The 93,323-nt window shown below is 32.9% G+C and carries 79 protein-coding genes, 1 tRNA gene, 4 pseudogenes and 1 riboswitch; of the genes and pseudogenes, 30 read left to right on the plus strand and 54 right to left on the minus strand.

The window, feature by feature from the left end; genetic code table 11:
- The 3 genes from MODO_RS11560 to MODO_RS11570 form a co-directional block, all read left to right on the plus strand.
- On the plus strand, positions 1-403 hold a 403-nt coding region (locus tag MODO_RS11560; RefSeq protein ID WP_369688287.1), incomplete at its 5' end, for an alpha/beta fold hydrolase.
- Positions 404-459: 56 nt separating this feature from the next.
- Complete coding sequence (locus MODO_RS11565; protein WP_059050995.1) at positions 460-1,026, plus strand: Crp/Fnr family transcriptional regulator; 567 nt, start codon at positions 460-462, stop codon at positions 1,024-1,026.
- Positions 1,027-1,117: 91 nt separating this feature from the next.
- Entirely contained in the window at positions 1,118-1,507 is a 390-nt protein-coding gene (locus MODO_RS11570; protein ID WP_059050997.1) for a RidA family protein, read from the plus strand.
- A gap of 41 nt (positions 1,508-1,548) precedes the next feature.
- Here MODO_RS11570 and MODO_RS11575 read toward each other — a convergent pair whose 3' ends face one another.
- Positions 1,549-2,421: a LysR family transcriptional regulator gene (locus MODO_RS11575; protein ID WP_059050999.1), complete on the minus strand. Its 873-nt coding sequence runs from the start codon at positions 2,419-2,421 to the stop codon at positions 1,549-1,551.
- 199 nt (positions 2,422-2,620) lie between these two features.
- Here MODO_RS11575 and MODO_RS11580 point away from each other — a divergent pair, with 199 nt between their 5' ends.
- Positions 2,621-3,490, plus strand: a complete 870-nt coding sequence (locus MODO_RS11580) for an alpha/beta fold hydrolase (RefSeq protein WP_059051040.1) — start codon at positions 2,621-2,623, stop codon at positions 3,488-3,490.
- 25 nt (positions 3,491-3,515) lie between these two features.
- On the plus strand, positions 3,516-4,493 hold the full coding sequence (locus MODO_RS11585; RefSeq protein WP_059051002.1) for a zinc-dependent alcohol dehydrogenase family protein: 978 nt from the start codon (positions 3,516-3,518) through the stop codon (positions 4,491-4,493).
- Positions 4,494-4,530: 37 nt separating this feature from the next.
- Here the strand turns inward: MODO_RS11585 and MODO_RS11590 are convergent, their stop codons facing one another.
- Entirely contained in the window at positions 4,531-5,490 is a 960-nt protein-coding gene (locus tag MODO_RS11590) for a helix-turn-helix transcriptional regulator (protein ID WP_059051005.1), read from the minus strand.
- Positions 5,491-5,591: 101 nt separating this feature from the next.
- On the opposite strand from MODO_RS11590, the gene MODO_RS11595 reads away from it, so the two are divergent.
- The 3 genes from MODO_RS11595 to MODO_RS11605 all read left to right on the plus strand — a co-directional run bounded on the left by MODO_RS11595 (position 5,592) and on the right by MODO_RS11605 (position 8,783).
- On the plus strand, positions 5,592-7,205 hold the full coding sequence (locus MODO_RS11595) for an FAD-dependent monooxygenase (protein WP_059051007.1): 1,614 nt from the start codon (positions 5,592-5,594) through the stop codon (positions 7,203-7,205).
- Positions 7,206-7,344: 139 nt separating this feature from the next.
- Positions 7,345-7,899 (plus strand): Crp/Fnr family transcriptional regulator, encoded by a 555-nt coding sequence (locus MODO_RS11600; protein WP_059051009.1) that lies wholly within the window; start codon positions 7,345-7,347, stop codon positions 7,897-7,899.
- A gap of 83 nt (positions 7,900-7,982) precedes the next feature.
- On the plus strand, positions 7,983-8,783 hold the full coding sequence (locus MODO_RS11605; protein WP_059051012.1) for an SDR family oxidoreductase: 801 nt from the start codon (positions 7,983-7,985) through the stop codon (positions 8,781-8,783).
- A gap of 60 nt (positions 8,784-8,843) precedes the next feature.
- Here MODO_RS11605 and MODO_RS11610 read toward each other — a convergent pair whose 3' ends face one another.
- Positions 8,844-9,752: an NAD(P)/FAD-dependent oxidoreductase gene (locus MODO_RS11610; protein WP_059051014.1), complete on the minus strand. Its 909-nt coding sequence runs from the start codon at positions 9,750-9,752 to the stop codon at positions 8,844-8,846.
- A gap of 88 nt (positions 9,753-9,840) precedes the next feature.
- On the opposite strand from MODO_RS11610, the gene MODO_RS11615 reads away from it, so the two are divergent.
- Positions 9,841-10,221: a Fur family transcriptional regulator gene (locus MODO_RS11615; RefSeq protein WP_059051042.1), complete on the plus strand. Its 381-nt coding sequence runs from the start codon at positions 9,841-9,843 to the stop codon at positions 10,219-10,221.
- 15 nt (positions 10,222-10,236) lie between these two features.
- Here the strand turns inward: MODO_RS11615 and MODO_RS11620 are convergent, their stop codons facing one another.
- From MODO_RS11620 to MODO_RS11650, 7 genes are all read right to left on the minus strand, one after another.
- Positions 10,237-10,677, minus strand: a complete 441-nt coding sequence (locus tag MODO_RS11620) for an AAA family ATPase (RefSeq protein WP_059051016.1) — start codon at positions 10,675-10,677, stop codon at positions 10,237-10,239.
- A gap of 90 nt (positions 10,678-10,767) precedes the next feature.
- Positions 10,768-12,270, minus strand: a complete 1,503-nt coding sequence (locus MODO_RS11625) for a D-tyrosyl-tRNA deacylase (RefSeq protein ID WP_069190339.1) — start codon at positions 12,268-12,270, stop codon at positions 10,768-10,770.
- A 260-nt stretch (positions 12,271-12,530) separates the two neighbouring features.
- Entirely contained in the window at positions 12,531-13,646 is a 1,116-nt protein-coding gene (locus MODO_RS11630; RefSeq protein ID WP_059051018.1) for a DUF4236 domain-containing protein, read from the minus strand.
- 221 nt (positions 13,647-13,867) lie between these two features.
- The gene (locus tag MODO_RS11635; protein WP_059051020.1) at positions 13,868-14,227 is read right to left on the minus strand and encodes a 4-fold beta flower protein; all 360 of its coding nucleotides are present in this window, start codon (positions 14,225-14,227) and stop codon (positions 13,868-13,870) included.
- Positions 14,228-14,615: 388 nt separating this feature from the next.
- Positions 14,616-16,643 carry a PKD domain-containing protein gene (locus MODO_RS11640; RefSeq protein WP_115283945.1) on the minus strand — a complete coding sequence of 676 codons (2,028 nt, stop codon included), beginning with the start codon at positions 16,641-16,643 and terminating at the stop codon, positions 14,616-14,618.
- 228 nt (positions 16,644-16,871) lie between these two features.
- A complete protein-coding gene (locus MODO_RS11645) occupies positions 16,872-17,657 on the minus strand; it encodes an SDR family NAD(P)-dependent oxidoreductase (RefSeq protein ID WP_059051025.1) in 786 nt (261 codons plus the stop codon).
- A 136-nt stretch (positions 17,658-17,793) separates the two neighbouring features.
- Positions 17,794-18,192: a nuclear transport factor 2 family protein gene (locus tag MODO_RS11650; protein WP_038987985.1), complete on the minus strand. Its 399-nt coding sequence runs from the start codon at positions 18,190-18,192 to the stop codon at positions 17,794-17,796.
- Positions 18,193-18,467: 275 nt separating this feature from the next.
- On the opposite strand from MODO_RS11650, the gene MODO_RS11655 reads away from it, so the two are divergent.
- Together MODO_RS11655 and MODO_RS11660 are read left to right on the plus strand one after the other, a co-directional pair.
- Positions 18,468-18,818: a hypothetical protein gene (locus tag MODO_RS11655; RefSeq protein WP_059051028.1), complete on the plus strand. Its 351-nt coding sequence runs from the start codon at positions 18,468-18,470 to the stop codon at positions 18,816-18,818.
- 118 nt (positions 18,819-18,936) lie between these two features.
- Positions 18,937-19,806, plus strand: a complete 870-nt coding sequence (locus MODO_RS11660) for a helix-turn-helix domain-containing protein (RefSeq protein WP_059051029.1) — start codon at positions 18,937-18,939, stop codon at positions 19,804-19,806.
- Positions 19,807-19,887: 81 nt separating this feature from the next.
- Here MODO_RS11660 and traN read toward each other — a convergent pair.
- The 11 genes and pseudogenes from traN to MODO_RS11710 form a co-directional block, all read right to left on the minus strand.
- A pseudogene (traN, locus tag MODO_RS11665) lies at positions 19,888-20,763 on the minus strand (conjugative transposon protein TraN).
- A 29-nt stretch (positions 20,764-20,792) separates the two neighbouring features.
- Positions 20,793-21,980 (minus strand): annotated as a pseudogene (gene traM, locus MODO_RS11670) (conjugative transposon protein TraM); the annotation flags it as partial.
- A 258-nt stretch (positions 21,981-22,238) separates the two neighbouring features.
- On the minus strand, positions 22,239-22,385 hold the full coding sequence (locus tag MODO_RS19695) for a helix-turn-helix domain-containing protein (protein WP_256597104.1): 147 nt from the start codon (positions 22,383-22,385) through the stop codon (positions 22,239-22,241).
- Between the two features lie 15 nt (positions 22,386-22,400).
- Complete coding sequence (locus MODO_RS11675) at positions 22,401-22,883, minus strand: response regulator (protein WP_235811661.1); 483 nt, start codon at positions 22,881-22,883, stop codon at positions 22,401-22,403.
- A gap of 108 nt (positions 22,884-22,991) precedes the next feature.
- Complete coding sequence (locus tag MODO_RS11680; RefSeq protein WP_038987545.1) at positions 22,992-26,171, minus strand: efflux RND transporter permease subunit; 3,180 nt, start codon at positions 26,169-26,171, stop codon at positions 22,992-22,994.
- 25 nt (positions 26,172-26,196) lie between these two features.
- Positions 26,197-27,255: an efflux RND transporter periplasmic adaptor subunit gene (locus tag MODO_RS11685; protein WP_038987544.1), complete on the minus strand. Its 1,059-nt coding sequence runs from the start codon at positions 27,253-27,255 to the stop codon at positions 26,197-26,199.
- Positions 27,256-27,285: 30 nt separating this feature from the next.
- Positions 27,286-28,611 (minus strand): TolC family protein, encoded by a 1,326-nt coding sequence (locus MODO_RS11690; protein WP_038987543.1) that lies wholly within the window; start codon positions 28,609-28,611, stop codon positions 27,286-27,288.
- A 16-nt stretch (positions 28,612-28,627) separates the two neighbouring features.
- Positions 28,628-29,236 (minus strand): TetR/AcrR family transcriptional regulator, encoded by a 609-nt coding sequence (locus MODO_RS11695; protein ID WP_058699612.1) that lies wholly within the window; start codon positions 29,234-29,236, stop codon positions 28,628-28,630.
- Between the two features lie 326 nt (positions 29,237-29,562).
- Positions 29,563-30,261: a LytR/AlgR family response regulator transcription factor gene (locus MODO_RS11700; protein ID WP_059051031.1), complete on the minus strand. Its 699-nt coding sequence runs from the start codon at positions 30,259-30,261 to the stop codon at positions 29,563-29,565.
- A complete protein-coding gene (locus tag MODO_RS18910; protein WP_069190340.1) occupies positions 30,258-31,328 on the minus strand; it encodes a sensor histidine kinase in 1,071 nt (356 codons plus the stop codon). Before MODO_RS18910 ends, MODO_RS11700 begins: the two co-directional genes overlap by 4 nt.
- 65 nt (positions 31,329-31,393) lie before the next feature.
- Complete coding sequence (locus tag MODO_RS11710) at positions 31,394-32,404, minus strand: hypothetical protein (protein WP_059051033.1); 1,011 nt, start codon at positions 32,402-32,404, stop codon at positions 31,394-31,396.
- A 366-nt stretch (positions 32,405-32,770) separates the two neighbouring features.
- On the opposite strand from MODO_RS11710, the pseudogene MODO_RS19735 reads away from it, so the two are divergent.
- Positions 32,771-33,612, plus strand: a pseudogene (locus MODO_RS19735) (RteC domain-containing protein).
- A 436-nt stretch (positions 33,613-34,048) separates the two neighbouring features.
- On the opposite strand, the gene MODO_RS19710 reads toward MODO_RS19735, so the two are convergent.
- From MODO_RS19710 to MODO_RS11725, 3 genes and pseudogenes are all read right to left on the minus strand, one after another.
- The gene (locus MODO_RS19710; protein ID WP_081048732.1) at positions 34,049-34,177 is read right to left on the minus strand and encodes a CobW C-terminal domain-containing protein; all 129 of its coding nucleotides are present in this window, start codon (positions 34,175-34,177) and stop codon (positions 34,049-34,051) included.
- Positions 34,178-34,186: 9 nt separating this feature from the next.
- A pseudogene (gene tnpA / locus MODO_RS11720) lies at positions 34,187-34,638 on the minus strand (IS200/IS605 family transposase).
- A gap of 92 nt (positions 34,639-34,730) precedes the next feature.
- The gene (locus MODO_RS11725) at positions 34,731-35,039 is read right to left on the minus strand and encodes a hypothetical protein (protein WP_144964311.1); all 309 of its coding nucleotides are present in this window, start codon (positions 35,037-35,039) and stop codon (positions 34,731-34,733) included.
- A 726-nt stretch (positions 35,040-35,765) separates the two neighbouring features.
- Here MODO_RS11725 and MODO_RS11730 point away from each other — a divergent pair.
- The 3 genes from MODO_RS11730 to MODO_RS11740 all read left to right on the plus strand — a co-directional run bounded on the left by MODO_RS11730 (position 35,766) and on the right by MODO_RS11740 (position 37,858).
- Positions 35,766-36,821, plus strand: coding sequence for a succinylglutamate desuccinylase/aspartoacylase family protein (locus MODO_RS11730; RefSeq protein WP_058699616.1), 1,056 nt, complete (start codon positions 35,766-35,768; stop codon positions 36,819-36,821).
- Between the two features lie 469 nt (positions 36,822-37,290).
- The gene (locus tag MODO_RS11735; protein WP_058699617.1) at positions 37,291-37,545 is read left to right on the plus strand and encodes a helix-turn-helix domain-containing protein; all 255 of its coding nucleotides are present in this window, start codon (positions 37,291-37,293) and stop codon (positions 37,543-37,545) included.
- A gap of 4 nt (positions 37,546-37,549) precedes the next feature.
- Positions 37,550-37,858: a hypothetical protein gene (locus MODO_RS11740; protein ID WP_059051034.1), complete on the plus strand. Its 309-nt coding sequence runs from the start codon at positions 37,550-37,552 to the stop codon at positions 37,856-37,858.
- A gap of 6 nt (positions 37,859-37,864) precedes the next feature.
- Here the strand turns inward: MODO_RS11740 and MODO_RS11745 are convergent, their stop codons facing one another.
- From MODO_RS11745 to nhaC, 11 genes are all read right to left on the minus strand, one after another.
- Positions 37,865-39,187, minus strand: a complete 1,323-nt coding sequence (locus MODO_RS11745) for a site-specific integrase (protein WP_059051036.1) — start codon at positions 39,185-39,187, stop codon at positions 37,865-37,867.
- Positions 39,188-39,460: 273 nt separating this feature from the next.
- A tRNA-Ser gene (locus tag MODO_RS11750) sits at positions 39,461-39,545 on the minus strand.
- Between the two features lie 209 nt (positions 39,546-39,754).
- Positions 39,755-40,888: a 3,4-dihydroxy-2-butanone-4-phosphate synthase gene (gene ribB / locus MODO_RS11755; RefSeq protein ID WP_006258621.1), complete on the minus strand. Its 1,134-nt coding sequence runs from the start codon at positions 40,886-40,888 to the stop codon at positions 39,755-39,757.
- 25 nt (positions 40,889-40,913) lie between these two features.
- Positions 40,914-42,374 (minus strand): LptF/LptG family permease, encoded by a 1,461-nt coding sequence (locus MODO_RS11760; protein WP_006258622.1) that lies wholly within the window; start codon positions 42,372-42,374, stop codon positions 40,914-40,916.
- A gap of 8 nt (positions 42,375-42,382) precedes the next feature.
- On the minus strand, positions 42,383-43,021 hold the full coding sequence (gene lolA1, locus MODO_RS11765) for an outer membrane lipoprotein periplasmic chaperone LolA1 (RefSeq protein WP_006258623.1): 639 nt from the start codon (positions 43,019-43,021) through the stop codon (positions 42,383-42,385).
- Between the two features lie 9 nt (positions 43,022-43,030).
- Positions 43,031-45,541 (minus strand): DNA translocase FtsK, encoded by a 2,511-nt coding sequence (locus MODO_RS11770; protein ID WP_006258624.1) that lies wholly within the window; start codon positions 45,539-45,541, stop codon positions 43,031-43,033.
- 110 nt (positions 45,542-45,651) lie between these two features.
- Positions 45,652-46,152 (minus strand): thiol peroxidase, encoded by a 501-nt coding sequence (tpx, locus tag MODO_RS11775; protein ID WP_006258625.1) that lies wholly within the window; start codon positions 46,150-46,152, stop codon positions 45,652-45,654.
- A gap of 221 nt (positions 46,153-46,373) precedes the next feature.
- On the minus strand, positions 46,374-46,631 hold the full coding sequence (locus MODO_RS11780; protein ID WP_006258626.1) for a DUF6952 family protein: 258 nt from the start codon (positions 46,629-46,631) through the stop codon (positions 46,374-46,376).
- 20 nt (positions 46,632-46,651) lie between these two features.
- The gene (locus MODO_RS11785; RefSeq protein WP_006258627.1) at positions 46,652-46,960 is read right to left on the minus strand and encodes a thioredoxin family protein; all 309 of its coding nucleotides are present in this window, start codon (positions 46,958-46,960) and stop codon (positions 46,652-46,654) included.
- A gap of 37 nt (positions 46,961-46,997) precedes the next feature.
- Positions 46,998-47,636, minus strand: a complete 639-nt coding sequence (locus MODO_RS11790) for a peroxiredoxin (RefSeq protein WP_006258628.1) — start codon at positions 47,634-47,636, stop codon at positions 46,998-47,000.
- A 575-nt stretch (positions 47,637-48,211) separates the two neighbouring features.
- Positions 48,212-49,666, minus strand: coding sequence for a Na+/H+ antiporter NhaC (nhaC, locus tag MODO_RS11795; RefSeq protein WP_006258629.1), 1,455 nt, complete (start codon positions 49,664-49,666; stop codon positions 48,212-48,214).
- Between the two features lie 520 nt (positions 49,667-50,186).
- On the opposite strand from nhaC, the gene MODO_RS11800 reads away from it, so the two are divergent.
- A complete protein-coding gene (locus MODO_RS11800; RefSeq protein WP_006258631.1) occupies positions 50,187-51,113 on the plus strand; it encodes a bestrophin family protein in 927 nt (308 codons plus the stop codon).
- A gap of 67 nt (positions 51,114-51,180) precedes the next feature.
- Here the strand turns inward: MODO_RS11800 and MODO_RS11805 are convergent, their stop codons facing one another.
- The 5 genes from MODO_RS11805 to MODO_RS11825 all read right to left on the minus strand — a co-directional run bounded on the left by MODO_RS11805 (position 51,181) and on the right by MODO_RS11825 (position 56,541).
- A complete protein-coding gene (locus MODO_RS11805) occupies positions 51,181-51,381 on the minus strand; it encodes a hypothetical protein (RefSeq protein WP_006258632.1) in 201 nt (66 codons plus the stop codon).
- A gap of 218 nt (positions 51,382-51,599) precedes the next feature.
- Positions 51,600-51,800, minus strand: a complete 201-nt coding sequence (locus tag MODO_RS11810) for a hypothetical protein (protein ID WP_029988608.1) — start codon at positions 51,798-51,800, stop codon at positions 51,600-51,602.
- A gap of 352 nt (positions 51,801-52,152) precedes the next feature.
- Positions 52,153-52,575, minus strand: coding sequence for a CBS domain-containing protein (locus MODO_RS11815; protein ID WP_006258635.1), 423 nt, complete (start codon positions 52,573-52,575; stop codon positions 52,153-52,155).
- Positions 52,576-52,824: 249 nt separating this feature from the next.
- Complete coding sequence (locus MODO_RS11820; RefSeq protein ID WP_059051038.1) at positions 52,825-55,380, minus strand: WG repeat-containing protein; 2,556 nt, start codon at positions 55,378-55,380, stop codon at positions 52,825-52,827.
- Between the two features lie 210 nt (positions 55,381-55,590).
- On the minus strand, positions 55,591-56,541 hold the full coding sequence (locus tag MODO_RS11825) for an NADP-dependent oxidoreductase (RefSeq protein WP_006258637.1): 951 nt from the start codon (positions 56,539-56,541) through the stop codon (positions 55,591-55,593).
- Between the two features lie 79 nt (positions 56,542-56,620).
- Between MODO_RS11825 and MODO_RS11830 the strand changes: the two genes are divergently transcribed.
- Both MODO_RS11830 and MODO_RS11835 read left to right on the plus strand, forming a co-directional pair.
- Positions 56,621-57,454, plus strand: a complete 834-nt coding sequence (locus MODO_RS11830; RefSeq protein WP_006258638.1) for a helix-turn-helix domain-containing protein — start codon at positions 56,621-56,623, stop codon at positions 57,452-57,454.
- 122 nt (positions 57,455-57,576) lie between these two features.
- Positions 57,577-58,188 (plus strand): hypothetical protein, encoded by a 612-nt coding sequence (locus tag MODO_RS11835; protein WP_016648903.1) that lies wholly within the window; start codon positions 57,577-57,579, stop codon positions 58,186-58,188.
- Positions 58,189-58,237: 49 nt separating this feature from the next.
- Here MODO_RS11835 and metE read toward each other — a convergent pair whose 3' ends face one another.
- Complete coding sequence (gene metE / locus MODO_RS11840; protein ID WP_006258640.1) at positions 58,238-60,547, minus strand: 5-methyltetrahydropteroyltriglutamate--homocysteine S-methyltransferase; 2,310 nt, start codon at positions 60,545-60,547, stop codon at positions 58,238-58,240.
- Positions 60,548-60,725: 178 nt separating this feature from the next.
- Positions 60,726-60,913: riboswitch (cobalamin riboswitch) on the minus strand.
- 161 nt (positions 60,914-61,074) lie between these two features.
- On the opposite strand from metE, the gene MODO_RS11845 reads away from it, so the two are divergent.
- Positions 61,075-61,536, plus strand: a complete 462-nt coding sequence (locus MODO_RS11845) for an Lrp/AsnC family transcriptional regulator (protein WP_006258641.1) — start codon at positions 61,075-61,077, stop codon at positions 61,534-61,536.
- Positions 61,537-61,812: 276 nt separating this feature from the next.
- Here MODO_RS11845 and MODO_RS11850 read toward each other — a convergent pair whose 3' ends face one another.
- From MODO_RS11850 to MODO_RS11865, 4 genes are all read right to left on the minus strand, one after another.
- Complete coding sequence (locus MODO_RS11850; protein WP_006258642.1) at positions 61,813-63,204, minus strand: TolC family protein; 1,392 nt, start codon at positions 63,202-63,204, stop codon at positions 61,813-61,815.
- 94 nt (positions 63,205-63,298) lie between these two features.
- The gene (locus tag MODO_RS11855) at positions 63,299-66,433 is read right to left on the minus strand and encodes an efflux RND transporter permease subunit (protein WP_006258643.1); all 3,135 of its coding nucleotides are present in this window, start codon (positions 66,431-66,433) and stop codon (positions 63,299-63,301) included.
- Positions 66,434-66,447: 14 nt separating this feature from the next.
- Positions 66,448-67,569, minus strand: coding sequence for an efflux RND transporter periplasmic adaptor subunit (locus MODO_RS11860; protein ID WP_006258644.1), 1,122 nt, complete (start codon positions 67,567-67,569; stop codon positions 66,448-66,450).
- 997 nt (positions 67,570-68,566) lie between these two features.
- Positions 68,567-69,430 carry a helix-turn-helix domain-containing protein gene (locus MODO_RS11865; protein ID WP_006258645.1) on the minus strand — a complete coding sequence of 288 codons (864 nt, stop codon included), beginning with the start codon at positions 69,428-69,430 and terminating at the stop codon, positions 68,567-68,569.
- A gap of 197 nt (positions 69,431-69,627) precedes the next feature.
- On the opposite strand from MODO_RS11865, the gene MODO_RS11870 reads away from it, so the two are divergent.
- From MODO_RS11870 to MODO_RS11900, 7 genes are all read left to right on the plus strand, one after another.
- Positions 69,628-70,467, plus strand: a complete 840-nt coding sequence (locus MODO_RS11870; protein WP_006258646.1) for an NAD(P)-dependent oxidoreductase — start codon at positions 69,628-69,630, stop codon at positions 70,465-70,467.
- Between the two features lie 31 nt (positions 70,468-70,498).
- Positions 70,499-71,314: a 2,3,4,5-tetrahydropyridine-2,6-dicarboxylate N-succinyltransferase gene (locus MODO_RS11875; RefSeq protein ID WP_006258647.1), complete on the plus strand. Its 816-nt coding sequence runs from the start codon at positions 70,499-70,501 to the stop codon at positions 71,312-71,314.
- 78 nt (positions 71,315-71,392) lie between these two features.
- Positions 71,393-73,261: an LTA synthase family protein gene (locus MODO_RS11880; RefSeq protein WP_006258648.1), complete on the plus strand. Its 1,869-nt coding sequence runs from the start codon at positions 71,393-71,395 to the stop codon at positions 73,259-73,261.
- Positions 73,262-73,311: 50 nt separating this feature from the next.
- Positions 73,312-74,055 (plus strand): glycosyltransferase family 2 protein, encoded by a 744-nt coding sequence (locus MODO_RS11885; RefSeq protein WP_006258649.1) that lies wholly within the window; start codon positions 73,312-73,314, stop codon positions 74,053-74,055.
- Positions 74,056-74,110: 55 nt separating this feature from the next.
- Positions 74,111-74,875, plus strand: a complete 765-nt coding sequence (locus MODO_RS11890; RefSeq protein ID WP_006258650.1) for a glycosyltransferase family 2 protein — start codon at positions 74,111-74,113, stop codon at positions 74,873-74,875.
- Between the two features lie 149 nt (positions 74,876-75,024).
- Positions 75,025-78,696 (plus strand): phosphoribosylformylglycinamidine synthase, encoded by a 3,672-nt coding sequence (gene purL, locus MODO_RS11895; protein WP_006258651.1) that lies wholly within the window; start codon positions 75,025-75,027, stop codon positions 78,694-78,696.
- A 187-nt stretch (positions 78,697-78,883) separates the two neighbouring features.
- Positions 78,884-79,375 carry a hypothetical protein gene (locus MODO_RS11900; protein WP_006258652.1) on the plus strand — a complete coding sequence of 164 codons (492 nt, stop codon included), beginning with the start codon at positions 78,884-78,886 and terminating at the stop codon, positions 79,373-79,375.
- A 30-nt stretch (positions 79,376-79,405) separates the two neighbouring features.
- On the opposite strand, the gene MODO_RS11905 is transcribed toward MODO_RS11900, so the two are convergent.
- From MODO_RS11905 to MODO_RS11915, 3 genes are all read right to left on the minus strand, one after another.
- Complete coding sequence (locus MODO_RS11905; RefSeq protein WP_006258653.1) at positions 79,406-79,843, minus strand: hypothetical protein; 438 nt, start codon at positions 79,841-79,843, stop codon at positions 79,406-79,408.
- A gap of 2 nt (positions 79,844-79,845) precedes the next feature.
- Positions 79,846-80,934, minus strand: a complete 1,089-nt coding sequence (locus MODO_RS11910; RefSeq protein WP_006258654.1) for a TFIIB-type zinc ribbon-containing protein — start codon at positions 80,932-80,934, stop codon at positions 79,846-79,848.
- A gap of 105 nt (positions 80,935-81,039) precedes the next feature.
- Positions 81,040-82,161: an SPFH domain-containing protein gene (locus tag MODO_RS11915; RefSeq protein WP_006258655.1), complete on the minus strand. Its 1,122-nt coding sequence runs from the start codon at positions 82,159-82,161 to the stop codon at positions 81,040-81,042.
- A 252-nt stretch (positions 82,162-82,413) separates the two neighbouring features.
- On the opposite strand from MODO_RS11915, the gene MODO_RS11920 reads away from it, so the two are divergent.
- Both MODO_RS11920 and MODO_RS11925 read left to right on the plus strand, forming a co-directional pair.
- Positions 82,414-83,385, plus strand: coding sequence for an SMP-30/gluconolactonase/LRE family protein (locus tag MODO_RS11920; RefSeq protein WP_006258656.1), 972 nt, complete (start codon positions 82,414-82,416; stop codon positions 83,383-83,385).
- 119 nt (positions 83,386-83,504) lie between these two features.
- Positions 83,505-83,978 (plus strand): DUF4265 domain-containing protein, encoded by a 474-nt coding sequence (locus tag MODO_RS11925; protein WP_006258657.1) that lies wholly within the window; start codon positions 83,505-83,507, stop codon positions 83,976-83,978.
- Between the two features lie 71 nt (positions 83,979-84,049).
- On the opposite strand, the gene MODO_RS11930 is transcribed toward MODO_RS11925, so the two are convergent.
- The 4 genes from MODO_RS11930 to argS form a co-directional block, all read right to left on the minus strand.
- Positions 84,050-85,711, minus strand: coding sequence for an MBOAT family O-acyltransferase (locus MODO_RS11930; protein ID WP_006258658.1), 1,662 nt, complete (start codon positions 85,709-85,711; stop codon positions 84,050-84,052).
- Between the two features lie 4 nt (positions 85,712-85,715).
- Entirely contained in the window at positions 85,716-87,146 is a 1,431-nt protein-coding gene (locus MODO_RS11935; protein ID WP_006258659.1) for a LysM peptidoglycan-binding domain-containing protein, read from the minus strand.
- Complete coding sequence (locus tag MODO_RS11940; RefSeq protein ID WP_006258660.1) at positions 87,133-88,593, minus strand: SGNH/GDSL hydrolase family protein; 1,461 nt, start codon at positions 88,591-88,593, stop codon at positions 87,133-87,135. Before MODO_RS11940 ends, MODO_RS11935 begins: the two co-directional genes overlap by 14 nt.
- 62 nt (positions 88,594-88,655) lie before the next feature.
- Entirely contained in the window at positions 88,656-90,434 is a 1,779-nt protein-coding gene (gene argS, locus MODO_RS11945) for an arginine--tRNA ligase (RefSeq protein WP_006258661.1), read from the minus strand.
- A gap of 409 nt (positions 90,435-90,843) precedes the next feature.
- Between argS and MODO_RS11950 the strand changes: the two genes are divergently transcribed.
- Positions 90,844-91,680, plus strand: a complete 837-nt coding sequence (locus MODO_RS11950) for a helix-turn-helix domain-containing protein (RefSeq protein WP_006258662.1) — start codon at positions 90,844-90,846, stop codon at positions 91,678-91,680.
- Between the two features lie 88 nt (positions 91,681-91,768).
- Positions 91,769-92,317 (plus strand): YbhB/YbcL family Raf kinase inhibitor-like protein, encoded by a 549-nt coding sequence (locus tag MODO_RS11955; protein WP_006258663.1) that lies wholly within the window; start codon positions 91,769-91,771, stop codon positions 92,315-92,317.
- A gap of 113 nt (positions 92,318-92,430) precedes the next feature.
- Here MODO_RS11955 and MODO_RS11960 read toward each other — a convergent pair whose 3' ends face one another.
- Entirely contained in the window at positions 92,431-92,649 is a 219-nt protein-coding gene (locus tag MODO_RS11960) for a hypothetical protein (protein WP_230456745.1), read from the minus strand.
- A 212-nt stretch (positions 92,650-92,861) separates the two neighbouring features.
- On the minus strand, positions 92,862-93,251 hold the full coding sequence (locus MODO_RS11965; RefSeq protein WP_006258665.1) for a hypothetical protein: 390 nt from the start codon (positions 93,249-93,251) through the stop codon (positions 92,862-92,864).
- Between the last annotated feature and the right edge of the window lie 72 nt (positions 93,252-93,323).

Below are 93,323 nucleotides of genomic sequence, written 5' to 3' on the forward strand. Positions count from 1 at the left end.
TGAAATGCAAAAAAGTAAAACTTTACTTGAACAAGGACACATTGAACAGGGAACCTTTAATTTTATTGAAAAAGTTGCCTTTGGAAAAGGTAGTTGGTATTCTGTTTTTGATCAAAGAGCCAGAAATACAATGACAGCTAGTTACACTACTTGGCTTGATCAAGCTAATGATCCTGAAAGATTAAATATAAAACCAGAGAACCTTAATCAATTTAGTGGTAAAATAACACTTATTACAGGGTCAGATTCTATCTTAGTATATACAGCTGTTGCAAAAACAATAAAACAGAAAGTTAATTCAATAGAATTACAGACTATTCAAGGTGCAGGTCATGGAGGACTTATTTCTCATCCTATACAAACTGCTGATTTGATTAGTAAACATTTAGAACAACTAAAATAATAAACTTATGTAACTTTACTTTACAAGAACTTATATCCTAAACAAAAGTAAATCACATGAATAATACTCTTAAGGCACAAATAGAGCAAGTAATCTCCCTAACAGACAAGGATTTTGATTTTATCTTGTCTTGTTTTGTGTTTAAAAAATATAAGAAACATCAATTTTTAATTCAAGAAGGAGAACCTGTCCCCTATTTGTTCTTTATTGATACAGGTCTATTAAAGCTTGTTTTTACTGACAATAATGCTAAAGAGCATATTCTAGACTTTGCAATGGAAGGCTGGTGGGAAACGGATCTAAAAGCATTCTACAACCAATCTCTAGCAAGCATGAGTTTAGAATGTATTGAAGATACGCAGGTCTATGCTTTAGATTTAGAAGGATATAATAGACTAAGAAAAGAACTTCCTGTAATAAATGAATTCTTTTTAGATAAAACGCATAAGGGATTTATTGCAGGACAACAACGTATTTTATCCATGATGAAAAACAATACTGCAGAGCGGTTCTTTGAACTTCAAGAGCGTTTTCCTGGTATTATGCAACGTGTGCCAAAATCTCTATTAGCTGCATATCTTGGTGTCTCAAGAGAAACACTAAGCCGATTAGATTTAAAGTGATCTACCTCACTTTTTATTTGTGATATAGCTCAACTACTGATTTAAGTGTTTAGTTGCAAATTTGCGCTATAACTTAAAATAAAAATGCAAGATGATAAAAACAGCTATTAATCCTTGGCAATGGCAATCTCAGCGCAACTACGCTCAAGCAATAGAAGTTAAAAATGCTCAAAGTACATTATACTGCTCTGGTCAAGTAGCCATTGACACTAATGGAGTTTCAAGTAATGCTGATATGGAAACTCAGCTTCTACTCTCTATTAAAAACTTAGAAGAGGTAATTAAAACAGCAAATTACTCCCTTGAAGGCATTGTTAGATTAAATATCTATACTACTTCTACCACTGAGCTTATGCAACACTTTCCTATTTTACAAGAGTGGCTTGTTAAACACAAAATCGAGCAAGCAACAACAGTACTTGAGGTAAAAGGATTATTTGAAAATCTAACAGTAGAACTTGAGGCTACAGTTGTAAAATAATACTTATAAGCTGATGCTATGGAATTATAGCATCAGCTTTTTTATAGTGTTAAGTCTTGTTTATACATATAAATAAAACTTTGAAGCGCTTTTGAAGGAGCTTTGTCTTTTCTATAGACAAGTAAAGTAGTCATCGTTCCTAATTGTTTACTAAGAGGATAGGTACATATATTTCTATTTTGATAGTACTGAGATATAATCTCCTCAGGAAGCAAACTAATACCTAGTCCTGCCTCTACAAAGTTTATAATCCCTTCTATAGAATTAAGCTCAATACTCTTATAATTATGAACACCTTTATGAGTAAACCACGACTCTAAGCGCTCTCTGAAAATACAACCGTTATCAAATACAATACTCTTTAAGGGTTCTTGTGTAACTAATTTATTTAAGCTTGGTTGCTTTGAAGATGCTAGAATAACAAGCTGTTCGTCTTTGATCTTAATTTTCTCAAGTCCACTAGTATTCAGTGGTGCTGAGACAAAAGCAGCATCAAGTTTATAGTTTAAAACATCAGCGATTAGTACATCCCTGTCTGCTGATTTAAACTCTAAATCAATGTTTGGATATTTCTGTGCAAAAGAAAGTAGTATCTCAGGTGCTTTTAAAGCCATAGTGGTCTCCATACATCCAATGGTTAAATGTCCAGTTATTACATCACTACTTTTAATCTCATTTTTAGCCTCTTCAACCAAGTGCTGAATTTGCTTGGCGTAATGCATTAATATCTTTCCTTCTTCTGTTAAGTCAACTCTTCGCGAGGTTCTTGAAAACAGTCTGGTATCAAATTCCTCTTCCAAGCTTTTAATTCTTGCTGTAACATTAGATTGAACAGTAAACATTAGATCAGCAGCTTTGGTAAAGCTACCACTCTCCGCTACAGCTTCAAATATTTTTAAATCGTTTGTATTCATTTTAATATCACTTTTTATGATTTATAAAATCACAATTAATCGTTTTTAGTAATCAAATATCCGACATATTTTTGACAAACAAAACAACAAGATGAAAAACAAAATAACAAAACTACTCGTTGCTACACTATTAACCTTTGGTGTTTCTAGTATAACAAGCACTTATGCACAATCAAATTTAATTTCAAAAAATAAAATCATGGAAAACCATTCAATTCACTATCGCTTTATTAAAGTTCAGGGATTAAATATCTTCTATAGAGAAGCAGGAAACCCTGATAAACCTACTCTTCTACTTTTACATGGATACCCTACATCTTCGCATATGTTTAGAAACTTAATCCCAATTCTAAGTAAACAGTATCATATCATAGCGCCTGACTTACCCGGTTTTGGTTTTTCTGACGCTCCAGATCACAAAGCATTTGATTATACGTTTGATCATCTTGCTAAGATCATGCAATCTTTTATTGAGCAAGTACAACTAAAACAATTTGCGTTATATGTGTTTGACTATGGAGCTCCTGTTGGGTTTCGATTAGCTATGAATAACCCAGAAAAAATAACTGCACTTATCTCTCAAAATGGAAATGCCTATAAGGAAGGACTAAGTACGGAGTGGGATCCAATACAACGTTATTGGCGAGATTCTTCGGATGCAAACCGAAAAGCACTACATGGTTTTGTTGCCAAAGAAGCGATCTGGTTTCAATATCACCAAGGAGTTCAAGATTCTTCTTTAATTGCTCCTGAAGCCTACACTCTTGATCAAAAGTTTTTAGATAGACCAGGAAATATTGAAATTCAATTAGACCTAGTTAAAGATTATCAAACAAATGTAGCGCTATACCCTAAATTTCAAGAGTACTTTAGAACTTATCAGCCAAAAACCTTACTTGTTTGGGGAGATAAGGATCCTTATTTCTTACCTGAAGGAGCTAAAGCTTACAAAAAGGATTTACCAAATGCTACTTTAAAATTCTATGATACAGGTCACTTCGCTTTAGAAACTCATGTAAATGAGATTGGAAATGAGATCCTTGAATTTTTAAATAACCTATCAAATTAATTTATAAACACAAAAACAACATATAATGAAAGCAGCCATATTAGAAGAATTTGGGCCAGTTACTAACTTTATAGTAAAAGAAGTACCAATAACAAAACCAAAATTTAAAGAAGTACTAGTTAAAGTACTTGCCACATCAATTAATCCTTTAGATTATCAAGTACGTCGAGGGGATTACAAAAATGAATTATCTCTACCTGTTATCACAGGTCATGATGTCTCAGGAGTAATTGTAGAACTTGGTCAAGGAGTTGAAAATTTTAAAGTTGGAGATCAGGTATACTACTCTCCTGAAATTTTTAATGGCCCAGGAAGTTACGCCCAGTATCACTGCGCTCATGAATCTATTATTGCTTTAAAACCAAAAAACATTAGCCATTTACAGGCTGCTACCCTTCCTTTAGCTGCTGGTACAGCATGGGAAATGCTAGTAACTAGAGCTCAGCTTAAAATCAATCAAACCATTTTAATTCACGGAGGAGCTGGCGGGGTTGGAATACCAACGATTCAAATCGCCAAGGCTATGGGAGCAACAGTGTTTACAACAGCAAGAGAAGTACATCACGACTTTTTACGTGAACTAGGAGCAGACTATGTAATTGATTACACTAAGGAGAACTATATTGATCATATCAATGAACTAACCCATAATAAAGGAGTCGATGTAATTATTGATACCATTGGTGGAACAACACTTACTGATAGTGGAAAAGTCTTAAGTCAACTTGGTCAAGTAGTTACCCTAGTTGATATTTCTCAGCCACAAAATCTTATTGAAGCTTGGGGCAAAAATGCAACCTATCACTTTGTCTTTACAAGACAAAACAGAAATAAACTAGATGAACTTACCAAACTTGTTGAACAAGGAAAACTAAAACCGATTGTAACTAAAGTATTTTCTTTAGAAGACATTGGTAAAGCACATGATTTACTTGAAACAAGGTCTAGTGATAAAGACTTCTATGGTAAGATTGCCATAGATATTGAACATCAAATTCTTTAATTATAAAGGTTATTCTTTTAATAGCAGATAATTTAATTTATTTGCTATTTTTTTTAAATACACTTGGTACTGTATCAAAAGTCTTTTTAAATACTCGATGAAAATGTTGTGAATGTGAAAACCCCAACTCATAAGCAATTTCAGAGATCGTCTTATCAGTATCTTGTAATAATATCTTAGCCTTACTCATTCTTACATTTTGTAAGTAATTAGTCATAGACATTCCATAAAGCTGCTTAAAACCTTTCTTTAGTTTATATTCATTTAGTCCACTTGTTTTAGACAAAGTAGTAATACAGATTGGATTATACAGATTTTGCTCAATAAGTGAAGCTACTCTATGTAGTTTTTCAACATCCTGTCTTTGAAATAAATTCTCTTTTGTTTGTTTTGTTTTTGTAAACAAAAGCTCTATTTGCTCACAAAAAACTTGATTAACTGTAGATTCAAAATAAAGTCTATGTAGTTTATCAGAAATAGGGCTATCCCATAAATTCCTTAAAAGGTAAAGTAAGCGTTTTGATAGTCTTGCATCATGTCCGTGTTTAACCCAAGGTGCTTTTAGGTTTATTTGATTAAAGTATAAAGGAGTTAAGCTTAATAATCTAGTAAAATACTCTAATTTCAAATAAATACTAATAAACTGGTACTCTCCTTGACCGATTAATTGATTGGTTTCCTTCTTTAAAGGATTGTACAGCCAATTATGAGATCCCTGAGGGTAAACCAATTGATCAAACAAGCCTTCTTGAGATTGAATAAAACTGCCCTTTACAACAAAATTAAACTCAACTAGTCCTTCTCTATTTATATGTGACCATAACAAAGTGTCTTCCTTAGTACTAAACTGAGTATCTGTAATAATGAAATTAGTTCCTTGGTAGATTTTCATTGTACCTTGCTTATCCCCTATGTCAAACAAAAGATCAAAAAACTTTCCACGCTGATGAAACTTAATTAAGTCCTGATAATTAATATTTTGCTTTTTTTCTTTCAATGCTTTACTTGTTATATCATTTAAAAAACTGGTACAATTTAATCCTTTTTGTGCACAAATTCTCTTTGTAAAACAAGGAGATTTGTAACAAAATAAAAAAGATGGAAAACATAAATAAACCTAATAAAACTTCTGTTCTAATCATAGGTGGAGGAATTACTGGTCTAACAGCAGCACTACTTTTAGAGCGTTGTAATATAGATTTTATTCTGGTTGAAAAACACAAAACAACTTCTATTTTACCAAGGGCAAGAACAATTGATATTCGAACAATGGAAATATACAGAGAGCTTGGGCTATCAGAAAATCTACGTGAAGCTGGAAAAGAACTTGCTCCTTCTTGGGGTATATTAAGAGGAAATAACTTAAAAGATGCTTTGGCTGAGACTGATTCCAAAATCATAGGTAAAATAACCTATCCTAGTGAGCTTGAAAATTTAAAACATTTAGGAGAAAAATCACCTGAAATAGGTTGTCGTTGTACCCAAGATTTAAGCGAAAAGGTATTATTTGATAAACTTATAGATAACAAACAAGACCTTCGTTTCTATCATCAAATGCTAAGTTTTAAACAACATGGTAATACAACTACATCTATTATTCAAAATAGAAAAACAGGTGATCAGTATACAATTGAGGCTCAATACATCATTGCAGCTGATGGAGCAAATAGCCCCACTAGAAAGCAACTTAATATTGCAACCTATGGTAATGGTTCTTGGACTAATCTATTAAACATTTACTTTAAAGCAGATTTATCCGCAATCGTAAAAGGAAAAGAATTTAGTCAGCTCCTTATAGATACAGAAGAAATTACAGGTTTTTTATTGTCTATAAACAATAAAAACAAATGGGCTTTTCACTTAAAATATAACCTTGAAAAGCAAAATAGTGATAGTTTCACACCTGAAAATATACTTTCTATTTTATATAAAGTACTTGGTTATTCTGACATTGAAATAAGTGTTTTAAATCTCTCACCTTGGCAACTAACAGTTAGAATTGCCAAAGAAATAGCTAAGGGAAATGTTTTTATAGTGGGAGATGCAGCCCATACAATGACTCCTTATGCAGGTAAAGGTGCTAGTGCTGGAATTCAGGATGTACACAATCTTATTTGGAAGCTAAAACAAGTTCTAGAAGGTAAAGCAAATAAAAAATTACTTAACACCTATGATATTGAAAGGCAAAACGTAGGAGCTTTTTACGCAAATCTATCTGGTGAGCTAGCCGATGATAATGGCCTTGTAAGAGATAAACTATTACTTGAAAAAGGAAATCTATTAATAGGTCTTCCTGATTATAGTTACAATTCAACAGCTATTAATAACAAACAAGAACTACCTACTGAATTTATATCAGGGATCTCGTACACAGGAGTCATAGGTACACGTCTACCCCATATGTGGTTAGATAAACAGCAAACTGTATCTACTCTAGACTGGATTAACTATAAATTTACCCTTATAGTTAATCAATATTCAGATTACTGGATTCAAGCTTGGGCAGAAACAAAACAAGAACTAAACATAGATATTGAGTTACATCATTTTTTAAATTCTACTGTCTTAGATAAGTGGACTAAGCTAACCAATTCAACATTATCTGACGCTATACTAGTGCGTCCTGATGGTTTTGTAGCAGCGAGATTATCCACTAATGATCCAGAACATAATCTATTAAATTGTCTCAAAGAAATACTTAGTATAAAGTAGCCTTTGAATACACTAATCTAAGTCCCCATTAAACAAACAACAAATCCTTTCACTCCAATAAACATTATTTATAGTTTATTGGAGTGATTTTTTTATATACAATATACTTCATCTAACAAGAAGTAGTAACTTTACTTTAATGGAACAACTCATCAACTTTTTAAGCCAATTCACAGATTTTAGCGAATCTCAATTAAACCTTATTTCAAGTAAGTCCTTACTAGTTCAACTAAATAAAGATGATCATTTTATTGAATCAGGTAAAGTTTTAAAACAGTTTGGTTTTATAGTAGAAGGTATCTTTAGAATCTACTATTACAATGATAAAGGACAAGAAATCACTAAAATATTTTTAGAGGAAAATCACTTAATTTCTAACCTAAAAGAAAATGTTTCTACAGAATATATACAAGCAGCTACCTCTTGTGAGTTACTTGTGTTTTCAAATAAAGGCTGGAACGAAATTCTTTTAGAAATTCCACAGTTAGAGCATATCATTCAAGAAATAAACAGACAGGCTCTTGTTGAAAAACTAAAGCGAGTAAGCCCTTTAATTTCTCAAGATGCAACCACTAGATACTTAGAGTTTTTAGAAAAATATCCAACACTTGTCAATCGTATACCTCTTTCTTACATTGCTTCATATCTTGGTATTACGCAGCAATCTTTAAGTAGAATTCGAAAAAACATATAGTTTCGTTTCTTTTTACCATATGGTAAATCCGTTGTTTTTTTATCTCTTAATCTTTGTAGGGTAATTAAAAAACAACTTAAGAAATGACACAAACAATTTTAATAACAGGAGCCTCTTCTGGTTTAGGAAAAGAAACAGCTAAACTATTTGCAAGTAAAGGATGGAGAGTGATTGCTACTATGCGTCAACCTGAAAAAGAGACAGAACTAAGTCAACTACCAAATGTTCATCTTTTAAAATTAGATCTTACAAATCCTGCTCAAATCATTGAAGCAGCAAAAAAAGCAGAAGAAATAGCACCTATTGACGTGTTACTTAATAATGCAGCTTATGGACTTATTGGTCCTTTTGAAGGAATAACAGATGATCAATTATCTCAACAAATAAATACTAACTTTTTAGGTACTTTACTCGTTACAAAGGCATTCTTGCCTTATTTCAGAACTCGTAAACAAGGAACTATTTTAACTGTTACTTCTTCAACAGCAAACATCTCCTACCCTTTTGTTTCAGTTTACGCTGCTACAAAATCAGCTTTACAGAACTGGACAGAAGGAATGAGTTACGAGTTAAGTCAATTTGGTATTAAGATTAAAACTATTGTTCCTGCCTATATGCAGACAAGCTTTGGAAGCAATGCTCAAATTGCTTCGCATCCGGATTATGAAACGCTATTTAATCAGTACTTAATAGCAATGAAACAAGATTCAAGTGCTACACGTGATATACCAGAAGATATTGCAGCTGTAATCTATCAAACAGTCATAGAAGATAAAGATCAACTTCACTATACAGCTGGTGATCTAGCTACTAAAGAGTATGATTGGCTTAAAAAAGAAGGTATTGAAACAGTAATGCATACCATGCAAAAACGATACTTTTAAATCTCTTACTAACTAATCAGAATATAAAAACCGTAACCTAGTTGTTACGGTTTTTATTTATTAAAATAACTCATCAGTAAGTTCTTTGACAACCATAGCCCCCGCCAGAGAGCCACTTGCTACTGCAGCCGATACTGATCGAAACATGTTGGTATTATCACCACAAGCATATATACCTTCTATACTTGTTTTTTGAAAAGCATCAACCTTAATATAACCTGTATCTGTTAGCTCACACCCCAACTCTTTTGGAATCATACAATGTTGCTCAAAAGCTACAGCTGCGTACATGGCTTGAAAATCTAATCTGGAGTTATCATTAAAAACAACTGATTCAATATAGCCTTTCTCATGTTTAACTTCTGTAATTGGGCTTTCAATAATTGAAATATTATTACGTTCTAATTTAGCTTGTTGCTCTAAAGTAAACTCTTTTGCTCCATTAGTTAATATGGTAATATCGTTGGTTAAATTACTAACTAAAGAAGCTACATGAACTGCCTTGTCTGAATTAGCCAAAATAGCCGTTTTCTTATCTTTAAATTCATATCCATGACAAAAGGGACAATGAATAACCGATATGCCCCAACAAACCCCTATTCCCTTAATATCAGGCATAATATCTTTAACTCCTGTAGCAAAGATTAATTTTTGACTGTTAAAGCTATCACTTTTATCGGTTGTTATTTCAAAACGATCTTGTACTTTCTTACCAGATAAAGCTATCCCCTTGTAGAACTCAACTGTTTTATAAACTAAAACTTGATCTTTTGCCTTATTTGATATTTCAGAAGGTGTCTGTCCATCTTGGGTAATAAAGTTATGCGAGTGTGGTGTTTGTCTATTACAAGGCAAACCGCTATCAATGATTAAAACAGATTTTAATAAACGGCCTAATGCCATTGCCGCAGAAAGTCCAGCGTAACTTCCTCCAACAATAATTACATCATATTGATCTTTATATGTCATGGTTTAATTTTATTTAATGCAACAATGTTGCAATAATAATGATTAAATTTGTAAATGCAACAATGTTGCAATATTATTTTACACCATGATGAAACAAACTAGAAATACACAAGCCAAAACTGAAATAGTAAAACTAATTGAAAATTCTGAAGTTGCTTTATCTCACGCAGAGATACTATCTACATTAAATGGAATCTGTGATAGAGTAACTATCTACAGAGTACTTGATCGCCTAACTGAAGAAGGAATTATTCATAAAATAGCGACTGTAGAGGGCACAATCAAATATGCTATTTGCCAACATTGTACAATAGAAAAACACAATCATAACCACATTCACTTTACTTGTGAACGATGCCTAAATACTACTTGTATGACAGAAGTAGAACCTTCATTTATATTACCTAAAAACTATAAAATAAAGTCTGTTAATTTTACTATATCTGGTATTTGTCCAGAGTGTAATTAATAATATTACTTACTCCTATTTATCTTTAATTTTAGTTCTATGCTTCTGGCCAAACTCTATTAAAGATTCTAAAACGGGATAACTCTCTAAAGCGTGCTCAGTAAGACTATAAGATACTGTAATACTCCCGTCTTCATTGTGTAGCCAACTTAAATTCTCTTTTACAAAATCAGTGTTGTAAACACGGATCTTGTAAAAGAGAATTTCATCTTCAAGATTATTTTCAGTCGTTATGTGATTGTTTTCAAAGAAAATCTGAAATTTCCCTTCACTATAGTTTGGATGCAGTTGTTTATTCTCAACACATTTTAAAATTCTTGAAAGAGTTGTTTTTCCTGAATAGTTCCGTCCATAAATTATATTGACACGTCTAAAGGTTTCGTTTTTTCCAATTACTGTGTCCCATTTATAGTTTTTGTAAAGTCCAAAAGTGTCAATATCAATTTTTTTAATCATTCATTGAAGCTTTTTAGTTAAACCATAAAGTCGCTCTATACTTACCACAAATATTTTGGGTATTTCCGAAAGCAGGTTATTAGTGCTAGATTAATTAGATTTTTTGCTTTTAATTTTTTTCCAAAAACTTGATAAAATACTATTTCTCTCACTTTTAGCAATACCTTGTTGTGAATTATTACTTCTTTGCAAATTTGTTTTTGAAATAGAAGCTTTTGAGAATATACCAAGCAATCTTGTTAATTCACTTTCAAAAACTCTTGTAGCATCTGTAGCACCGCTTATAGCGTGTGCTATTTCATGTAATACAATTCCTAAGAATTCTTCTTCATTTTTTAATTTTGGACGCCAAATAATTATTCTTTGATTTTCAGAGTCCCATATCCCATCTGATTGCATAAATGTATTATTATCCTTTTGCATTGTTTCCGAAATTAGCACAGATTGAATATTATGTGGTTTACCTCCAATAATATCAAATAGTAATTCTATTTTTGAAAAAGTTTCTTTTTCTGAATAGGTTAGATCATTGTTGTTTATAATCTTAAATTCAAAATTATCACTTCTTTCTTGAATAAATTCTGTGAATATTCTAACCCTATTTGCTTCATCTTTGTCCTCATTTTGCATAGCAATTTTATCTCTAAGATTTGATGGTATAATAACAACTTCAGCTCCGCCTTGTCTTGCTTCATTTACCAAATCTGTCCCCCTCTCAATTTCTTCTGATGTAACAAATATTACTCTTTTGTATTTATTTAAAATTTTTGCAGCGTGTTCTTGTACATCAATCCACTTTAGTTCGTCATGATTATTACCATAGCTATATTGACTTAAATCTGCGCTTAGTTTGTTTCCAATAATTTCTGATTGACACTCTAATAATATTGACTTAACAGTGTTTGCATAAGCAGTTCTACCAACATTTGTTCTTTCTCTATTAATAGCTTTTTTAATACTAGCATTAAGTAATGTAATATTATAACTAAAAAGGAAATTTTCTTCAATAGCAACTGCAACACCATTTATATAGATTTTTCCTCGATTTTCTTTTTTTTGAAGAACACTACCATATTTAGTATTTTCTAGAATTGCTTCATTATTGAACTTCAGAAACATATTTTTTGCTGCTACAATGTCATCCTCTGAAATGTTAGATAAATGGAATTCTGTTCCAATTAGCTCTTTATTTGTAGGCTCAGAGATGTATGCATGTAAAGTAATTAAATCATCAAAACCGTTTTTTTGTGATTTACCTAATGTAATGTCTCCATATTTAGATAAAATTTTGACGCCAACACATTTTCTTTCAAAAGTAGCTAATGCATCCTTTAATCCAATACCAAATTTTCCAATAATACCATTATTGTTTAATTTTTCATCATTCTCTTTTTGGGTGAAATGTTCATATTTTAAGCCTCGTCCATAATCTTTTATAACCCACGAATTTAAACTACTACTCCAGAAGATTTCGATCTCTTTTGAATTCGTAAGAGTTTTTTCATCTAAAGCATTAGCAATAATTTCTCTAACACCATGCTTCACATCCCAGTTTTCTAGAATTTTTTCAATATTTAAATCAAATTTCTTCATTACTTAGATTTTGTTAATAAGGACTATTAGCGTAATAGTAGTATGACGCACAACATTTTTTTCAAAACAAAACATAGTGCATTTTCGTAAAATGATACCAATGTATTATTAATTTTCTAAACATATAAAATAATTATTAATATAATTTATGAAATTCCACAAACTACTCAACATTGGCTCTTCTAGAGGATAGAAAATGGAATGATCAAAGTTCACCTTAATCCATCATTACGCCAAACCCCTTATTGTAGACAGTTTTTTTATAATAGCTTTATAGTCTTAATTAATTGTTGGTATTCAGAAAACGCACGACCAAATTCTTCTGTGTATTCATAATTACTAAATTCGTACTCCTCGTTTAATCCTGTTTTAGTTTTTAATTTAATTTCTCCATATTTCACTACAGGAATTTGATAATTATTTTTAAAACGCTTATCAGGACTTCCATTTTTGTTTACTTTAGCCCAAGTTTTATCTATAACTTTAGAATCTTTAGGAATTGTTCCTGTTTCTGTAAATCTTACATAGCTTTGATTAAATGAAATTTCCTCAAATCCTATTATAGCAAAATCACCTTTTGAAGAATACATTACAATAAAGCTAGGATAGAAATATAAATCAGCTCCATTCGCATTTTGAAAATATAAAGCTTCGTAATTTGACTTAATTTCTGGCAAAGATTTTAATAAAAATTTCACTTCACGCTTTTTGACTAACGTACTTGCTGAAGAACGTGTAGCGACTCTATCTTGAAAATAAGCACTTGTTACGTCCCATATTTTTTGACTATTAATTAGCTTCTTAAAAGTTTCCACTAGTTTGAGATATTTTTCTTTTATTTCTATGTCAAAATCTATATCTAACCTAACATAACAATTTTCTATTTGTTCTTTGGTTTGTACGATAGCGTTCTTTTGAGCTTTAATATCTTCTTTTATATTTTGAGATATAGTTTTTTTTATTAAACCGTATAGAAGAATATAACTAAGATTTAATTTTAATTTTGAAGAAACGTAAGAAGTATTGATTTTTAATAAGTCATTTTTTAATTCTTTTCTTTGTTGCTGAGCTAGAATAATTGCTTCTTTAATTCCTTGCTTATTTTGACTTGTAATTTCTTGAATGTCTGCGCTAAATATATTATCTGAATATTCGATAATATTTGATTCCTCTTGAAAGGAATTGGATGATGATTTTAATAATTTTTGTCTATTGTAAATACCTAAAGGTGGAATACTAGTATTTAAATAAGTACCTGAATTTCCAAAAGTCATACTTGCTCCTCTAACACCAACAGAAGTAGAAATACCGCTTTTACTAAAATTTAGGTGTACACCTGGTATTACTTTAATTCTTTTACGAAAACTCCAAGCCATAATTTTTTTAGATTAATATGTGATATGTAATTTTTGATAGTATTACCTAAGAAGAGCCACGACTTGATCAAGTGTAGGAATTGAAATTAAATGTTTTAATTAATTCAGCACACCTTTGAGCAAAAGCCTATTATTTGGCTTTTATGACATAAAAAACCGAAACTTTAAATAATAACTTAATCAGCCATTACACCAAACCCTTATTTTGTATTTAGTGATTATTATTGTTTAAAATAATCTTCATTTGATATGTTAGACCAACTTAAGCTTCTTACAGGTCTTACGGGCTTAACTTCTCTTACTCCCTTTACAGGACGTACTCCGCGAACACCTCTGATTGGTTTTACTGATTTAACAGGTTTTACAGGGCCTCCTGTTGCATTTTCAGTAAAAAAGACTCTATTCCCTTTTCTATCAAAAACCCATCCTTTTTCAATCCAACCTAAATATCTACCATTATAAGCAAAAATGTTATTTTCACTCAGCCAAGCTACAGGTATTCCATTATAAAGATATATTGATTGGTTATCATCACTAATATATGCAATTGCATTCCCTTTGCTATTATAAAATGTCAACATAATTAAACAGTATTAATTTGTCAAACATATTAAAACTTTCTTTAATCTTATTACGGAAATCCGTAAACCACTCAATATTTTGAGTTTATGTACTATTTAAACAAAAAACAACGACTTTGGAGTAGTTTTCTAGCCCTCTGCAAGAGCAAGTCGTTTTGAAAGCGAGAATCTCAATTTCGAGTGCCTCAAAACATAACTTGCTGTTACCTTTGTGGTAACTTCTTCAACATATTTACAATGTGTTTTGCTATTCATACATCTATTAGTAAATGTCTTATATCCCCATTAAATACCAATTTCAGATAATTAGTCAATATATCTAAACAATAGAATTCTTTATTCAAATTGCGCTAAAACATATAGATTCCCTATTTATGTACCCCTAGTATTAGTCAACAATAACTCTTACACGATCAAGATTTTGTATCAAAGTATAATGCGTATTTTCCATCCCCTCTCTTTGGGATACAACTCGTACTGTAGGGAAATAAGTCCCTTTTGTTTTAAAAGTATGTTTATGTTTTACTAAAATATGTGTGTTACTAGTACCTGATCTAAATTTTCCTTTAGTAAATGTTCCAGTATTCTCAAAATCCCATTCTACTCGTACTATATAACCCGTATGCGGCGGTAATTCTATATTAACTTCAAATTTTACAGGCTTTCCAACCTTTGTTGTGTAATTTTTTTTATCCTTCACTCTTAAATTAGCTATTGGCTGTATTCCTTTTCTTTCATCAGCTTTTTCAGATACTATTATCTGTCCATTCTCAACTTTATATTGTGTACTTTGGGGTGGTTCAATACCTTTTTCAACCCATTGACTCAAATCAAGCAATGCTTGTTGTAAAACACCTAAATAACTAATTGTTCTGTTTGGATCTTCTTGAAGTGTTGCATCCCCATGTAAAGCACGATCTGTGTACCATAAACGAAAATTCTCATCTATTTTTTCATCTAAATGCTCTATGACTCTTGATCTGTACCAATCTGCTTGCCAAGGAAATGCTTCTCTATCCCATAGGGAAGAAAGGACAATAACTTTCCCTTTAATTTTACCAGATGGTAAAACACCCGAAGCTGATTTTGTAAAAATAGGAGCAATCAGAAGTTTCCTTTGGGGATACAATGGTTTTCCTTCTAGATCTAAATATTGGTTCCAAACAGGATACTCTTTTACAGAAGGTATCTGGTGACGATGATAGGTCTGCGCTGCTAAAAAATTGGAATTATCAATTAAAATACGATCTCCTACTTTAACTTCTGAAATAAAAGGATACTCTCCAACTCCAATAACAACATAATTTTTATCAATTTTAGAAATTTGAATAATCCGATCAGCATGATCACCATCTAATAATTTCAAATCTCCACCTAAAAAATCAATATCAATTAAAGTATCTTCCAATACAAATGCAATAGGAAGTTCTTCGTCTTCATTTTTCCCTTGTCCTTTCCAAGCTAAATCAGCAGTTCCTCTCTCCTTCTTAGTAGGTTTTGGTATCAACCCTAAACTGATTGCTTCATTCTCATAGACAATTGCCTTAATGCGCGAGAATTGCGTAATACGGTCTTTAATAAAGGAATTTGGCTGATCATACCCCAAGTAACCTGGTTTATTCCAAAAATCAACAAAATACTCTGGGTCCATACTTACCATTCCTTGATAAATAGCTGAAAATCCATGAACCCCCATTGTTTTATAACCAAACCAAGATTTTGGTTCAAACCCCATCTCAGTAACCTCTTTGAGAGCAGCAGATTCTATTTCATTTAGCCCTTCATACATATCGCCGCTACCTCCAGGTTCTAAAGCATCAACAACCTGTAAGAGTTTGTCTTTTAATATTCTCATAGCATGCATACGTACAGAGAAAACATTAGGAATAGCCATTGGTGATCCCATTATATATGGAACTGCTCCATCCCATACTCCATCTGTATTTTCTATACTTCCTATTGTTCGATAAGCTCCTCCACTTCCTCCAAAACAATAACCATATGGACGATGATCTCCATAAATCTCCGCGGCGATTATTCTCGAATATGAGGCACAAGCTGCATTTGCAAGATAAGCAGTAATTAACTGACTCTCATTTGGTTTAAGCTTTCCTCCTCCATTAGTTTCGATAAAATATGCTCCATGAGTCAAAGAAAATCCAATCTTATCTTCTTCAAAACTAGCATTCTGAGACAGATTTTCATTATCAGGGAAAGGAGTGATATATTGATAAAAACGACCTTCATACAAATCCTTTACTGGAAAATAGAACGAAAATCTAGTATCTGTTCCCTTAAACCCACCGTGTACATATAAATGTCGGATTGGTACATCTCGCCATTCTTTCATATCAATATATGGAGAATCAAATTGAGTATTTGCTGAAGTCTGAACTTGTCCAAAACTATTTTGCATTATCACTAGAAAAAAAACAAAAACGAACAAAGTTCGTAAACTACTTCTTGCTATAACCATAACTACTATAATCTAAATCAACAATTTAGATCTATTTATAAAATTATTTATTATTATCAGTATTATATTAATATTTCACTCTTTTAAAGAATACAACTAAACTATTTTCCTCTCGAGCTTGTTTAGAATTTTATTACTGATAACCTAAAGTTTTTAAAGAGATTCTTATTACCCTTTAATATGATCTGCTCCATCCAAAATAACAGTATCACCTGTATGGAATGACGATGCATCACTACAAAAATAAACGGCAATTGCTTCAAAGTCTTCTGGATAACCTGCTCTTCCCATTGGGATATTAGCAATCATAGATGCATCAATAGCAGACATCTCTTGTTGACCATTTGTCATACCTGTTTTAATATAGCCTGGTGCAATTGTATTAGCGCGAATTCCAAACTGTGCTAATTCCACTGCCAAACCTCGTATAACAGCTGCAATGGCACCCTTTGCTGCAGCATAATTTTCTATTCCTGGAATGCCCTTAAATAAAGCTAAACTTCCTGTAAAAACTAAAGATCCTCCTGGTTCACCTGCCTTAGCTCGTTCCACCATCAAACGTGCTCCTTCTTTCAATGTATAAAATGCTCCATGCATATTAACATTAATCAAATCTAGATAATTTTGTGAAGTCATATCGAAAATAGAACGTGAATTAGGAGGTACGCCTGCATTAGCAAAAACACAGTCTAAACGTCCATGATCCTTTAGTACTTGTTCATAAGCAGCAATAATCTGTTCTTCAGATTTAACATCGACTACTTGGGTTGTTACATTAATTCCATATTCTTTAAGTTCATTTTTCGCACTTTCAATTTTCGATTCAGAAACATCCCATATAGACAAGTTTCCTCCATGTTTAGCAATACCTCTAGCATATGCTAGACCAAGTCCACTTGCACCTCCAGTAATAACAACCACCTTACCTGTTAAATCAAATAAATTCATTTTCATAAATAATATCTCAATTATAAATATAATAACACACTTCTTTTCTTTATTTAAAAACAAACCTTTATAATATAGGTTGATATTATTTAAACAGCACTACCTTATAAACAATACCAACCTATTACATATTAAAATTTTGTTATACAATGGGAGTGTCTGAAAGAGCCCATCCTTCAATAACTCTTGCTCCAATTGGGTCTGGATTCTCTTTAAAATGAACAAATTCCATTGTTTCTTGTTTAATAGTTACTCCAGTCTTTTTATCTGTAATAAAAACAGTATATCTGATTGCACACCAATCATCAATAATCAACATGTTGTGAAACTCCCCTAATAAAACATCATATCCTTCAAAAACTGATTTCATATTATCTTTATACTCTTGTAAAGTCCAATGAAAAGTCCCTGTATTATAGTGAGCATCTGGTTCATATAAGGTATCACACCACTTTAACCATGATTCATAACCTTTGTTCCAATTTGCAAATCCATTTAATAAACGATCTTTGATTTTTTCTTGAAAATTTTTTGTACTCATTATTTAACTATTAAAAATTATAAGATAAATTTAAAAGAGTGCTAATAATCATACAAGGTCAAAAATGGCACAAAACTGGACGATAAGTCGTAATTTTATTTAAAAATAACTACGATAAAACCTCAGCAAATCGATTACACAAAACGTAGAATCAAGAACTAAACTTCCTTTTAAAATATTTGTTTCACCACAAATATTTTAACTGTTGAATATGCATTTCTTAATATTGCCAGCTTCATTTTTTTCGTTACTTTTGGTTTATTAAGTTTTTTATCATGCGTAAAATAAGAGTACCACATTTCATTTTAGTTTTCATTTTCATAGGATCTTTGATTTTCATTCAATGCAAAAGTCCCAAAACATCAGTTAAAGAAGAAACCAATAGCTTCAACAAAAATGTAGTTAATAATGTAATTATCTATTACAGTGAAGAAATTTCACTTGAACAGCTAAAAAAAGAAGTTGATAGTTTTGGAGGAAAAATAATTTATGATTATAACAATTTCAATGCTATTGCTATTCAAATTCCTTCAAATAAATCATTAGAACAAACCACTGAATATTTTCAAAAAATAAAAGGAGTATTAAGTGTTAATAAAGATGAAATTCATAATATAAATCAATAAGTTATTTTTGATATAACAGTACTATTGACTTAATTGCACTTTACTAAAACATAGATAAAGCATCATTTTTTTTTTACAATTCACTTATTTTGAGAAATTATAAAATATTTTTTAAATAATGAAAAAAACTCTTTTATCTTTCTCTTTAAATGAGCAGTTTTTGCCTTCAAAAACTTATACAATTAAAGATCAAATTACTTTAATTGACAAACCTCTTATAAAATCACATGTATCTGAATCATTTAAATCTGATGAGACTATTGCAATAATTTGTCTTAAAGGTAAAATTAAAGGAAACATTAATTTCAAATCATACGAAAGTCAAAACTCTAGTATGATAATAATTTTATCAAATCAAATCGTAGATGTAGAATATGTTAGCAAAGATTTTAAAGCTATTTTTATTATTATGTCTAATCAATTTAGTCAAGACCTTGCTATAGATGAACGTTTCAGAGTTTTCATGTCTATTCAAAAAAATCCATGTGTTACCCTTAATGAACTAGAACGTCAATCATTAATTGAATACTGTGAAATAGTAAAAAAAACAATACTTAATCACAATAATCCTTATTCATTAAAATCTATCAAGCATATTACCAAAGCTTTTTTCTACGGATTTGGCTATCATATTCATATTACAGGAAATTTACAACATCAAAAACAACAACAAGAGATCCTTGTTGAGAAATTTTTGAATCTACTGCAAAAATATTATTGTGACCAAAGAGAGATAGGTTTTTATTCTAATAAATTAAATGTCACTCCCAAATACCTTTCAAAGATAGTAAAAGAATGTAGTGGTATATCAGCCGTACGTTGGGTTGAAAATCATGTAGTTATTGAAGCTAAATCTCTATTAAAGTTTACCGATTTAACTATTCAACAGGTAAGTAATAAATTGAACTTTCCATCTCAATCTTTTTTTGGTAAGTACTTTAAAAGACTCGAAGGCATTTCCCCTAGTAATTATAGAAATAGCCAATAACAATGTAATTAAACTTTCAATTGATCTATATATTTTAAAAGCCCAAATTTTAACTTGGGCTTTTTTGGGCTTATTTTTATTCTATATCAATTTCAAAGAAATTAATTTTTTAACTTTTAAAAAATCAGAACTCTTTACTTCCAAAACCTGACTCCTCACTCCATTCTTCTCATTAATCTCAATTAAAAGCACTTGTCTGTCTGATAAAGTAAACTGGTCTAACATAAAAACACTCTCTTGTTTACTTTGACTATTGATTGTCTGAGCATCACTATAACTTCTAATTGGCTTTAAAGTCACCTCTTGAATTGTCGTTCGTTTTGCAGTTCTTCTATCTTTAATTTTAAAACTAATATAGTCTAGCTTATATGGTAAATTGCTTTTGTTATTAATGGAGACATGAAAATATAGTTTACCATCTTGAGTGTAGATGCTTTTTAGCCTTGCTTCTACTGAGTAGTTTTTACTATTAATATTTAACTCTTTCTTATTCTTCTTGATAATAGCTTTCATAAAAAGATCAGCTAAACTTGGGCTAGTGTTTCCTAAGTCTTTAAAAAGAACTTCACTTTGCTGTTTACTTACTTGTTTTTCAAACTTGGTTAAGTCATAACTCAGTTGTGTTGGCTGTTCTTTACAACTAGCATTGAAATTGTAGTATTTACCATCGTTTGTAATTACTGTAAAGTTTGTAGGAGTTATATCCTCTTTTATAGCTTTTAAACGAAGAACATTAGATGTTGCTTCTACTTTACTAGCTATAATTTCACTACTGCCTAAATCCACATATTCAATGCTACTTGGAAACAGGATATGCGTTGTTTTGTTTTGAGTGAGCTATACTTCATAAGGCATTACCTCAGCATTTGACAAGTTAATAGCCTTCATATCGTTTTGGGCGGTTACTGTGTTTACTGCTAGTAAGCACAGGAGCATATAGTTAATGATTGTTTTCATAATAATTTGATTTACTTGTTGATTGATTGTTATTCTTTAGGTACAAGAAATAGTTCTTGTCCTTGTTTTAGGGTTACTCTTTGGGCTTTTACTTTCTTAGAAAAGTAACCTGATACACCTTGGATAAAACCTTTGGTTAAATCCCCTGCAATTTGATCTGAAGCGGATCTACTCATCGAAATACTCGTACCAGCGGTTTGTCCCATATTGGCGATGATTTCTTTTGAGGCGTTTATTTCTTGAAGGTCTAATACCTCTAGTCCTTTTTGTCCATAATTATCATAACCGATTAGCTCTGTTTGTATAATACTGTTATCTATTTTGATAGAGTTTACACTTAGTTCTAATCTTGTGTTACTTACTTTTACTTTGGCAATGAGCGTACTTGCTTCTGGTAATAAAGCTCCATCAATTACAAGGCTCTCTAAGAGTCTTAGTTTGATATACCCTTCGTTTATAACGACCTGATCTTCTTTGATAATTACTTTTATACTGTTTTTGTGGTTGGATTCTTTAGGTTGCCCTTCTGCTGTATAAAAAGTTGGGTTACTTTGAAAACTTAGCGGTAAAAAATCAAGCAGTGTTGGTGGTTGAACAAGGGATGAAACAACATCTTTTTGTGTATCTTCTATTGCGGTTATGGCTTGTTTTTTATTGGAAATAACCTTGGTGCTTCTCGTTTGATTTACAGGCAATACCTCACCTTGGTTTTGACCTGTTGGTAAATACTTCGCTGCCATCTGAAAAGACTTTTCCATGAGTTCTAATTGACTATCCATCGTAATAGGCTTTGACGTATCTTTCTCTTCCAATTTTTGTTCTAATTCTTCTATTTGTTTTTTGAGCTTGTCGGTTTCTTGGTTTTCTGTATTGTCATAAAAACTACTGAGCACCTCTTGACTTTGTCTGTAGTTTTGATAGGACCTCTCATAAGGTGTAGAAACAGGCTGCTGATTATAATCTTGATGGATATAACTGCTGTTAGACTCCTCTTGGGTATCGTTCCAGTAATCCGCTAAAGAGTGCATCTGATTTTCATTCTCTTGCTTTTTCTGCTCCCACAGTTCTTTTTCATAAGCTTTGACCTTATCTGTTGGTATGCCCTCAGTTATTGCTTCCGGAACTATTGCATTGTCAATAAGTAGCTCTTTGTTTTCGGGTTTAAAAAGAAGATACATCGCTAACAGAAATACAAGCCCCATTAAAGCAAATACGATACTTGGTGTGAAAATAAAATAACAAACCTCGTGTCTGTTATCGTTTCTGGTCGTTTTTTAAGTTAGTTGGTTTTACTTTTATTTAGTCGATCTGTATGGTTAATTTAAATCGAACAGTAGCGTTACTTTACATCTCTAGAAAACATAAGGTATTTGTTTTCAGTATCAATTCCTTTTAAATTGATTCGAACCAAAGTAAAATTACAAAGGACAATTATTCAAAACAATACGTGTTTTCACGGTATTTTATACGTGTTTTCACGACTGCAAATCACTATCATTTATATAATGCCAACGCATAACAAAAAGAATCACTCCTATAAAATTATTTGAGCCAGTTTTTTGCATTAAAGTTTCTTTATATTTTTCAATTGTACGAGTACTCAAATTAAGTTTATCAGCAATTTCATTTACTGTGTATTACCTTGCGTATAGTTTAATTATTTCAACTTCTTTATCCGAAATAATTATTTCTGTAATAGATTTATTTTCTGCAGATTGATTAATTATTCGACTTATTTGATTATCATAATAAATACCATTATTATAAACATATTTAATAGCTATTTTAAGTCTTGAAAATGCAATATTCTTGGTTAAGAAACCCGACACATTATACTTAAACATTCTTGCTATACTATAAGAGTCATTATAATTACTCAGCACTAATACCTTGATATTAGGATAGTTTTTATTAAGTAAAGAAGCTATTTGAAAACCGTCCATTATAGGCATTTTTATTTCTAAAAAAATAATATCTACATCAACTACCTTTAACTTTTTAAATAATTCAATGCCGTTAGAACATTGAAAAACGACTTCAATTTCTTCTAATTGAGATAATAAAAGTGAAAAACCTTTCCTGAACAGTTTTAATTCATCTACTATACCTATCCTAATCATATTCCATTTATTTTATCTTAAACAAATCGTATTACTCTAGTTTACACCCCTCCTAATTACAAAACAAGACCTTTTCTAATAAATAGAAAGGTCTTGTTATTTTAAAGATTATAAATCCTTCTTATTTTTTAAATCATCGTCTAAAACTTCATTTTCAATATAGTCTTCTACTATAAGCTCGTTATAATTAACCCCTTCATTTTTACTGAATTTTTTCACTAAACTATCAAAAATTGAATATACAACAGGAACAATTATTAAGGTCAAAAACAAAGAAGATAAAAGACCTCCTATAATCACTGTAGCCAGTCCCCTGTTAATATCTGCTCCATCTCCCTGAGCAAGTGCAATTGGAATCATTCCGATTACCATTGCCAGAGTAGTCATTAAAATTGGTCTGAAACGGGCATGATTTGCAGCTATCAAAGCATCATAAGTACTAGCGCCTTCATCTTTTCTATGATTTGCAAAATCAACAAGCATAATTGCATTTTTTGCAACTAATCCAATTAGCATAATTATTCCTAAAATAGTAAAAACATTTAAGGTCTCATTTGATAAAGCTAATAGCAATAAAGCTCCAATAAATGACAAGGGAATTGAGAAAAGAACTACAAATGGAGTGACAAAATTATCATATAACACCACCATAACGAAATAAACTAAAACAATAGAAGCTAACAAAGCAAATCCTAATGTTCCAAACCCCTCTTGTTGATTTTCCATATTACCTCCCCAAATAAAAGAAACACCAGGTTTAATATCAAGTTTTTTTAACTCATTATCCCACTCTGTTGCAATAGTTCCATCCGATTTACCAACCACCTGTGCGTGGACAGATACAGCAGGAGACTTATCTCTTCGTTCTAACAGTGAAGGTCCTGAACTATATTCTACTTTTGCAAATTGTTCTAATTTAATTACTTGTCCTAAAGTATTAGTAAACTTCAAGTTTTTTACATTTTCTAAATTTCCTCGACTTAATTCGTCATAACGAATATTGATTGTATATTCCGTTTCTTCCCCTTTATATTTTATATCCGTATTACCTGCAAATGCTATCTGCATTGTTTGACCAATTGTTGATATATCCAAACCTAGAAGATTCATCTTATCTCGATCTACTTCAACATTAATTTCAGGATTACCATCTTCCATTGTCAGCCTTACCTCAGTCGCCCCAGAAATTGTACGCAATACATCGGCAGCTTTTGTTGCAGCTTCTAAAGCATCTTCGGTAGAAGCACCTATTACGGTTAAATTAAGTGGAGCTTGCTCTGCTCCCATTAAACCAATAGTCACAATTTTTACTTTGGCACCTAGTAAAATTGGCTCCATCTCACGTTTTAGTTTTGCAGCATAAACCTTTGTCGAAGTGTTTTTTAAATTTTCTTTGTCTAAATAAATTTGAATTTCTGATTTATACTTTGAACCATTGGTTGTTGCTATTCCATCCGAAGCTTGTCCAACTGTTGTTATCATCCTAACAATTTCAGATTTTTCAGCAAGATAAGATTCTGCCTTTTGCGTCATAAAATTAGTTTGCTCAATAGAGGCATCCTTATTCATTTCTATTTGAAGGTAGAATTCTCCTTTGTCGTTACTAGGAAAAAAATCAGTTCCAATAAATCCCATACTCACTAAAGAAAGTGAACTGAAAAACAAAACAACTGTAATTAATAACGTTATAATTTTATTCATTCTATTTTTCAAAGCCCATTCCAGAATCATACTTATCCAATTGACAATTTTAGTAAGTCCAGATTCAAAACCATGAAGGATTCGACCAAAAAAACTACCTTTATTTATATGAGATAATTTCCCCATTCTAGAATATAACCAAGGAACAACGGTAAATGAAACTAGTAAGGATATCAAAGTTGATATAACTACAGTCATACAAAATTGTCTCAAAATATCAGATACTAATCCAGATGAGGCCGCAATTGGTAAGAAAACAACTACAATTACTAAAGTAATAGCCGTAACCGTAAAACCAATTTCCTTAGCTCCATCATATGCCGCACGAACTTTATTTTTCCCCATTAGCATATGACGATGAATGTTTTCTATAACAACAATAGCGTCGTCTACTAAAATTCCAACAACTAATGATAATCCCAACAAAGACATTAAGTTTAACGTATACCCCATTAAAAATAGTCCAACAAAAGTAGCTATTAGAGAAAGTGGTATTGCTACCACCGCAATGAATGCATCTCTTAAACTGTGTAAAAAGAATAACATAATAAAAGCCACTAAAGCAATAGCAATCATTAAATCATGTACCACATTGTTTGCTGAATTAATAGTGTAGTCGGTTGTATCATTAGCTATAACAATGTTTATATTTTGATCAGAAAAATTTTGCTCTACTGTTGTAATTGTTTGCTTAACTAACTCAGATACTGCAACTGCATTTGCATCTGATTGTTTATATACCTGAAGCAAAATAGTATTCTGTTGATCGATTCGTGCTATTTTTTCAATATCCTTTATGCCATCTTGTATATCTGCAACGTCCTTTAAACGGATCATAATCTGATTTGAAGTGGTCAAAGGAAGATTTCTTAATTCTTCAATTGAATTCAATTTTCCAGATAGGCGAATTGTAGTTTGATTTTCACGTGTCTTAATATTTCCAGTAGGAAAGTCTAAATTTGAAGCATTGATGAGACTCTGAACTTGCACTATTGTAAGACCATAACCTTCTAATTTTGCAGGATCAATATTTACTTGTATCTCACGTTCCTCTCCTCCTATTAAATCTATCTTAGCTATACCATTAACCCTTGCAAAAATGGGTTGTATTTTTTGATCTAGTAAATCATACAAATCACGCTCAGTTAAATTTGATGTAACTGATAGATTCATAATAGGTACATCATCAATAGAGAACTTCGTTAAAGATGGAGTTTTAACATCTTTCGGCAAATCATTAATTATAGCATTTACTTTTCGCTGAGCATCAGTGAGTAAATAATTTACATCTGCGCCAGTATTTAACGTTATTGTAATTACTGATACACCTTCAAAAGATTTAGACTCAATCTTTTTTATATTTTCTAAAGATGAAACAGCATCTTCAATTTTCTTAGTAACAGAGCTTTCCACTTCTGAAGGAGCTGCTCCTGGATATGTTGTTTGTACCGTAATTACATTTACATCAAACTTTGGAATTAATTCATAACCTAGTTGCTTGTAGGAAAAAATACCTCCTAATGTTAGAAGAATAAATAATACAATAATTACACTAGGACGTTTAATCGAGATTTCAGATATTTTCATGTGAATTAAATGACTGATTTATAAATTATTGAACCGTTTTAACTGGTGTACTATCAACTAGGTTAATTTGTCCTGAAGTAATTACATCCATTCCTTGTTCAATACCAGAAATTATCTCAACATAGTCTCCATAAACTCTTCCTGCTATTGCCTTCTTTAAAACTGCTTTACCATCTTGAACTATAAAAACTTGATTACTGCTTACACTTCCTACAAAAGCAGCACGTGGAACAGTCAATATAGTAGATTCTTGATCATCTCCAATGTAAGCTGTAGCATACATTCCTGCTTTCAATTCATGTTGATTTGTATTTTCGATTTCAATTTCAATTGGAAAATTTAAATCACTATCTGCTTTAGGTGCTATAAATCGTATTTTACCAACAAAATCTTTATCTGCAAAAACAGGTAGTTTTACATTTACGGATTGTCCCACCTTTAGCATATTTACATTTTTTTCATCTACGTTTACTCTTAACTTTAAAGCAGAGACATTCACTACCTCAAATAAAGTTTCTCCTGGCGATACGTAGGTGCCAACTTCTATAGAACGCTTATTAATTATACCTGAAAAAGAGGCCTTGACATTACTATCTGAAACTAAGATTCGTGCATTTGCTAAATCATTCTTAGCATTTTCTACTTGTAAACTTATTTGATCAACTTGCTGTTGTGTAACTCCCCCTGTTACCAATGCAGTTTTATACCGATTAAAATCTGATAATGCATTGTCATAAACAGCTTGCGCCTTATTAAGACTCGTATTTTGCTTATCTCCTTCAATTACAGCTAGTATCTGTCCTTTTTGAACAAATGCTCCTTCCTCTACCAACAACTTAGCAATTCGACCATTAATTTCTGCTGAAATCATTACCTCTTGCTTAGGAATAAGAATTCCATTTGTTACATATTGTGTATTTAATTTTTGCATAGAAACACGTTCAGTACGAACAGATACTTCTGCATTTTGCTGGGCGACTACCTCAGTTTCTAATTGATTACTTTTTTGATTATTTTTCAACGTATAAATAATTCCAGCCAAAGCTATAACTACAACTAAACCAGTAATAACTATTTTTTTCATATATGTATTTTAATAGATCTTAATTTATTTTTAATAGGTAAATTGATTCAAGCCTCCAATTGATTTAATTAATTGAATCTCTGCAAGTTTATAGTCCAACAAAGCACTTGTATAACTATTTTGAGCCTCTGCATAAGCGTTTTCTGCGTCCAACAAGTCCGTTAGAGGAGCTAACCCTATTTTATAATTATTCTCAATATCCTCTAAGACTTCTTTTGCCAAATGGACATTCTCTTTTTGAGTAATAAGTGTAATTCTTGAATTGTCTATTTGCGCTTGTGCATTTTCAATAGCTAATTCCATTGCTAACAGAGTGTCTTGTTTATCAATTTGTAATTTATCAATTTCTATTTGAGCTTGTTTTGTCTTAGCTTTTATTACTGATCCATTAAAAATTGGTACCACAAGCTTCAATCCTATACTTGAAAAACCACTCCAATAAGTACCGTTCTCAGGCTTACTGAACCATGTAAACTCATCCCCCAAACCAGAGTAACCAAAATTTGCTTGGAAACTTAAACTAGGATAACCTTGAGCTCTAATTGATTTTTTATTTAATGTCAAAAGCTCATTTTGTTTATCCAACAATTTAATTTCAGTACGATCTTCTACATCAAATTGCTCAGTGAAAGAAATAGCATCTGAAATTTTAAATGTATCGTCAGGAAACACAACAAGAGTTTGTATTTCCATACCAATAAGATATTTTAAGGCATTCTCTTGTAGAACCTTTGCATTTACCAATTGTTGTCGATTACTCGTTATGTTGTTTAAAGAAACATCTATTCTACTTACATCAATTTTCTTGGCTAAACCTGTTTGATATAAGTTGACAATGACATCTCTAATTCGAGTGGTGTTATCAATAGTTTTATCCAAGGTTTCTATTTGTGATTTTAATCGATATACTTCATAATAGCTTGTTGCTACTTTTTCAATAATCTGCTCATTAGTAAGTTGAATATTGATTTTATAGAATTCTCGAGTTGATTTAGCCGCTTTCAAACCTATAAACACAGCCTGATTAAACAATTCTTGTGACAAAGAAGCAGAAACTGTGGATTGCCATTCTTTCCCAAAAGAAACCATACCTCCACCAAATGCACTAGGCATAGCCATTTTTTGAAGTAATGGATTATTTGTAACATCTGCTACAGCATTTATTTGTGGTAAAGCTTGAGCTCTTGCTTCTTGAATTTGATAATCACTATTTTTTAAATCTAAACGAGATTTAACTGCTTCTGCCTTATTTTCTAAAGCATATGCTATTGCATCCTTTAATTTTAGCTCTACTTCCTGAGCATAACTCATGTACCCTATTAGCCAAATAGCAAGGGTTAATTTTATTTTGTTCATTGAATAAAAATGGTATTTAAACTTGGGTATATGTTTTACGGACTTTGATAAACTCTTCTAAACCTACATCTGTTGAAATAGCTTCGATATAGTATTGTATTCTTGATTGATATAAATAGGAAGTTTCGAATTGATCTAACGGAAATAAATCCACATCATCTAATAAATAACAAGAGGCTACAAAAAATCGAGCTAAAAATTCTATATCTATATCATCTTTATAATCCCCTTCCTTGACTCCCTTAGCTAAGTTTTTTTCTATAAAATGCAATGTTTTTTTTATTATAACTTTCTTTTGCTTCTGATAAAGTCTTGGGTAGTATCTTGACAATTCAGCTTGAAATGATATCGAATTGATGTTAAGTACATCGCTTATACTATTATGTATACTAAGCAATTCAATAATTGCATTATTATTCTTATCAAAAACTAAGTGAATTTCACTTATAATTAAATCATTTATATAAGCTAAAACCTCTTCTATTAGTCGATTTTTAGATTCATAATGTTGATATATTGTTTTCTTTGAAATACCCATCTCAAAGGCAATATCATCCATGGTCGTTGTTTTCATGCCATTTTTTAAAAATAGCTCTAATGATTTATGGAAAATCTGGTCTTTCATTTTTATCTTATTATCATAATGGTATAGAACTTAATAAAACAAATAAAACCATTTCATCAATTCCATTATTTATCTTTATACCAATAGATAAGCTAATTATACAAAACAACCGAAATATTATACTTTACTAAAAACACAACTAATCCTATAAGATCAAAACAACACTTTCCCTTACTATTTTCTACAAAATTCATTTTTCAGATTGTGAACAATACATTTATTAAACGAAAAAAACACCCATAAAGAGTGTTTTTTTTGTCTAAACAAGCCTTTTAGTTATTTAGGATAACTAAAAACTGTTACTAGTAAATTACAAACTATACTAATCAATATAAATCTAAAAAATCTTTACGGTAAGTTTCTCCCAACGGTATTTCAAATTCCCCAATATACACATTGTGAGTATTAAATGAATCAATATGATTGACATTTATAATATAAGACTTGCTAACTCTTAAAAAAAAACTAGGTATTAATTTTTGATGTATTGTTTTTAGATTCATAGCCGTTATTAATTTCTGTGTGACTGTATGAATTACAACATAATCCTTTAACCCCTCAATAAACAATATCTCTTTATAATTTAATTTGTGATTTCTTCTTTCCGATTTTATCCAGAAAAATTCATTACTAGGTTCCTCTATAATACTAGCAAATTTATTATTATCCAACAGTGTTTTATACAAAACAGCTTTATTTATTGCTTTCTTCAAACGCAGTTTATCAATTGGCTTAACTAAGTAATCAATAGCATCTAGTTCATAACTTTTATGCGCATATTGTGGGTATGCTGTTGTGAAAATAACAAGTGTTTTCATAGGCAGTAATTCTGCTAAATCCAAACCTGAAAAAAAAGGCATCTCAATATCTAAAAAAATAAGATCAACCTCATTTTCTTTCAAAAACTCTAAAGCTTTTGATCCATTGGAAAACTTTCCAAATATTGTAATATTTGAAGATTCTTCAATTAAAGATTCCATTTCTTTTCTAGCTAGAGGCTCATCATCTACAATAATACAATTCATATTGGAATAATTAAATTAACATGGAACAAATTCTCTTCTGAAGTTATTTTCAACTTATGACGATCTGGATATATAAGGTCTAGGCGTCTTTTTATATTAGCCAAACCTAAACCTCCACTTTTGTTTTTATATGTCGAAAAGTCAACACTTTTTGAGTTTGTACAACTAAAGAATAACTTTTCATCATCTACATTTATAGTAAGTTTAATATAACTTTCAGCTTCATTAATATCATAACTATATTTTATTGCATTTTCAACGAAAACAGTAAACAAACCTGAAGGTATAAATATAGCATTCATTGAATTTTTATCTAACTTACAATTAAAGTGAATAGTCAAATTTTCTTTCCTTATTTTTTCCAGATTCAAAAAGTTTAAGATAAACTCAATTTCTGAGGCTAATACTACTCGTTCTTGATTACTCTCATAAAGTTGATAGCGTAAAAACTCAGATAGTTTCATAATAACAGTAGTTGCTTTCTCTGGTTCTATACGAATAAGTGATTTTACATTGTTTAACATATTAAACAAAAAGTGTGGACTTATTTGATTCTTTAATTCATTTAATTCCATAGTATGGGTTAAACTTTTTAATCCAACGATACGCTCTTTATCTTTAATCCAATTCTGCAACAATTTTATTGTTGTAGACAATGAAATAAAAGATGCACAAAGAAGAAGAATTGTATAATAATTATCTGTTCTTCTTATACTATTTAAAGGAATTAATCGATGGGAATTAAAATAGTTACCATAACACCATTCTATTATATTTAAGCCAATTAAAACTAATATTATAAGAAAAATAAAATATAGTATATATCTATTTTTAAATAAAAAAGTTGGTATTAACAAATACATATTTAAATAAAACATAGCTATAAAAATAGAATAAACTAAAAAAACAACATAGTAAGCTATTGTTTTTGGAAATTCTTTAAAAAAATCCCCAAAATACAAGAGTAAGAAAAATCCTATTAGAAAAAAGGCATGTCTTGCAAAACGGAAACGTTTCTCGGTAAGAAAGCTCATAATAAAACCATTACTAAATTCTCTATTTTCCATTATGTTTTTTTTTAATATCAATTAAACTCAACTTATTTAATGAATTTGATCATTCCATTTACTTATTATTTTTTCTTTAGTAAACTAAAAGGATTAAATGAAACTCCTACATTAAAATAGAACGTAGGATCTGGTTTTAATTCAACTACTGAATGATTAAATGATTCCTCTTTTTCAAATATTCTTGCAGAAGGTGTTATTTTAATTCCTGCCTTACCTGTAATCACAAAATCACCGACGGCATATTCATAAATCACTCCTGAGTTTACATCAATTTGTCTATATTCATATCTCTGACTCGTTCCATCCACATTATACAAATAAAATGAGGTTGGATCCATCTCTGATCCGAAAGAAATTCTTCCTGCATCAAAAACATTTTTTCTAATATACACACTTTTAGGAAGCGTCGCTTCAAAAACCATCCCATTGTTGAATCTATATTCAAAAGTAAAAATAGGAAGTATAGGAACTTGAGAAGTAGGATCAATATTACCTAACAAACCTAAACTCATTTTTGTTTTGGCTTCACTTTTCAATACAACTATTCCTGAAACTAATCCTTTCACCCTTTCAAAATGACGATCACTTCCTTCTACAATTAAACTAGAAGAAAAAACTGTTCTTTTTCCAAAAAGTGTTGAAAAATACACGAAATTTAAAGATGTAAAATGATAATGAAAATCCTCTTGAACCATACTTGGATTGACTGATTTAAAATCAAATAAATCCGTTTTCATATGAGTGAATTTATAACCTAAAGTAGTTCCAAGTACCCAATTTTTATTCTTAATAAAATTAATTGAAGCACTTACTTTAACTTGTTTAAAATCCTCTACTTTTCCTTCTTCAAGTGAAGTAATTCCTTTTTGAGGACTAAAATTATAGGGTGAAACATTTGAGAACTCTATATTTAATGGTCTGATAATAGTAAATTTATCAGCCGCATAAACTACCACTTGTTTTGGGCTACTAATACTATCTTTTTTTAATGGTAAATTATTTTTTTCTTCTTGAGAAAAACAGGTAATAGATAATAATAAACTACCTACTAAACATACTGTATCTTTAATCATATAAAGGATATTCTTATTTTAAACTAAAAAGAAGTTAAATACTAAAATATTGTTCATACCTAAGCAAGTAAGTCAGAGATGAAACAGAGACAAATAAATAAAAAATAAAATTTGTCTTATCTTTTTTTATACCAAACAGCATAAATTTTATACCAACCTGTCTTAAATAATTATTTCCAATTTTCTTCGTAAATGATATAGAATTTGGCTTAATTTTTTTTTGATAAACAATACGTGTTTTCCGCAATATTTTATAGTGTTTTCTCGTATTGACTCGTAACAAAACTTTCTTTACTTTAGAAGTAGTGCTACTGATTTTTTCTCAAGTTCATGATGTCAATAATTAACCAACCAAAAAACCTAATTATGACACAAAAAGAAAATTTCAAACACTTAGTGAAATCAATTGAAAGTAAAGAAGTAGAGTTAAACCTCTGGGGATCTCTTACCATTGAGAAAACTTTAGAAATAATCAAGTTTCTTCAGCTTATCTTAATTGGCTTAAAGGAAAATATTTTAAAAAATGGGTTTCAAAATCAATTAGAAGAAATTAATTTTTTTAAAATAGTTAAACCTCACATCTTAAGCAAACTAATCTTTTATAATAAAGTATATCGGATTGAAACATGTTGCCCCTTAGATTATACCTCCCAAAACAAATACTACTTAAAAAAAATAGAAGAGCTTAACTCTGAATACAAAAAATACTATAGCCAAAATGAATTTTATAAGTATTACAAGGCTAATAGAATAGACAAAGACATTGAATATTTTACTCTAGGTAAATAACACCTCTTATAGGACTTAATAGCTTTGTATTTGAAATTGACATACTCTTCTCTACTTATTACGATTACAAAGCTTCTCGTATCATTGCTCATAACATGTTGCAAAACTATCTACAGGAAAAAGTAAACAGTTCAATTACAAAAAATACTAGGCTCTTACAATTTTCAGAAACACTTGTATGGTCCGAGTCTCATAATGCTTTGATAGAGCTTATCTACGCCCTTTATGTGTCGGGTTCTATTAATCACGGCAAACTGGAAATACGAAAAATAGCAGTGCTATTTCAGCAGCTTTTTGGTATTACACTTTCTGATATTCATCATGCTTTTCATCGAATGAAAACAAGGGCTAGGTCTAAAACAAGTTATTTGGATAGATTGAAAGAAGAGTTGGAACAGTATATGGATAAAGAATATTAGTCTGTAAAAACTAGCCTTACTAATTATCTACTAGGGCTAGTTACCTAAATAGTTTTTGCGCTAATATTTCTTATCACCTGATATTCAAAAAAATTGATACACTAAAACTCAATTTGATCAGTATTATAGAAAAATTGTTTAAATTTTTTAACAAGTACAATCTCTAATCATGGAATAGCATAAAATTAAGATCGTATTAGAAATACTCAGGAAATGAATCAATAAATTCATTGTTTTTACCAAATAGAATTTGCTCGTTATCATCTATTAAGCACTCAGAAAGTTCCAAAATCATTCGATGTTGGTCTATACTTTGTCCTATAAAAACTATTTCATTTAAACAATCTCCCCATACTGGGTGCCATTCTGATTCAATTAAAGTTTGGTTATAAACAAAATCAGGATGTAATATTCTTTGACCAAAAGGAATACTACACTACCAAACTCCAGCATTTTCTAATCTACTAGAACCTCCTGCTTGAGAAAAATTAAATATTTCATCAGGTCGACTAGCAATCCAAAAAAGTCCCTTTGCTCTTAATAAAATACCTCGGGGCAAGCCCACGAGGTATTGTTAGAACAGAGTAAGTTGACCAGAATATACTTTCTGATAATCTTTATCTGATTTACCTTGACTTTCTATATACTTTCGTATTACTTCTTTGTTCCCATATAAGCCTACTGTATTTGCATAAAAACCACTTGTCCATAAATTACCTCCCCATAATAATTGCTTTATTTCTGGGTGAATACGGAACATTTCACGAGCTGTTATACTCTTTATCGTACGTACTATTTGACTTAATGACAAACTTGGTCACTCTGTATCAAAAAATGAACATGGTCTGATTCATAGCCTATCTCCAAAAAAGCTATCTCATATCTCTCTGATATTTCCTCACAAACTTTCACTAAACTAAGACCTGACTCATCTGTAAGTAACTTACGCCTATATTTCATAGGAAATACTATATGATACAATAGTAACGTCTTATTATGACTCTTATAAATATGTTCATCATCCATAGAACTAAGTTACACTTTTTCAAAGTGTTTTGAAAAACCATCCGTTTTTCAAACTTTTCCTTCTGACCCCGAGGCAAGCCTCGGGGAATTCTTTAGATTAAAGTATCTACACTTACCTTTCCAACATAAGAAATCATTACACGATGTTTTCCTTTTGACAACTCTAAAGAAAACTCTCCTTTATTGTTTGAAAAAGTTTCAACCCGACTAGGTGACGAATAGACATAAGTATGAGACAAAGCCTCCTTTTGATTTTTACCTTCTTGCAATACTCTTGCTTTAAGCTTATACATTTTGATTTCCTGAGCATAAATTGAACTTGTACAAGAAAAACTTGTCAGTATTAATAAAAGACTAAATCGCTTAAATTTCGTTCTGTTTATATCACTATTTAATTTCATTTGATCCATTAATTTTAAATCAGGACAAAACTATATCCGAATAAAATTTCAACGCTGACGATATGCGAAATAATAAAGACGAAACAAGTAATACTTGCTAATCTCATTGTAATTATTCTATAACTATCCAGTAGCTTTGCTTTATAAGCTTTAAATAAATTCTGCTTTTAAAACTCTATTCCATTAAATAAAGAAATCTTAAATTATTTTCTAATGACTGAACTAATCACTAAAAAAAATTTAGAGATATATTATGTGCAAAAACAATATCTCTTTATATTCTTAAAAGTTTGGCTAATATGTATCCTAAGTTGTTTTTGTCAATTACACTCAATTTACTCCCCATGCTACCTCAGTTGAAGCCCATCGTGTTGAGTTAAAATAGATCTGATAAACACCCTCATAGAATGGCGCATCATGGATGTAGGAGAAGTGCAATGTTAGCATTTACGGTTTCTAGTAATAATTTTGAAGGGTAATTGCTGTTGGAATTTCAGTATTTGGTATTACATCACCCAGTGCATTTGCTACAGCCATTGAACCTCTTATAGAAGTACCAGTTTTAATTGGTCTTGTACATTTAAGTCTTTATTTCAGAAAATGATTTTTTAAAAGAAATGAAGGGGGTAACCTTAAAGATGAAATGATGAAAAAGTAGGAGCCTTATCCTTAGGCTCTCTTTTTTGACTTTATTATATTTACAATCTTATTATTTAAAAACTGAAGATGGAAAAAATATTTTTTTTAGTATTCGTATTATTCTTGTCTCAAACGACAAAAGCTCAAAACCAAACGTTAAAAGAAAATGTGAATTTAGGAAGACCTGTTGTTATAGACAAGATCTTTAAAGTAAGTACTATCGATGATGTTTCAGTAGATATACCTGTTACTTTTATCAATGGAGCCGAAAAGGGGCCTACTTTTACCATTATAGCGGGAATTCACGGAATGGAGTATCCCACGATACTATCTCTTTTGGAAATTAAGAAAGAAATAGACCCAAACAAATTAAAAGGTAATCTGATTATCATACCGATTGTTAATGTAGAACCTTTTTATAAGCGAACACCATTTATAAACCTGTTAGATAATCTTAATCTTAATCGTGTATTTCCAGGAAGCTCTACAGGAACAATTAGTGAAGTGATGGCAGATTGGATGACCAAAGAAGTATTTGGAGTTACTGACGTATTGTTAGATATGCACGGAGGAGATGTAGGTGAAGATCTTATTCCTTTTATGTGTTATTATGACAATAAAGAATTTAAAGAGCAAACAGCACTTGCTTTGCGATTAAGTGAAATTAGTGGATTTGATACAGTGGTTTCTTATCCTTACATTCTGCCTTCTGAAAAACCTGCGATGTATGCTTTTAAGCAAGCGGTTAGGCTTGGTATTACTAGTTTAAGTATAGAAATTGGAAAATTGGGAAATTGGAATAAAGAAGAAATTTCTATGACCAAGGATGCTATTTATCGTATGATGAAGGAATTGGATATGTATGAAAATATGAATGTTAAACCTGTAGAATCGGGAAAAATCTATTACAATAGACAAGCCTATGTATCTGTTCCTATTCAGGGAATTTTCTATAGTGATGTAAAAGCTGGGGAGAAGATAACTAAAAACCAGCAGATTGGTTATATTACTGATATATTTGGAAACGAAATTCAAAAAATAACCGCTCCAGAGAGTGGTACTGTTCTTTATAAGATTGGTACTCCTCCTGTTAATAAAGGAGAAACATTGTTTTGTATTGGTTATCAAGTACAGGATAATTAGTATGTATTATTTTTAAAAAAAACATATTTGAGTAAGTGAACACTTTGTTAATTGTTATCAAAATGGCATAAATCCCTATGCAATTAGTATAAACATAGTTTTTTTAAAAAGGTATTTTTGTACAAATTAATCAGAGTGGACTAAAAAAGATATAAAGAAACATATTTCTATTGAAGATCTTAATTGAGATTCTACTATTTCTCATTCTTCAAAACAAACAAATATTGTTTTTAATATTTGGAATAACAATATTCCACTTGATAATTTAGAAGCATATTTAAAGAATTATCCTGATTAAAAAAAACATACAAAATATAGAAGATTAATATCATTATATGATTATAAATCATACAATTAATGAGAATTATGACTTAGATAATAAAGACAAGTATATCCTTTACATTCCATTATTAAGTATTTCAAATGTTCTATTTTTATCTTAGTTGTTTAACCTAAAAAAACAACTATCATGGAAAATCAAATCACAAAAGAAGATTTAAGATTGTTTGCTCAAACAATTATTGGAGAGCTAAAAGAAATCTTAGTTAAGCAAAACAAAGAAGCTTCTCTTGATTGGGTAAAGGCAAAAGTAGCAAGGCAATTACTTAGTATTTCAGCAGCTTCACTTCAAACACTTCGCATTAGTGGAAAACTACGATACAGAAAAATACTTGGCTCCTATTATTACAATAGAGCGGATATTGATAATCTTTTTAAGGAATAGTATTATGAGTATATCAAATAAACTACTTCGTTATATAGTAGAGCTTAAAAATGATGCTAAACTCAATGTTTGGCATTTTGCTCTACTGCTGGGTATTGTTCAGTTTGCATTTATACAAAAACAATGTAAACTAATTAGAATAAGTAGACGTAAATTGATGAAATACGCTCATATTACTACACTTCCTACTTATCATAAATACTTAAAAGAACTCCAAGAATTGGGTTATATCAAATATACTCCCTCGTATCACCCTGACATGCGTAGTACAGTTGAATTATTGCATAAAAGCTTAGATTGTACGAGGGAGTAATGACTATTAAACTAACTTAGTTACAATATCTATTAACTGAGTTAGTTTTTCTTGATTAAGATCTAGTGACTCAAGCTTTTCAACTAAACTCTTATATTCTGAAGTTCTCTTAGTAGCTTGCCCTTCTAACTTGCCTTTTAAAATCTGCATTTCACTCTTGATAGCTTCCTCTTCAGTTAGAGCGTATTCCTCTGTTTGTTTAACAGAGTGATGACCCAACATTTCTTTTACCACATGAATAGGTACCCCATTGCCAAGAGTTACAGTACTACCAAAAGTTCTTCTTGCTTTATGAGTATTTAGCTCACTAATTTCACATAGTGAAGAAATCTCCTTTAAATAGGCATTCATCTTTTGATTAGAACGAACAGGAAGAACTACATCTTTTCCAATACAATCAGGATGATCTTTATACTTATCCATTATCTCAATAGCTTTAGGAAGTAAAGGGATAATAATATTAGCATCCGTTTTTTGTCTATTGGTTCTTATCCACAAATTACCTTCTATGTCTTTAGTAATATCACTTTTCTGAAGTTTAAATACATCAATGTACGCAAGTCCTGTGTAACACTGAAATACAAATACATCTCTTACAATAGATAGTCTTTCATTATTAATCTCTTTTTTCTCTAAAATAGAAAGCTCCTGTTTACTCAAAGGCTTTTTATTAAGCTTAGTCTTCTTAGGCTTGTATTGTGCAAAAGGATTAGAAGGAATAATTCCTTTTGCAACGGCTCTTAAAACAATCTTTTTAAAGTTCGAGATATACTTTATAGCCGTATTGTTAGAACACGCTCTAACGGTCTTTAAATAGTGTTCATATTCAAGGATAAACTCATGATCAAGTTCTCTGAACTCAATATCATCTTTGTTGTAAACCTTTTTAATAAACTCTCCTACATGAGACCTTGCTGTTACATATCTCTCATAGGTACCAGGAGCATACTCTCTAGGAACTAGTTCCAAAATTTCATCATTGTGCTTTTGAAACTCCACTAAGACTTTACTCTTATCAGATCCTTTACCTTGAACAAAGTCCATTAATACAGATACTGTAATAGGTTGCCCACTACTTACAAGTTCTAATTTGTAATGATTAATCTTAGATACGATTGTATCCAATAGAAAATTAAGGGTTCTAGCATCTTCTTTCGTGCCACTTGCCCGACCTGCCCTCTGGTTCCATCTATTGATATCCCATTTTTGGCTAATGGAAGTCTCTCTAGCGATTCCATCTACAATGATTCTAAGGTAAACCATCCTTAAATCACCTCCATCTCTTCCTTTTTTAAGGAAAAAACTAATTGATAAGCGTTTTTCTAGCATAATTCAACTGTTTAAAATTAGTAATAAATGTCGAATTAAAACACTCAAAAATCAAGATGTAAATCTCTTTAACCCCTTACTATCACTAGGATTTAGCTAATTTTTGTGGCGCAGGACAGAACATTCTCTCTGCGCCATGAATTAAGCGATTCCTTATGAGCATTTTTGAAAAAAATGCGATAGGGCTAAAAAAGAAAAAACCTATAATTCATTGAGAATCATAGGTTTTAAGCTGTTTTGATGACTTTTAAAAAGTTATCATTTATAATTTCGCGGAGAAAGAGGGATTCGAACCCCCGGACCTGTTACAGTCAACGGTTTTCAAGACCGCCGCATTCGACCACTCTGCCATTTCTCCAGTGGTCTGCATTACTTCCGTATTGCGAGTGCAAATATAGACACTTCCTTCAATTCTGCAAAAAAATATATACTAAAAAACACACTTTTTTTTTAGTAATAAAACTAACTCTCTCGGCATGAAATATTTATAAAGAATAAAAAAAGGTCTTAATAAGTAAAAAACTTATCAAGACCTTCTTATTCTAACTCTAAAAACTAATTATACTATTAGTAATTGATATATTCAGTGATTTCTAAACCATATCCTGTCATCCCTACTCTTTTGCCTTGAGCAGAATTAGACAACAACTTAATCTTAGAAATATTTAAGTCATGTAATATCTGCGCTCCGATACCGAAGTCTTTTTCATCTCCAGATAACTTAGGTGTATCAAGATCTAACTTCGCTCCAGAGTTTTTAAGTACAGCTAATCTATTTAAAAGACTTGCATTGTGATCTTCTTGATTAATAAATAAGATCGCTCCTTTATCCCCTTCGTTAATCTTAGCAAACGTATTCTCCATACGAATGCTTAATTTACCACTTAAGGCATCTAAGATATCATTATTACCGATCGTTGAATTAATACGTGTTAAAACAGCCTCATCAGCATTCCAATCTCCTTTAGTCAAAGCGATATGCACTTGTCCATTTGTATTCTGTTGATACGCTCTTAATCTAAAAGTGCCATATTTAGTTTCTAATTCGAAGTCTTCTTTCTTTTCGATTAAGCTATCGTGCTTCATACGATAAGCCACAAGAGCTTCAATAGATATAATTTTTAAGTCCCATTTCTTCGCTACATCCATTAACTGTGGTAGTCTAGCCATAGAACCATCTTCATTTAAAATCTCTACTAAGATACCTGCTGGTTTAAACCCTGCCAGTCTTGAGATATCAACTGCAGCCTCAGTATGCCCTGTTCTTCTCAGTACACCACCCTCTTTAGCAATCAATGGGAAGATATGTCCTGGACGACCAAGATCTTCTCCTGTAGTCTCTTCTTTTACCAATGATTCTATTGTCTTAGCACGGTCATATACAGAGATACCTGTCGTACATCCATGTCCTTTTAAGTCTATAGATACTGTAAATGCTGTCTGGTGAAGTACAGTATTATTAGTTACCATCGGATGCAAGTCTAATTCTTGACATCTCTCTTTAGTAAGGGGAGCACAAATAAGTCCACGTCCATGAGTGGCCATAAAATTGATCATCTCTGGAGTAACCATTTCTGCAGCAGCGATAAAATCGCCTTCGTTTTCACGATCCTCATCATCTACCACTATGATTACTTTTCCTGCTTTGATATCTTCAATAGCTTCCTCGATAGTGTTTAATTGAATGTGATTATGTGACATTATAGTTGTATTTTGTTGTTTTGTATTATTTCTTTTTTTGTTGTCTTTTTGATTTTAAAGCAACAAATAAATCTTTAAATGTATCTAACGATAGACTAAAGCTAACATCTCCATTATCCCTTGTAGCCTTATACGTTAAATATATAGCCAATGGAGTAAGAACTAAAGATCCTATCCACCCTCCAAAGAATGGGATAATTCCATCCTCCTGAGCCATCTTTCTTCCAAAAGTATTTATAAAGTGATAAGTAATAAAGATACCTACTGCAAATACAATTGGCAAACCAATCCCCCCTTTTCGAATAATAGCTCCCAATGGTGCTCCAATATAGAACATCAGGAAACACGAAAAGGCAATCACAAACTTCTCGTATAGAGCTAACCAGTGATCATTTATCTTCTTTACTTGATTTAATATAGAAAGGTCATTACTCTCTGTATTAAAGCTAATGTTATTCGTATAATCTATCGCTGACTGTAAGATTCTACTCTGATTATCATAAGAAAAATCCTTTATTAAGTCAGCATCCGCTATTTCTATTTTTGCAATAGTATCATTACTAGAAGGTTGTCGTTCCATAGACAACAGATTTCCTAATCTCAAAGTTAGGTTATCTGTATTAGATGCTTTCTCTACATTCATAGATCGTTGAAGAGAGTCTATCGTATAGTTTAGCTCCTTTATATTCAGCATACCATACGTATTGGTAATCTTATCCTCATCTTTCCCCTCATCTTGAAAACTACTCAAATCAATATTCATCGTATATTTTTCAAAAGAAGTTTTGATAAACGGCTCTTTCTTCTGTTCTTCATAGTTCTTCGCTACTACATCATCATAGTAGTTACCATCGAATAAGTGAAGCTTTAAGATATTAGACGTTTCTTCTGTTTCTAGTTCTCCATTTACTGATCTAATCACCGTCTTATTTTCATATCCAGAACTAGACTTGACATGCATCGTTACATTATCTAAATACTGACCTTTATCTCCAGTCTTATTATCTACCTTAATGTTGACCTGTCCTAAATCATTAAACTGCCCAGCGGCTATTGCCATAGCTGGTTTTGTTTGAATAATTTCTTTTCGAAGATTTAAAAAACGATATTCCGCCTTTGGAATAACATCATTCGCAAACCAAAATGATACTCCTGCTAATATAAATATGAATATAGACAATGGACGCATCGCTCTCTGAAGAGAGATTCCTGATGCCTTCATCGCTGCGAACTCATAGTTCTCTGCAAAGCTACCAAAGGTCATAATAGATGCTAATAGCACTGACAAGGGCAATACCAAGGGTACCATCTTAGGTGAATAGAACAGTAAGAACTGAACAATCACGATCAAATCAAGATCCTTTCCTGCTAATTCTGAGATGAATAACCACACCCCTTGTAGGATAAAAATAAAGTATAAAATAGCGAACACTGTTAGCAGCGTCGATATAAAGCTTTTTAAAATATAACGGTCAAGTAATTTCACTTAAATCTTTAATCTATATTGTTGATGTAATAATTAGGGTACAACGACTGTGTAAAGGTAAAATGATTTTTCGACATTGACTGATTTGTTTTAAAAGAATTAACCGTCAGTGTTGATTTAGAACCGTCTTTATTTACTTGAATCTTGTTATAGATATCTTTCGTTGCCGTATCTATCCCTAGATATACCTCTTTTATAACAGATTTTTTATCCGTAGGTATTAGTTTTATATACTGTACTTTCTTCCCATCTACATTCTGTAGAATATCCCACTGAAATGTATATCCTTGATTAAAGAAAGTCAGCATCTGAGAAGGCAATATTCCATCTGCATTTTTCTCATTAAACTTAGAGACTGTCACCTCTTCATCTTCATCCGAGATAGTATATATCTTCTTGCCATCATATATCTTCTTTATTCCCATAAATGTCAGGTTATAAAGGTCTTTCTTTAGATCCAGATGTCCTTTGCCATCGAAGTCTTTATTAGCCCCTTTTTGATTAAAAGAAAAGTCGATTGAGATATTCTCATACCCATTTATCTTCTTCGTTACTTCTAACAAATAATTCTTAGCTCGTTGACTACTCTGTGCATTTGCTGAAAAAGCAAATAGTACTATTCCTATAAGTGCAATAATCTTTCTCATTCTATTTCTTTAATTGTTGTTTTCTTCATTATCAAAAAACTGATCTAAAGCCATCAAATCTGGTATATTCACTGTACGTGCCTTACTTCCTTCGAAAGGCCCTACAATACCGGCAGCCTCTAACTGATCAATTAATCTACCTGCACGATTATAACCTAGTTTTAACTTTCTTTGTAACAATGAAGCTGACCCTTGCTGTGCTGTAACGATGATAGCTGCAGCGTCTTTAAACAGAGGATCTCTCTCACTAATATCCACATCTAAATTACTAGCTCCCTCCTCACCTACATATTCTGGTAATATATAAGCCTCTGGATAAGCCTTTTGTGCCCCTATGTACTCTGTTAGTTTTTCTACCTCTGGAGTATCTACAAAAGCACACTGTACACGTACCAAATCATTTCCTTGTGTGTACAACATATCCCCTCTACCGATTAACTGATCTGCACCCTGCTGATCTAAGATCGTACGAGAGTCTATTTTAGAAGTAACTCTAAAAGCTACACGTGCTGGGAAGTTCGCTTTAATAATACCAGTAATAACGTTTACAGATGGTCTCTGTGTAGCGATAATTAAGTGAATACCAATAGCACGAGCCAACTGAGCTAAACGTGCGATAGGCGTCTCTACCTCCTTACCTGCTGTCATAATCAAATCTGCAAACTCATCCACTACTAATACGATATAAGGCAAGAAGCGGTGTCCATTCTCAGGATTTAACTTGCGCTGTTTGAATTTCTCGTTGTATTCCTTGATGTTTCTAACCATTGCATCTTTTAGTAGCGTATAACGGTTATCCATCTCTATACACAGAGAATTCAGCGTATTAATAACTTTCGTATTATCTGTTATAATAGCATCTTCCGAATTAGGCAATTTAGCTAAATAATGTCGTTCTATTTTATTAAATAAAGTTAATTCTACTTTCTTTGGGTCAACTAATACGAACTTCACTTCGGCTGGGTGCTTTTTATACAGAAGCGATGTCAATAGAGCGTTCAGTCCTACAGACTTACCTTGTCCTGTAGCCCCTGCCATCAGAAGGTGAGGCATTTTTGCTAAATCTACTACGAAGGTCTCATTCGAAATCGTCTTACCAAGTGCCACTGGTAACTCCATTTCAGCACTTTGGAATTTAGGAGAAGCTATCACACTTCTCATGGACACAATAGAAGGACTGTTATTAGGTACTTCGATACCTATCGTTCCTCTACCTGGTATGGGTGCAATAATACGGATACCTAATGCAGATAAAGAAAGAGCAATATCATCTTCTAAGTTCTTAATCTTCGAAATACGAATACCTGCCTCTGGCACGATCTCATATAGTGTAACAGTAGGTCCTACAGTAGCCTTAATCTGAGCAATATCGATCTTATAGTTACGCAGGGTGTCTACGATTCTATTCTTATTCTCTTCTAATTCTTCTTGATTAATCGTAATTCCAGAACCACTGTATTCTTTCAATAATTCAATAGAAGGAAACTGATAATTAGACAACTCTAATGTAGGATCAAACTCTCCAAAGTCTTGAACCAATCTAGCCGCTAGATTCTCTTCTAAACTTCCTTCGTCTTTTATTTCTTCAATAACGAAGTCATTAGCACCTGCTTCCTTAGCAGTCACAGATTCTACCTTCTCTACGTTTGGCTTTGGATTTTTATGATCTAATACTAACTCAGAGCTATGTTCTATCGTCGGTTTAATATTCTTTGGTTCTACTATAGCAGACTTAGGAGACTCTGGTTGCTCATAGATACTAAAGTCTTCTTCTTTAACAGGTGTTTCCTGCTTAGCAGACGGTGCTTCTACCTCCTTATTCGCTACTGCTACAGGTTCTGCATTTACCTGATTTGCTTGTCCATTATTATCGAAGTCAGCAGGAGTCTCTATATGTTTCTTTTTAAACTTCTTAAAGAACGCTGGTAACCCTTCTAATCCTTGACGAATAGAAGTAGGTGATAATTTAAATCTAAACAGCGCAAAAGCAATCGCAAAGAATAACAATAACAATACCGTACCAGCTGTACCTAGATAATCTACAAAGTACAGATTTAACTCATATCCTACTGTCCCTCCTAAAAGAGGATTACTGCTCCAGAAAAAACCTAAGAAAACAGATAGCAATAACATTGAGAACAAGTCCCAGAAAATCACTTTCTTGATTCTTCTAGCTGGTATAGTGAAAAAGGCATAAATACCTGAATGAACTAATAACTTTGCAAAAAAGAAAGACGCTACTCCGAAGCCTTGATATACAAATAGGTGAGCTAGATATGCCCCTAGTTTACCTAACCAGTTAGCCACCTCAGCCTGTCTATCTCCTAATAATTCTAAATTACTCTGATCTTCTATCCCTGTGATTAAATAGGATATAAAACTCAACGTTAGTGCGATACCACTGATGATTAACAGTATAGTGATTAAGAATCGGCTATTGATATGTATCGTTGTATCAAATCGTTTGGCCGTACTCGTTGATTTTGTAGTTTTCTTTTTTGTTGTATTTTCTTTTTCCATTTCCTTTTTTATTGACAATATGGCTATATTGTTTTCAACCTAATTCTTTTTATAACAATAGACTGCTAGTAAATCATTCAATATACTAGCAGTCTATGTATATAAAACCCTTATTTTAAAGCAGCGATAGCTTTTTCATAATTTGGTTCATCAGCTGTTTCAGCCACTTGTTCTGTATAGATTACTGTACCTTCTTCGTTTAAGATAACAATAGATCTAGACAACAATCCTTTTAAAGGTCCGTCTGTAAACAGCACCCCATAATCTTTTCCAAATTGTCCGTCTCTAAAATCAGACAACATCTCTACATTCGCAATACCCTCAGCTCCACAGAAACGCCCTTGTGCAAAAGGTAAATCTCTTGAAACACATAATACTACTGTATTCTCTAGTTTAGAAGCATCTTGGTTAAAATGTCTTACAGAAGTAGCACATGTAGGTGTATCCACACTAGGGAAGATGTTTAAGATTACTCTTTTTCCCTTATAGTTTGCTAATGTTTTATCAGCTAAATCTCCTCCTACTAAATTGAATTCAGGAGCTTTTGTATTTAATCCTGGTAATGTTCCGATAGTTTGGATAGCATTACCTTTTAATGTTACAGTCGCCATATTGTTTTATTTTTTAGGTTACACAAAAATAAGTAAAATTCGATAGAATATAATGCTAAATACTGATAGATATATTAGCAAAACCTAAATGTAATAAATATATAATCAATGAAGCTCTCGTATGCAGTCTTCTAGAATTGGACTACAGTCTTATTTAACCCTAAAAACAAAAAAAGGACTGTACTCAGAGTACAGTCCTTAAAAATTTTATAAAGAGAGTTTTATTTATCTATCGATCCTAAAACTCTTTGCATAAAGGTATTCAACGCTTCTTTTTGGGTAGCTCCTTCTTTTACAAGTTTCTGAACCTCTAGAGCCCCATACATATTAGAAATAAGTTCACCGATCACATCTAGTTCCTCATCCTTAAGAGAAGGCACTTCTGTTAGGTTTTCTAACACTTCTAGCGTTTCTATAATATAATCTTGGTCGTTATCTGCAATGAATTGAGATAACTGTCTTATCACTGGTAATTTCATTCTATATCAGATTTATGAAATTATACAATTTCGTTTACTAATTCGTGTAACACCTCAGTTTTATTTGTCTGAGTTTGGTTAACTAACTTACCGTTTACGAATGTAGCAAAAGTTGGTAAATTGCTTACATCAGCCAATTTTCTTGACTCAGGGAAGTTCTCAGCATCTGCAATTACAAATGTCATGTTTTCTTTCTCTGTAGCCAATTTTTTGAATTTAGGCTTCATAATTCTACAATTACCACACCAAGATGCAGCATATTGAACAACCACTTTTTCATTTGAATTTACAATTTCTTGTAAATTATCTTTATCTAGTTCTAAAAGCATTTTTTTTAAATTTTGGGTTAGTAACCTGGTTTATTTCTTAGTGTTTGCTTAAGTATTCAGCTACACCTTTTCTGTCAGCATTCATTGCATCTTTTCCTTCTTCCCAGTTAGCTGGACATACTTCACCATGAGTTTGTACGTGAGCGTAAGCATCGATTAATCTGATGTACTCATTTACGTTTCTTCCTAATGGCATATCGTTTACTGATTCGTGGAAAATTTTTCCAGTCTCATCGATTAAGTAAGTAGCTCTATATGTAACGTTAGATCCTTCGATTTGAACTGAATCTAATTCTTCATTATATACTTCGTTTTCTACATCTAAGATTCCTAATACTGATGATAAGTTTCTTTGAGTATCTGCGATAATTGGGTAAGTAACTCCTTCGATTCCACCATTGTCTTTTGCTGTGTTTAACCAAGCGAAGTGTACTTCGTTAGTATCACATGAAGCCCCAATCACCATAGTGTTTCTTTTTTCAAACTCTGGTAAAGCTGCTTGGAAAGCGTGTAATTCTGTAGGACATACGAATGTAAAGTCTTTTGGGTACCAGAATAATAATACTTTTTTATTGTTCTTTGTTGCTTCTTCGAAAATGTTGATTCTTAAATCATCTCCCATTTCAGACATTGCGTCTACTGTGATGTTTGGAAATTTTTTACCTACTAAAGACATAATAATTTATTTTAAAGTTAATAATCCTTCTTGATTTCTTTTACAAATGTAAGGCTAGTAAATACGATAATCTATTAATCTTGATTATTGTTTTTTATTCTAACATAAATAAAATCTATACTTACATTGCATTGTCTATTGATTAGTTTAGACATGTCTAAAGATAGTCATTTTATATAGAACTAGGAAATCTTAGCATGTTATAATAATATTAATAAACCTAAATATTATTATAATCTATAGTATATCAGCTCCTTTATAGATCTGTATATTTATTCTGCATCACTTTCTTCCCTAGCTTCTCTATAACAAAATAATTTCCACCTCATCATCCAAGTCTTTAATTTTCTCATCTTTTATTCATTTTTACAGAAGTGATCGCATACTTATCGGATACTTATCGCATAGTGGTCGCATAAAAAAGGGCTAAAAGTATGCGACCACTATGCGATAACCTTCCCATCACAAGTCGACCACTCCAAAAATGAATCAAAAAATAAGCAATGAAAAAAGGCGATAAGCTTAGTACTACCTAAGTTTATCGCCCCTTTTCTCTATAATATATAAGGTATGTCTTATGCCTTATTCACTATCTTTCTAATTTTATAATTAAATGCTGCATATAACAAGGTCACAAATGGACTCAAATAATTAAAAAATGCATACGGTAGATAGGTCATCGTAGGTATCCCCAATACTCCTGAATGATATGCTCCACAAGTATTCCAAGGGATCAATACTGATGTCACAGTCCCTGAGTCTTCTAATGTACGGCTCAGATTCTCTGGTGCTAATCCTTTTGCCTTATAAGCGTCAGAAAACATCTTACCTGGTACCACGATAGATAGATACTGATCTGATGTCATCACATTAATCGCTAAACAACTAGCTACTGTACTTGCAAATAACCCGAATACATTATTAGCAATATTCAACAGTGCCATCGAGATCTTCTGTAATGCTCCAATAGCTTCCATCGCTCCACCAAAAAACATAGCACATAAAATCAACCAAACCGTATTCAACATACTTGCCATCCCTCCTGCTTCAAACAAGCCGTTCAGGCTCTCTAATGGCGACAAGATTCTGATATCTGTAGTCAGTGCTAGCATAACACCTTTATACGCATTATAAAAATTAAATGTATCTCCACCTGATACTGCGACTACGATGTCTGGCTGGAAAATCAGTGCAAATACTCCTCCTAATAGTGTTCCTATCAATAATGCTGCTATAGGCTGTACTTTCTTAACGATCAAAAAAACTACAAATACTGGTACTATAAATAAAATAGGTGTGATATTAAATGTATCTGCTATAGCCTGTAAAGTCACTGATGTATCTACATCTCCTCCATGACCATATAATACCCCTAACACAGAGAACAGCACTAACGTAACGATATAAGTAGGTACTGTAGTGTACAGCATATATCTGATATGGGTAAATAAGTCTGTACCTGCCATCACTGGAGCAAGGTTAGTCGTATCAGATAATGGGGATAACTTATCTCCAAAATAAGCTCCTGATATCACAGCTCCTCCTATCATCCCTATAGGCATCCCTATCGCATTACCTATCCCTACTAACGCTATCCCTACTGTAGCAGATGTAGTCCATGAACTACCTGTAGCTATAGATATAATAGAAGTAATGATCAGACAGGCTGGTAGATAAATAGCGGGATGTAAAATCTGTAACCCGTAATAAATCATACTAGGTATAATCCCGCTTAAAAGCCAAGTACCCGATAAGGCTCCTACTAATAATAAAATAAAGATAGCACTAGAGGTATCTCTAACATTATTAATAATCTGCGTGATCACCTTATCGTAACTTACATGATTAAAGATACCCACAACAGTAGCAATAGAACCACCTATTAATAAGATAAACTGATTCGTACCAGACAAGGCGTCATCCCGGAATACAAACACATTAATAGCTAATAATCCTACTAAAATAACAACAGGAATTAGCGATTGAAATAACGTGATTGGCTTCTCTACTTTGTCGTGTTTACTACTCATTTACTTAAATCTTAAATTTATTTTGATGCGAAAGTAACGATTTTACAGTTATATCTTATGCAAAATAAGACATAATACAATATAACTATTAAAAAATCATATTTTACTTTACTGATTCATAGTTTATTATAAAAAAGAATACCAATAAATCCAATTAAAGGTTCAAAAAAATTGTTAAAAACAAAACTTTTTTCTATATTTACTACATACATATAAAGCAATTTATATGCAATCTTTATGTACTATCTCTAAAGAAGAGATACATTTAGATATAAAATATTGTTGTTTTGATGTTTTTAGAGGACATCATATTAAGCTACTTATCTACAATAAGTAGCTTTTTTTATACCTCTAAAGTATAGGTACCTCACCCCTTAATTACAACAATATTATTTTACACAAACCTTATAGTCAGTCCATTATTCTATTTTTTAACGATTGCTTTTATTAATTTCACAAGGATTATTTGTCTAAGACTGAATCCCAAACTAACTTTGCTCTTATATCAAAACTCAACAATATGATAGTAAGACACAAAAAGCATATCATACAAATGCTTTTTATATGGAAGGGGTCTGTCCTTAAAAAAATATTTCCAACGCTACTGGCTATCTTTATATTCTCTTGGATTGTCTATTTTGCTCATTACCTATTCCCTGATGTAATAATCCCACTTAATGTAGGAGCGTTTGCCTTAGTAGGTATTTCGCTAGCGATATTCTTAGGATTTTGTAATAATGCGGCTTATGATCGCTTCTGGGAAGGAAGGAAACAATGGGGAAGCCTAGTGATACACTCTAGATCGCTTGCTTTTCAGATTCAAAACTATATAGACGAAAGCCCTTCGTTCTCTAAAAAGGAAAAACAAGAGGGGATCAAACTTATTATTGCTTTCTGCTATCTCTTAAATAAACAACTGAGAGAAAAGACAGACTATGAAGAGATACGTCAGTACCTGAAAGAAGAGGTATATCAAGAAATGCTGACTAAGAAATTTAAACCTGCGTATATTCTTAATGAATTAACGAAATGGATAGCTACACAGCAGCGTGCAGGTAGACTAGATACTATCACACAAGCTAGGATAGACAAGAATATCGATGAACTATCCATAGTATTAGGTGCATGTGAACGTATCGTACATACTAAAATTCCGTTTGTATACTTTGTTATTCTACACAGGACAGTCTATGTGTACTGCTTTATACTTCCGTTTGGATTAATTGATCTTATTGTCTGGACTATGCCCTTCTTTGTGACCTTCGTAGCGTATACCTTTATCGCACTAGACGCTGTAGTAGCAGAGATAGCAGAGCCATTCGGAGAAGAAGAAAACGACCTTGCTCTAGATCAGATGTGTGCTAATATAGCTTATTCTCTAAGTGAAATATCGGAAATGCCTCTACCAGAGCTGATGACACCTGATAAGAACTATATCGTTACATAATGTATCGAAAGTACATCACTAACGCTCATAAAAAAAGCACTTCGAATGAAGTGCTTTTTAGTTATAATTAAGCGTTAATTAAATTTAAAGATTCTTGAAGTTCTGGTTTTTCTAGAACATAACCATTCACCCATTTCGTTAAGCGATCTACATCATAAGGCAATAATTGATTAATAGCTTTATGAAGTTCTTTGTAAAATAACTTTGGATCAAAACTTACATTCTCAAGTATAGTTTTTGCGAAATCAAACATTAAACGTGTTTTCATATCTGTAATTTTTTATCTTACTACATAGTAAACATAGTCATTTTGAAAAGTATTTCCCGTTTTTCCCTCAGACTTTAATACAATTTTAGCAATTAATATCTGATTCTCATAATTTGAATAAATTGACTGAATTTTATTAAATAAATATTTCAATAATTTCATTTTCTGCAATGAGTTGATCTTATAAAAAAAGCATCTCCTATGGAAGTGCTTTTATCTTATGCGTTCAGTAATTCTAAGGATTGATGTAGTTCTGGTTTTTCCTGAACATAACCGCTAACCCACTGTTTTAACTGATCTAAATCGTATGGTAATAAATTCTGAATTGCTTTTTGCAATTCCTTATAAAATAACTTTGGATCAAAACTTACATTCTCTAATATCGTTTTGGCAAAATCAAACATTGTTCTTCTTTTCATATTTGTAATACTATTGTAACACATGAGCTAAATTAGCACTTACCGTATTAAAACACAAAAATAAATAACATTTTATTATTATTTTAAGCATTTATACATTAAATAAACTTTTATATCTTAATATATAAAATAGTATCAACAAACATCTGTAAGTATTATATAAAAACATCATGTTACCCTATAAATTCACAAAATGTGTATTTCCAAACAAATTGGGGGTATAAAAAAATGAACTCTATTCATAACTAATGATGAATAAAGTTCATTTAGATATTAAGATAAATTCTTTTCGACCGATTTATCCTGCTTTATATTATCCTGATAGAGTCACACCTATCTTATCTTTATGACACTAATACTGTTTTAAGAAGTACTTCAATAAATCCGTAGTAGTCACTATTCCTTTTAAATGTCCTAGCTGATCAACTATCGGTATAGAGTGATAGCTCTGCTTTGACAGTATTTCTGTTACCTCTTTTACTGTTGCTGTAGGTAAGGCACTTACCACTACTTTAGCCATTAGTTGTTCTATAGAATATAAGTCATAGACTACAGAAGGCATGTCTTCTGACTCATCCTCGACCACATCGACATAACTGATTTTAATCAAATCAGAATAACTTAGCACTCCTATTAATTTATCCCCCTTAACGATAGGGATGTGTCTTATTTTATGTTTTTTAAACAATCTCTCTGCATCATATAAACTATCGGATAAAGTAAGAGTGATGAGCTCTTTAGTCATAATCTCTTCAACTGGAACCTTTTGTTTCATAACAATCAGATTTTAGTTAGACAATACACATATAAAAAGGTCACCTTTTTATTACTTTAAATTTACGATACTTATAGGAATATAACAAATTAACTGCCAATGGATTAATTCTATTTTTCAAGTAATTAGACAATATCTTCATTATTTAAAAAGGAATATCTTCATTTTCATTCTTTATAGCTTATATCCTGCCTTCTTTACCATAAAAAAGCACTTCTGTATCTCTACAAAAGTGCTTTTTATACAAACCTATATTTCCTTTCCATTTATATCAATAACTACTGCTACTCCATTCTTTATCGCAGTAGTTTTACCATCTTTAAACTCTCCTATATGACTGTATGTAGTCGGTTCTAATACGATTACCCCTTTATCATTCATAAATCCTACATAGTTATTCAGCCTAATTCGCGCTGTATTATCTTTAGTGAAGCGCTCTACCTTATCATATTTCGCTACTGATACTACCTTTTGTAACTTATCCGCTATGCCCCACTTACCTTTCTCTAAATATGTAGCGTAGCCTTTAAATAAGTTATCTACATCTGTATACTGACCTGGTTTAAATAACTCTATCCCATTCTCATAATTAACAATAGTCAATAGTCCATTCGCTCTCACCTTTGCTAACTTGTCTTTTGTCAAAGCATAATCTGGTATTTCATATTTGGCATGCACAGTCGTAAGCCCTACATGATTCACAAATCCGTATAAACCTCCTTTTACTAAATAGGCATATCCTTCATTATTAAACTCACTGATACGATCGTACATCGGGTTTATAACAATGATGCCCTGTTTATTAATCAGTCCCCATACCCCATTCTGTTTCATCCTAGCTACTAGAGCATTGGTGAAGTCTAGCTCGTTCTCATAAACAGGAGAAGTGATATGTACAAGATTAACAGATGCAAAACCATGTAAATCATTCATCCCTTTTAACAAAATGACTTTGTTTGCATAGTCAAACTTTATCTCTTTATAGTTATCCTCTAAGATCTTTCCGTTCTGATTAAAAACATTATACATTGTCACTGAAGAAGTGTGGATAGTAAGCTTTCTATTACTCTCTTTGTCTGGCGTAGATACCTCATCATATTCTACAGCTAGAACTTCTTTCCACTGTCTATTAATTAACCCGCTCTTATTGCCAAAAGACACTACTGCATGATTATCCTCTGCGAACTCTTCTATATCTGTATATTTAGTCGGTTCTACCAACATATTCATTCTAGAGTCAAATATGCCTAAATAAGGAGCCTTAAGTACTTTAAACACTCCAGCTTCATTAAATGGATATATCTCTGTATAATAAGTATCTAATCGCTCTTCGAAGTTTTTATCTATAAGATTCTTAGATATCTCATTCTTCGGTACTAATGCATATCCAAAAGAGTTATAATTATCTATTCGCTCATAGGTTGGTTCTAAACGTTTATACGTTTTTAGATGGAATAACCCTACAGCTCTTTCTATACCTGGTATATCATTGTAGATTCTCACAGTACCTTGGTCTTCTGTCACATTGATATCCTTATAGTCCACAGGTAATACAACTTCCCAATTCTTATTCGCTAACCCTAGTTTACTGTCTAGTGTTAAGATTGTCATATCATAAGGTAGTAAAGTTCCGATATTATCATACATCACAGGTAGCACTACTTTCCATTGTTTATTAATCACTCCCCATTTACCATTCTGATTGACACGCGCAAAGCCCTCAGCGTTAAACACGGTTATATTATCATATTCTGGAGCTAATAATACCTTAAACTCTCTGTTAATCACTCCCCACTTCTCTCCTACTTTAATACGTGCAAAACCTTGTTCGTCGAATTCTGTGATCTCATCATATATAGGCTCTAAGATTACCTTGTGATTCTTATCAATGAATCCCCACTTCTCCCCTACATGTAATCTGGCATAACCTGATTTATCAAACTCAAATATCTTAAAGTCTGCCTCAAAACGAGGTGCTATAATTTCTTTCCAATCTTTATTTAACAGCCCCCATTTCTCTTTTAAAACTACTTTATAAGTAACTTCTACCTCATCATTAGACTCTTTAATCTCATCGTACTTAGGCTCTAGAATCTTTCCTTCCGTGTTAATCATCCCCATCTTTAACGAGTCGATTAACATCGCTATACCTCTAGTATCAAATTTGGTAATACTGTCATACTTAGCATTCGCTAATACTTTCCAATTCTTATTAATCAATCCTCTCTTTGTATTCTGCTCTACGATGATGTGATCTGCATTCACTCCTTCTGTTCCAAAATCGCGAATCTTAGTATAAGAAGGTTTGATTGCTAATTTCCAATCCTTGTCTATAATACCATACTTCTGCTCTATCATCACCTTTACATACTGCTTATCATAGTAGCCTGTAATCTCATCATACAAAGGTTCTATCTTCTCTTCTCCCTTAGTATTAATCACTCCACTTTTTTCTAATCTCACTACAGTCGCATATCCCTGTATACTAAAATCTTTAATATCGTTATAAGTAGGAGCTATTACAGGTTTGCCCAGCATATCTATTATTCCCCAAAGCTTACTCTTTTTTACTCTAGCTATTTTATGTTGGTCAAAATCTTTTACAGCTTCATACTGAGGTACCACTACCACAACATTAGCCTGTGGGTCTCTGAACCCCCATAAACCACGCTCTTCAAAAGGGATTAGTATTTTAGGTTGATAATCTGGTTTCTCTTCTTTAGGTTTATCATTCTTGTTATTGTCATCATTGCTACAAGAAAATGACAAGAAGCCAATTAATATAAGTAAGGTTATTTTTTTCATAAACGTTTAACGATTATTTGAATAGTTAACAAGGAGAATCAAACAAATTCATCAATCCAAATATATAAAAAATTAACATTATTTAATTATTACACTTAAAAAACAACAATATAACCACACAAAACACTAAATAACAAAACATATAAAAACAAAAAAAGATGATATACTTTATATTTATACCATCTTTTATGTTTGATTATTATATTTATTTTAAGAAATACACACAACTACCTTTCCTACAGTATTCCCACTTTCTATATATAAATGTGCTTTATCCATGTCTTCAAAGTCAAAAACACGACTAATATGAGCTTTTACAATACCTTTTTCTAAGAGATCAGCTATGATTTTCATATCTCTTCCACTCGAATACACACTCATAAAACAACTTCCGTGTAACTGTTTTTCATTAAACAATGCTTCATCTTTCTTTGTATATCCTGATGGCAAAGCTACAAGAGTACCGAACTGCTTAAGTACCTTTACTGATTTCTGAAAATTGTCTCCACCTACTGCCTCTAAGACAAAATCTATATCTGACACTACTTCCTCAAACTTCACACTTCTATAATCAATATACTCATCAGCTCCTAAGTTTAAAACAAAGTCTTTATTCTTCAATGAAGATGTTCCTATCACATAAGCCCCTAAATGCTTAGCAATCTGCACTGCATAATGCCCTACTCCTCCAGATGCGGCATGTATTAGTACCTTATCATTAGGTCTTAGTTTACCATAACTATCAAAAGCCTGCCATGCAGTCAAAGCTGCTAAGGTAGACGCAGCTGCTTCTTCATAAGTAATATTACTAGGTTTTAAAGCGATCTGATTAACGGGCACAGCAATATATTCTGCATAAGCCCTGCCGTGCCCTGGAAAGTTTACCATACCAAAAACAGCATCGTCTACTTTAAACTCTTGTACGTGATCTCCTATTGCTTCTATTACACCTGAAAAGTCCCATCCTAAAATAATAGGAGTAAACTGCTCTACTACTTTAGACATCCCTACTGTACCAGCTCTAGTCAAAGCATCCACTGGATTAATACTAAGTGCTTTCACTTTTACTAATACTTCATCTTTATTTATAAAAGGCATCTCTACCTCTCTGATTTGAAGATTCTCTACTCCTCCAAATTCATTTAACACAATTGCTTTCATATAATTATTACTTTTACACAAAAATAAACTGATTAAACACCATCATACAGGTACATTTTAATCAAATAACAGTATATACATGGCAAGAGAAAATATATATCAACCCTTTGAGGTCTTTTATGAGAAGGTAGATTCTTGTCCTCTACAGAACAGACAATTCAATTTTTTTGAGTTTGTATTTGTGATTTCAGGAGAAGGAACACACACTGTAAATGGCAATAAAAGCAAAATAACTATGGGTGACCTATATCTAATCACTCCAGAAGACAAACACTCTTTTGACCTAACAGCTCAATCAGAGTTTGTCGTTATTCGCGTGAATGATGAATACATCAAGCAATACAATGCTGCTAATATTAATCACTTAGAATGCGTGCTGTACTATGCTACGCATCTACCTACTTCTATTATAACAGATGAGGAAGACAAACATATCATTCACAAAATAGTAGAATGCCTTATACTCAGTATCCAAAATACTAAAACCTGTAATTGCGATTTACAACGTCAGTATATCAATGCTATTATGATTATAGCTACGCGTAATCTAATGAACTATATTCCTGAAAACTTAACCACTAAAGAACAAAAGGTATTAGACATCATAAGTTACATACAACAGAACATCTATGACCTCAAACGATTAACAGCACAGGTTATAGGACAAGAATTTGGTCTAGCACCGTCTTATATAGGTAATTATTTTTTTAATCAATGCGGAGAAACTATGCAGCAGTACATCACTACTTATCGACTAAAACTTATTAAGCAACGTCTATTATTTAGCGATCTTAGAATAGGTGAGATAGCTTCTGAATTTACGTTTACAGATGAGAGTCATGCTAACAAATTCTTTAAGAAACATGAAAGTATGAGTATGTCGGCTTATAGAAAGACACATCAAAAAAGATAATCTTTTTTATATCAGAAATAGTTGTAATTTCATTCTGAATAAGCTTTTCCTTTTTCTATCTCTTAAAAAAGGCTATGCTATTATTCATCAAACCATTACAACGCTTTTTTAAAAAAGACTTTATGAAAAACAAAATCAATTGGCCAAGAGTAGGTATTATCACAAGTACAATTATCTTCTTTATCGTAGCCATAACTTTTGAAATATTTGAGCTAGCTTCTCTTCCTGGTCAGTTCTTTGGTACATTATTAGGAGTTGTAATTACAGCTATTATTACTGTTCTCTTATTACAAGGACAAACTAAAAGTGAAGAGTCTAGAGAACGTCACTTATTAGTATTTGAAAAGAAACAAGAAGTTTTCTTTCAATTCTTGACTCAGCTAAACACGATCTTACAACGAGAATCACTTAGTCCACACTTATCTACAGGTAAGAAAATAGAGAAAGAAGTGAATAACCTACACGATCTGATCTTTGAGTTTGGTTTTCTTCAAATGCATACCTCAGCAGAGACTTTTGATAAAATCTTAGTTCACGTAGGTAATCTAATGACTGAAAGTCATCAGATCAAAATAGCAGAAAACCAATCAATAGAAAAAGTAGAACAATACTACTTAACGCTTACTTCAGATTTCTTTGCTATCGTATCACTACTTAAGCATGAATTATACAATGAATTCTCTCCTCATATAGACAAGGATAAATTAGATAGAATCATTCGTCTATCTTTCTAACTAAAATAATAGAATAAGGCTCTTGTTGATCAACAAGAGCCTTATTCTATTAAATAGCTTCTACTAAACTTTCTTCTCTCAGTTTTTTAGAGACATTCACCATCGCTATAAGCGCTTTTTCAGTCTCTTCCCAATGACGCGTTTTTAATCCACAGTCAGGGTTTACCCATAATTGTTTTGTTGGTATATAGTTTTCTGCCTTTTTAATTAGATACAACATTTCTTCTTCTGTAGGTACACGTGGAGAGTGAATATCATATACTCCTGGTCCAATCTCATTTGGGTATTTAAATGCTGCAAAAGCATCTAATAAATCCATCTGTGAACGAGAACACTCTATCGTAATCACATCTGCATCCATAGCTGCAATATGCTGTATAATATCGTTAAACTCAGAATAACACATATGAGTATGAATCTGTGTCTCATTCTTCACTCCTGAAGCAGAAATTCTAAATGCTCTAACAGCCCAATCCAAATAACTATCCCAGGCTGCTTTACGCAATGGTAAGCCTTCTCTTATTGCAGGTTCATCAATCTGGATGATTTCAATATTAGCACTTTCTAAATCTACTACTTCATCTCTAATTGCTAAAGCTATTTGAGTACAGGTCTCAGACCTAGGAATATCATTTCGTACAAAGGACCACTGTAATATCGTCACTGGACCTGTCAACATTCCTTTTACCTTTTGCTTAGTCAATGATTGTGCATAAGCAGACCAGAATACCGTTAATGGCTTACTGCGATACACATCTCCATAAATAACAGGAGGTTTCACACATCTACTTCCATAACTCTGTACCCAACCATTCTGAGTAAATGTAAATCCTTCTAATTGTTCTCCGAAGTACTCCACCATATCATTGCGTTCAAATTCTCCATGTACTAATACATCTAGACCGATTTCTTCTTGCCATTGTATAGCTCTAGCCGTCTCTTGTTTTAATAAATCTTCATACTGCTGTGCTGTAAGCTCTCCCTTTTTAAACTTAGCTCTCCACTGTCTTACTTCTTTCGTCTGTGGGAACGAACCTATTGTTGTCGTTGGAAATAAAGGCAGGTCTAATGCTTTATGTTGTAAGGGTTGTCTCGTACTAAACGGAGCTTTTCTTTGTGCATCTTGCTCTGTAATTCCTTGTACGCGTCTTTTTACTGCTTCATGATGTATAAGCGTAGATGTACGTTTATCGTGTTGAGCTATTTTATTCTCTTGATAAACCAATATACCCTCTCTATCTACAACACTCGCTAACTTAGCTAAGTCTACTACTTCCTGAACCTTTTGTTTAGCAAAAGCGAGCCATTGCTTGATTTCTGTTGTTAATTTCACTTCTCCTTCTAAATCAATAGGGCTGTGAAGTAATGAACACGATGTCGCTATGATGATTTTCTCTTTCCCTCTTCGTTCAATAGCTTTATCTATCAATGTTAATGATTGTTCATAATCGTTCTTCCAAATATTACGACCATCCACTACACCAAGTGACAATTTTAAACTAGCAGGAACCTTATTAAGTATCTCCTCTAATTGTTCTTCATTGCGAACTAGATCAATATGCAATACTTCTACTGGTAATGCCAATGCCAACGAAGCATTATCTTCTAATCCTCCAAAGTAAGTAGCTACAATTACCTTAAGATCTGGAAAAGAAGATTGTATAATATTGTAAAACGATGTGATTGCTTTTTTCTGTTCTTCTGTCAAGTCAAGCACTAGAAAAGGTTCATCAATTTGAATGTATTGAACTCCTTCATCTGTCAGACGTTTTATTATTTCAAGATATACAGGTAACAAACTATCTACTAAGCTTAATACATTGAAATCTTGTTCTTTTGCCTTACCTAATAGCAAATAAGAAACAAGACTTAAGATAACGGGCTTAGTCTCTATACCAATCTTCTTTGCTTCTTTATATTCCTCTACTACCTTTAGTGAAGTTAATTCAAACTGCTGTCCTTTATAAAACTCCGGTACGATATAGTGATAGTTAGTATCAAACCATTTTGTCATTTCCATAGCAGTAATATCAAATCCACCTTTTTGATACCCTCTAGCCATCGCGAAGTATAAATCTAGTAAAGACAGACCTTCATTTGTACGGAGAGGCTGATACCTTTTAGGAATAGCTCCTAAGGTTAAACTCCAATCCAATACCTGATCATAAAATGAAAAGTCATTAGAAGGAATTAATGTAATACCTGCTGTCTTTTGTAATTGCCAATTTTGATGACGAATAGCTTGCGCAACCTGCTCTAACTCTTCTCTTTCAATTTTCTCAGCCCAATACTGTTCATTTGCTTTTTTCAGCTCTCTTTGGCCACCAATACGCGGATAGCCTAATACTTGTGTTTGCATTTTCACAACTTTTTAAAATGGTTAATTAATCACTTAAAAAGTTCTCTCTTCCTAATGCATTACGCGGTAGTGGGGAAACTCTAATAGATAAGGAATAGCTATACAATACTACTTCTATATAACATAGAAACAGCACATCATAGCATCAAACCTGACTATAGCTCTTTACCGCGAAAGCATTGTCAATTCAAAAATGGCAGGTCTCCTGACTTATAACTACACTAATCGCCCTTCCCGATTTTATATCAGTGAGCATAATATGACTAGTATATTCAATGTTACTTACAGTTGCGCGACAGTTCGTGATTCTCACACGATTCCCTTTTAATCTACAGTTAAGTAAAACCTATTTTCGCCTGATGAAGTATTTTAAGAACAATTCATTAATTCTAAACAAAGATACAATTGAAGAATATAAACACATTACATATTCAACAATTAAGAACAAATAACCATAATAATAATTTAAACAGATTTTAATTCTATTATCACTACATTTGGTACCACTAAAACAAAATATTATTCTAATGCATAACCTAGACGAGACAGATTTAAAACTACTTCGAATACTATGTGACAACTCTAATCTGACTACAAAAGAGATTGCTCAACAAGTAAACCTATCTGCTACTCCAGTTTTTGAAAGAATAAAACGACTAGAAAAAGAAGGCTTTATAAAGAAATATATCGCTTTAATAGATGCTGAAAAGCTAAATAAAGGCTTTATTGTATTCTGTAATATTAAACTTAAACAACATGAGCGCCTTATCAATAACAAGTTTGTTGAAGATATTATGCTTATAGATGAAGTTGTTGAATGTTATAATATATCAGGAGATTTTGACTTTATCCTAAAAGTATATGCTAATGATATGAAGCATTACCAAGACTTTGTATTTAATAAATTAGCCATGGTAGATAGTATAGGAAGTACACATAGTTCTTTTGTGATGAGAGAAATTAAGAACACTCACAACATTTCTTTTTAAATATTAAAAGAAATCAATTAAAACAAAAAAGCCACATCTCACGATGTGGCTCTCTCAATTAAAAAGTAGTAAAAAATCGACAAAGATTATTTGTCTAGAAAGACTCAATCTATTGACATAATCCAGTTTTATAAATAGTTTCCAAATTAGCACGATGATTAACTATCTAAAAGTAAAATGCCGACGAACAGATTGAGTCAAGTAATTAATAATCTACTATAAAGATTGTTCTCCCTATAGTATCACTTTCATTACTCTATATATAAATGGAAAAAATTATTCTCTCCAACCTCCTCCTAATGCTTTATAAAGCTTAATAATGGCTTGCCATTCTAATAGCTGATCATTACTATGTGCTAATTGTGCATAAAGGTGTGCTTGTTCTGAAGTCAATACATCTGTATAATTCGTTGATGAATGATACACTAATAACTTCTTTGTATAATCAACAGCTAAGGCTAACTTATCCACTTGTTGTTGTCTCATAGTCAGTTGCTCTCCTGCCATCTCATAAGCATATAGTGCATCAGAGACCTCTTGCCCTGCTACTAACATAGTTTTTTGAAAGTTGTACGCTTTCTCTTGATAACTCGCTTTCGCTATCTCTAACCTCGTTTTGTTTTGTCTTTTATTAAAGATAGGCTGTAATAAGCCCCCTGCTATATTAGCAAACAATCCTGTAGAAGTAAACCAATCTTTAAACTCATAACTAGAGAATCCCGCTCCTCCTGTGATATTTAATGAAGGGTAGAATGCTCTCTTAGCCGCATTCACATCTTCAAAATACGCTGCCAACTCATACTCAGCTGCCATCACATCAGGCCTATTCTTTAATAGATGTGCAGGTATCCCTATACTTGGTTCTATTGGTAGTTCTTGTACAGTTAAGTTAGCTCTATCTATTGTACCTACAGGTTTCCCTAATAGAACATTCAATGCATTTTCTACTTCTCTGATTTGGCGTTTCACACCAGGTAGTGTAGCCTCAGCGTCATAGTAGTTAGCTTCACTCTGTACCACAGCCGCACCTGTTACTACACTTGACTCCTTCAACTTTTGCATTGTTTCAACATCTACTTTTCTATTCACTATCGTCTTTTCGATAATAGTTTGTTGTTGATCTAACGCCAATAATTGGTAATAATAATCTGCTATCTGAGCGACTATCTGAGTCTGCACAGCCTTTTGTCCTGCATCAGACTGAAGCATTCTATAGTAAGCAGCACGCTTACTACTCGCTAATTTTCCCCATACATCTATCTCCCAAGAAGTATTAGCGAATACATCATACTGTGTCGCATTCTTTACAAAACCAAACCCCTGAGGATAAGATAATCTTGATCTTTTCACTCCTCCACCTATACTTAAGTCAGGTAAGAACGCAGCTTTAGATTGTTTTAATAACGCCTCTGAAGCATGTAGCCTTTCTATCCCTATCTTTAGGTCTAAGTTATTTTCTATTCCTTCTGTTATTAGCTCTTGTAGCTTTGCATCTTTAAACAAAGTTTGCCAAGGCATCATGCCTATACTTAATGTGTCCCCTTCTTGGGTATTTCGATAAAGCTCTTTTGCAGCAATATCTAAGTGCTGATAACTCTGTGTGGATTGGCATGAGGCCAACATCCCCATAGCCAGAGCACCTATATATATTTTATATGTCCATTTCATGATTCTTCTGATTTATCGCATTGACTTAAGTCATTGTGTAACGTATAAGTGCACCCTTAGATACACTTATACATTTCTCACTTTATAATTACACTTACTCTTGTTCTTCTAATACAGGAGCTCCACTTATTTTCTCTTGTAACGCCTGGAACACAACAAATAATGAAGGAATAACTAATACCCCGATCAGCGTACCAATCAACATTCCTCCTACCGCAGCTGTACCAATTGATTTATTACTCAATGCTCCTGCTCCTGTCGCCATCATCAGTGGTAATAATCCAAATATGAAAGCAAACGAAGTCATCAGAATAGGTCTTAGACGAATACGCGCTCCTTCTATAGCAGCCGCTGCAATAGTCTGACCTGACTGTCGTCTCTGTAGCGCAAACTCTACAATCAGAATAGCATTCTTCGCTAATAAACCAATCAACATAATCAAACTAATCTGTAAGAATATATTATTTTCTATTCCGAATAGCTTAGCGAAGATAAAAGCTCCTGCTAATCCTATCGGTAAAGAGAACAACACTGCCAATGGAAGTATATAACTCTTAAACTGAGCACTTAATAAGAAGTAAACGAATAAGATAGACAGCACAAAAATAATAACAGTCTGATTACCACTACCGCTCTCTTCTCTAGACAATCCTGAATACTCAAAACCATACCCTTGTGGTAAAGTCTGTGCTGCTACTTCTTCTATCGCACGTATAGCATCTCCAGAACTAAAACCTGGATTAGGGCTACCATTCACGAAAGCTGAGTTAAACAAATTAAAGCGCGTCAAGAACTCTGGACTGTACACTTTCTTCAGATCAATGAAGGCTGTGATAGGAGACATTACTCCTTGCTCATTCTTCACATATAGTTTATCGATAGCCTCTTTATTCTCACGGAAATTAGGATCTGCTTGTATCATCACCTTATACTGCTTACCGAAGCGGTTAAAGTTCGTTGCATAAATACCTCCTAAATACCCTTGTAGTGTAGTCAGAATCTCTGTTACCCCTACCCCTGCCTCTTTTGCTTTTGCTACATTGACAGACACTTCATACTGTGGGAAGTTCGTATTAAAAGACGAAGTGGCATACATAATCTCAGGACGTTGATTTAACGCTCCTAAGAATCCTCCTATTATTTCTTCAAACTTCTTATAATCTCCACCAGTCTTATCTTGTAACTGTACTTCGAATCCTGAACTGTTACCAAATCCTTGTAGTGTAGGTGCTGCAAAGAATACCACATTAGCATCCTTAATATGCGCTGTCTTAGCAAATAACTGTCCTACTACACTGTGAATATTTTGTTCTGGATTTGGGCGATCTTTCCAGTGTTTTAACTTAATGAACTCTACAGCATACGAACTACCATTCCCACTGAAGAAGTCCATACCTGCTAGTCGTGAAGTGAACTTTACCTCAGGTATACTCATCGCGATACTATCTATCTCGTTAGAGATACGCTCAGTCTCTTCAAGAGAAGTAGAAGGAGCTAAGATAATATTACCATAGATAGAAGCACTATCCTCATTAGGAACAAATCCCGTTGGTGTCGTTTTCGTTAAGAATACAAACAAGGCACCAAATACAACGATACTTCCTAACGACAACCATTTATTCTTATTCAAGAAGCCCAATACACCTACATAGCGATTAGTCATTCTGTCAAATGAACTATTAAAAGCAGATTTAAATCTATTGACAAAACCTCTTTTCTCCTCGTGTATACCTGACTCAGGTTTCAACATAATAGCACATAGCGCAGGACTCAGTGTCAAGGCATTAATAGCCGAAATCAAAATAGCGACAGCTAATGTGATACCAAATTCTTTATAAAACACCCCTACAGATCCTTCGATAAATGTAACGGGTACGAATACAGCTGACATCACTAACGTAATCGAAATAATAGCAGTAGTCAACTCACTCATGGCACTCACTGTAGCCTTCTTCGCTGTCTCTGCTCCTTCATATAGTTTGGCATGTACTGCCTCTACTACGATGATGGCATCGTCCACCACAATACCGATGGACAGTACTAGAGCAAAAAGAGTCAACAAGTTAATAGAGAAGCCAAATAGATTCAAGAAAAAGAACGTACCTACGATAGCTACTGGTACCGCTATAGCTGGTATCAAAGTAGAACGCCAATCCTGTAAGAACACTAATACTACTATGAACACTAATACAAATGCTTCTATTAAAGTCGCTATCAATTTATCAATAGAGGCTAATAAGAAATCATTAGAATTCGCATATACTTCGAATTTCGCCCCCGCAGGCAAGTCTTTTTCTGCTTCTTTTAATAATTCTTCACATTGCTTAATAATCTCATGGGCATTAGACCCTGCCACCTGATTTACCGCGATATAAGTACCGTGCTGTTTATAAGCAGTCATGGTCATCGCATACGAGTAGGCTCCTAAGTCTATCTCTGCCACATCACTTAGACGCAATATCTTACCTGTACCATTAGAACGGATAATAATATCTCCGAACTCTTCTGGCGTTTCTAATCGACCTGTGTATTTTAAAGCATACTGAAAACTCTGTCTGCTATTCTCTCCTACCTTACCTGGTGCTGCCTCTACGTTTTGCTCTTGTAACGCTTGTACGATATCACTTGGTGTAAGTCCGTAAGAAGCCATTGCATTTGGCTTTAACCAGATACGCATACTGTACTCACGCCCTCCATAGATAGAGGCATCCCCTACTCCATTGATACGCTTGATCTTAGGCAGAATATTGATACGAGCATAGTTCTCTAAGAATGCCTGATCATATCTACTATCAGAGCTATACATTAAGAAACTGAATATCTCACTACTCAATCTCTTGGTTGTAGTCACCCCTTGTTTTATTACCTCTTCTGGCAATTGACTCATGGCTTGGCTCACACGGTTCTGCACGTTCACAGCTGCCATGTCAGCATCTGCTCCTTGTGTAAAAGTAATGGTAATAACAGCCGAACCATCATTACTCGCCTTTGAGTTCATATACGCCATATTCTCTACTCCATTAATCTGTTCTTCTAATGGAATAATTACACTCTTCATTACCGCCTCAGCATTTGCCCCTTGGTAGTTAGCAGTCACCTGTACTGTAGGCGGTGCTATCTCAGGATACTGTGTGATAGGTAATGAGAATAGTCCTAACAACCCTAGTATTACTATAATGATAGATATCACGGTAGATAACACTGGGTTTTCTATAAATCTTTTCAACATAATGCTATTCTCTATTACATTTTAATCTTCATTCCTTCACGTAGTCCTCCTATATCTGCACTTACGATTTTGTCTCCAGGTTTTAACCCACTTGTCACTACGAAGTATTGACTCGAAGGCACCTTCTCCATAACCGAAATTTCTGTGCTAGTCACTACACCCTCTGCATTAGCCACATAAATAAAACGCTTCCCTTGCACTTCAAAAGTCGCCTTCTGAGGAACTAGAATAGCTTCGCTTACACTCTCGTGTACACGAATGGTAGCACTATTTCCACTTCTCAATATTCCCTGTGGATTAGTAAACACAGCTCTAAAGTTCACACTTCCAGTACGAGGGTCTACTTGTCCACTCACTGTATTTATTTTCCCTTTCTGATTGTATTCACTTCCATTCGCTAATAAAAGAGATACTTCAGGCATACTCGCGAGTCTCTGTTCTAGAGTTTGTTCTCCTCCTTTTTGCATAAAGTCGATAAACTCTTTTTCATTCATAGAGAAATAAGCATTGATACTTCCTATCTCAGATACTGTAGTTAGAGGCTCTGGTGAAGCGCTACTTACCAGTGCTCCCACTTTATAAGGGATTAATCCTATAACTCCATCAAAGGGAGCTACCACCTGAGTATATCCCACATTAGCCTGTGCACTATTTAAGTTAGCTTTAGCTTGTGCTAGTTGTGCTTCTTTACTTCTTAATGCATACTCTGCAGACTCTAACTCATAGTTACTGATAATACCTTCACTCACTAGTGGTTTAGCTTTAGCTACATGCATACGAGCGTTGTTTAACTCTGCCTCTGCATTTTTTATCGAAGCCACCGCTGCCACACTCTCTTCGTGATATTGTGGAGCGTAGATTTTGAATAAGGGTTGCCCTTTTTTGACTGTTTGCCCTTCATCCACATAGATTGCCTCAACGAAACCATCAATTTTTGGACGCAATTCTACATCTTTTATCCCTTGTAACACCACTGGATAATCTGTAAATAAATTAGCTTGCTCCGCTTTTATTGAAAGTACAGGATACTGCTCGACTTGACTGTCTCCTCCCCATTCTCCTTCTTGCTTTTTATCTTGACATGCCCATAATAAGGCGATTGTAGTAAGACCTAAAAAAGTAGATGTTTTTTTCATCTTTAACTATTTATTATTGATTGAACTATTGCGTTAAGTAGTAGCACTATTTCTATTTAAACATGTAGCAAATGTATTATCTAAACAAAATGAGGTAAAGGGGTAAAAAGTAGATTTTTTAGTCAAAAGGTAAGATTATAGAAATCAAGAAGTATCTCCCTTAAGTACAAAACACATTATTTCTCTTCCCTACCGCACTATGCCCTAGCTTATAAAAGAATATAATACACAGCCATTAGGCTACTATTAACATGAGGCAAAATTCCATCAATGAGCACTAGCACACAAGCACTATAACACGGTATAGATGTTCAAAATGTCGGATTTCAAACATTTAACTATAATCGTTCTAAATAAGTTAATTTTAGCCAATAAGTAAGTTTCAGCCACTTATCCCTTCTATTTATAGTTCTTAAAAAATGGGAAACACTTTTTTAAAATCATCTACTTATTACTACCTATTTATAGCAATAAAACACTTTTTTAAGCTCTATTTTTTCTAAAAAGCACTCTATTAGGCTAATTCTAGCCATAAATAGTAAAAAAGAGATTCACTTTTTTTAAACAGCAAAAACAACCAACAATATAGTAATCAACACATTACTATCTATTTCGTTTTTTATTCAATGAAGTACTATCCCCTACCATCCCTTATATAATCTAGCATTCATCCTAATTCCTTCGACAATACATGGAGAATACCTCGAAAATGATGGAGCTAAGATGGTCTTTGTCGAGGGATGCTTCTTTTATTCTCCCATTATTTTCCAATCATTTCGTTTGGAGAAAAACACAGTGCTCAATTATGAATCACTTAATGATCATTCACAATATTCAATAAATAGGTTAACAAAATGGAGAACTAGAGAAAAGAAGGCAATGGACTTCTATTAATTGGCAATGCATTCTTATCTCTTATAACAAGAATGGGATACGCTATAAAAAAGTAATACTATTATCAATAAAAAGATGATAACGCTCTTATAAGTAATTCCTCTTATAAACTGTGACGATAAGCACTAGGACTAATACTGCTATACTTTTTAAAGTATTTGCCAAAGGTGCTCTGATCGCTGAAGTGAAGTATCTCTGCGATGATTCCTATAGAGAGGTTTTGGTCTTGTAGTAAGATTTTAGCTTCTAAGACTACTTGATTTTGGATCCACTCACTAGCAGTCAGTCCCGTTTCTGATGAGATTACTTGACTTAGATATTTAGGATGTACATGGAGATAGTCAGCGTAGTACTGTACACTTCTGTGTTCTTTACAGTGCTTACCTACCGCCTCTCTAAACTTGAGAGCTAGTTTATGTAAACTTTTGGTCACATTACCATATTTCTCATACAGATACGCTACTTCGTTAATCATACTGTAGATTACTCCTCTGATGACCTCTGTATGAAAAGAGTTGGTTGAATTATGATAGAGATCTATGACCTTAAACATGGTTTTAAAACTCTCAAACTCCTTAGAATCTAACTGTGTAACACAACCTCCTAGACTAGATAAATCCGAAAAAGAAGCGAGTACATTATTCTCTACTAACTTATCTTGTAAGAAATCTTCTGAGAATAAGATTGTCATCATCTCATAAGTACGACGAGTCTTGTCCCATCTCTTAATTGATGTAGTATCTGCAAAAATAATGGCAGGTCCCTTGATAGTATACTCTGTAAGATCGATATAGAAGGTAATCTCTCCTTCCTCTAAAAGCCCTATTCCATAATAATTAGACCGATATGGCTCTGCCGGATAGTATGCTAGATTAATAAATGGCATATAGATATAGTGCTCCTGAGTCTCTAATTCTTTGAAACTATTCTTTAAGCGATCTAAGGTTTCCCATTTAATATTCTTCATTTCTAGTCTAGCTGATAGGCAAAAATAGAAAGTTATTTAGAATAATTTCGTTTTTTGATACTTCTTGTACCTCATTGCCTCACTACATTTATTTGTATAAAATCTGTAACTCCATAGCATGAGAAACGACTCTCAAAAAAAAATATCGTTATATTTGCTTTATCATTAAAATAACCTCAACACAAAAAATAAAAGATATGAAAAAAATAGGATGGATAGGATTAGGAAATATGGGAACCCCTATGGCGCACAATCTTTTAAAGGCAGGTTATAAACTAAACTTCTATAGAAGAGACAGTGCTAAAACTTCTCCACTTATCGCTGAAGGGGCTACTCCTATAGAAGATCTTACAGACTTTATCGCTAAGACAGATATTATCTTTCTAACACTGCCTGATGATAAAATAGTAGTAAGTACTTTCGAACAAATTCTCACTACGGATCTAAAGGGAAAAACATTCGTTAACAGTAGTACAATATCGCCTACATTAGCTGAAAAACTATATCAACAAGTACAAGAGAAAGAGGCTTTCTATCTAGATGCTCCTGTATCAGGAAGTGTAAAACCTGCGATAGATGGTACACTCTTATTCTTAGTAGGTGGTGATCTAGAAGATCACTTGACTTGCGAACCTCTTTTTGAAGTAATGGGTAAAAGCCATTATTACTTAGGAACGGCAGGTAGTGGTAGCAAAGCTAAACTAGCAATTAACTACTATATGTCTGTAGTAGTACAAGGACTAGCAGAGACTGTACTATTCGCAGAACAGAATGGAATAAATAGAGAGATGATGACTGCTATCGTAAATAATAGTGCATGTGGCTCTGGTATGAGTAAGATAAAGACCCCTGCTATCCTAGATGATAACTATCCTGCTGCATTTCCACTAAAGTTTATGCTAAAGGACATTCGCCTAGCACAAGATGCAGGATGGAATACTGCACTGACACAAGCTGCTGAACAAGCGTATGCAAAGGCTAGTGAACAAGGATTAGCCGAACAAGACTTAATGGCGGTAATCAAAGCCATTCAATAATTATATATTAACAAACCTCAATCTAATACAGATGACGCACTTACAAGAAGTAATCGAAAAGGCGTGGGACGACCGCTCACTATTACAAGATCAAAACACTCAAAATACTATTCGTGAAGTTATAGAGCTGATTGACAGTGGTAAATTGCGTGTAGCTGAACCTAAGGGAACAGAATGGCAAATCAATGAATGGGTAAAGAAGGCAGTAGTGCTATACTTCCCTATTCAAAAGATGGAAACTTTAGAAGCTGGTATCTTCGAATACCACGATAAAATGCCTCTAAAGAAGAATTATGCTGAGAAGGGAATCAGAGTAGTACCTAATGCTGTGGCTCGTCATGGAGCTTATATCTCATCAGGTGTTATCCTTATGCCTTCTTATGTGAATATAGGTGCTTATGTAGATGAAGGAACGATGGTAGATACATGGGCTACTGTTGGATCTTGTGCTCAGATAGGTAAACATGTTCACTTATCAGGTGGTGTAGGTATCGGAGGAGTACTAGAACCTCTACAGGCTGCGCCTGTTATTATTGAGGACAATGCATTCATCGGATCGCGTTGTATCGTAGTAGAAGGTGTTCGCGTAGGGAAAGAAGCTGTATTAGGTGCTAATGTAGTACTAACAGCGTCTACTAAAATTATAGATGTAACAGGAGATACTCCTAAAGAAATAAAAGGATATGTACCGGAGCGCTCTGTAGTGATACCTGGTTCGTATACAAAACAATTCCCTGCTGGTGAGTTCCAAGTACCTTGTGCGTTAATCATCGGACAGAGAAAACCATCTACAGATCTTAAAACATCTCTAAACGATGCTTTAAGAGAATATAATGTAGCTGTATAAATACTAAATATACCATTACTATCATAAAACAGAGTACTTTTGTGCTCTGTTTTTATTTATTAAAAAAAGTTTTTATTATTGATTATGAGTAAATTATTTTCTCAAAATTGTATCCTATTCTTTAAAAGATTTCTTTTAATCTTCTTCTTTTATCAAGTATGTAGAGTAGGTTTCTATTTTTACAATTCACACTTATTAGATCCTTGGGATTTAAATATATTTCTTGGGGGTGTTCGATTTGACTTAGCGGCACTAGGATTTATTAATATGGCATTCGCCTTATTACACTTATTCCCTGGTAAATTTCAAAATAACAAAGGATATCAACAGTTCTTATTTTACAGTTTCTACTTAGTGAATATATTCATACTATGTCTAAACTTTGTAGACTACGAATACTTTAGATTTATCAGTAGACGTAGTTCTTATGCCTTTATCACTGCCTCTGGTATGGAACAAGAATTACCAGGATTATTAAAGAATTTCATTGTAGACTACTGGTGGATACCAGTCTATATGTTCTTATCCTTCGTAATATTCTGGTTGATATACAGAAAGATAGATTACAAAATCAAAAGCAGTAAATTCAATATTAAAGATACTGTCGTGATGGTATTAGTAATAGGAATCATGCTAGTATTAGGTCGTGGGGGATTACAACGCAAACCTATTCGTCTAGTAGATGCATCTCAATATGGAGGATTAAAAAATACAGCTCTAGTCTTAAACACTCCATTCTCTGTATTAAAAACAATGGGAAGAAACGAAAACTTAGAAGAGGTAAACTTCTATACTGAAGCTGAACTAGACCAGGTATTTAATCCTGTACAAGAGTTCAAATATGACAGTATTAATAAAAAGAATGTTGTCTTGTTAATCGTTGAAAGTTTCGGTAGAGAAACGATGCATAGAGGATTGACTCCATTTATGGATTCGCTAGCGCAGAATAGTCATTTCTTCGAAAATGCATTCGCTAATGGTAAAGTATCTATCGATGCTGTACCATCGTCTATCTCTAGTATTCCTAGCTTAATGAATAGAACATTTATTTCGTCTAGCTATGCATTAAACGACGTATATACACTACCTAAAATATTAAAAGAAAATGGATATCACACTGCGTTCTTCCACGGTGCGTTCAACGGTAGTCAAAACTTCGATCAATATGCTAATGTAGCAGGTTTTGATGAATATTATGGAAAGAATGAATACGAAGGCCCTGATGCATTTGACGGAACTTGGGGTGTATTTGATGAAGAGTTTTTACAGTTCTATATCAAACAATTAGACCGATTCAAGAAACCTTTTTTTACTACTCTATTCACAATTTCGTCACATAACCCATATACTATCCCTGAGAAGTATAAAGGTAAATTCCCTAAAGGAGAAGCAGACATCCACGAATCAATCGCCTATGCTGATTATTCTCTTAAAAAGTTCTTCGAAACTGCAAAAAATAAAGAGTGGTATAACAATACTATTTTTATTATTACTGCAGACCATACCTGTGCAGAACCTATAGAAGATGAATGGAAAACGAATGTAGGTAAATTCCGTATTCCTATCTTGTTCTTTGCTCCTAATGACCCAAGTATAACAACTGAAAAAGTAGAGAAGAACTTCCAACAGATCGATATCCTACCAAGTTTACTGGACTATCTACAGATTAATACTAAGATTATTACTTATGGTAAATCTTATAAATCTGATCAAGACTTTGTAGTAAACTACTTAGATAATATCTATAACTATGAAAAAGGAGATTATTACTTAGCTTTTGACGGGAAGAAAACCTTAGGTCTATACAACTGGAAAAAAGATCCTCTACTAAAGCAAAACCTGATGAATACAGAGACAGTAAAAAGAGAAGAGATGGAAAAATTCATCAAAGCCTATATACAGTCCTTTAATTCTAGAGTCAAAAACAATCAATTGACTGTGAAATAATATTATAATAACCTTACATTTAACAATTATCTTTAGAGAACAAATAAATCATGGCAATTAGTGGACTTGTAATAACATTTAACGAAGAAAAAAACATTGGAAAATGTTTAGATTCATTATTTCAATATTGTGAAGAAGTAATCATTATAGATTCAAATAGTACAGATAAAACAGTGGAAATAGCTAAAAATAAAGGAGCTAAAGTTTATTCTCAAGCATACCTAGGCGACGGTCCCCAACGAACTTATGGATTACAATATTGTAAAAACGATTGGATTATGAACTTAGATGCTGATGAATTTTTGGATCAAGATGCATTAACTTTCATTTCGAAAAAATCTTATGAGAATAATACTTATGATGCTTATAAATTCAGAGTCAAAAACTTTTTAGGAAATAAGTTAATTAACTTCTCTGGGTGGTATCCTGATTCAAAGATTCGCTTTTTTAATAAAAAAACAGCCTATCCTTCAGATCATATGGCTCACCAACATATTATAGCAACAAATGAAAAGAGCATCAACGTCCATATTTTACACTATGGATGGAGCTCTTATAAACAAGTTATAGACAAAAAAAATCAATACTCTACTTGGGCTGCTCAACAACTTTTTGATGAAGGCAAAAAAGTTTCTTCGTTTAAACCTATTTTAAACGGTATTGTAGCCTTCATTAGATGTTATTTCTTTAAAAAAGGAATTTTTAATGGAATAGATGGTCTTGCATTTGCTCTAATTCAATCTTTCTTTTCTTTTATGAAATATACTAAATTAATTAACTTGCATAAGCAATAAAGCAGCTTTTATTCTGTTACTATTACTAAATACATTCATCATTTAAATTATTACAATGATCAATAAATTGACTCTTTTAATCCCGACTAAAAATGAAGAAGACAAGATTAAACAGTGTATTTTATCTGCTAAAGACATTGTAAGTGAAATTATAGTTATAGATTCTTATAGTCAAGATAATACTGTAAGCATTGCTGAAGGCTTAGGGGCAAAAGTTATACAACGCAAATTTGACAACTTCTCGAATCAAAAGAATTATGCTATACCTCATGCTAAAAATGATTGGATATTATTATTAGATGCAGATGAACAATTAACAGAAGACCTTAAACAAGAGATACAAGTCCTAATAAATAACGATAACATAAATAATCACGAAGCTTATTGGGTATATAGATCGAACTACTTCTTTAATCAACTTATACATTATTCTGGATATCAGAAAGACAAAGTTATCCGTCTATTTAATAAGCACAAATGTTCATATAAAAACTATGTTCATGAGAACTTAGTCGTAGATGGCACTATAGGCTTTTTAAAAAATAAACTATATCATAATACATATAGAGGATTTGACATTCATATTCAAAAACTTAATCAATATGCAACTCTACAAGCAGAGGATTATAATAAACGAACAGGTAAATTAACTCTATATCATTTTATTCTTAAACCAGCGTTTAGATTCTTAAAACACTATTTTATTCAACAAGGATTTAGAGATGGTGTACCAGGATTAATATTATCTGTTTTAAACAGTTACGCAACCTTCCTTAGATATGTAAAACTATGGATGTTAAGAAATGATATCAAATCATAACAAAGAAAGATTATAGAGTTGTCTATAATCTTTCTTTGTTAAAATGAGTTTATTGAATTAAAAATTAAGAGTAAAATATTAAGTTTTAAAATCTTGTTTTTTTAGTCTATTTTTGTGCATTACAACAACAACTAAATATTCTTAACGTAATGATTCATTTCTTCGAAAACCCTTCGAGAAAGTTCTACACTGTACAAGTGGAGAACAACTTATCTAATGAAGATATCCAAAAGTTAAATTGGTTATTTGGCAATGCCAAGCACATTAACGAGAAAACAATCAATGCTAAATTTGTCGGTCCACGCGCTACGATGGTTACTCCATGGAGTACGAATGCAGTAGAGATTACTCAAAATATGGGGATCAATGGAATTATCCGTATTGAAGAGTTTGTAAAAGCTGAAGACAGTGACGCATTTGACCCTATGTTACTACAAGAGTTTGATGCACTTCACCAAGACATCTTTACTATCAACATTGCTCCTGAAGCAATTAACTACATTGAAGACATCGCTAAATACAATGCACAAGAAGGTTTAGCTTTAAATGAAGAAGAAATTACTTACCTAAATGAATTATCTACTAAACTTGGACGTAAGTTAACTGACTCTGAAGTATTCGGATTCTCTCAAGTTAACTCTGAGCACTGTCGTCACAAGATATTTAATGGTACATTCATCATTGATGGAGAAGAACAACCTACTTCCCTATTCAAATTAATTAGAAAAACATCTGAGACAAATCCTAATGATATTGTTTCGGCTTATAAAGATAACGTTGCTTTCATAAAAGGTCCTAAGGTAACCCAGTTTGCTCCTAAATCAGCAGACAAGCCTGACTTCTACGCAGAGACTGAGTTTGACTCTGTGATCTCATTAAAAGCAGAAACGCATAACTTCCCTACTACAGTAGAGCCTTTTAACGGTGCTGCTACTGGATCAGGAGGAGAGATTCGCGACCGTTTAGCTGGTGGACAAGGTTCATTGCCATTAGCAGGTACTGCTATCTATATGACATCATACTCTCGCTTAGAAGAAAACCGCCCTTGGGAACAAGCGATGGACGAAAGAGCGTGGTTATACCAAACTCCTATTGATATCTTAATCAAAGCTTCTAATGGTGCTTCTGACTTTGGTAACAAATTTGGACAACCATTAATCACAGGTTCTATCCTTACATTCGAACATGAAGAAGACGCTCGTAAACTTGGATTTGACAAGGTGATTATGCAAGCTGGAGGTATTGGATATGGTAAACTTGACCAAGCATTAAAACACAAGCCATCTGAAGGTGACCAAGTGGTAATCTTAGGTGGTGAGAACTACAGAATCGGTATGGGAGGTGCAGCAGTATCTTCTGCTAATACAGGTGCTTTTGGTTCAGGTATTGAGTTAAATGCTATCCAACGTTCTAACCCTGAGATGCAAAAACGTGCTGCTAATGCTATCCGTGCGATGGTAGAAGCTGAACACAACCCTATCGTATCTATTCACGATCACGGTGCGGGTGGACACTTAAACTGTCTTTCTGAGTTAGTAGAAGAAACAGGTGGAAACATCAACTTAGATGCTTTACCAGTAGGTGACCCTACTCTATCTGCTAAAGAAATTATTGGTAATGAGTCTCAAGAAAGAATGGGATTAGTTATTGGGCAAAAAGACATCGATACTTTAGCGAAGATTGCTGAGAGAGAACGTGCTCCGATGTACACTGTAGGTGAGATTACAAATGATCACCGCTTTACGATAGAGTCTAAAACTAAAGGTGATAAACCTATGGACTTCGCTATCGAAGATATGTTCGGTAGTTCTCCTAAAACAATCATGGATGATAAAACTATCAACCGTGTATATGCTGATTTAGATTACTCTGTAAACAAAGTAGAAGAATACTTAAACCAATTATTACAATTAGAGGCTGTAGCTTCTAAAGATTGGTTAACAAATAAAGTAGACCGTTGTGTTGGTGGTCGTGTGGCTAAACAACAATGTACTGGCCCATTACAATTGCCATTAAACAACTTAGGTGCTATGGCACTTGATTATAAAGGTAAAGAAGGTATCGCTACTACTGTAGGACACGCTCCTATCGTAGCAATCATAGATCCTGCTGCAGGTAGTAGAAACGCTATCGCAGAGGCTTTATCTAATATCGTTTGGGCTCCCCTAAAAGAAGGTATCAAGAACGTTTCTTTATCTGCTAACTGGATGTGGGCATGTAACAATACTGGAGAAGATGCTCGTCTATACAAAGCCGTAAAAGCTTGTTCAGACTTCGCTATCGAATTAGGAATCAATATCCCTACAGGAAAAGATTCTTTATCGATGAAGCAGAAGTACCCTAATGATGAAGTAATCGCACCTGGTACGGTTATTATCTCTGCAGCGGCTAACTGTACTGATATTACGAAAATAGTAGAACCTACTTTAAAGAAAAATGCTGGTTCTATTTACTATATCAACTTGTCTAAAGATAGCTTCAAATTAGGAGGTTCTTCTTTCGCACAAGTATTAAACAAAATAGGTCAAGAAGTTCCTACTATCACTGATGCTACTTATTTTAAGAATGCATTTAATGCTATTCAAGAATTAGTAGCTAATGAGCAAATCGCTGCTGGACACGATATCGGAAGTGGAGGTTTAGTTACTTCTCTTTTAGAAATGACGTTTGCAGATGTAAACTTAGGAGCTAAGTATGACTTAACTGCTCTTAACGAAAAGGATACTGTAAAAACATTATTCAACGAGAACATCGCACTTATCGTTCAAACAAAAGACGATGCTACTTTAGAACAAGCTTTAGCTGCTAAAGGCGTTATCGCTACTAAGATAGGTACTGTAACTACAGATGAACAAGTATCATTCACTAATGGTGCAGATCACTTTACATTTAACGTGCCTGCTATCAGAGATACTTGGGCTAAAACGTCTTACTTATTAGACCAAAAACAAACGAAGAATAACAAAGCGACAGATCGTTATAACAACTATAAAGTACAACCTTTAAACTTCAGCTTCCCTGCTCAGTTTGACGGTAAAAAACCTGTGGTTGATGCTTCTAAACCAAGACCTAAAGCGGCTATTATCCGCGAGAAAGGTAGTAACTCTGAAAGAGAGGTTGCTAATGCTATGTTCTTAGCTGGTTTTGATGTAAAAGACGTTCACATGACTGACCTTATCTCAGGAAGAGAAACATTAGAAGATATCCAATTTATCGGAGCTGTAGGTGGATTCTCTAACTCTGACGTATTAGGATCTGCTAAAGGTTGGGCTGGTGCTTTTATGTACAACGAGAAAGCAAATACAGCATTGAAAAATTTCTTTGCTCGTCAAGACACTTTATCTGTAGGTATCTGTAATGGATGTCAGCTGTTTATGGAGTTAGAGTTAATCAACCCTGAACACAAAGTACATGGTAAGATGCAACACAATGACTCTCAAAAACACGAGAGTAACTTTACATCTGTAACAATTCAAGAGAACAACTCTATCATGCTTTCTACTTTAGCTGGAAGTACTTTAGGAGTGTGGATTTCACACGGTGAAGGTAAATTCAACTTACCTGAGACAGAAGATCAATACAATATCGTAGCGAAGTACGCTTATGATGCTTACCCTGCTAACCCTAATGGTTCTGACTTTAACACAGCGATGATGTGTGATACTACAGGACGCCATTTAGTAATGATGCCTCATATCGAGCGTTCATTATTCCAATGGCACTGGGCTAACTATCCAGAAGGAAGAAAAGATGAAGTTTCTCCTTGGATGGAAGCATTCGTTAATGCACGCAAGTGGATTGAAGAAAACAACGCTAAATAATCAAATGGCTTATAAATAACAAGAAGGGCTGTCTTAAATAGACAGCCCTTCTTTAGTATATAATAAATTTAAAAAACATTACACTCTTTGATTTAATACATAATTTGAGTTAAACAATTTGAATTGTATATTTAAAAAAATATGCTTTACTATACCTTTAGTCTCTTAACCAACTAAAGAAACTATTATGAAAAAAATTGTAGTACTTATAATTATAGCTATTACAAGTTATAATTTTACAGCATGTTCTAGCGATGATAATGTCCCTTACGAAGTAGCTAATTTTAAAGAGGAAATTATAAAAGAATGGACAATCGAAAAAAAGGAATTTCTTGATAATAAAGGAAAAGTTATTCTAAGTATTGATTACACAAAGAAAAAAAAATGTTCAACTGAAAAATGGACTTTTAACAAAGAAGAAGTTAATCGAAAAATATCTTCTACAAATCAAGCAGGAAATTGTAATGAAACAACAGACAAACTAAGTTACAAAGTAGTTGAACGAGATTTACTTGTCATGGTTCCTTCACAATCTACAAGTACATTTAAAAAAATAGAAATTTCAAATTTCTACCATTATAAAATGCATTTAGTAGAAAAAGTAAATAAAGAAGAAATAACTCTTAGTTTAGATTACCCTAAAGGCACACAAACCATAAAATATACTTTTAAAAGATAACAAAGCCTCCCATTAGGAGGCTTTGTTATTTTATTTCTTCTTTACAAATTCATAAGAAGTATATCTAAAAACTCTTGCTTTATCAGGTGACATAATGGGATTTGCTACCTTGCGTTCATAAGAAGTAGGCACCCCCTTATCAATATAGTAATGCCCTTTTAGTTTAATAAAATAATCAAACTGTTTGTGGTATAAAGTATCACTATCAATTGCCAAGTTTTCAGTACTTGGTTCTATAAAAATACAATCTTTTTCATCTATCTCATACCCTTCTACAAGAAAAGAGGCATCAATAAAATCTGCACAATCACAAGCCCAATTCACATACATCACTTCGATGGTTTCTTCTTTTCTTGAAAGTTGAGAGGGTTGTTTTGAGCGCTCAAGGTAAGAAAGGTAACCAATCCATCCCAAAATCACAGCTACAAAAACTATTAATAATCCTATTACTACCTTTTTTACTTTCATACCTATGCATCTTTAAACAAGTACACTAAGAAACATAATACAATCAATCCTAATAAAACTGCAAAAGCAATCTTCCAAGTACTGTATGGTCGTTCGCCTGTAATTCTACCTGTTACTCCATTGACATAGAAAGTATACTGCTTATTACCATAAGAAAAAGAACTTACATATAAAGGCAAAAGGATATGCTTAAAAGTAATATAGGACAGATCTGTATTCATATTATGTATACGCTGTTCATCTCCCCCTATATTTCTTCTTACACTTTCTCTTTCATATTGATAGACGATATCTCTGGCCTTATCATATCCTTCTTTTAAATCTACTTGGTATTTCTCTGTAATAAACCCGCTTAAATAATCTGGTTTTATCTTTTGTACGCCTTTAGGATCCCAACCTGTAGAGATAGAATTAAGTAAATCCATCTTCAGTGTTTTACTTCCTGTCACTAAGATATCATCATAGAAGTTAGAGACTCTACCACTTACTCTTGACCACGAAACTCTACGTTCTCTTCTTTTATTATCTCCACTACCTACTGTCACATAATAGGCATCTCCACGCTCCCCTCTATAGTCAGTATGAGTTTGCATATCATAGGTCCAAAAAGGTACATATACTCCTCTTAGATTATCCGCAGAGAATATCCCTCTCTGTATTTTATTAGGGGCAAACCATAAATCTTTTATCCACTTCTGTAATATACCTGACACTTGATTCCTATCTACAGCAAAAGGAGATACATACTCCGGCTTAATATATCGTTCTTCGTGTATATCTTGTTCTACTAAAGGATTTGCACAATAAGGGCATGCCATCGACTTCAGGTTCTCATCTACGGTAGAAGTAGCATGACAACTACTGCATTCTACAACCTTCGTAGTACTAAAGCTCTCTTTTTCATAACTCTCCATAAAACTGGCGAAATCATGCTCATTCAAATCTTTTGTCCCCTGCTCTATTTCCTTTACAGTACCACAATACTCACATACTAATGCTTGAGCACTTGGCTTATAGGTCATTGGCCCACCACATGAGCTACATGGTGTAGCTTCTGATGTATTTAATTTTATCTCTTCTCCTGACGACACTTCTTATTCTAATTAAATAGCTATTAACTTTCTCTTTATTCTAATCCTGTACAAAAAAGGTGCTGAAGAAGATTTAAAGCCTCTGAAGCACCTTTGTTTATCGTATTACATATTTGGTAATGGTGGAGGTGTTTGTGCCCATAAAGGGGTCAAATCACCTTGTTCACCTGCTTTTTCCCAATTCGCCATTCCATTTTTCCAAACTAAGGTATCTCTTTGTAACTGTCCATTCGTTGTCATCTGTTTTAATCCTTCTAAATCAAAAGGTCCAGCTTGCTGCCCGTTTAATGCTACAAAATAACTTACTGCTATAGCACCTGGGATAGGTGGAGGAGTATTTGTCATAGGTTGCTGTTGTTGTGTGGTAGTTTGTCCTTGCGCCATTGCTTGTCCAAACTGATTCGCCATAGCAAACCCTGCCCCCATACCTACTCCTGCTCCTGCTACGCCTGATGGGTTATTAGCAGCTGCTTCCATAGCTTTAGCAGCCTTCATCTGCATTAATTTATTTAAATCAACATGATTCAATCTGCTCAACTCAAAGATCTCTTTCTTGATATCTTCAGGCATAGATACATTCTCGATTAAGAACTTCGTAACATCCATACCATAAACTTCGAAATCGTCTTTCATATACGCGAAAATCGCAGTAGACAACTCATTTAAGTTTGCAGCATACGTCTCAATAGGTAAATTAGCCTCACCAATAGAATCCGTAAAACGAGTAACAATAGCACTTCTCAACTGATCATTGATTTGATCTGTTGTAAAGGTTCCTGATGTACCTACGATCTCTTTAATAAACTTACCTGGGTCTGCTATTTTAAATGTATATGTACCAAAAGAACGCACCTCTATCATTCCAAAACGATTATCATTTAGAATAATTGGGTTCTTAGTTCCCCAACGTTGATCGATAAAAGTCTTTGTACTTACAAAGTAAACCTCTGCCTTAAATGGGCTATTAAATCCGTATTTCCATCCTTTTAAAGTTGCTAGGATAGGTAAGTTTTGTGTATTTAAGGTATGTGTACCAGGACTAAAAACATCTGCTAGCTGCCCCTCATTAATAAACACAGCCATTTGTCCTTCGCGAACAACTAACTTTGCATTATTCTTTATCTCGTTTTGATAACGCTCAAAACGGTGTACTATAGTATTCTGAGTTGGGTCTAAGAACTCAATGATATCAATGAATTCTCCTGCTAATTTTTTAAACAAGTTCATATCTTTTCTTTTTCTTATTAGTAGTTATATCTAAGTAAATGTAACAGATTTTATCCTATAATTATCACAAAGTATTCTTTAAAAAACGAAATCACTTATTCATATAACAATACTTTAGAATTTGTATTTATCTATATTTTGAAAAAGATATAATATCTATACAGCAAAAAGACTGTATTTAAATTTATTATCACAAGACCTTATATTACATTTTTTACTATATTTATCTCTATAATTATCAATTAACTTATTATGAATAAGAATCTTAAACATAATAACACTAATACTAAAAGTGGTAAACGTATAGGCAAAATTGAAATCATCAATCCTATAGCGCAATTAGTATTTGATGACAATGCATACATAGAGGTAATCGCTGAAGGTTTTCAATATGCTGATTCACCTTTGTGGATTCAAGCAGAAAACTTATTGCTCTTTACAGACTTCCCCAATAAGAAAATACACTATTGGAAAGAACATTATAACGAGCCTAGAACTTACTTAGAAGCCATCGATTTTATAGGTCAAAACACAAAGAATGGAGACCTAAACTCAAGTGCTTTACACTTTAATAACCAAGGAGAGATTACCCTTTTCCTTTATGGAGAAGATAAAATAGCTAAAATGAGTGCCATTATTAGAGAACCAAAGTTTAACTTCACCTCTTGGATCAATAACCCTCAAAAAATCAAATTAATCAATCCTTCTCACTTTACAGAAGATAACTCTGGTAATATCTATTTTACGGATACAATTCTTACAGAAAGTAAATCAAAACAGAAAAAAACTACTACTTACGGTTTATATAGAATAACAAACAAAAACAAACTAGAATTGCTCTTTCAAAGTGATTTAACACCACAAGGAATAACTTTATCTATTGATAATAAACTTCTCTATATCACCTATTCAGACCAAAAGAAAGACTATCTATATCAGTATAACTTAAATAAAAGCAAAATACAATCAGACACACCTAAAGTATTTGATTACACACCATTCATCAGTGAAATAGAAGATAAACCTAGAGGCATTGAAGTAGATCGATTTGGCAATATATTTACTGCAGGGCCTAATGGTTTATGGATATTCAATAAAGACCTTGAACTAACCGCTCGTGTACACTTCTCAGAACTAGCTACTAATTGTGTATTCTCAGATGACTTTAAGACCTTATATATCACAACTAGCACTAAACTACTCAAACTTAAATTGCGAAACTAAGCACAAAAACAACTGTTTTGGTATTATATTTTACAGTTTGCATTATCTTTGACACCGAATAGAAACATATAATGTATCTATTCAATGATTAAAACAAATAGAACAAATATTAATACACAATGGAAGAGCAATATCAACAAATCTTAGTTAGATATTATAGTGATGTCTTAGAAGAAAATACGGTCGAGACTTTTTGGGGAAAGACCATAGATAAAGAAAAAGGGTTATACCAAGTTGATAATATTCCTTTTTATGGGCCTGATTTTTCATGTGATGATATTATCTATGCAGAATTTGACGAAACAGAAAACACACTTACGTATCGATATGTAGATACTGCTTCAGGAAACTCTACTGTGCAAGTTATCGTTCAAAAAGAAAAATATAACAGAGAAGATCTATACAATGAAATCCTTTATGCAGGTACAGAAATAGAAGTGTGTAGTGAGCAATACTTCGTGATTAACATTCCTAGCAAAACCGACTATCGAAATGTATATGCTATCTTAGGAGCATTAGAAGAAGAAAAAGTAATAGAATTCGCAGAACCTCTATTGTCTCCTAAACACAGTGCTGATTTAAGACAGAAATAATCTTTATTATAATAATACAAAAAAGCCCGACTCATTAGAATCGGGCTTTTTTTATCTTAAATCAAATACTTTTAGAATTGGAAATAAATAAATGGTTGTGGTCCTGCTGTAGCAGTTGCATAAACAATCCAAAACACAAAGCCAAGTACTACTGCCTTTACAAACATTGGCGCAACATTAAACATCTGATGAGGCACTGCCATCCATGACTTAGGTATATAATGCCATACGAATCCAATACCAATCAACATAAACGCATTTTTATACCCCATAGCAATAGTAGTCCAAGCTTCCCAATCAAACTCTATACTTGCAATATTATTGATAACATTTAATGCGGTATCAAAAGAGGTCGCTCTAAAGAATATCCAACAAAACGTTACAAAGTTAAAGGTTAAGAATATAGAGAAAATTCTCCATAAGAAGTGAGGTTTAACTCCTTTTGCTCTAGGAAACAGCTCCATGATAATCTTATGTATCGCTAAAGCAATACCGTGTAAGGCTCCCCACACAATAAAACGCAAACTAGCTCCATGCCATAACCCTCCTAATAACATAGTCGTTAATAGGTTAAAGTTAGTATACATATTTTTCTTTTTGTCTTTTGCTAACAAGAAGGTTAGGCCGAAAACAACAATAGATGCTACAGCTAGAATTAATGGAATAATACTTTCATTCATATAGTAAATCCCCCATCCTAAGATACCTGCAAAGAATAATCCTGGAAAGAAATATCCTCCGAAACTTCCTTTTCTATTTCCTCCTACTGATATGTACAAGAAATCTTTTAACCAAGTAGAAAGCGATATATGCCATCTTCTCCAGAATTCTGTAATAGACATAGACTGATAAGGTACATCAAAGTTAACTGGCAATCTATATCCCATCAACAATGCTATACCAATAGCCATGTCTGAATATCCTGAGAAGTCACAATAAATCTGAATAGCGTACCCATAAGATGCCATTAGATTTTCAAATGCTGTATAACTATTCGGAGCATCGAATACACGATCTACGAAGTTAATAGAGATATAATCAGAAATAACTGCTTTCTTCAATAACCCTCCGATGATTAATAACAACCCTTCATTCACATAATCTCTAGACACATAAATATTCTTATATATCTGTGGCAAGAAGTCTTTTGCACGAACGATAGGCCCCGCAACCAACTGTGGAAAGAACGAAATAAAGAATAAATAATCTAAAAAGTTCTTCGTTGGCTCTATCTCTTTTCTATAAATCTCTATAATATAACTAATAGATTGGAACGTAAAGAAAGAGATCCCTACAGGTAGTATAATATCATCTAAATGCAACTTCGTATTCGCAAAGAAATTAACTCCATCTAAAAAGAAGTTTGTGTACTTAAAGTAACCTAGTAACCCTAAGTTTACAACAATACTAATCGTTAAGAGTAGTTTCTTCTTCGCTGCATTCAAGGTATGATTAATAATATTAGCAAAATAGTAATCCATTAAAGAGGATCCTATCAAGATAATAAAATACATTCCACTAGACTTATAATAAAAGAATAGAGAGAATAAGGTCACATACAATAAACGAATGTGGAAGGTTTTTCTCATCAAGATATAGAAGAGGTAAAACACAATAAATATCCCTAAAAACAAACCTGAGTTAAACAACAAAGGCTCTTTAGGATTAAAAGTAAACCAATTGATTACTTGATCAATAGTTATACTTGGTATTTCAATATTAAATAGACTCATTTAATTAAAAAGCACTATTTTGTTTGACAAATTGGTTATAAGCATCGATAAGAGCCTCATAGAGTAAATCTCCTGTATATTCATACCCTTTCACGGTATAGTGCACAAGATCTTTTGATAGCATTCCGTTCTCTCTTAAACTAGGCAAACCTAGCGTTGCTCCTAGATTATAATATAAATCCCAGATAGCATACTTCCCATCTATTCCATTAATGATTAATTCATTAGATAATTCTGCTGCTACAGTATTAGGCTTATCTTTAGAGAAATAAGATGGTGGAGGTGTAGTCAATAACACACTTGCATGAGGTGCTACTTTCTTTACCTTAGCTAAGAACATATTGACTTGCTCTTGAAAATCTCTTCCACTCATTCTATCAAAGGACTCATTAGTTCCCATAGATACAATTACTAAGTCTGGCTCTAATCCTCTAAGTTGCTTAAAGAACAAATCGTATTTAGTATAATCAGAGAACCTCGCCCCATTCACACCTATTGTATGATATAGTATTCCAGGTTTATCATTCTCTAATACTACACCATTTAGGTCATACGCTTCAGCCTGTTGATTAGAGTAGAAATAGATACGGTCTAGCTCTTCTCCTAACTCAAAGGTATAGAATACGTCATTCTTCTCCCCTGATAGCTCATTAAACATATTATTAGACACCACTACAGATTCCCTCTGCTTAGTAGGAATACTAAGCCTCTTACCCGCATGAATGGTATTCGTCTTCATATTATTCGCTTTCTTAATCTCAGTAATAGTAGTATTATACTTATTAGCGATAGCTCCTAGAGACTCTCCTCTTTTAATCTGATGAGAAATCTTCTTAGGGGCAGTTGATTCTAAGAAAACTTTTTGACTAGCCGTTCCTACATTAAACTCCTTTTTATTAGAAGGTGTAAAAACTTTCATGCGAGAAAAACCATATGAAGCATCACGTACACTAAGCTCTATGACAGCATTACTATTATTTGTAGACAGCGCTATTCCACTTAATCCTACTTGTGCATCTTTTACTGGAAATATGTTTCTGTAACTACTCCATTCTGCATTAGAAGAATACCTAACAAGAGAGTTACCATTAGTCTTAGCTAATTTATAAGGAAAGGCAAATCCCAATCCTCCATTTCCAAATCTATCTTGAAGTAAAGATCTCATTCTTCCACTAAAAAAATCAGCTTGAATATGAGAATCACCTATATGAACAATGTTTATCTTCCCTTCCTTAGAACGAGTCATCTTCTGAACTTTCTCAAAGAAAGTTTTTAATTGTTCTGCGTAATAGATCTTATTTCCTATTCCTTCTTCATTCACATTTTCTACCTCTTCATCACTAAACTCATTAGTAAGAAGTGAATTAACCTGAGCAAAAGAACCAATATGAAATAAAATACCTACAACAAAAACAGCAATTTTATTCCTTTTCATTTTCTATTTTTTGTTTAGAACTATCTTCTCTTACAACAGTTTCTTTATCTGGTTGCTGAAGAGAATCTACTTTCTTAACAGGCACTTGTCCTGCGTGTTTCTTTTTATAATCTGTATACCCCTCTTCTAATCTAGCGAAGATCTTACCTGAGATATCAGAAGCTCCTCTATGATTAAAGTGTGTATAATCTTTATTCGCTTTTGCAGGTACCTCTTCTACCCATTTGACCATAGAACCATTTCCTCCCATAGCCTCGTATAGGTTAAAGAATCCAGCATGAGCTTCCATAGCATATTTTCTCTGTGCCTTCATCAGTGGTTCTACAGCAGCATCTGTCTTCATCACACCTTCTACTTTAGATGATTTATCCGCAGTAGATATTACTAGAATACTAGCATTAGGAAAACATTGTTTTAAATGTTTCACTACATTCCCCATCTTCTTCGTATACCATGAGTAATCTAGAGATCCGTAATTTAAAACATTAGCACCATAGTGTAATACGATTAGACTATAATCTAAATTCTTTTGATACTTCTGCATTAAACTCACTTTAAACAACGATAGTGGCAATCCTGAATTACCTCTACTAGAAAAGTTATCAACCTGCACTCCACCGCCTGCACTAAAGTCTACACCATATATTGGAATAGAATCAGCATGTTTAAATAGTAGTTTAACATCTTTAATATTACCATCAGCTATCTTCAGTTTATTTAATTCTGAACTGACACTTAACTTCTTGACAATAGTATCCTTATTAATAATAACTGCTACTTCTCCTCTTTTATTATTAGAACTTCCATAATAAAGTGTTGGATTATAAAGCATTGTCATATTTTGCATCTTACCTGCTGTATAACTCACCCAAGTAGATTTAACTGTATCTTTCACGAAATACACCTGTCCTGATACCCCAAAAGGCTTCTGAGGTTTTTTGACGTTTAGATAAGACTGCATCTTGAAGTTATTCGAATACTTATGGATAACAGATAATCTAGACTGTGCGGATTCAGACATAATAGGCACATAACCTACTCCCATACCCCCATATTTACTCTGATAATTCTTACGCAGATCTTGCACGATTAAGTCTCCATCAGTCATCGAATCTCCATAGTAAGCGATACGAACACGTCCCCCTTTTTGTTGTTCTAGAGCATATAGTTTAGCAAAGAAATTCTCCAGATACGCCATTCCTTTAAAAGAACTAGATTCTTCATCACTAGTAAACACATCTTCTGGAACGATGATTACATTCTCATCATCTATTCCTGTTTTTTCAGTCTTTAGACTATCTTTAGTTACTAGCTTCTCTTTTTCTATGCCTTCTAGTGCTTCTAACATCAGACTATCCACTACAATATTACTCGTAGGAAGAGCTTCTTCACTAAATAACTTTTTAGGCAAATTTCCTTTAAAGAATAAAAAAAAGCCACTTGCCATTACTATAATGGCAAGTGACTGGTATAGGTATGATTTCTCTACTTTCACAAAAAAATATAAGATTACATTCGGTCTGGTACAGCGATTCCCAATAATGAGAACGCATCCTTAATCACCATTCCTACTTTTTCTGACAATTGTACTCTAAACGCTTTTAATACAGCATCTTCTTCTCCTAGAATAGATACCGTTTGATAAAAAGAGTTATACTCTCTTACTAATTCATATACATAATTAGCTATAAGAGCAGGGCTATGTGTACGAGCAGCATCCTGAATCACTACAGGGAACTCCTCTAATAACTTTAATAATTCTTTCTCTTTAGGATCTAATGTGATTCCTTTTATTTCTGATGTATAATCGAAGTCTGCCTTTCTTAAGATAGATTGGATACGAGCATATGTATATTGAATAAACGGCCCTGTATTCCCTGCAAAATCAACTGATTCTTTAGGGTTAAACATCATTCCTTTACGAGGGTCTACTTTTAGGATAAAGTATTTTAATGCACCTAAGCCTATTGTAGTAAATAGTTGAGTACGCTCTTCTTCAGAGTACCCTTCTAGTTTACCTAATTCTTCTGAGATAGACTTAGCTGTGTCAGTCATTTCTTGGATTAGTTCATCTGCATCTACTACAGTTCCCTCTCTACTCTTCATCTTACCTGATGGCAACTCTACCATTCCATAAGATAAATGATATAAACTCTCAGCCCAGTCAAAACCAAGACGTTTAAGTATTAAAAATAGAACCTTAAAGTGATAATCTTGTTCGTTACCTACAGTATACACCATACCACCTACATCGCCGAAATCATTCACACGCTGTATAGCAGTACCGATATCCTGTGTCATATATACAGAAGTACCGTCTCCACGAAGTACCAACTTCTCGTCTAATCCTTCCTCTGATAAGTCTATCCATACAGAGTTATCCTCTTTTTTGAAGAATACTCCCTGCTCTAGACCTTTCTCTACCTCATCTTTACCTAATAAATAAGTATTGCTCTCGTAGTATACTTTATCGAAGTCTACTCCTAAGTTTTTATACGATACCGCAAAACCATCATAGACCCATTGGTTCATTGTTTTCCACAATTCAATAACCTCAGGTTTATTATGTTCCCAATCTACAAGCATCTGTTTTGCTTCTTTAATGATTGGAGCTTCTTTCTTAGCTTCGTCTTCAGACATACCTTGAGCCATTAATTCTTTGATTTGGCTCTTGTACTCCACGTCAAACTTCACATAGTAGTTTCCTACTAATTTATCTCCCTTAAGTCCAGTAGACTCAGGAGTCTCTCCATTACCATACTTTTGCCAAGCCAACATAGACTTACAGATATGGATACCTCTATCGTTAATGATCTGTGTTTTATAAACTTTTTTACCAGAAGCCTTTAATATCTCAGCTACCGAATATCCTAATAAGTTATTTCTAACGTGACCTAAGTGAAGAGGTTTATTTGTATTAGGAGAAGAATATTCTACTAACACTGACTTATCACCAGGTGTAGGTGTCACATATCCGAAGTGTTCTTCTTTGCGTGTAGCATTAAAGAAATCGATATAGTAACTATCTGAAACGACTAAATTTAAAAATCCTTTTACTACATTAAACCGTTCTATTACAGAAGTATGCTCTACTAAGTACTCACCTATCTTAGTACCGATTTCTACTGGGTTTCCTTTTATCTGTCTTAGAAAAGGAAAGATAACTACAGTAATATCACCCTCAAACTCTTTTCTTGTCGCCTGATACTCAACTTTATCTACAGTAGCACCGTATAATTGTTGAATCGCCTTCTCTATCTGCGGAGTTAAAATCTGATTTAATGTCATTTTGATTAATTTAATTAAAGGAGCAAAGATAATTTATATTTCTTCATTTAAAGAAGAGTATAGAAGGAATTTAAACATTTCCTTTAGAATTTATTACCAATCTCCTCTTAAAAACAACTATCTAAAATACAATATTTTATCTTAAAAAACAACCTCTTTATCTCCTTTAAAACAAACAAAAAATTGTTAAAGCATCTCACATCCTTATCAAAATTCTGCTTACAATATTCATAAAGTAACACCAATCTCCTCACTACTGCTTAAATAAAAAGTCCTCATAAATACAATTACATTCTCCTTGACTATTCAACCTCTTTTCACTTCGCTTATTTCACTACATTTACCCTACCTATTAAATCCTATTTATAATAGTGAAATAAAAAGACCTACATAGCCTAAAACTGATAGTATGAAAAGCATCCTTCTTCCCAACGACTTCATCACTGACGTCACTGAACAGATAACTATATTTGATTATCATACTAAACAGGAGATCTCTAAACAACAAGTAATTTTAAATCAAAACACTTTTAGTTTTTTAGTTGAAGGAACAAAGGAAGTATGGTCTGACAACTCTTTTGAAGCACTAGATAACTCCAAATTCATCCTAATGAAAGCTGGTCATTGTTTAATGACCGAAAAACTATCTAACACTGCTAATTACAGAAGTATCCTCTTGTTCTTTGACAATGAATTGATACTTAACTTTATCTCTAAATACAATATAGAACTAGTAGAAAATAAAAGTACTCACTCTATCCATACTTTTAACTACGATAACTTCAGTAAGCACTTTGTAGAAAGTCTAATGGATATAGCTAAACTCTCCCTTTCTATTCAAAAGAGATTACTAAATATAAAACTAGAAGAGATCATGCTATACCTCACTGAGGTCAATGGAACAGCATTTCTTCAATCCTTTATAACTAACAACAATAATAAAAGTTTAAAGTTCACACAGACAATAGAAAAGAACATCTTAAACAAGCTCACTCTATCTGAGCTAGCCTTTCTGTGCAATATGAGCGTATCTACTTTCAAACGAGAATTTGAAAAACACTATGGTGATTCTCCTAGCAGATGGTTTCAAAACAGAAGATTAGAATATGCACATACCCTACTTACACAGCATACAACTACTGCATCAGAAATCTATCTAAAGGTAGGTTATGAGAATGTATCTAGCTTTATACAAGCGTATAAATCCAAGTATAATATCACACCTAAACAAAGTCAAAAACAATGAGCTTCTAGCAACATTTTTTGACCCAATCCCGCTAACTCCTACTATAGACCTTACTATAAATTTGCCCTAAACATTTAATCATAACACAATGAAAGCTGCAAATTTTATAATCGGGCTAGTACTAACACTATCGACTAGTGTTTTTGGACAGAACACCTTTACATTATCTAGTAAAGATCTAGGTGGAGAAACAACTAAACAACACGAATTTAATGGTTTTGGATGCGATGGAGAGAATCAATCTCCTCAGTTATTTTGGCACAATGCTCCTAAAGATACCAAGAGCTTTGCCATCACGATGTATGATCCTGATGCACCTACGGGAAGTGGTTTTTGGCATTGGGTAGTCTTTGATATTCCTAGCAATATAAACGAACTAGTAACTGATGCAGGAAAAGTCAACTCTCCTCTATTACCTAAAGGTGCTATACAGAGCCTTACAGATTATGGAATAAAAGGTTTTGGTGGACCATGTCCTCCTGTAGATCATGGATATCACCAATACATCATAACAGTACATGCCCTTAAAACGGATAAACTAGGACTAGATGGAAATACTACTACTGCCATTGTAGGTTTTAACTTATGGGCAAACACCATCGCAAAAGCGAGTATTATAGCGTACTATAAACGATAATACATATTTATAAATAAGCAAAGCGACTCCTGATACACCAGAAGTCGCTTTGCTTATTTTTTTATTACAGAGTCCATATACTAACTAATTATTTTATCTACCAACATACCATCTTATCTTCCTCCCATCACCCTAGCTAATACTCTACCTACAGTTTTTTCAAAGCCTTTGCGAACTACATCTGCTCTTTCTTTTTTATCTAACCAACCTGTCATCTCTTTATTGAATGCTCGTTTAGCAGGAACTCTCACATACACCTTCTCTTCTTCCTCTAGCTCCTTATCCATCATAGATCTTCTTACACTATACATCTCTTCGTATCTATCCCTCACAGATGACTTCTGTTTAACCTTAAAATTCGCATAGAACCTCACATCTGCATTTATTAAATAAACTTCAGGACTTCCCTCTAAGTATATTATAGATGCAGGACTCGCAAAGTGAATAGTAGATAGGGCTGACTATCCATACATACAGGGTATTCCTAGTAAAATCAACAAATAAAAACATACTTTACCCATAATGTAATTATATTAACACACAATTAGGGCAATATTCCGATAAGGAAATCAAGAAATAGGTTCTGTAAAAAGGTTAAATCCTGATCGTACTCTCTTACATACCCCTTATCTGGAGACACATCCACAGCTACTCCGTTATTAAACTTAATATTCCTGTTTAATAAACGATATTTATTGTACATCAGTTCTTCTAACTCATATTTCTCTTCATACCTATTAGTCTTAGCAGAAGTATGCTTAGCTCTAAAACTAGTAAAAAATCTCACCTGAGAATCCTCTAAATACATTCTGGGATTACTATTGAGATAAACGATAGAAGCAGAACTAGCAAAACTAGGCTTAGACAGAACAGCCTGCCCATATACCCAAGGCATCCCAATCAGTAATAATAGATATAAATACAGGTTTTTCATAATTTAATATTCTTAGTACACGACAAAATTATTAAACAGTTGATTTTAAGAGAAATAAAGGAAAGGATTATT

The sequence above is a fragment of the Myroides odoratimimus genome (assembly GCF_001485415.1).
GTDB lineage: Bacteria > Bacteroidota > Bacteroidia > Flavobacteriales > Flavobacteriaceae > Flavobacterium > Flavobacterium odoratimimum.

What these genes read in the sequence shown, in the direction of transcription:
- MODO_RS11805 (WP_006258632.1), bottom strand. Translation starts at nt 51,381, where the DNA reads ATGAAAACACGTTTAATGTTTGATTTCGCAAAAACTATACTTGAGAAT.
- MODO_RS11870 (WP_006258646.1), top strand. Translation starts at nt 69,628, where the DNA reads ATGAAAAAAATAGGATGGATAGGATTAGGAAATATGGGAACCCCTATG.
- MODO_RS11690 (WP_038987543.1), bottom strand. Translation starts at nt 28,611, where the DNA reads ATGAACAAAATAAAATTAACCCTTGCTATTTGGCTAATAGGGTACATG.
- MODO_RS11850 (WP_006258642.1), bottom strand. Translation starts at nt 63,204, where the DNA reads ATGAAATGGACATATAAAATATATATAGGTGCTCTGGCTATGGGGATG.
- MODO_RS11735 (WP_058699617.1), top strand. Translation starts at nt 37,291, where the DNA reads ATGGAAAATCAAATCACAAAAGAAGATTTAAGATTGTTTGCTCAAACA.
- MODO_RS11650 (WP_038987985.1), bottom strand. Translation starts at nt 18,192, where the DNA reads ATGAGTACAAAAAATTTTCAAGAAAAAATCAAAGATCGTTTATTAAAT.
- MODO_RS11915 (WP_006258655.1), bottom strand. Translation starts at nt 82,161, where the DNA reads ATGAACTTGTTTAAAAAATTAGCAGGAGAATTCATTGATATCATTGAG.
- MODO_RS11925 (WP_006258657.1), top strand. Translation starts at nt 83,505, where the DNA reads ATGGAAGAGCAATATCAACAAATCTTAGTTAGATATTATAGTGATGTC.
- MODO_RS11680 (WP_038987545.1), bottom strand. Translation starts at nt 26,171, where the DNA reads ATGAAAATATCTGAAATCTCGATTAAACGTCCTAGTGTAATTATTGTA.
- MODO_RS11655 (WP_059051028.1), top strand. Translation starts at nt 18,468, where the DNA reads ATGCGTAAAATAAGAGTACCACATTTCATTTTAGTTTTCATTTTCATA.
- MODO_RS11855 (WP_006258643.1), bottom strand. Translation starts at nt 66,433, where the DNA reads ATGTTGAAAAGATTTATAGAAAACCCAGTGTTATCTACCGTGATATCT.
- MODO_RS11800 (WP_006258631.1), top strand. Translation starts at nt 50,187, where the DNA reads ATGATAGTAAGACACAAAAAGCATATCATACAAATGCTTTTTATATGG.
- MODO_RS11635 (WP_059051020.1), bottom strand. Translation starts at nt 14,227, where the DNA reads ATGTTGACATTTTATAATAGCAAAGGGAATGCAATTGCATATATTAGT.
- MODO_RS11930 (WP_006258658.1), bottom strand. Translation starts at nt 85,711, where the DNA reads ATGAGTCTATTTAATATTGAAATACCAAGTATAACTATTGATCAAGTA.
- MODO_RS11920 (WP_006258656.1), top strand. Translation starts at nt 82,414, where the DNA reads ATGAATAAGAATCTTAAACATAATAACACTAATACTAAAAGTGGTAAA.
- argS (WP_006258661.1), bottom strand. Translation starts at nt 90,434, where the DNA reads ATGACATTAAATCAGATTTTAACTCCGCAGATAGAGAAGGCGATTCAA.
- MODO_RS11885 (WP_006258649.1), top strand. Translation starts at nt 73,312, where the DNA reads ATGGCAATTAGTGGACTTGTAATAACATTTAACGAAGAAAAAAACATT.
- MODO_RS11780 (WP_006258626.1), bottom strand. Translation starts at nt 46,631, where the DNA reads ATGAAATTACCAGTGATAAGACAGTTATCTCAATTCATTGCAGATAAC.
- MODO_RS11860 (WP_006258644.1), bottom strand. Translation starts at nt 67,569, where the DNA reads ATGAAAAAAACATCTACTTTTTTAGGTCTTACTACAATCGCCTTATTA.
- MODO_RS11940 (WP_006258660.1), bottom strand. Translation starts at nt 88,593, where the DNA reads ATGGCAAGTGGCTTTTTTTTATTCTTTAAAGGAAATTTGCCTAAAAAG.
- MODO_RS11605 (WP_059051012.1), top strand. Translation starts at nt 7,983, where the DNA reads ATGACACAAACAATTTTAATAACAGGAGCCTCTTCTGGTTTAGGAAAA.
- MODO_RS11640 (WP_115283945.1), bottom strand. Translation starts at nt 16,643, where the DNA reads ATGCAAAATAGTTTTGGACAAGTTCAGACTTCAGCAAATACTCAATTT.
- MODO_RS11685 (WP_038987544.1), bottom strand. Translation starts at nt 27,255, where the DNA reads ATGAAAAAAATAGTTATTACTGGTTTAGTTGTAGTTATAGCTTTGGCT.
- MODO_RS11675 (WP_235811661.1), bottom strand. Translation starts at nt 22,883, where the DNA reads ATGATTAGGATAGGTATAGTAGATGAATTAAAACTGTTCAGGAAAGGT.
- MODO_RS11770 (WP_006258624.1), bottom strand. Translation starts at nt 45,541, where the DNA reads ATGGAAAAAGAAAATACAACAAAAAAGAAAACTACAAAATCAACGAGT.
- MODO_RS11630 (WP_059051018.1), bottom strand. Translation starts at nt 13,646, where the DNA reads ATGGCTTGGAGTTTTCGTAAAAGAATTAAAGTAATACCAGGTGTACAC.
- ribB (WP_006258621.1), bottom strand. Translation starts at nt 40,888, where the DNA reads ATGTCACATAATCACATTCAATTAAACACTATCGAGGAAGCTATTGAA.
- MODO_RS11700 (WP_059051031.1), bottom strand. Translation starts at nt 30,261, where the DNA reads ATGAATTGTATTATTGTAGATGATGAGCCTCTAGCTAGAAAAGAAATG.
- MODO_RS11745 (WP_059051036.1), bottom strand. Translation starts at nt 39,187, where the DNA reads ATGCTAGAAAAACGCTTATCAATTAGTTTTTTCCTTAAAAAAGGAAGA.
- lolA1 (WP_006258623.1), bottom strand. Translation starts at nt 43,021, where the DNA reads ATGAGAAAGATTATTGCACTTATAGGAATAGTACTATTTGCTTTTTCA.
- MODO_RS11610 (WP_059051014.1), bottom strand. Translation starts at nt 9,752, where the DNA reads ATGACATATAAAGATCAATATGATGTAATTATTGTTGGAGGAAGTTAC.
- MODO_RS11730 (WP_058699616.1), top strand. Translation starts at nt 35,766, where the DNA reads ATGGAAAAAATATTTTTTTTAGTATTCGTATTATTCTTGTCTCAAACG.
- MODO_RS11580 (WP_059051040.1), top strand. Translation starts at nt 2,621, where the DNA reads ATGGAAAACCATTCAATTCACTATCGCTTTATTAAAGTTCAGGGATTA.
- MODO_RS11890 (WP_006258650.1), top strand. Translation starts at nt 74,111, where the DNA reads ATGATCAATAAATTGACTCTTTTAATCCCGACTAAAAATGAAGAAGAC.
- MODO_RS11820 (WP_059051038.1), bottom strand. Translation starts at nt 55,380, where the DNA reads ATGAAAAAAATAACCTTACTTATATTAATTGGCTTCTTGTCATTTTCT.
- MODO_RS11955 (WP_006258663.1), top strand. Translation starts at nt 91,769, where the DNA reads ATGAAAGCTGCAAATTTTATAATCGGGCTAGTACTAACACTATCGACT.
- MODO_RS11570 (WP_059050997.1), top strand. Translation starts at nt 1,118, where the DNA reads ATGATAAAAACAGCTATTAATCCTTGGCAATGGCAATCTCAGCGCAAC.
- MODO_RS11865 (WP_006258645.1), bottom strand. Translation starts at nt 69,430, where the DNA reads ATGAAGAATATTAAATGGGAAACCTTAGATCGCTTAAAGAATAGTTTC.
- MODO_RS11785 (WP_006258627.1), bottom strand. Translation starts at nt 46,960, where the DNA reads ATGCTTTTAGAACTAGATAAAGATAATTTACAAGAAATTGTAAATTCA.
- MODO_RS11600 (WP_059051009.1), top strand. Translation starts at nt 7,345, where the DNA reads ATGGAACAACTCATCAACTTTTTAAGCCAATTCACAGATTTTAGCGAA.
- MODO_RS11585 (WP_059051002.1), top strand. Translation starts at nt 3,516, where the DNA reads ATGAAAGCAGCCATATTAGAAGAATTTGGGCCAGTTACTAACTTTATA.
- MODO_RS11790 (WP_006258628.1), bottom strand. Translation starts at nt 47,636, where the DNA reads ATGTCTTTAGTAGGTAAAAAATTTCCAAACATCACAGTAGACGCAATG.
- MODO_RS11935 (WP_006258659.1), bottom strand. Translation starts at nt 87,146, where the DNA reads ATGAAAAGGAATAAAATTGCTGTTTTTGTTGTAGGTATTTTATTTCAT.
- MODO_RS11595 (WP_059051007.1), top strand. Translation starts at nt 5,592, where the DNA reads ATGGAAAACATAAATAAACCTAATAAAACTTCTGTTCTAATCATAGGT.
- MODO_RS11615 (WP_059051042.1), top strand. Translation starts at nt 9,841, where the DNA reads ATGAAACAAACTAGAAATACACAAGCCAAAACTGAAATAGTAAAACTA.
- MODO_RS11830 (WP_006258638.1), top strand. Translation starts at nt 56,621, where the DNA reads ATGGCAAGAGAAAATATATATCAACCCTTTGAGGTCTTTTATGAGAAG.
- MODO_RS11950 (WP_006258662.1), top strand. Translation starts at nt 90,844, where the DNA reads ATGAAAAGCATCCTTCTTCCCAACGACTTCATCACTGACGTCACTGAA.
- MODO_RS11875 (WP_006258647.1), top strand. Translation starts at nt 70,499, where the DNA reads ATGACGCACTTACAAGAAGTAATCGAAAAGGCGTGGGACGACCGCTCA.
- tpx (WP_006258625.1), bottom strand. Translation starts at nt 46,152, where the DNA reads ATGGCGACTGTAACATTAAAAGGTAATGCTATCCAAACTATCGGAACA.
- MODO_RS18910 (WP_069190340.1), bottom strand. Translation starts at nt 31,328, where the DNA reads ATGGAAAATAGAGAATTTAGTAATGGTTTTATTATGAGCTTTCTTACC.
- MODO_RS11565 (WP_059050995.1), top strand. Translation starts at nt 460, where the DNA reads ATGAATAATACTCTTAAGGCACAAATAGAGCAAGTAATCTCCCTAACA.
- MODO_RS11725 (WP_144964311.1), bottom strand. Translation starts at nt 35,039, where the DNA reads ATGAAATTAAATAGTGATATAAACAGAACGAAATTTAAGCGATTTAGT.
- MODO_RS11660 (WP_059051029.1), top strand. Translation starts at nt 18,937, where the DNA reads ATGAAAAAAACTCTTTTATCTTTCTCTTTAAATGAGCAGTTTTTGCCT.
- MODO_RS11835 (WP_016648903.1), top strand. Translation starts at nt 57,577, where the DNA reads ATGAAAAACAAAATCAATTGGCCAAGAGTAGGTATTATCACAAGTACA.
- metE (WP_006258640.1), bottom strand. Translation starts at nt 60,547, where the DNA reads ATGCAAACACAAGTATTAGGCTATCCGCGTATTGGTGGCCAAAGAGAG.
- MODO_RS11645 (WP_059051025.1), bottom strand. Translation starts at nt 17,657, where the DNA reads ATGAAAATGAATTTATTTGATTTAACAGGTAAGGTGGTTGTTATTACT.
- MODO_RS11740 (WP_059051034.1), top strand. Translation starts at nt 37,550, where the DNA reads ATGAGTATATCAAATAAACTACTTCGTTATATAGTAGAGCTTAAAAAT.
- MODO_RS11815 (WP_006258635.1), bottom strand. Translation starts at nt 52,575, where the DNA reads ATGAAACAAAAGGTTCCAGTTGAAGAGATTATGACTAAAGAGCTCATC.
- MODO_RS11965 (WP_006258665.1), bottom strand. Translation starts at nt 93,251, where the DNA reads ATGAAAAACCTGTATTTATATCTATTATTACTGATTGGGATGCCTTGG.
- MODO_RS11575 (WP_059050999.1), bottom strand. Translation starts at nt 2,421, where the DNA reads ATGAATACAAACGATTTAAAAATATTTGAAGCTGTAGCGGAGAGTGGT.
- MODO_RS11905 (WP_006258653.1), bottom strand. Translation starts at nt 79,843, where the DNA reads ATGAAAGTAAAAAAGGTAGTAATAGGATTATTAATAGTTTTTGTAGCT.
- MODO_RS11710 (WP_059051033.1), bottom strand. Translation starts at nt 32,404, where the DNA reads ATGATTAAAGATACAGTATGTTTAGTAGGTAGTTTATTATTATCTATT.
- MODO_RS11810 (WP_029988608.1), bottom strand. Translation starts at nt 51,800, where the DNA reads ATGAAAAGAAGAACAATGTTTGATTTTGCCAAAACGATATTAGAGAAT.
- MODO_RS11900 (WP_006258652.1), top strand. Translation starts at nt 78,884, where the DNA reads ATGAAAAAAATTGTAGTACTTATAATTATAGCTATTACAAGTTATAAT.
- MODO_RS11845 (WP_006258641.1), top strand. Translation starts at nt 61,075, where the DNA reads ATGCATAACCTAGACGAGACAGATTTAAAACTACTTCGAATACTATGT.
- MODO_RS11620 (WP_059051016.1), bottom strand. Translation starts at nt 10,677, where the DNA reads ATGATTAAAAAAATTGATATTGACACTTTTGGACTTTACAAAAACTAT.
- purL (WP_006258651.1), top strand. Translation starts at nt 75,025, where the DNA reads ATGATTCATTTCTTCGAAAACCCTTCGAGAAAGTTCTACACTGTACAA.
- nhaC (WP_006258629.1), bottom strand. Translation starts at nt 49,666, where the DNA reads ATGAGTAGTAAACACGACAAAGTAGAGAAGCCAATCACGTTATTTCAA.
- MODO_RS11625 (WP_069190339.1), bottom strand. Translation starts at nt 12,270, where the DNA reads ATGAAGAAATTTGATTTAAATATTGAAAAAATTCTAGAAAACTGGGAT.
- MODO_RS11825 (WP_006258637.1), bottom strand. Translation starts at nt 56,541, where the DNA reads ATGAAAGCAATTGTGTTAAATGAATTTGGAGGAGTAGAGAATCTTCAA.
- MODO_RS11695 (WP_058699612.1), bottom strand. Translation starts at nt 29,236, where the DNA reads ATGAAAGACCAGATTTTCCATAAATCATTAGAGCTATTTTTAAAAAAT.